This window comes from Methylobacterium sp. Leaf91 (assembly GCF_001422815.1).
Taxonomy (GTDB): Bacteria; Pseudomonadota; Alphaproteobacteria; order Rhizobiales; family Beijerinckiaceae; genus Methylobacterium.
The window spans coordinates 1-113,244 of sequence record NZ_LMMP01000051.1 but is presented as its reverse complement, the minus strand read 5'-3'; the positions used below and the strand labels follow the sequence as shown (position 1 = coordinate 113,244).

Sequence of the window (113,244 nt, the reverse complement as noted above, 5' to 3'; positions counted from 1 at the left end):
GCCGCCGATGGCGTCGAGGATATCGCCACGGACCGCGGCCACCGCCTTGCGCACGCCCTTGCCGCTGTAGCGACCCTTGTCACCGTCACGCAACTCCACTGCCTCGTGGGCACCGGTGGAGGCGCCGGACGGCACGGCGGCTCGGCCGAAGGAGCCGTCTTCGAGGAGGACGTCCACTTCGACGGTCGGGTTGCCCCGGCTATCGAGGATCTCGCGGGCGGCGATGTTGGTGATCGCGGTCATGCGTGCCCCTGCTCTCAAAATGTTGCGGCCGGTATCCGGCCATGTCGTCATCGTCCCGCGGGCGTGCGCCGTCGGCGAGCGCGCCCTATGGACCGGTCTGATACAGGGCAGGCTTATCCGTCAACGTGCCGCATCCGGCAAGCGCCCCTCGCCGATGAAGCTCGCCGGTCGGTCAGAAATCTTTGCTTAGGTTACGAGACGTTCCGCTTCACGGGTTGTGGTCCCCCACCCCGCTTCTCTCACCGAGATCGGGGCGGACCTTGCAGCCAGGAGACTAGGCCGTTGATTTCATGAAGCATTCCGGGGTGGAGGTTTCCCTGGCACGCAGCCTGCGCTATAGCGGCGGACATGACCAACCCACCCTCCTCCGACGAATCTCTTCAGCTCGGCCAGCCGACCCCCCTGCCCGCCTCCCCCGAGACGGCGCGCCTGGACCGGGTGCCGAACCCTCATCCGGGAACGGATTATCTGGCACGGTTCACCGCCCCCGAATTCACCTCGATCTGTCCCGTGACCGGCCAGCCCGATTTCGGCATCCTGATGATCGACTACGTGCCGGATCTTTGGCTCGTGGAATCCAAATCTCTGAAGCTCTATCTCGGCTCGTTTCGCAATCACGGCGCATTCCATGAGGATTGCACGGTCGGGATCGGCATGACGCTCGTCGATCTCCTCAAGCCCCGGTATTTCCGCATCGGTGGCTATTGGAATGCGCGGGGCGGTATCCCCATCGACGTGTTCTGGCAGACCGGCGAGCCGCCGAAAACGCTCTGGCTCCCGGACCAGGGGATCGCGCCATATCGCGGGCGCGGCTGATTAGCCCGTGCCCGTTTCGACGATCTTCCGGCTCTAGCTTGAGCATCGAGGCAGCTTCTCACGCTGGCGTGGCATCGTAGCGGCCAAGAAAAAAGGCGGCCGGTCAAAACCGGCCGCCCTTCGAGAACGCGTGACTTAGCTCGGTTCAGTAGCCGTAGCCGTAAGCGGGTCGCCCATAGGCCGGACGGCCATAGCCATTGTTGTAGTAGGAATCGCGGGCGGCGCCGGCTGCGATGGCGCCAGCCGCCAAGCCAGCGATGCCAAGGCCGACGGCAGCGCCGGTCCCGATGCCACGGCGATGCCCGCCACCGTAGGCGTAGCCGCGATTGCCGTATCCACGGTTTCCGTAGCCACGATGGCCGTAGCCGCCGTGGGCATAACCGCCATGGCCGCCGCGACCGTAGCCGTGACCATGTCCGGGGCGGGCTTCCGCTGCCGTCCCGGCAGCCATGGCGCCGAGGGAAAGGGTGACGGCTGTGATCAGTGCGAACTTGCGCATGGAGCTCCTCAAATCGTCGCTGTGCTTAAGCCAAAACAACGAAGTGTGGGCAGGTCGGTTCCATTGTCACGTCTGGTCGAACGATTCCAAGGGGCGTGACCCGGTCAGCCGCTCGACTTTGCCAAGCGATCGAAAGCCTGCAGGGTCTCCAGTAACGCCGGCATCGCCCGGAGAGGGACCATGTTGGGACCGTCCGACGGGGCATGGTCCGGATCGGGATGGGTCTCGATGAACAGGCCGGCGACCCCCACCGCCACGGCGGCACGGGCCAGCACCGCCACGAACTCGCGCTGCCCACCGGAGGTGGCGCCCTGCCCGCCCGGCTGCTGCACCGAATGGGTCGCGTCGAACACCACCGGCGCACCGTGCGTCACCTGGGCCATGATCGGCAGGCTGCGCATGTCGGAAACGAGGGTGTTGTAGCCGAACGAGGCTCCCCGTTCGGTGACCAGCACGTTGGGATTACCGGCATTCGTGACCTTGGCGGCGACATGAGCCATGTCCCAGGGGGCGAGGAACTGGCCCTTCTTCACGTTCACCACGTGGCCCGTGGCGGCGGCCGCCAGGAGCAGGTCGGTCTGCCGGCACAGGAAGGCTGGGATCTGGAGGACGTCGATGATCTCCGCAGCCGGTGCGCATTGCGATGCTTCGTGGACGTCGGTGAGGACCGGGAGACCGAACCTTTCCTTGATGTCGGCGAAAATCGGCAATGCCCCGGCAAGGCCAAGGCCGCGCGCGGTGGAGCCGGAGGTCCGGTTGGCCTTGTCGAACGAGCCCTTGAAGACGAGGCCGATCCCGAGACGGTCGGTCATGCCCTTGAGCGCGTCGGCAATTTCGATGGCGTGGTCGCGGCTCTCGAGCTGGCATGGGCCGGCAATGAGCGCGAAGGGCAGGTGGTTGGCGAAGGCGGTGGACCCCGCCATCACGACGGGACCGGCGGGTGAGCGAGCAGGTTCGGACATGGCGCCCGGTCTAGCCCAACTGAGCCCCGTCGAAAAGGCCTGCGCGACGGCGAAGGATCGTCCGACGATGCCGGGTGAGCATGCAGCGCGTGAGGTCGGGCGCCGGGCCGCCCAGGCCGAGGGTATCGGTGAGCCCCTGCCCGCTCGTCTCGCATCGCAGGGCCGCATTCCCCGCCTGTCCCGCCTGCGCCAGCCCCGTGAGGCGGGCGTCCCGATGGAGGGTGCGGGCCAGGGCCTCGACCTTGCCGGCCTTCGTACCCACCAGCCCTTCCGCCGCCAGGCCGATCAGGACGAAAAAGGCTCTGGCCGGCGCCTGATCCCGTGACCCGAACGCCATCCGCGTCGGCGCCCGGCAATCGAGGCTCATGCGATCGGCATCCCCGGCGCGGAACACGGCGAGAGACGCCTCGCGCCCGGCCAGAGACGCCCCGGTGACCCTGATCATCCGTGCGGTGAGTCGATCGCAGGAATCGCCCGCTGTCGCCGGATCCGGCGTCGAGGACAAGGCGATGGCGGTCAGGAGGCAGGCGATGGATGGGAAGGATCGGGCTTTCATGGGCCCGATCCTAAAGCAGGCCGCCGCTCGAGCCCAACGATCTCAGCGTCGCGTTCCGATCGATCCCGTGACATCGGCGGGGCAGGGCTCGTGGGCGTGCGAGCGAAGGACCCGGCGCAGACGCAACGGATAGGCGCCGGTCTCGTCTTCCACCGTGCCCACCAGCGCATCCGTCGCCAGGGTTCCGTGGAAGGCGACATGGCCTCGTTCGCCACCGACCAGGAACGACAAGCCCTTGGTGTCGTCATCGAGGGTGAGGCTCTCGGCCTGCGCCGATTGGAATGGGGTTTCGTAAACCAGCACGTTGCCGGTGGGAGAACGCTTGAGCGTGATCCGCCGCCCTGCCCGCTCGCCACTTTCGGGCGTCGTGCAGAGATCCGCAAAAACGAAGGTGCCCGTGGCCCAGACCGGCTTCGCCGCCACCGACTTGGCATGGGCAGGCCCTGTCGGAGCGATCGTCGAGGAGAGAGCGACGAGGGGCAGGCCAGCCACCAGGATCCGCTTAAGAACAGGCATCGGATTCTCCCCCCTTCCATGTTCGCAACAGCAGACCCGTAGCTTCGCTTCGTCATTTCTCTGGATTGCGACAGGATCCGGCATCGGCGTGCGCGAAGGCACCTTCGTGACCGAGGCAAGATTCGGTCCTGTCGGCTGAGGGGACAGTCACGCGAAGAGCCGGCCCGAAGGAACGGGCCGGCTCTGGTCGAGACCTCGTCTGCGAAGAGGCCGGGGGCTCATCGCGCCCCCGGCTGAGTGTTCAGCCGGCCTTGTTGAGGGCCACGGCGACGAAGCGGGTCACGCCCTTGGTGCTCTTGACCCGCATCAGCACCGCCTTGCGGCCGCTGGCCTCGGCCGCCTTGATGCGCTCGGCGATCTCCGAGGGCTTCGAGACGCTGGAGCCGGCCACATCGAGGATGATATCGCCTTGCTCGATGCCCTTGGCGGCGGCCGGACCATCGGGATCGACATCCATCACCGCGACGCCCTCGTCGCCGGCACCGACCTGCGAGGCCGGGGCGAGGCTGAGGCCGAGGCGCGGCTGGCCGTCGCTCGACGAGCTGCTGCGGTTGTCGTTGCCTGCCTTCGGGTCGTTCGGCAGGGCGCCGAGCTCCACCGTGGCGGTGTCGGACTTGCCGCCGCGCAGATAGGCGAGCTCCACCTTGGCGCCGGGCTTCAGGCCGGCGATGCGGCGGGACAATTCGCGGGCATCGTTCACCGGCGCGCCATTGACCGATTCGATCACGTCGCCGGATTTGAGGCCGGCCTTGGCAGCCGGGGTGCCGGGTTCGGCGTGGTCGACGAGGGCGCCCTTGGCCTTGTCGAGGCCGAGGCCGTCGGCGATGTCCTTCGTCACCGGCTGGACCTGCACGCCAAGATAGCCGCGGGCCACCTTGCCGTCGGCCCGGAGCTGGTCGACCACCGCCTGCACGGTCTCGGCCGGGATAGCGAAGGCCAGGCCCACGCTGCCGCCCGAGGGGGAGGCGATGGCGGTGTTCACGCCCACCACTTCGCCGCCGACATTGAAGGTCGGGCCGCCGGAATTGCCCTTGTTGATGGGCGCATCGATCTGCAGGAAGTCGTCATAGGGGCCGGCGCCGATATCGCGGCCACGGGCCGAGACGATGCCGGCCGTCACCGTGCCGCCGAGGCCGAACGGGTTGCCGATGGCCACCACCCAATCGCCGACACGGGGTGCGGTCTTGCCCAGCGAGACGTAGGGGAAAGTGCCGCCTTCGGTGATTTTGAGCAGCGCCAGATCGGTCTTGGGGTCCTTGCCGATGACCTTGGCGTCGAGGGTGCGGTTGTCGTCGAGCGTGACCTGCACGGTCTTGGCCTTGTCGACCACGTGATTGTTGGTGACGACGTAGCCATCGGCCGAGATGATGAAGCCCGAACCCATGGCGCCACGCTGGCCCTGGCGCTTGGGCGACGGGCCGCCGAAGCCCTGGCCCTGCCCCGGGCCGCCCTGGCCGAAGCGCTTGAAGAACTCGCGCAGCTGCGGCGGAACCTGCTGGCCCTGGCCCTGCCCGGGGCCGTCGTCGTCGTCCATGCCGGCGCTGTCGTCGAGCTTCACCTTCACGGCGACCACGCCGGGCTTCACCTTGTCGACCACGCTGGCGAAGGAGCCGGGCGGATGGTCCGGCACGTCGATGGGGTTCTTGGACAGGGCCTGGGCATAGGCCGGGGTGGAGGGCTGAGTCAGGCTGATGCCCGCGGCTCCCGTCGCAGCGATGGCGATGGCGGCGACGGAGGCGAGGGCGTTGCGGCGCAGGCGAGAGGTGGACGACGTCATGGACAGGTCTCTCCGGAAAGGTCGTGTCCCCGCTGAGCGGGGCCATGACCATCCATGTAGAGACCTCAGCCTGACCCGGCCGTGTCGCCGAGATTACGGTTTGGACAGGTTGGGAGCCGGGAGCGCCCTCACCCCCGCCCGCCATCTCAGATCCAGCAGCAATCCCGCCGGGTGCGTGTCTAGGACGGGCGTGATCGGCAGGCCGGCGGCGTGGAGGAGGCGGGCGGCCCAGTGGTTGCAGACGTTGGCGGCGCTGAAGCGGCCCTGCCCTTCGTAGAACAGGCTCGGCCCGTAGAGGCCGGGACCGCCCTCGATGGGGACGTTGTCGGCGAGGCGGAAGCTCGCGTCGAGGCGGGCGAGCAGACGGGCGAGGCCGGCCTTCGAGACCCGGATGGGGACGATGTCCGAATGCGGGAAGCTCGTCCGGGTATCGTCTTCGAGGCCCACCACCTGGACGACGCCGTCGCGGCCGCCGGGGGTGAACAGGGCTTCGAGGGCGAGGCGCAGGTCGAACTGAGCCAGTGTCGGCGTCGCCCGGTAGAAGCGGGCCTCGCCCCAGCCGAACTCGATCCCCGGATAGGCCCGAAAGCGCGTGGCGATGCTCCGCAAAGCCGTGCCGGCGCCCTCCCCGGTGAGGGCCTCGCGTGGGATCACCAGCCCCGAATGCCAGCCGTGGCTGACGAGTTCGATGTTTTGTGAGTCGTCGTCCGGAGCGGGATAGAGCGCCGGGTCGCCGGACCTCGCCGTGACGATCGCGGCGAGGACGAGGAGGGCCAACAGGCCGGCGAGGCCCTGGCCCAGCCGGCGCAGGATCACGCGTCGGACAACCGCGCCAGGGCTTCCCGGATCTTCTCCAGACGTGCCGCTTCCGCGTCGCGGCGCTCGCGCTGCTCGTCCACCACCTCGTCGGGCGCGCGGGCGAGGAAGTCGGCATTGCCGAGCTTGGCCTCGATCTTTCCGATCTCGGAGGCCGCCTTCACCGCCTCCTTGTTCAGGCGGGCGACCTCGGCCTTGAGGTCGACGATGCCCTCCAGGGGCAGCGCCGCCACCGAGCCGCGCACCAGCAGCTGGACCGCGTTCTTCGGCGCGGTCTCGGCGAAGGAAATCTCCGACAGGCGGGCGAGGCGCAGGAGCGTGTCCTGCCACTGCGCTGCCCGCGCCAGCAGGGCCTCGTCGGCGCCGACGATGACCAGGGGAATCTGGGCACCGGCCGGCACGTTGGTCTCCGAACGGGCGGAGCGGATCTCGGAGACGAGGTCCACCACCCAGCCGATCTCGGCTTCGGCCCGAGCATCCGCCAGCCCCGACAGGTCGGGCCACGGCGCCAGCGCCAGGAGCCCACGCTCGGCGATGCCCTCGCCCTTGATCGCCCAGAGTTCCTCGGTGAGGAACGGCATGAACGGGTGCAGCAGCTTGGCGATCTGGTCGATCAGGAACGCCACCGTGGCCTGCGTCTCGGCCTTGAGGCCGGCATCGACGCTCTCGCCCTGAAGCACCGGCTTGGCGAGTTCGAGATACCAATCACAAAAAATATTCCAGACGAAGCGGTAGGCGGCCGCCGCCGCGTCGTTGAAGCGGTAGGCGTCGAGCGCCGTCGACACCTCGGCCACGGCGCGCGCGGCCTCGCCCAGCGCCCAGCGGTTCAGGGTCTCGGTGGCGGCTTCCGGGCGGTAATCGGCGCGGAGCACGCAGCCGTTCATCTCGGCGAAGCGCGAGGCGTTCCAGAGCTTGGTCGCGAAGTTGCGGTAGCCTTCGACACGGTTCACCGCGAGCTTGATGTCCCTGCCCTGCGCGGCCATGGCGGCCAGGGTGAAGCGGAGGGCATCGGCGCCGTACTGGTCGATGAGGCCGAGCGGATCGACGACATTGCCCTTCGACTTCGACATCTTGGCGCCCGAGGCGTCGCGCACCAGGGTGTGGAGATAGACCGTATCGAACGGCACCCTGTCGGTGACGTGGAGGCCGAGCATCATCATCCGGGCGACCCAGAAGAAGATGATGTCCTTGCCGGTGACCAGGGTGTTGGTCGGATAGTAGCGGTCGAGCTCCGGCGTCGCGTCGGGCCAGCCGAGCGTCGAGAACGGCCACAGGGCGGAGGAGAACCACGTGTCGAGGACATCCTCGTCGCGACGCAGGGCCACGGCGCGGCCGTGCTTGGCCGTCGCCTGCTCCAGGGCTTCCGTCTCGCTGGAGGCCACGAAGATGCCGCCCTCGTCATCGTACCAGACCGGGATCTGGTGGCCCCACCAGAGCTGGCGCGAGATGCACCAGGGCTCGATATTCTCAAGCCACTGGAAGAAGGTCCGCTCGTAATTCTCCGGAACGAAACGGGTTTTCCCATCGCGCACGGCCTGTAGCGCACGCTCGGCCAGAGGCTTCACGTTCACGTACCATTGGTCGGTGAGGTAGGGCTCGATGACCACGTTCGAACGGTCGCCATGCGGGACCGCATGGGTGTTGGGCTCGGTGAGCCGCAGGCGCTCGCGCGCCTCCATCAGGGCGACGACGCGCTTCCGCGCCTCGAACCGGTCGAGGCCGTGCAGAGCCAGAGCCTCGGGCTCAGGGTTCGAGTCCTTCAGGAAAGCCGCGTTTCCGTCGAGGGTTATGCGCGCTTCCGGATCCAGGATGTTAATCGGCGTGCAGCCGGCTCGCTTGCCCACCTCGAAATCGTTGAAGTCGTGCGCCGGGGTAATCTTGACGGCGCCGGTGCCCTTCTCCGGGTCCGAATAGGTATCGGCGACGATGGGGATCAGACGGCCGACCAGCGGCAGGCGCACATGCTTGCCGACGAGATGCGTATAGCGCTCGTCGTCGGGATGGACCGCGACCGCCGTGTCGCCGAGCATGGTCTCGGGGCGGGTGGTGGCCACGGTGATGACCTCGCCGGTCTCGGCGCCTGCCTCATCGACGATGGGATAATCGAAGTGCCAGAGATGGCCCTTCACCTCGACCTGCAGGACTTCGAGATCCGAGATCGCGGTCTGGAACTTCGGATCCCAGTTCACGAGCCGCTTGTCGCGGTAGATCAGCCCCTGGGCGTGGAGATCGACGAAGGTCTTGGTGACGGCGCGGACCATCTGGTCGTCGGGCTGGCCGGACAGGCCCATGGTGAAGCGCTCGCGCGACCAGTCGCAGGAGGCGCCCAGCCGCTTCAACTGGTTGACGATGGCCCCGCCGGACTCGGCCTTCCAGGCCCAGACCTTCTCGACGAAGGCCTCGCGGCCGAGCTCCCGCCGGCCGGGCTCCTTCGCCTCGGCGAGGCGGCGCTCCACCACCATCTGGGTCGCGATGCCGGCATGGTCCGTGCCCGGCTGCCACAGCACGTCGCGTCCACGCATGCGCTCGAAGCGGCAGAGGATGTCCTGCAGCGTATTGTTCAGGGCGTGGCCCATATGCAGGCTGCCGGTGACGTTCGGCGGCGGGATCACCATGGTGAAGGGCTTGGCGCCCGCGCGCTCCGGCCGTCCGGCCTTGAATGCGTCACCCGCCTCCCAGGCGGACGCGATGCGCGCCTCGACGGCGGCGGGATCGAAGGTCTTGTCCATCATGGGCTTGCGTCGGGCCAGTTCGTGCGAGGCGGCCGTCAGACCGCGTATTGGCCCGCTTTCACCCCGTCACGTCCTCCGCGTCAACATCGGAGGGCGGTCAGCGGCCCCGCGCCACGCGCTCGATCTCGGCGCGGACGAGGCGTTCGACCATGCCCGGCAGGTTGTCGTCGAGCCAGGATTGCAGCATCGGCCGGAGCATGTCCTGCACCATGTCCTCGATGGTCCGGGCATTCTGGCTCACCCTCGTGCCGGCAAGAAGCTGGAACGCATGGCCGACGCTGGCATCGGTCAGGTCGGAAACGAGGCGCTGCTTCAGGCTCTCGCGCGGGGCCTCCACCGGTTCCTGGCGGGGGGCGGCGCGGGGCGGCTCGGGCTGACGCACCACCGGTGGCGGCAGGGGCTCCGGTTCGGGCTCGTCGTCGTCGAAGGAAATCGAGTCGAAGTCGATCTGCCCGCTCTCGGCGAAGTCGATCTCCGGCTCCTCCATGGGGGCGGGCTGGGGCTTGCGGGGCTGCGCGACCTCGGCGAGGTCGAGCACGTCGTCGTTCTCCGGCAGCGGCGGAGTGGAGCGAACCGGCGAGACCACCTCCGCCTTGGCGTTCTGGTCGTCGGCGATGATCCGGCGAATGGACGCCAGGATCTCCTCCATGGAGGGTTCCTGGCCCTTTTCCGGCGTCTTGGGGCTCGCTGCACTCATCCGGACGACGCTCGGGTCACATGGTTAAAGAAGTATTTCGATCACTCTGAGTATTTCACCACGGGCGCCGGAAACAAGGACCGGCAGGGCGCAAGGCACAGGATAACACCGACGCCCTGCGAGTTCCTCGCGACCCTCAGCGTCCGTCAGGCGTACGCACGCCGTACCAGAGATCCTTGATCTGGTCGAAATGCTCCTTCGGGCTGTAAGCCACCACCGGGATCGACGTGAAGCGCACGGTGAGGCGGCCTACCGCCTGGACCACGCCGTAGGAATTCACCACGCGGTCGCGCTGGGCGAGAATGAGGTTCACGCGCGAGTTCAGCAGTTCCTGCTGAGCGTTCAGCACGTCGAGCGTGGTGCGCTGGCCGACACGGGCCTCCTCGCGCACGCCGTTCAACGCCACTTCGTTGGCCTGCACCTGGGCCTGCGATGCGATGACCTGGGCCTTAGCTGCCTCGAGACGACCCCAGGCCGTGACGATGGCCGACCGGACCTGGTCGCGGATATCCTCGACGTTGATCCGCGCCTGACCCACCAGTTCCTTGGCCTGGCGGATCTGCGAATAGGTCTGGCCGCCCTCGTAGAGAGGGACCGAGATGCGGCCGACGATGGAGGCGGTCACGCCGTTATCGCCCGGGAACTGCGTATCGTAGCGCTGCTGGACGCTGCCTTGCAGGGCGGCGGTCGGATAGAGCGCGCCTTCGAAAATCTTCACCTGCGCTTCGGCCACATCCACCGCATGAAGCGAGGACATGATCTGCGGATGCTCCTTCAGGCCGATGGAGATGGCGTTGTCGAGGTTCGGCGGCACGAACCGGTCGAGGGGACGTCCCGGCGCCAGCTGCCGCGGCTCGACGCCGATGATGCGCCGGTACGTGCCGATGCTGGCGCGCAGGTTCGCCTCCGCGCCGCTGACGTCGGATCGCGCGCCGGCGAGACGCGCCTCGGCCTGGGCGACGTCTGTCCGGGTGACCTCGCCGACATTGAAGCGGTCGCGGGTCTGGCGCAGCTGCTCCTCGAGCACCTCGACGTTGTTGCGGCGCAGTTCCAGGGTCGCCGTGTCGCTGAGGACCGACATGTAGATCTGGGCGGCGTTGAACAGGGTCGTCATCTCGGTGGCGCGCAGCGATTCGCGCGTGCCGAGCACGTCCGACTGGGCCCGACGGGTCTGGTTGTCGGTCTGAAAGCCGTTGAACAGGGTCTGGTTGATCGTCAGCCCGGCGCCGCCGGGCTTCGTCACCTGATTGAGAGAGATGCCGCTCACACGGCCCTGACTCTGGGTCAGGCCGATATCGGCGTCGAGACTCACGGTGGGGCGGTAGCCGGACTTGGCCTGCGCGACGTTCTCATCGGTAGCGCGCAATCCCGCACGCGAGGCATTCAGCGCCGGGTTGGCGCCATAGGCACGGGCCAGCGCGCTATCCAGCGTCTCGGCCACGGCCGGAGAGGCGGCGGCGAGCGTCAGCGCGGCGAAGCCACCCAGCCGTAGCCGGAAGCTTTTCGCAAGTTTGCGTTGTCTCACGTCCATCTGCCCTTGCGGTTTCTCGATGAACCGGTCGGCTGTTCGTCACAGCCATAGCGCCTAGGGTGCCATCCGGATTGCCCGCCTCACAGGTCAGCTTAGCGGAGGTTGTGCTTCAGGGCATCGGCGGAGAGGGATTAGGCGCGAGATTGATGGCGCAGTGCCGCATAAAAGCGACACCTGCTCCCGCGGCTAGAACGAAAAATGCGAATCCGCGCTGAACGCCGAGAGGGCCGGAAGCGAGGCGTCGAAGAGCGGCCGCGCTCCGAAAGCATCCCCGGTCCTGATGAACAGGGTGGCCTTCGCGGCCCTGTCGCGACCCATCACGCAGACGAGGCGTCCGCCATCCTTCAACTGATCGAGGAGGGATTGAGGCCTCGTCTCGACGCGGCCGTTGATGAGGATCGCGTCGAACGGCCCCGCCTTCGCCGCCCCCTCCTGCAAAGGACCGTGAACGATCTCGATACCGTCCGTGCCCGACAGGCGGCTCTCGGCCTCGGCGGCGAGGGTCTCGTCGGATTCGAGGGCGACGACCCGCACGCCGAGCTGCCGCATGATGGCGGCGGCGTAACCGTAGCCGGTGGCGACATCGAGGGCAACCTGGCCCGGCGCGAGCTGCAGCGCCTGGATCATGCGGGCCAGAATCATCGGGGCCGGGACGGCGCGATCCGATGTCGCCGGATCTTGTCCGGTGATGCGGAGGGATTGGTCGATATAGGCGAAGTCCTCACGGCCCTGCGGCACGAAGCGCTCGCGCGGCACGGCTTCGAAAGCGTCGAGGACGGGGATGTCGTTGACATCGAAAGTCCGCAACTGACAATCCACCATGAGGCGTCGCGCCTGCGCGTAATCGAGCATGGGTTTCGTCTTCCCTCGCCGCATCGACCGTAGGCGCCCCTCCGCCTCATCCGGATATTCGGAAGGGGCCGGACGCCAGCGCCGAAGCTTGCCGGGTTGTCGTGGATCGGCCCTCAAAACGCAAGGTTCGAGGCGTGGTCGGGTCGACGGAAGACGGCTCCGCTTCCGGCCTGATGGAATGGGCGGAGGTTTCAGCAGCCGGTGGCGTCGAGCAGCGTCTCGACCATGGAGCGGTAACCCGATCCGAACAGGCGCAGATGCACCAGCGCCGGCCACAACTGATAGATCGCCCGACGCTCGGGCATGCCCGATTCGGCCGCACCATACGCCTCCCGGAAGGCCGGGCCGGGCGCACCGAACAGCGACAGCATCGCGAGGTCCACTTCGGCATGGCCGTGGTAGCAGGCGGGGTCGATGAGCCCGGAGACGCGGTCGCCGTCGATCAGGACGTTGCCGCCCCACAGGTCGCCATGCAGCAGGGACGGACGCGGACGGGCCGGAAGACGCTCGGGGAGCGCCCTCGCCAGGGCCTCGATCCTTCGCCTGAGCGTGGGGTCGAGATGAGGAGCGTGGCAGAGCAGCCGGTGCTCGCTCCAGAAGTCGGGCCAATTCTCGCTCCGGCGATTGTCGATCCGCACCGTCCCGAAGGCGTAATCACGGGTCCAGCCGTAATTGTCGCCGGTCACGGCATGGAGGCGCGCCAACACGTGGCCGAGATCCGCATCCGCGTTGCCGCCGCGGGCCGGCAGGGGCTCGATCACGAGGGTCCGGGCATCGGCCGCGAACACCTCCGGCGCGGGAATTCCGGCGGCGCGGATCGCGCGGAGCATCCCGGCTTCCGCCAGTGGATCGTGTCCATCCTTTACGATCGCCGCGCTGCCGTCGTCGAGCAGGATCCGCACGAGGCCGGAGAGGTTGCCGCCGCTCATGGGCTCGACCCGCACGAGACGGCGCCCGAGCAGCGCCGCTCCACGCTCTGCCAGTGGCATCATGCCGTGAGCGCGCGCACGAGGTGACGGGCGCCCAGGGTCACGTCGGCCCAGGTGGCGTCGAACCCCGTATCGGCGCCGTAATAGGGGTCGGCGACCGCCTCTCCCCTGCGCCCGGGTACATGGTCGAGGAGAAGCGACAATGCGGCGCCCTCTTTCGGTCGAAGCCGACGCAGCACGGCGAGATTGTCGCCATCGAGGGCGACGATGTGGCTGAAGCGGGCAAAATCCGCCGGCTCGACCTGACGGGCGCGGTAGCCGGAGATGTCGACGCCGTTGCGCCGGGCGACGGCCAGGGCACGCGGGTCGGGCGGTTCGCCCGCATGCCAGCCGCCGGTGCCGGCCGAATCGACCTCCACGTCGAGACCCGCCCGCTCGGCCTCGACGCGGAACGCCGCCTCCGCCAGGGGCGAACGACAGATGTTGCCCAGGCACACGAACAGGACGGCTGGCTTGCCTGCGGACATAACGGCTCCTCGAATGTCGGTGTCAGCGGTCGCGCGACGGCCCGGTCGTCCGATCCTTGCCGGAGCCTTCCGCTTCTTCCATCGCGACCCGCCTCGCCTCCTGCCGACGGCCGAGCCAGAGGCTGTTCAGGAGCCAGGCGACCGAGAGCGGAACCGCTGCGATGGCCACGGCCGTCGAACCGAGGCCCAGCGCTCCGATTCCCTGGAAGGACCAAGCGCCAATCTGGTCGCCGGTGCGGTAGACCACGGTGTCGATGAAGTTCTTCGCCTTGTAGCGGTCCTCGCGCGGCACGACCGTGAACAGCACCTCGCGGATCGGCCGGGCGATGGCGAAGTTGCCGGCCCGCCGGAAAACTTGGAACGCCACGATGGCCGTGATCGTGGGAGAGAGGGCGAGCGCCGCGAATCCCAGGATGCTGGCCGCCGGTAGAAGCGCGAGGGCAGTGCCGACCCCGATGCGCCGCACGATCCGGCCGGTAAGGAAGAATTGCACGCCGAGAGTGAGCAGGTTCACCAGCAGATCGACGCTGGCGAAGAAGGCCGTCTGCGAGCCGCGATCGGGGAAGCTGCGCTTGGCGATGCCCGCCTGCTCGAAATACAGGAAGGTCGACGTCACCGAGAACAGCAGCAGGAACAGCCCGATATTGAGCAGGTAGGGCGACTGGAACGTGCGGGTGATGCCCGCGAAGGCACTGCCGCCGATGGCCTCCGACGGGGCGGCGTCGCCCGTGGCGGGAGCCCGGTTCAGGCGGTCGGACAGGCGCGCGAGGCCGCGCATGCTGAACACCGCCACCTCGAGGAGCAGGGCCGCGCCGATGAGGAGCACCCAGGTCGGCACGTCGCGGGCGAGGATCGCCGTCGTCGCCGATCCGGCGATCGCCCCGAGAGTCGCGCCGGCGGCGATGAAGCCGAACAGGCGCTTGCCCTGCTCGGTGGAGAACACATCGACGATGGTGGCCCAGAACACCGAGACCACGAACAGGTTGAAGATCGAGAGCCAGACGAAGAAGGCCCGGCCGATCCAGACGTCGCCCTCCGGCCCGGCGAAATAGAGCGCCCCAGCGAACAGCACGATGTTGGCGGCGAAGAACCGATAGGTCAGCGGCACGAACCGGGCGCGTGGCAATGTCTTCACGAGCCAGGCGAAGGGGACGTTCAGCGCCAGCATGCCCACGAGGGTGCCGGTGAACAACCAGGGCAGGTTCTCGATCCCGCCGGCGACACCCATCTGGTCGCGGATCGGCCGGAGGACGTAGTAGGCGGCCAGGATCGAGAAGATGTAGGCCCAGGACCATGCAAGGGCCGGCACCTCCTCCGCCCGTACGTCGATGAGCCGACGCAGCCAGGGCGGGACGTAGCCACCGCTACCGGCGGTCAGCGGCTTTGCCAGCCCTGGCCCGTCGCTCAACGGGTGACCCCGAAGCGCGCCCGCGATTCCTCCGCATTCAGGTCGAGGCCGAAGCCGGGGGAGCCCATGGCGAAGCTGTCCGCCTTGGCCAGCGGCCCGACCTCCACCGGGTCGAAGCCCGCATCCTTGACGAGTTGGGAAGCGATCGCGAGCGCCGCGGGATCGTCGCCGGCGATGGGGATCGCCATGCGTCCGCCTTGGCGATGGGCGTTCTTGGCGAAGACCTTGTAATTGGCCGCGTTGAAGGCCCGGACGATCTTCGCCCCGTTCAGATATTTGGCCGAGACCGCCGCGATGCCGTTGGCCTGGACCTCGCCATAGACCTCGCCGTCACGGGCCTGGGTCGCGTTGCCGGCATCGATCACCACCTTGCCCTTGAGCGCTGCGGCATGGTCCTGCGCCAGCTGCGGATAAGCCTTGTAGGGCACCGCGATGAGGATGACGTCGCCGAAGGCGATGGCCTCGGCCGGGCTGCCCGCCCTCGCCTTCGGTCCGAGCGCCTCGACGAGACCCTTCAGCTCCTCCGGGTGGCGCGACGACAGCATCACCTCGTGGCCGGCTTTCGCCCAGAGGCCACCGATCGTGCCGCCGATATTGCCGGCCCCGACAATGCCGATGTGGACCGGCTGCGGTGCAGCCTGGGCCGAGGCGGGACAGGATGATGCCAGCAGGCCCGAAGCGGCGATGAGCCCACCGGCCAGCATGATGACGGCACGGCGGTTGAAGAAATCAGAGCGCGTCGACATAGGCCTCCATTCGGGTTCGCTGGGCGGCATCGGGCAACCGGCCGCGTGCCGCGCCGAGATTGTCCTCGACATAGGCCGCCTTGGCCATGCCGGGGATCGGGCAGGTGACGGCCTCGTGGGCGAGGACGTATTTCAGGAAGAATTGCGGCCAGCTCGCGCAGTCGAACTCCGCCGTCCAGGGCGGCAGGTCGCGTCCCTGCACGGCCTTGAACAGGCGGTCGCGCCCGAAGGGCACGTTCACCATCACCGCCATGCCGCGCTCTTTCGCCAGCGGCAGGATGCGCTCGGCGGCGCGGCGGTCGTCGAGGGCGTAATTGACCTGGATGAAATCCATCCTCTCGCGGCGCATCACCGCCTCGAGATCCGCGAACTGGCTGTCTCGCCAGACCGTGACGCCGATGTAGCGGATCTTCTTTTCGGCCTTGAGCTCACGCAACGTGGCGAGGTTCATTGCCGTATCGCTGAGGTTGTGGACCGCCACGAGGTCGATCCTGTCGGTCGCCATGCGGCGGAAGGAGCGTGCAATCTCGGCCGCGCCAGCCTCGCGGCCCGGTGTCCCTACCTTGCTGCAGAGGAACACCTCCTCGCGCAGACCGTCCTGGGACAGGATCTTGCCGAGGACGTCCTCGGCCGTGCCGTAGCTCGGCGCCGTGTCGATGACCGAGCCGCCGAGCGCCACGAACCGCTGCACCGCCTCGCGCAGGGGCGCGATTGTCTCGGGAATCGGCTCGACCTCGTAGCGGCGTGACGTACCGATCCCCATGGCGGGGAGCGTCTCGCCGGAGGACGGGATGGCGCGGCGGATCAGACCGCCCTCCTCCGCATGGGCCGGGGACGTGGCGCGCTGTAGCAGCGGCACGATCAGGGGAGCCAGGCCGGCACCGGCCAGGAACGCACGTCGGGATGGATGCATGCGGGCTCGGTCCTCATCCGGGGATCGGGCAGGGTCAACGCCGCTGCGCCGCCAAGGTGCCAACGGATCAGGAAACGGCCGTCAGCTTGTCGGCCATGGACTGTTCTTTGTCCCGCCGCGACGAGAAGGCCATGGTGAAGAAGACCCGCTGAACGCCGAGCTGGCTCAGCTTCTCTTCGCAGAGTTCGATGAGCCGGCAGATGTCGGCGAGCTCGCCCTCGATATTCGTGCCGTTGGCATGCATCTCGGCGTTGAGGTGGCTGGTCTCCAGGATGGTCTTGATCTCCTTCACGTAGGAGGAGACCGAGGGTCCGACCCCCATGGGGACGATGCACAGATCCGCGACGACTTTCATGACGGTTCTCCTTGGCAATGCGGGCGAACGGGATGGCCGATCCCGATGGTCCTAGAGGCGTCTCGACGGCCTGCGTCGCCAGCGCCCAGGGGGCGATGGGAACGGTCGGGCGCCCGGTCCGTTGATGGACATACCTCACAACAGGATGTTTCGAATGCGCAAGCTCGCACTCCTCTCGGCCGCGGCCGTCAGCCTCGGTGCCCTCCTCGCGGCGGCACCTGCGGAAGCCCGTGGTTGGGGCCATGGCGGCGGATACGGTCATGGTGGCTTCGGCGGCCACGGTGGATACGGTCATCGCGGCGGTTATGGCCGTTACAGCGGTGGTTACGGTCGCTACGGCGGCGGCTACGGTCGTGGTTACGGATATGGCCGTCGCGGCATCGGTCCTGGTGCCGCCATCGGCCTCGGCGTCGCTGGCTTGGCTGCCGGAGCCATCGCGGCCGGAGCCTATAACGGTGGTTACGGCTACGACGGTTACGGTTATGGCCGCCCCGTCGGCTATTACGGCGGTTACGCTCCCGCGCCGGCCTATGGCTACGGATACGGTGGTTACTACGGCTACTGAGCCGAAACCGTATGAGGAAACGAAGGGGTCGCCGCGAGGCGGCCCTTTTTGCATGCGCTTATCGCTGTCGCCTGTTCCGAGCCATTCCGGCTCATGAAACAGCGACGGATCTGAAGCACACCGTCTCCGCCCCGATGCGGCGCGATCAGGGTGGTGCGAAGATCGTGATGTTGCTGTTGATCTGGTAGGCCGCCGTCGGCGGCGTATTGACGAAGCGCAGGCGGATGGGGCTTTCGCCCAGGATGGCTCCGAAGGACGGCGTCACCGTCATGGGAAAACAACGGTTCACGGCATCCCTCGCTGCCTCCTCGAACCGTTTTCTGGCGTCCTGATCGCCCTGGAGGCGGCGGGCCGTGACGAGAGGTGCACCACGTAGCTCACCCGTCTTGCTGATGCCGAACAGGAACGCGATCAGCGATCCCCTGGTATCCGGCGGGACCGACCAGCAGGACGCAAGCGTCGCGCGAATGTCCGCCCAGTTGTTTACCGCAACTGCCGGTGACGGAGACTGAGCGAAGACGGTGGTCGTCATCGTCATGGACAATCCGCCGAGCATCGCCGCGCCGAAACGGCACGCGATGACAAACCGGCGGATCGGTTCATGTTTCATGGTGGTCAGTCTAACCGCCACTTCGGCCCGGAGCAAAACGGCGCCCATCTGCCCGCTTTGCGACTACCGGGCTCGCCCTTTCGTTGGCGCGTTCGGCCTCGGCTTCACCGCCTCTTCGAGACGTGGAAGATGGCAAAGCCCGCCAGTGCCGCGAGGCCCAGCGCGAGCGGCCGGTTGTCGTGGAAGGCGCCGAGCGCACGTGAGCCCGCATCGCGAAGATCGCCGACCACGGGGTTGCCCTGAAGGATGTTCTGAGCGCGCTCCAGATTCTCAGTCCTCGTGCTGATGGACACTTCGAATTCGTCGCCGTGGCGTTCGATATCCACGCTGTTGCGGGCGAACCCGGCACGTGCCAACCGCTCCCTTGCCGAGCGAGCCGCCCGGAGAGACGGGACGATAACCGAAGCTAAAGCGCTGTCAGACATTCATTTCCTCCAATTTGGATGGACGAACATCTTTGAAGGCTCATCGGTTCCTTGACGAAGACCGCATTCGTTTTGCGCTCCCGGCGTACGACGTCAGTGCACTGCTTGACCCGAGGGCAAGTTCAGGCTGCGTCCGTCGTGCCGGCACAGATTCCGAGGCCGTGGGCGAAGCCGGACACAGGGGCCCGGCTCGCTGTGGACGGCGTCAGGCCATAGTCCAAGTGAGGAGCATGATCCCACTGAGAAAGATTCCGTAGGTGATCGCGATGGCGGCGATCTCGCGGTGTTCGTTGACGATGTTGCGGGAAGCGAGGATCATGGCAATGACCGGCAAGGGTTGGATGCCGGCTCTATAGTCGAAGGATTTCTAACGTGTGGTCGTCATGAATGGTTAATATGATTTTAACCATTCGGTGTCGCCCGCCGGACACACCCTTCGATGTGCCGGTTCGCATCGATGACTTAGATCGGCCATGCAGGACGCATCGCCCCGGTTACGACGGGATCGACGGCTTCACCGGAGCCAGCCGGAGCAGAGCCTCCTTGTCGACCAGAAGGGCGGCGGCGATTTCATCGAGAGCGATGTGCTCGACGTCGCTGATCCCCTCGTGATCGGCGGCATCGGCCGCGATCAGGAACACCCCGTTTCGTTGATCGATGGACCTGTCGGCGATGGCGGCCACGCGGCTCAGATTGTCCGCCCGCCCGACGCGGGTCCGGGCCCGCGCGATCCCGTCGAACAGTTCCGCCTCCAGCATCAGCGTATCGTATCCCTTCTCGATGATGGGATTCGCCCGCATGGCCGCGAGTGCGACCTCGACCTCCGCCTCGTCCACCTCACTGTCGGCCACGATGACGTTTGAGGCTGCGGATACGGCCGCATACATCAGCGTCTTGTCGCCGACATAGGCGGTGACGCGTTCGAGCAGGTTCTGAAAAATGCCCATCAGGGACTCCTTGGGGCGGTCCGGCCGAGGGCCGCGAACGGGCAACGCTCGAACCTGCCATTGGGAGTCGTATGCAAAGTTCGCACGCCGAACGCACGAGCTTTCTTGGGCCGGCAGGCGGTGACGTCACCGCATGGCAGAGCCTGTGTCATCGGTGCCGCCACTCATCGTCGGTGTCGTGGCACGGCAATGGGAGCGGTCGAGGGAATTCGCGACGTCGGTCGGTCTCGCCGAACCGGGCCCTCAGCCTCGACACGCCATGTCGGGCGATCCACGGCGTCGCCCGCTGCTGAGGTTTAGGCGAGGTTCGATCGACGGATGGGGATGATGCGGAACCGGAACCAACCTCCATCCGACCTGGCGGAGGCCATCCCCTTCGCTGAACGGCGCTCTACATTCCGCATCGCCGGCTCGGAACGCGCGGGAAGGCAAGGACGGGACTGCGGGCATTTGGCCCTGGGCACCACGGCTTCGATATGTGCTCGCTGAACGGTCGAAGAAACGGATGGAGAAGAGATGAGTTTACAAGGCCAAGCGATCGCTGATCTCTGGGATCAGACCTTCAACAAGGGCGACACCGCCGCATTGGGAAAGCTCTACAGCGACGAGGGAAAGGTGATCCCGGCGGGGGGCTCGCCCGTCCAGGGAGCGGACAAGATTTCCGCCTTCTTCGCCGACCTGCAGGCGAAGGGATTCAAGGACCATAAGATCACGGTCCAGGACACCACGCAGAGGGGCGAGACCGTCATCCTCACCGGGCTCTGGCAGCTGACCGGACCGGGAGAGGGAGGTCAGTCCCAGAGCTATGGGGGCAATTGGGTAAACGTTCTGGAGCCTCATGGCGATGGTTGGCGCGCTCTGCTCCACACTTGGAACTGAGTGACATCTGGAACTGAGCGACATCTGGAACTGAACCATCCTCGGTTCGCCGGGCCAGCATCCCGGCCCGGCCCACATCCCGTTTCGAGGGATGAGCCTATCCGGACCCGCTGGGTCATAACCGGTCCCATCGCCTCTATCGGGGCAAAACGGAGGAACACGTCATGGACGAGGATCGCTTCAACATCGAACTGCGCAAGTTCCTGAAGGAAGTCGGAGTGACGTCGCAGCGTGAGATTGAGCGTGTGGCCCGTGAGGGTCAGGTGCCGGGCGGGTCTTTGAAGCTTCGCATGACTCTCACGGCCGAGAACGCGCCGCTGGAGCACGTGGTCGAGCGCACGATCTCACTGGGCGAAGATCCGGGCACGACACGCTGACCTGTCACGATCAGCGGCCTGCCTCCTTCGACACCTCCATGAACAGGCGGGTCGCGAGGTAGAGCCGCGGCGTGATGCTGGCGAGGACCGCGAACTCGTCCGTGCTGTGATAGCGGCCCCCGACGATGCCGAGGGATTCGAGGATAGCGGGTTTCGCCGGGCTGTCCGGCTGGAAGGCGTAGCCCGCATCCGTCCCCCCGCCGATCTCCGCCAGCATGAGCTCGGCACCCATCTCGGCATAGATGGCGCGTGCGCGTTCCCCGAGGGCCTTCGTCCCCGGATTGCTCGGCAGCGGCGGGCGGCCTTTGGCGAGATCGAAGGTCACCTGCGTATCGGGAACGCGATGCGATTCGGCGATCTTCCGTCCCTCGGACAGGACGCGGTCGTACTCGCTCGGCACGAAGTAGCGCATGTCGCCCTCCGCCTTGGCGTCATCGGGAATGATGTTCGGCTTGGTGCCGCCGTGGACCACGGTCCAGTGCAGGCTCGTCCCCTTGGCTGGGTCTCCGAGATCCTGAAGCTGGAGGATCTGGTGGGAGAGCTCGACCACCGCGTTGCGTCCGGCTTCCGGCGCGCCGCCGGCATGGGAGGCACGGCCTTTCACGGTGAGGCTCGCGTAGTTGATGCCCTTCGTCGCCACGGTGACGGCATCGACACCGGCTTCGGCGAAGGAGGGTTCGAACGACAGGACTACGTCCTGATCGCGGGCGATCCTGGCGATCTCGTCGCGCGATCCGCGCGAGCCGCGCTCCTCATCGGGATTGAAGACCACCGTGAGGGTGCCGTAACCATCGAACCGCAAGGTCTCCAGGATGGAAAGGAGATGCAGGATCATCGCGATGCCGCCCTTCGCATCGGCGACACCCGGTCCATAGGCGCGGCCGTCACGCTCGGTATAGGGGCGCTTGGCAGCGTCGCCCGTGCCGAACACGGTGTCGTAATGCACCAGCAGCATGATCTTGCGCGTGCCGCTGCCTGATCGCGTACCGATCACCGTGTTTCCGCCGAAGACGGGGGCGTTGCGGGTGCTGACTGCGAGTCCCGAGGCTTCGAGGCGAGCCTTCAGGAGCGCCTCGACCTTGGACAGGCCGGACACGTCGCCGGTGCCGCTATCGAGATCGACCAACCCCTTCAGCGTCTCGCGATACGGGCCGTCCTGCGCCTTCACCGCTGCGAGCACGGTGTCGTCCGGAGCGGACCGGGCGGCGAGCGGCGCCAGCGCCATGAGGACGGCGAGGGCCAGAGACGCGGTCGTACGCATGGAAATCCTTCTCGTCGTAGGCCGACGCAGCGAGCCACGATCTATCCGGCTCGTAGGCTGCCCGTCCCGGAGTTTCTCGCATCGATCGTCACAGAACCGTAGAGACCGCTCCGACGCAAGGATCGCGCGGCTTGCGGGCGAACCGGCCGGGTTTGGGCCGGGTCGCCAAGGCGTGCCCCTTGATCGGACCGTGGTCGCGCGCTCCGGCTGATACGGCCTATGCCGGCGGCACGTGAGCGATGCGGACGTTGTTCGTCGTACCCGCCACGGCGAAAGGGATGCCGGCGGTGATGACGACGAGATCCGTGGGCTTGGCGAAGCCCTCTTTCACGGCTTGGTCGATGGCGCCCGCCACCATCTCCTCGTAGGTGGTGACCTCCGCGGCTTGGACGCTGTGCGCGCCCCAGAGCAGGCAGAGCCGGCGCGAGGTCTCGAGGTCCGGCGTGAGCGCCAGGATCGGCACCTCCGGGCGCCGGCGTGCGATGCGCGCGGCGGTGGTTCCGCTGAGCGTGTAGGCCACGATGGCGGCGGCATTCACCGCATCGGCGAGGCTGGCCGTCGCGGAGGCGATGGCGTGCGGTGGCGTTTCCTCCTCGTCGGGGTCCGAGGCGGTGATGAGCGAGCGGTAGAGCTTGTGCGTCTCGGTGCGATGGATGATCCGGGCCATCATTTCCACGGTCTCGACCGGAAATTTTCCCGTGGCGGATTCCGCCGAGAGCATCACCGCATCCGCCCCGTCATAGATCGCGGTGGCGACGTCCGAGGCTTCGGCCCGGGTCGGTGTCGGGGCCGAGACCATCGAATCGAGCATCTGGGTCGCCACCACCACGGGCTTCACCGCGAGGCGGCAGGCGCGGATCAGCTCCTTCTGGCGCCCCGGAACGTCCTCCTGCGGGATCTCCACGCCAAGGTCGCCGCGCGCCACCATCACGGCGTCCGAGAGGCGGATGATGTCGTCGATGCGCTCCAGGGCCTGGGGCTTCTCCACCTTGGTCATGATGCCGGCCCGGTCGCCGATCAGCCCGCGCGCCTCGATCACGTCGGAGGGCTTCTGCACGAAGGAAAGCGCGACCCAGTCGACGCCGAGCTCCAGCCCGAAGGCGAGGTCGGCCCGGTCCTTGGCGGTGAGCGGCGAGACGTCCAGCAGCGTGCCGGGGAGGTTGACGCCCTTGCGGTTCGAGAGGGTGCCGCCGATCACTACCTCGGCGATGATGCTGTCGCGGGTGAGGCCGGTGACACGCACCCGCACGCGACCGTCGTCGATGAGCAGGTCCTGCCCCGGCGCGACGGCGGCGAAGATCTCCGGGTGCGGAAGGGGGATGGCGTCGCGCCCGCCTTCGGCGCCATCGAGGACGAAGCGGAGGCTCTCACCCGGGACCACGTCGAGGCGGCCGCCGGCGAGTGTTCCCAGGCGGATCTTGGGGCCCTGGAGATCCTGCAGAATGCCGATGGGCCGGCCCACCTCGTGCTCGAGCGCGCGGATCGCGGCATGGACCACCGCGTGGTCGGCCTGCGTGCCGTGGCTGAAATTGAGGCGGAAGGTGTCGACGCCCGCCAGGAACAGCCGGCGCAGCATCTCGGGCGACGCGCTGGCGGGGCCGACGGTGGCGACGATCTTGGCGTGACGGAAGCGGCGCATGAACGATTCGGCCGTGAGCGACCGCCTTCTCGGAACGGGGTTCGGACGCTCAGGATCGCATGGAAACCGCCTGGGTCGAGAGGGGGGCCGGGCCATTGCCTAGGAAGACGGTGGACCTCATGCGGCCAGCCCCATGAAGGCGCGCATCGGCGAGGGGTCGCGGCGAAGGTCGGCCGCCGATCCTTCATAGACGACGTGGCCGTTGTTGAAGCCGTAGACCCGCTGGGCGAAGCTGAGCACCGCGGCCACGTTCTGCTCCACCACGACGATCGTCCGGCCCTCCTGGGCGAGGCGGCGCGTGAGGGCGATCAGGTCCTGCACGATCAGCGGCGCCAGGCCCTCGAACGGTTCGTCGAGGAGGATGATCCGGGGGTCGCGGATGAGTGCTCGGGCGATCGACAGCATCTGCTGCTCGCCGCCCGACAAGGTCCGGCCCCGCGACGTCCGGCGCTCCTTCAGGCGCGGGAAGACTTCCCAGACCCGGTCGAGGGACCAGCCCTTCGGTGCGGTGAGGCGGGCGACGCGCAGGTTCTCCTCCACCGTGAGGGTGCCGAAGATGGCGCGTTCTTCGGGCACGAGCTGCATGCCGACCCGCGCGATCTTCTCGGGTGGTAATCCCTGGATCTGTTTGCCATCGAGGCGGATCGTGCCGCTACGTGGGGAGAGGGCGCCCATCAGGGTCCGGAGCGTCGTGGTTTTGCCGGCCCCGTTGCGGCCGAGCAGGGCCACGACCTCGTTCTCCTCGACCCGGAGCGAGACGTCGAAGAGGACGTGCGAATCCCCATAGAGGGTGTTGATGCCCTCGACCTCAAGCAGGCTCATGCGTGGCTCCCAGGATCGTGGTCCCCTCGCCGGAGGCTTCATCCGGGGCAGCACCCAGATAGGCCTTCTGCACCGCCGGGTCGCGGCGCACGGTCTCGGCGGGCCCGTCCGCGAGAAGGCGCCCTTCGCTCAGGACCGTGATTCGCTCGGCGAGATCGAAGACGGCATCGAGGTCGTGCTCGACGAGGAGGATCGTGCAGGAACGACCGATCCGCCTGATGAGTGCGCAGGTCGCGACGCGTTCCGAGGGGCTCATGCCGGCCAGTGGCTCGTCGAGGAGGAGAACGTTGGGGCTGGTGGCCAAGGCCATGCCGATCTCGAGCCGGCGCTTCTCGCCATAGGCGAGGATGCCGACGCGCGTCTCGGCCCGCATCCCGAGATCGAGGATGCCCAGCATGGTCTCGACCTGCGCCTCCACCTCCGCCCGGCCCGTGGCTGGGGCGAGAAGGTCGAGACGGAATCGCCCGCGAGCCCTGGCGAGGGCCGCCACCCGCAGGTTCTCCCGTACGGAGAGGTTGAGAAAGAGCTGGTTGAGCTGGTTGCTCTTGGCGACGCCGCGCTGCGTCGCCTCCGTCACGCCCGCCCCCGTGAGCCGCTCGCCGAACAGCAGGACCGATCCCGCGCTTGGGGTCACCTCGTCGGAGAGCATCTTGAAGAGCGTGCTCTTGCCGGCGCCGTTCGGGCCGATCACCGCATGGATCGAGCCGCGCCGGACCTGGAAACTCACACCGTCCACGGCCTTGAGGCCCCCGTAATGTCGGGCGAGCCCTCGAGCTTCCAATGCGATCTCCGCATGGGCGGTGCGACCGTCCACCGCCGGTCGTGGCATGGGCAGCGCGACCTCGGCCGGGATTTCCGGCGCGACGATACCTCCCGAAGCGATGGCGTCCTCGATCGCCTCCGTGCGTGCCTTCGCGGCGCGGAGGCGGATCGCCTCGCCGCGCTGTTGCCAGCGATGCAGGATCTCTCCGCAGATGCCGCGCCGCAGGCCCATCACCAAGCCGATGAAGGCTACGCCCAGGATCAGCTTCCAGAGGGAGCCGAAGCCCGGAATGAGCTGGAGGTTGTCGCGCAGCCACAGCCAGAGCACGGCGCCCACGAGGGGCCCCACGAGCGTTCCGACCCCGCCCACGATGGTCTGCACCACCAGCTGGCCCGAGGTCTCCAGCGCGAAGGCGTCCGGCGGCATGTAGCTCTGGAAGGAACCCAGCATCGCGCCGGCAAGGCCCGCATAGAGGGCCGCGATGGTGAAGGCCGCGAGCTTGTAGGCCGGCACGTCGTGGCCGAGCATGGCCACGCGCGGGGTGTTCTCCTTGATCGCTTTCAGGATGAGCCCGACCGGCGAGTGCACGATGCGCCGGGCCAGAATGAAGCCGAGGAAGAAGGTCGCTGCGAGGAGCGCGTACATGGGGAGGCCGGCGGTGATCCTGACGGCCCACGTCCCGAAGCCGATCACCGGCACCGGAACCCCCGCGATGCCGTTCTCGCCGCCGGTATAGTCGGAGAGCGGCGAGTTCTGGATGAAATAGGCCATCTGCCCGAAGGCCAGGGTGATCATGGCGAAGTAGATGCCGATGCGTCGCACGGCGAGCCAGCCGACCGCGAGGCCGAACAGGCCGGCCGCCAGCGTGCCGATCAGGAAGGCGAGCCAGACACTCTGGATCAGACCCGAGACCAGCAGATAGGCGGCGACGAACCCCCCTGCCCCGTAGAAGGCCGCCTGGCCGAAGGAGAGCAGGCCGGCGAGCCCGAACAGGATGTCGAGGCCGAGGCCGAACAGCGCCCAGTTGAGCGCCCGCGACAGCAGGTCGTGCGAGAAGCCGAGCGGCGGCAGGAGGATCGGCGCGGTGAGGAGGACGACGAGGAGGGCGAGTTCGGGCCAGGCTCTCTGCAGCGGACGGACGCCCATCAGACCCGGCCCTCCGTGCCGAACAGCCCTTGCGGCCGCGCCACCAGGACGAGGGCCATCAGGCCGTAGAGCATCACCTCCGAATAGGCGGAGTTGAAGGCACTGGTCAGGCTGATGATTTCGCCGGCGATCAGGCCGCCGACGATGGCGCCGGGGAAGGAGCCGAGGCCCCCCAGCACGATCACCACGAAGGACTGAACCATGAAGCTCGCGCCCATGTCGGGCGTGACCGCGACGACGGGGGCGTAGAGCATGCCGGCGAGGCCGACGGCGACGATGCCCACCGCGAAGACGAACAGGAAGGTGCGTCGCACGTCGATGCCGAGGATGCCGACCATGCCGGCATTCTCGATGCCGGCCCGCACGACCAGTCCCACCGAGGTTCGGTACAGGACGAGGTAGAGGCCCACCAGCAGCGCCGCGATGATGCCGATCAGCTGGAGACGGTAGGTCGGGTAGACCAGAAAGCCGAGCTTCGTCGCGCCGGTACCCCAGGAGGGGACCGGCACCCGCTGGCTGTTGCCGCCGAACCAGGTCCGCAAGGCTTCCACCAGCACCATGCCGATCCCGTAGGTGACGAGGATCTGGTCCTCGTCCGGCCGGGCATAGAAATGGCGGATGATGAGCCGCTCCATGGCAAAGCCGATGATGAGCATCACGGCGCAGCCGCCGAGCAGGGCGAGCACGAAGGAGTGCGTCGCCTGCATCATCACGAAGGCGGTGTAGGCGCCCACCGCGAACAATGCGCCATGGGCGAAGTTGAGCACGCCCAGCGTGCCCAGGATGATGGTGAGCCCGCTGGAGACCAGCGCCAGCAGGCTGCCGAGGGCGAGGCCGTTGAAGGCCTGGGAAAGGAGGACGGCGGTGCTCGGCATGGTCGTGTGCCTCAGGTGTAGGGGCCGAGCTTGCACCCGAACAGGTCGGGCGGGTTCATCACCGTCTCGCCGTCGACGAGATCGACGACTTCGTAGAAATCTTCCGGGCCCTTCATGGCCGAAGGCGCCTTGCCGCGCAGGATCGGGATCGGCCGGACCATCTGGTGGTCCTCTGCCCTGTAATAGACGCGGCCGATCGTGGTCTCGTAGGGCTGGGACTTCGAGCCCTCCATCACCTTGATGATGTCGACAGGGTTGAACCCCCCTGCCCGCTCCACCGAGAGCGCCCAGAGGTAGGTCTGCATGTAGGCGATGTGGGCGCCCCAGCGCGGACGGTACTTGTTTCGGGCAAAGAACGCCTCGACGAAGGTCTTGGCCAGGGGATAGCGGTCCTCCAGCGTCCACCAGAAGTCGCAGGAACCGTAGACGCCCTGCATCAGCTCGGGCCCGACCTCCTTGTCCTGGAAGGAGGAGAGGTTAGGCACCACGAGCTTCATGCTGGAGAGGACGCCGAACTGTTCGGCTTGCTTCGTGGAGGCCACCGCGTCGGACCCGAAGCAGATGTTGACGAAGACATCGGCGCCGCTGTTGGCGATGTTGAGAAGCGCCGAGCTGTAATCGGCCGTGCCCAGGGGCACCGTCTCCTTCAGGACCTGTGTCCAGCCCTGCTCCTTCGAGAATTTTGAGAAGGAATCGTAGACCGTCTGGCCATAGGTATAGTCGGGGACGAGGAAGGCGGCCTTGAGGTTCTTGCCCAGGGCTTTCGCGACGACCGGCGCGAGGGCCTTGGCGGCCATGTAGGCGTTCTGCTGCGAGCGGAAGCCGTAGCGTTGGCAGTTCTTGCCGGTGACGTCGTTCGAGCCGGCGATGCCGACCATGTAGAGGACCTTGTCGCGGCTCGCGAGCTCTTCCAGGGCGATGGCCTCGGCGCTGCTGACGGAGCCCTGAAACATGATGGCTTTGTCGCGCTGGATGAACTGGGTCGCGGCCTGGACCGCGACGTTGGGCTTGCCCTCGGTGTCGGCGATCTTGTGGCGGATCTGGCGCCCGAGGACGCCCTTGCCCTTGAGGCCCCAGGCAGCGGGGATCTCGCCGCCCGCGTTGATCTGCGCGATGGCCAGCTCATAGCCGAGCTTGAGGTCGCTGCCGTCGCCGGAGAACACCCCGGTCAACGGCATGTTGAGGCCCACGAACACCGAATCCGTGCCCACCCCCTCCGGAAAGGTGCCGATCTGGGCGGGGCTCTGGGCGCGGGCACCGCGCAGGTCCGGCAGCATCAGGCCGGCGGCACCGGCGAGGAGGAGCGTGCGACGATCGAGCATCAGGGGTCTCTCCGGTCTGGCTTCGAGGGGTCTGTTCGGGTGCTCTAAGGCTTCTGTGCTTGGGACTCGGTCGGGATCAGGGATGCGGGGCGGTTCGGCTTGGCGTCAGCAAGTCACGCGCCGGTCGCCACAGGCGGCAGCGGCTCGGGCGCAAGCGCCGGACCGTCCCGGAACTGTGCGGGCGCGAGCCGCTGGCGGTTCACGGCGAGGTCGAAGACGTCGAAGCGGTTGTAGTAGCCCACCACGTCGTGGAACTGCTTGGGCTCGACGCAGGCGTTGAGATCGATCTCAGCGTAGAGAATCCCCTCCTCCTGCAGCGCCTCGCCGATCTGCGTGCCGGTCGGATCGACGAAGAACGAGGCGGCGCGCGGCGTTCCGTCGAGCACCTCGGCGGCGCCCGGATCGCGCGCCGCCAGGAAGTCGTAGGCGTCCCGGTCCAGCACGCCGGCCGTGACCAGTCCGAAGGCCTTGGCCTCGAAGCAATGGGCACTGGCGCGCAGGCGGTTGGCGGCGAGGTTGTCGTAATTGCCGCCGCCCTGCGGCCGACGTGTCGGCCAGACCGGAGGCCAGGACGAGATGTGGAACTGCTCGCCCTGCGCCATCAGGGCATAGCGGGCGAGCGGGTTGGTGTTTTCGCCGCAGATGAGCTGGCCGATGCGGCCGATCCCCGTCTCCACCACTTTAAGCCCAGCCCCGTCGCCCGAGGCCCAGATGAGCTTCTCGTAATAGGTCGGCATCAGCTTGCGGTGGTGGTTGAGGATCGTGCCATCCTCCCCGATGAAAAGGTTTGCGTTCCAAAGGCAGCCCACGCTGGCGGGCGAGCGCTCGCTGATGCCGATCGATACGAAGATGCCCGCTGCCCGCGCCGCCTGCCGGATCCGCGCGATCTCCGGTCCGTCGACGAGGACTGATTGCTCCGCCATGCGGGCGAACAGATCGTGGTTGTCGATGGGAGCCGAGAGGGCGGCCCAGACCGGAAAGGCCGGGATGAAGGTCTCGGGAAAGGCGACCAGCGCGGCGCCGGCCCGGGCCGCTTCTTCGATCAGGGCGACCGCCTTGGCGGTGGTCGCGGCGGCATCGAGGAAGACGGGTGCTGCGTGAATTGCTGCGGCCTTGAACTGTGGAAGCATCGGGGTTTCCCTTTCCACGCCGAAGTTACGTGGTGGAATCGGCTTGCGAAGCGGGCAATTCTGCAAGGCGCCTTGCAGGATGTCTCCGGGATGATGTCCGGGCCGGCGCACAGGGGCGACTGGCGCACATCTTGCGCCCGCTTCGACCATGCAGACCTTCGATCTCCTGGACTGGAACGACATCAAGGTCTTTCTGGGAGCGGCCCGTGGCGGGAGTCTCGCCGCCGCGGCCAAGCGCCTGAAGGTCGACCAATCCACTGTGAGCCGGAGGCTGGCGAACCTGGAGAGTGTCCTCGGCCTCGCACTCTTCGAGCGCGTGCCGTCGGGGCTCCGTCTCAGCGATATGGGGCAGCGCATGCTCCAGCATGCCGAGCAGGTCGAGAGCGCGGTCATCTCCCTCCGGCACGAGGATCATTCCGGCGATGGCCGTATCGGGGGGCGCGTACGGCTCGCCACGATGGAAGGCATTGCCTCCCTGTACCTCGCCGAGCGCCTCTCGAGCTTGAGAGACCGCCACCCCGACTTGATGATCGACCTCGTGACCTCGGCTCAGACCGTCTACGTCAACCGTCGCGAGGCCGACCTCTTCCTCAGCTTCTTCAAGCCACCGGGGAGAGGGTTGGTCTCGGAGCAGATCGGAGCGTTCCGGCTTGGCCTGTATGCGGCGCCGAGCTACCTCGCGCGGCATGGATGCCCCGTCGATCTATGGGCGCTGAAGGAGCACCGCTTCGTCTCTTACGTCGAGGATCTCATACAGGTCGATTGCGTCCGCTGGCTGGACGACGTGCTCGACGAGCCCCGGACGGTGTTCCGCTCCACCAGCATGATCGCGCAGAAGAGCGCGGCACTCGGAGGGCTCGGCCTCGTTCTGCTGCCGAGCTTTGCGGTGACGGCCCGTGACGACCTCGTTCCGGTTCTGCACGGGAGCGCCTTCACGACCCGGGAACTCTGGCTGAACGTTCACGCAGATCTTCAATTCGTGCCCCGCATCCGGGCCGTCATGGCCTTCCTGAAGAGCACGATTACAGCGGATGCGCAGTTTCGGGTGTCGGCGGACGATGCCGCTCCACCGGCGGTTCGCCATGTCGGGGAACCGCCGCGGAAGCGCGTTCCAAGTGTTCAACCGCGATGCGAGACAGTGCATTCTGCATGATCGTCGGGCGGTCACCCGCCTGCGCGCTGGAGGCCTGCGGGCGCTTCTCTGCGGGGCCGCTCAATTCACGAGCCCGTCCGCGTCGCGCCGCTGCTGATGGGCGGCGGTGATCTTCTTCATGAGCCGGATTAGTGTCGCCTGCTCCTCTTCCGAAAGGGGTTCGAGCGTCGCGTCATGGGCCTGACGCGCGGCCGTCTCCATCTGCCCCAGCAGGGCACGGCCTGCCTGGGTCAGGCGACAGCGTTGAGAACGCCGATCGGTCGGCGAAGCAGAGCGTTCGACGTATCCGCGTAGCTCCAGGCGTTTGAGGGCGCCGGTCGTCGTCGTTCTGTCCAAGGCGACCGCGTTGGCCAAGGTTGTCTGGTCGGCTTCCTCACGTTCTGCCAGTAGAGAGAGCAGGCTGTACTGCAGGGGAGTGACGCGGAAAGCGCCACAACGCTCTGAAAATAGGCTGACATGGATCTGATGCAGCCGCCGCATCAGAAAGCCCGGCCGTTCCGGCAGGAGCCAGGGCGTTCCGAGGGCCTGAAGAGCCTCCGGTGAGGGCGCCGCATCCGCTTCAGCCAGCCCGCTTTCGTTCATCTGCGTCCCGTCTCCCGCTCCCGATCCGAAGCCCGGACGGTTCCTGGCACGTAACATGCCTAGGCAAATATACGAAGCATACTTCGCATTTCCCTGGTCACGTCCGTGCGAGGCAAGGCGAAGGCCGACGCGCGACGATGGAGGAGACGGAATGGACGCTGGTCGCTACGACATGCTGCTGCGCGGCGGACGGGTCATCTGCCCGGCCTCTGGCATCGATGGCATCAAGGACGTCGCCATCCGCGACGGGCGGATCGCCGCCGTCGAGGACAGCATCATACCGTCTGCCGCCACCGAGGTGGTGAACGTCTCTGGCAAGCTCGTCCTGCCGGGGATGATCGACACCCACGGGCACGTCTACCAATACGTCACCGGACGGTTCGGACTGCCGCCGGACATGGTCGGCGTGCGCTCGGGCGTGACCACGGTGATCGACCAGGGCGGCGCGTCCTGCATGACCCTGCCGGGCTTCCGCCACTTCATCGCGGAGAAGGCCGAAACCCGGATCTACGCGTTCCTTTCCGCCTATCTGGTCGGGGGCCTCGAAGGTCACTTCTACCCGAACCTCTACAGCCCGGACGGGGTCGACATCGACGCCACGGTGAAGTCGGCCGTGGAGAACCGCGACCTCGTGCGCGGCATCAAGGGGCACGCCGAGATCGGGGGCTTCGCCCGCTGGGGCATCAAGGTGATGGAGATGGCGGCCGAGATCAGCCGCCGGGCCGACCTGCCGCTCTACGTGCATTTCGGCCAGCTCTGGGGCCTGCCCGAGAACGGCGCCAATGGCGAGGACGCCAACACCATCATGGAGCGGGTGATCCCGCTGCTGCGTCCCGGGGATTTCCTCGCCCACCCGTTCACCCGGCATCCCGGCGGCTTCATCAATGAGGAGGGCGTCGTCCACCCGATCATCCGGGCGGCGATGGATGCGGGCCTCCGGGTCGATGTCGGGCATGGCAGCCACTTCTCCTATCGGGTTGCCCGCGCCTCCCTGCCGGCAGGCGTCGTGCCCTACACGCTGGGCGCCGACATGCACGGCTACAACACCGAGGTGCCGCGGCCGGCGGGCACGCCCGACGAGCACCACGACGACGAGAACCACCCCTTCCTGGGCCAAGCCCGCTTCAGCCTGACCCAGGCGATGAGTTCGATGATGGCTTTGGGCCTCAGCCTCGAACAGGTCGTCCCCATGGTGACGAAGCATCCGGCCGAGATGCTGGGCCTGTCCGACCGGATCGGTGCCCTGACGCCGGGCTTCGCCGCCGACGTCTCGGTGCTGCACGACCATCGCGGCCGTTTCCTGCTGCGCGACAACGAGGACACCCAGGTCATCGCCCAGCGCCTGCTGCAGCCGGCCTTCTGCCTGCGCGCCGGCCGCCGCTTCGACGCCGACTCGCCGATCCTGCCCAGCGCCATCGCGGCCTGACCCTGGCACCCAAGGAGACGACCGCATGAGGGCCGATCCGTCCCCGCTGCCGCCCGACCCCCGGCACGATTGGTCCTGCCTCGACCGGGCAGCGCGCGATGCCGCCTACGACAACAACGCGGCGGTGCCCGATGCCGCCGCCCAGGCCGCGGCGCGCAACGCGGCCTCAGCCGCCTACCGCGCTGCGCATCCGGGCGCCCTCGACATCCCCTATGCGCCCGCCCCGCGCACGGCCCTCGACCTCTACCCGGCCGCCGACCCGGCGGCGCCCTGCCTCGTCTTCATCCATGGCGGCTATTGGCAGCGCAATTCTCGTGAACTGTTCGCCTGCTTCGCCGAAGGCCCCGCCGCCGCCGGCTGGTCCGTGGCGATGCCCGGCCACACCCTCGCCCCCGAGGCGAGCCTGACGCAAATCGTCGAGGAGATCGGCCTGGCCCTCGACTGGCTGGCCGAGCACGGGCCGGCGCACGGCCTCAGTGGTCCGCTGGTCCTCGCCGGCTGGTCGGCGGGGGCGCATCTCGCGGCGATGCAGCTCCATCACCCGGCCGTGGTGGCGGGGCTCGCGATCTCGGGCGTCTACGAACTCGGGCCCATCCGCGACACCGGGCTGAACCAGGCCCTCTCCCTCACCGACGCGGAGGTCGCGGCCTTGTCGCCCCTGCGCCTGCCGGTGGTGGGGAAACCCCTGGCCATCGCCTACGGCACGGCCGAGCGCCCGGCCCTCGTCCACGACGCCCGCGACTTCCACGCCCTGCGCAGCGCTCACCACGCGCCGGGGCCGCTCCTTCCCGTCGTGGGGGCCGAACACTTCTCGATCTTGAGCGAACTGCGTCGTCCCGGCGGCGTGCTGGTGCGCGCCGCGATCGATCTCATCAAGGGGAGACACGCATGAGCGACGCGATCCTGCTCACCGAGGGCGTCGGCGCGCGTCTGCCCCGCAAGGAAGACGACCGCCTGATGCGCGGGCGTGGGCACTATGTCGGCGACCTGCGCCTACCCGGCCTGCAGGACGTCGCCTTCGTCCGCAGCCCCCTGGCGCATGCCCGTATCCGGGCGATCCACGTACCGGAGGCGTTTCGCCACCACGTGTTCACGGCGGCCGACCTCGCGGACGTGCAGCCGATCCGGGCCGTTTCGGGGCTCGCCGGTTTCAAGGTCTCCGAGCAGCCGGTCCTTGCCAAGGACAAGGTCCGGCAGGTCGGTGAATTGCTGGCGATCTGCCTCGCGCCGACGCGAGCGCAAGCCGAGGACATCGCCGCCGCCATCGTCCTCGACCTCGAAGAGCTTCCAGCCGTGCACGACATGCTCGCCGCCCGCGAGCCCGGCTCCGCCCTGGTCCACGAGCATTGGGGCGACAACGTCTTCCTGGAGACCCTGGTCGACGTGAACTTCGCCGCGGCGCTCGATGCCCCGATCAAGGTCTCGCGGACCATCTCCACCGGACGCCAGTGCATGGCGCCCATCGAGGGGCGGGGCACGGTGGTGCATCTCGACCACCGAATGGACCAGCTCGTGGTCCACACGGCGAGCCAGATGCCGCATATCGTGCGCAACGGCCTCTCCGAATGTCTCGGGATCGAGCAGGGGCGCCTGCGCATCGTTTCGCCCGATGTCGGCGGCGGCTTCGGCTACAAGGCGATCCTGCTCGCCGAGGATGTCTGCCTCGCCTGGCTGGCGCTCCGCGTCGGCCACCCCGTGCGCTGGCTGGAGGACCGGCGCGAACACCTCACCGCAAACGCCAATTGCCGCGAGCACCATTACCGCATCACCGCCTATGCGGAGCGGGACGGCACCCTCCGGGGCATCGATTGCGAGGCCACCGTCGATTCCGGGGCCTATTCGGCCTACCCGTTCTCCGCCTGCCTTGAGGCCGCGCAGGTGGCGAGCATTCTGCCCGGCCCTTACGACTTCCCGGCCTATCGCTGCCGGACCTGGTCGGTCGCCACCAACAAGTGCCCGATCCTGCCCTATCGCGGGGTCGCCCGGACCGGCGTGTGTTTCGCCATGGAGCTCATCCTCGACGCGGTGGCGGCCGAGGCCGGCCTCGAGCCCTGGACGGTGCGCGAGAAGAACCTCGTGCGGGCCGAGCAGATGCCCTTCGACAACATCACCGCCAAGCATTTCGACAGCGGCGACTATCCGCAGGCGCTGAGACGCGCCCTGAAAGCCATCGATGTCGACGCCGTACGGGCGCGCCAGCGGATTCCCGAGCCCGACGGGCGCCGCATCGGCCTTGGGCTCTCGATCTATTGCGAGCAGGCGGCGCACGGCACCTCGGTCTATTCCGGCTGGGGCATCCCCATGGTGCCGGGCCACGAGCAGGCGGGTGCGCGCCTCACCCCCGATGGCGGGCTCGAACTCCGGATCGGCGCGCATTCGCACGGGCAGGGATTGGAGACGACCCTGGCGCAGGTGGCGCACGAGATCCTCGGCGTTCCGGTGGCCCGCACGCGCCTTGTCCATGGCGACACCGCGATGACGCCGTATTCCACCGGCTCCTGGGGCTCGCGCGTGATGGTGATGGCGGGCGGCGCCGTGGCGGCGGCCTGCCGCGAACTCAGCTTGCGGGCGCTCCGCATCGGGGCGCACCTGCTCCAGGCCGACCCGGCGGACTGCCGTTTCGAGGCGGGCCGCGTCGTCGGTCCCTCGGGCGATGTCGGCCTCGCGCAGATCGCCCACACCTGGTACCGGCGCCCGCAGGATTTGAGCCTGGACGTGAATCCGGGCGGCCTCGAAGTCACCGCCGGTTACAAGCCGCAACGCGATTCCGGCACCTTCTCGTACGCGGCCCATGCGGCCCTCGTCGCCGTGGACCCCGATCTCGGGGCGGTGGAAATCCTCGACTACGTCATCATCGAGGATGGCGGCACCCTGGTGAACCCGCTGGTGGTGGACGGCCAGATCTATGGCGGCCTCGCGCAGGGGATCGGTACGGCCCTCTACGAGGAGATGCGCTTCGATTCCCGGGGCCAGCCGCTGGCCTCCACCTTCGCCGACTACCTCCTGCCGGGGCCGGCGGAGGTGCCCGAACCCCGCATCGACCACATGGAGACCCCCTCCCCCTACACGCAGTTCGGCGTGAAGGGGATCGGCGAGGGCGGGGCCATCGCGCCCCCGGCTGCGCTCGCCAACGCCATCAACGACGCCCTGCGTCCCCTCGGTGTGGCGATGCTGCATGCGCCGGTGAGCCAGCACCGCATCGTCGAGGCCGTGCTGGAGGCTCGCGACGCGGCCTCTGCCCGCAGCCGGGAGGCCGCATGAAACCCGCCCGCTTCGCCTATGAGCGCCCCGGCGATCTGTCCGCCCTGCTCGCCCGGCTCGCCACCGCCGAGGGCAGCGTGAAGCTGATGGCCGGGGGGCAATCCCTCGGACCGATGCTGAACCTGCGCCTCGTCGAACCCGACCTCGTCCTCGACATCACGGGCATCCCCGAGCTGCGTCGGGCCTCGGTCGAAGGCGAGACCCTGGTGCTCGGCGCCTGCATCACCCATGCGGATATCGAGGACGGGCGCGTCCCCGACCTCACGGGCGGCGTCATGGCGCGGGTGGCGATGGCCATCGCCTACCGGCCGGTGCGCAATCGCGGCACCATTGGCGGCTCCCTCGTCCATGCCGATCCGGCCGCCGACTGGGTCACGTCGCTGATCGCGCTCGGCGCCGAAGTCGAGCTGGCCTCGACATCCGGTCGCCGCCGGCTGGCCCTGGAGGACTTCGTCACCGGCGCCCTCGACGTGGCCCTGGCGCCCGGCGAGATGCTGGTCGCCGTGCGGATTTCCGCCCTCCCTCCCGGCACTGCCTGGGGCTACGTCAAGCATTGCTCCAAGATCGGCGAGTTCGCCCACGCCATCGGGGCCGTACGGATCGAGCCCCATGCCGGGCGCGGCCGTGTGGTGATCGGCGCCATCGAGCGTGCGCCCCTCGTGATCCCGGACGCATCCGACCTGTTCGGCGGCCGGATCGGTCCCGACTTCGCCGAACGCTTCGATGCCCGGGCCGCCGATGCGCGCCTGCGCGAGGCCGGGATGACCGACGCCGTCGACCGTTACGTCCACGTCACCGTGCTGGGCCGCGCCATTGCCCAGGCGGCCGCCGCGCCGCCCTCCCTCACACCTACTGTCAGCGAGGCCGCATGAGCACCGCCGCGTCAGCCCTTCGCGACGACCGCCTGCCGCTAAACTTCACCGTAAACGGTCGTGCGCGCAGCCTGCGGGCCGAGCCGCGCACGCATCTCGGCGATGTCCTGCGCGACACCCTCGACCTGACCGGGACCCATCTCGGCTGCGAGCACGGAATCTGCGGGGCCTGCACGGTGCTGCTCGACGGCGAGCCGGCCCGCGCCTGCCTGACCGTTTCGGGGGCCTGCGCGGGGGCCGACATCACCACCATCGAAGGCCTCGACGACGACCCGGTCGCCGGTGAATTGCGCGCCGCCTTCAACCGTGAGCACGCCCTCCAGTGCGGCTACTGCACGCCCGGCATGCTCATCGCCGCCCGTGATCTCGTCCTGCGCCTGCCGGACGCCGACGAGCGCCGCATCCGCGCCGGCCTCTCGGGCAACCTGTGCCGCTGCACCGGTTATGTCGGCATCGTCCGGGCGGTCCGTAGCGTCATCGCCGAGCGCCGCGCCCGCGGTATCGGGCCGACGACCGGCGGACAGCGCGGCCTCGGCCCCGTCGGCGCGCGCCTCGGCACGTCGTCCGGCACTGCATCGGATGCGGCCCGCACGCCCCTGCGCCCCGTCGCACAGGCCGAGACCGCGCCGTCGATCGCCGATCTCGACGGCGATTTCGTGCCGGCCCACCGGTTCGACCAGTCCTTCACCGTGGCGCACCCGCCCGACACCGTCTTCGCTCTGTTCGGCGACGTCGAGGCCGTGGCCGCCTGCCTGCCCGGCGCCATGCTGACGGGCCAGCCGAACCCGGACGCGGTCGAGGGCGCGCTTCAGGTGCGGATCGGGCCGATCGCCGCGCGCTTTCGCGGCCGCGCCCGGATCTTTCGCGATGAGGCGGCCCGCACGGGACGCATCCTCGGTGCCGGCAGCGACGCGGGCGGACGCTCCGCCACCCAGGGCGAGATCCGCTACCGCGTCGGACCGGGCGAGACCCCCGGTACCGCCCGGATCGATCTCGCCGTCGGCTACACCCTCAAGGGGCCGCTGGCGCAGTTCGGGCGGCCGGGGCTCGTGCGCGACCTCGCCGGACGCCTCGGGGCCGACTTTGCCGCGAACCTCGAAGCCCGCCTCTCCGGTGCGCCGGCCCCGGCTGCCACGGGCCTCAACCCCCTGCGCCTGCTCCTCACGATGCTGACGACCTCCCTGCGCCGGCGTCTCGCCGCATGGGGCCGCCGTCCCTGACCGTCGCCTCCCCCCGCGATCCTGCTCAAGACCGGAGACCACCATGACGCGCAGCCACACGATTCCCGCCTTGACCCTCGCCTTCGTCCTGTCGGCGGGGGTAGCCCACGCGCAGGCGATCCGGATCGGCGTCAACGAGCCCCTCACCGGGCCGTTCGCGGCATCGGGCACCTACGTGGTCAACGGCGCCCGGATCGCCGCCGACGAAATCAACGCCAAGGGCGGTGTCTTGGGAAAGAAGCTCGAACTCGTCGTCGAGGACAACAAGAGCAACCCCACCGAGGCAGCGGCGGTGGCTGAAAAACTCATCACCAGCGACAAGACCCCGGTGCTCATGGGGGCCTGGGGTTCGAGCCTGACGCTCGCGGTGATGCCCAAGCTCGCCGATTACGAGACCGCGATGCTGGTGGAGACGTCGTCGTCGGGCAAGATCACCACCTCGGGCAATCCGTACGTCTTCCGCATCTCGCCGCCCTCGGCCCTGGAAGCCGAGGCCTTCGCGCCGATGGTGGAGAAGCTCGGGCTGAAGAAGGTCGATTTCCTGGCCATCAACAACGACTGGGGCCGGGGGGCGGCGGCCGATTTCGGCAAGATGCTCAAGGGCAAGGGCGTCACGGTCGGCCTCGTGGAGACCATGGACCAGGGCGCGCAGGACATGAGCGCTCAATTGTCCAAGCTGAAGGGCTCGGATGCCGACACGATCATGATCACGGCCGCCGTCGACCAGCTGACGCTTCTGTTCAAGCAGATGGCGGCGCTCGGCCTCAAGAAGCGGATCATCACCACCGGCGGCTCCCAGAACCCCGACCAGATCATCGCCCAGGCGGGCAACGCCGCCGAGGGGACGATGCATCTCACCACCTTCCTGCCCTGGTACCCGGACAAAACCCCGAACCCGGCGGCCACCGCCTATTTCATCGGCGAATGGAAGAAGCGCGGCTTCGAGTTCGCCGGCGTCACCGAGAGCTTCCGAGGCTACGACGGCATCCGCGCCATCGCGGCGGCCATCGAGAAGGGCGGCGCCGCCGATGCGGCCTCGATCAAGAAGGGCTTCTGGTCGGTCGATTTCACCGGCCTCAACGGACAGATTCGCTTCGCCAAGGCCGGCCCCGCCGGGTCCGAGAGCGGCCAGAGCAAGCCGGACGTCTATCTCGTCAAGATCGACGGCGGGAAGGTCGTGGTGCCGACGCTTTAGCCGGGCGCATGCCTCCCGGCTCGCACCCCTCGGGTATCACATGCGGAACAGGCTCTTCTCCTTAGGGCTACTGGATTCCCCCATCTGTTTTTGCACGCAGAGCGCGTCCCTCTCCCCCTTGTGGGGAGAGGTTAGGAGTGGGGGTGGCTCCGCTAGCCCCCGCAAGCTGAGGGTCGCTCAACCACCCCCACCTCCAACTCCTCCCCACAAGGGGGAAGAGGGCCGCCCATCCCGCGCAATTGCCGTCACGCTGACGGACAGGGACCCGCGCCAAGCTCGCTGACTCTGCACTGACGCTCAGCCGACGACCGTATCACCTGCTTACAGGCGAGGCCTCGATGACCGAATTCCTGCAGCACCTCCTCAACACCCTGGTCCTGGGGGGAACCTATGCCCTGCTCGGCATCGGGTTGACCCTGATCTTCGGCATCATGAACGTGGTGAACTTCACCCACGGCGCCCTCTACACGGTGGGCGCCTACGTCATGTACCTCGCCGTCACCGCCCTCGGGCTCGGCTTCTTCGCCGCCCTGCCGACCGCGATCCTCGGCGGCCTCTTGCTCGGCGCAATCCTCGACCTCGTGCTGCTGCGGCCCTTACGCGGCGCCGACATGGACACGACCATGCTGGTGATGATCGGCGCCGGCATCGTCCTGCAATCGGGCACGCTCTGGCTGTTCGGCGGCGTCGCGAAATCGATCCCGACGCCGTTCCCGGATGCGCCGCTCCAGCTCGGACCCGTCTCGGTGTCGTGGCTGCGGCTGTTCGTGCTGGGCGCGGCTCTCGCGCTGATCGGCCTGACCTACTGGCTCATCAACCGGACCCGCCTCGGGCTGGCCATGCGGGCGACCTTCCAGGACCATGACACCGCCTCTCTGATGGGGGTCAACGTGCGGCTCGTCTACACCGCGACCTTCGCCATCGGCTCCAGCCTCGCGGCGGCGGCCGGCGCACTCCTCGGGCCTGTCTATGTGGTGTTCCCGCAGATGGGCGGCATGGCCGAGCTGAAGGCCTTCGCCATCGTGATTCTCGGCGGGCTCGGTAACATCACCGGGGCGGCCATCGGCGGCTTCATCCTGGCGCTGGCCGAGGAACTGGGCGCCGGCTACATCTCCTCCGGCTATCGGGACGCCATGGGCTTCCTGATCATCATCGCGGTGCTGATCTTCAAGCCGACCGGCCTCTTCGCCAAGGCGGAGCGTATCGGATGACCCGGCACCTCCCCGCTCTCGCCCTCCTGGCGGCGCTGGCCGCCCTGCCCTTCGCGCTGGGCCACAACCCCTACCTGCTGAACGCGCTGATCACGACGGGCATCGTCACCATCGCGGCCATGAGCCTGAACCTGCTGCTCGGCTTCACCGGGCAGCTCAGCCTCGGGCACATCGCCTTCTTCGGCATCGGCGCCTATGTCAGCGCCCTTACGAGCCTCGGCTTCGACGTGGAGCTGCTCTGGGGCCTTCGCATCGTACACGAGCCGTGGCCGCCTGTGGTGGGCTTCGGCCTCGCCGTGCTGGCGACGGCCGCCTGCGGCTACCTCGTCGGCCGCCTGTCCTTCCGGGTGCGGGGTGCCTATTTCGTCATCGTGACGATCTCCTTCGCCGAGGTGGTGCGGCTCGTCGCCCTCAACTGGGTGGAGCTGACGCAGGGCCCCCTGGCGCTGACGGGCATCCCACCCTTCAGCCTCGGCCTGCCCGGCCTCGGCTCCGTCACTCTGCGGACGAAGCTGCAGAACTACTACCTCGTCCTCGTGGTCGGCACGCTCTGCTACGCCCTCATCGCCCGCCTCGTGCGTTCGCGCTTCGGACGGGCCATGCGGGGCCTGAAGGAGAACGAGTCCCTGGCCCTCTCGGTCGGCATCAACGCCACCCGGACCCTGACCCTCGCGGCGGTGATCTCGGCGGCGATGGCGGGGGCGGCCGGCAGCCTCTACGCCCATTACCTGCGCATCATCGATCCCGACGTGTTCCTGTTCTCCACCACGGTCACCATGGTCATCATGGTGGTGGGCGGCGGCAAGGGGACGCTGCTCGGCCCCGTCGTCGGCGGCCTGATCTTCGGCCTGCTTCCCGTCGCCCTGCGGCCGGTCATGGTGCCCGAGGCGCAATGGATGGTGTTCGGTCTCGTGCTGATCGTGATCCAGTTCGTCATGCCCCGCGGCATCGTGCCAGGGCTCACTCGCCTCGCCACGCGCCGTCACGCGCCCGGTGGCGCACCCGCCCGGATGCCCGTAGAGGCCAGGCCATGAGCGAGATCCGCGCTCCCATCCTGTCGGTGGACCATGTCGGCGTGCGCTTCGGCGGCCTCGTCGCCATCGCCGACCTGCATTTCGACGTCCATCCCGGCGAGATCGTCAGCCTGATCGGCCCGAACGGGGCTGGCAAGACGACGGCCTTCAACGTGATGACGGGCTTCCTGAAGCCCAGCCAGGGTCAGGTCCGGTTCCGCGGCACCAGCCTCCAGGGGTTGCAGCCACATGAGATCGTCCGTCTCGGCCTGAGTCGGACGTTCCAGCGCACCAGCGTGTTCCCCGACGACACCGTGTTCGACAATGTGATGATCGGCCTGCATCGGCGGGGCCGCGCGCGGCTGGTCGACACGCTGCTCGGGCGGGACCGCACCGGCGAGGCGGCTCTGCGAGACCGGGCCCGTGAACTCCTCGACTGGGTCGGGCTCTCCGGCCGGGCCCAGGAGAAAGCCGGGTCCCTGGCCTATGGCGAACAGCGCCTCGTCGGGGTCGCGCTGGCCCTGGCCACCGAGCCTGCCATGCTGCTGCTCGACGAGCCGGTCTCCGGCATGAACGCCTCCGAGACCCAGGTCTTCGTACGCCTGATCCGCTCGATCCGCGAGCGCGGCGTCACCATCCTCCTCGTCGAGCACGACATGCCGATGGTCATGGAAGTGTCCGACCGGATCGTGGTGCTGAATTACGGCCGCCTCATTGCCGAGGGGCCGCCGGCGGCGATCCGATCCGATCCGGCCGTGATCGAGGCCTATCTCGGCCAGGGCAGTGCCGCCCGCGAAGCCGCACAGGCCGCCAGGGAGACGATCGATGCTTGAGATCCGCGATCTCGTCTGCGGCTATGGCACGGTGACGGCCCTGAAGGGGCTCTCGCTCAAGGTCGAGGAGGGACAGCTCGTGGCGTTGGTCGGCGCCAACGGCGCCGGCAAGTCGACGACGCTCCGGGCCGTCTCGGGACTCATCCCGGCGCGCTCGGGCAGCATTCACTTCGCCGGCCGGGACATCACCGGCACCGACCCGCGCAAGGTGCTGGCCCAGGGCATCGCCCATTGCCCGGAGGGGCGGCGGGTGTTCCCGCAGATGAGCGTCGCGGAGAACCTCGCCATGGGCGCCTACCTGCGGCGCGATCCGGCCGGGGTGTCCGCCGATCTCGCGCGCATCTATGGCGAGTTCCCGCGCCTCGCCGAGCGCAAGCACCAGGCTGCCGGCACCCTTTCGGGGGGCGAGCAGCAGATGCTGGCCATCGGCCGTGCGCTGATGTCCCGCCCCCGGCTCGTCCTGTTCGACGAGCCTTCGCTGGGGCTCGCCCCCAACATCGTCGAGCGCATGTTCGCCGTCATCCGGGCGATCTGCGACGCCGGCACCACGGTCCTCCTCGTGGAGCAGAACGCCTTCGCGGCCCTCGAACTCTGCGACTACGCCTACCTGCTGGAGACTGGCCGCATCGTACTGGCGGGGCCGGGCTCTACGCTGATCGCGGACCCGCATGTGCGCCAAGCCTATCTCGGCGGTTGAAGGCGGGGCCTGGATCCATGCCTGCCGGATCGGGGCCCTGGACGGCCGGGCCATTCTCCCCGTCTTCGTCGCCGGGCGCCATCTCGTGCTCGTGCGGGACGGTGACGGCATCTTCGCGGCGGAACGGGCCTGCCCGCATGAAGGGGCGGATCTCGCCCTCGGCCATTGCTCCGGGGGGCGCCTATTCTGCCCAAGGCACGCGGCATGGTTCGCGCTGACGGACGGTGCCGTCTCGCCGGGATGGTTCTTTCGCGACCTCCGCACCTACCCGACCCGCAGGAAGGGGGGCGATATCCAGGTACGGATCGAATCCGACGGATGAGGGCGCATGGCATCGCCGGGTTCGCTCGCCGAGACGATCATCTCGGCGCCGCGGCGATGAAGCCCAGTGATCAGAGCGCCTTCAGAAAGATCGGCCAGCGCGGATCGTTCATGATCGAGCGGGCCCGCATGTGTTTCCAGATTCCGTATTTGTAGAAGTCGAAATCGAGGGTGGAGATGGTGTTCTGCACCATCGCCCAGGTCGACCATTTCACGTCGGCAAGTGCTTTGTGCACCATCAGGCGGGCGAACGATGCCTCGTCGTAGCGCCCGAAATACGCCTCGATCAGCTCGCGATCGACGCTCTCGGGGAAGAACATCTCTCCGCTCCAGATCGCGAGGTCGTAAAGGCGATCGTTGTTGGAGGCGTATTCGAAGTCGATCAGCAGGATGGAGCCATCCTCGCCAATGAGGAAGTTGCCCGGCATCGGGTCGTTGAAACAGGGTACGAGATCGAGACCGGAGGCTTCGAGCGCCGACTGCGCCAAGCGCGTCTGGCGCGTCAGCCACACATGGTCGGGCGGCATCGGTGCCCGGAGTTCGGCCACCTGCCGGTCATGTTCGGCGATCATGTCGAACACGGTCTTGGTGAGGGGCAGCAGCGGCGCCGCGTGGAATCGGCGATAGACGCCCATCGCCTCGGCCCGCAGGGCGGGGTCGGCGAAGTCGCGGTGGGTCGACGGACGTCGGCCATCGACGAACTCGGCGATCTCGATGTCCCGTGCGTCGAGATGATCGAAGGTACGGGGCCCGAGTCCGATCGCTTCGGCCTGCCGGCTGGCGGCGCGGGCGGCGGCGCGATCGATGAACATTTCCGTTCCGCGACCGGGCATCTTCACGAAATAGGCATGCGGTTCGCCACCGATCTCGACGCGCCAATTCATGTTGCTGATGCCGCCCAGGACCGGGCGATAGCGCATGGGGCGTCCCTGCCATGGCGCGACCGAGCGGAGAATGGCCTCGAAGGCGCGTTCGGTATCGGTGGTGCCGCCGCCCAGGGATATCATGCTCGCCTCGTCACAGGGATCTCAGGCTTTCCTCGAAACCCGGTCCACCGACCCGCATCCGGCACCGCAGGAAGCGCCAGGCCGCATATTTGCGGAATTCCAGGGCGCGACGGGGTGACAGGCGGTCCATAGCCAGGGCCCGGAGGCCCCAATGGAGATCGTCGGCGGCGGCATAGGCCCGGCAACGGTGGAAGATGGCGTCGCGGTAAGCCCCTTCCGCCATCTCGATCGCAGGCTTCATCTGGGCGTCGAGCTGGCAGGCCTCGTTGAGAAAGGCGCCGAGCTGGTAATGGGGGTCGGTGTCACAGGCCATGTCGAAATCCACGAGCTGGAGCGCGCCGTCCGGGGAGAACAGCAGGTTCGAGGCATGGGGGTCGGCATGGGCCGGACGGATCTCGGTTCCGGCGGCTGTCAGCGCCGCCTCGATGGCGTCGACCCAATCGAACAGGAACCAGGAATCCTGCGGCAGGGTGTCGGCCTCCTCGCCGAGGAATGCGCGAAGCCCGCGGATCGCCTCGAAGACGCTCCAGCGACGTTCGAACGGTTCGCCGGCACCGATGCGCCGCAAGGCCTCGAAGACCGTGATCATGCGCTCGGGCCGGCGCAACGCGTCGAGGGTGGCGGGACGCCATTCGGGGCCGAGAGACTCGAACAGGATCGCGCCCTCCGCCTCGGCCAAGTGGAGGGGGCGAGGCGCAAGACCCAGGGAGGCGATCCGTTGCGCTGCCCGGAAGGCAGCGGAGGGATCGAGCAAGGCCGCGGCCGCTCGCTCCCCCACCTTCAGGAAGTAGCGAGGTGCCGCATCCACGGCCTCGCCGACGAGGTACGAGGTCGATTCGACGCCGTGATAGGACGGCGAGGCGACCCCTGGCACAGCCTCCCGATAATGGACCGCCCTCCCCGCCAGCATGGGCGCGGCGGCAAGGGCCGCTTCGGCAAGGCGTTCCTGCGTATCCGCCGGCATGCCGAGCGCTTTCACCGGCGCTCCTTCTCCACTTCGAGGACCGACAGGCCCTCGTTGGCCAGGATAAGGAGCATATCCGCCAGGACCTGCGTGCCGAAGGCATGATCCTCCGGCGTGGTGAACTCGGTCGGGTGGTGGATCACGCCGCCGACACTGGGGACGGCCAGCACGATGGAGGGACACACCGCCGCAAGGCTGATCGCATCATGGCCGCCGATCGTGTCGAGGGATCGGGCCGGGGCGCCGTTGGCGTCGCTCGCGCGCTCGGCGAGGTGGACGAGACCGGGCGACATCCGTCCCGCCGCGCGGCGGTCGATGGAGCGGACCTCATGCCCGACTTCGGCCCGTGCGACCGCCGCCTCGATGCTCGCCAGCAGGCGCGTCTCCGCCTCGGCCAGGATCGCCTGCGATCCGGAACGGAGCTCGATGAACAGCACGGCCTCGCTCGGAACGGTGTTGGGCGAGTTCGGATACACCTCCATCCGGCCGACGGAGGTGTGCAGGTCGAGCCCGAATTCCCCGGCCAGCGCCTTGAGGTCGGTGATGACATAGGCCCCGGCCAGGAGGGCGTCGTGGCGCGCCGCCATCGGGGTCGGCCCGGTATGGGCCTGCCGCCCAAGGAAGGCGAGGCGATACTTCACGGCTCCCCAGAACCGCGTGAAGGCACCGAACCGCAGCCCTTCCCGCTCGAGGACCGAATCACCTTCGATGTGCAACTCGAGATAGGCGTCTGGAATCGGAACGGTATCGGTCCCGGCATAGCCGATGCTCTCCAAAGCTTCGCCGACCGAGATCCCCGCCCCGTCCCGCCGGTCGAGGGCCCAGGCCAGGTCCGCCGCTCCCGTGAAGACGCTGCTGCCGAGGAGACTCGGCTGGAAGCGAGCCCCTTCCTCGTTGGTCCAGTTGGCGACCACGAAGTTGCAGGCGGACCGGCCGCCGCTCTTTTCCAGAGTCTCGCGGACCGCCAGGATGGCCTCGCAGGCGGAGATCACACCGAGTGCGCCGTCGAAACGGCCGCCATTGGGCTGGCTGTCGATATGGGAACCGACCATCACCACGGGGGCGTTGGCGCTGGCCAGATCGAGGCGCCCGAACTGATTGCCGATAGGATCGACCTTTTCCGCGAAGCCGTTCTTGCGGAACCACGTGGCGAGCCAGTCGCGCGCCTGTCCGTCTTCGGGCGAGAGGGTCAGGCGGGTCATGGAGCCGTCCGCTCCGCCGCCGAAAACGGAGACGGCCTCCATCATGGCCTGGAGGCGCGCGGGGTCGATCCGTACGGAAGAGGGTGAGGTCGTCTCAGGCATGGATTACATCCACTTGTGTGCGCTGAAAGGCCCGCGCGATATCGCGCGTGAGAGGGGCGTTGGTGACGAGGGTGTCGACGGCGTCGAGGCCGAAGGTGCGGATGGTGCCGAGCCGGCCGAACTTGGAGGAATCGGCCAGGATGACGGAGTGGCGCGTGCGCTCCACGGCGAAACGGCGCAGGACCGCCTCGTCCTCGCCAAGATCCATGAACCCGTGCGCGTGATGCACGGTGACGATGCCCATGATGGCTACGTCGTAGATGTGCTCGCGCAGGACGGCGAGCGTGCGATGGCCGAACAGGGCCCTGTAGTCCGGCTTCATGTCTCCGCCCAGCACGGTGACCTGCGCCTGGGGATCGCCCGCCAGAAGCGCTGCGATGTCGATGGAGTTGGTGTGGACCCGGATGCGCCGGCCCAGCAACTTGCGGGCGAAGGCCAGTGTCGTGGTGCCCGCATCGATGAAGACGGTCATGCCGTCCTCGACGAGTGGCAGGGCGGCCTCTGCGATCCGCGCCTTTTCCCGGGCGCCGACCCGGACACGTTCATCGAAGGGCCTGTCGCTCTCTCTCCGGTCGAGGACGGCCCCGCCATAGACCCGCCGCGCATGGCCACGCAGTTCGAGGTCGCGCAGGTCGCGCCGCACGGTCTCGGTGCTGATGGCGAGCCGGGTCGCGAGGTCCTTCACGGTCACCCGCCCGTCGCGTTCGAGCGCATCGAGGACGAGATCGAGGCGACGCCCGGTAATCCCCATCGCAGGCATTCCCTCCTTTGCCGCCGATCCGGGGCCATGTGCCCCGGTCCCGACGCCGACCGGGAGATGGGCCCGCCGAAGGAACAAGCCGTGCATCAGACGAGTCCGGCGACACGGTTCGGGGCGGGATCCGTCTCGAGATGGCAGGCGGCGAGATCGCGCGATCCGCGCACGCCGAGGTGCGGGCTCAGGGTGACGCAGGTCTCGAATGCCTGCGGGCAGCGTGACCGGAACGAGCAGCCGGTCGGCAGGTCGATCGGGCTCGGGGGCTCGCCCTCGAGGAGACAATCCTCCGGCCGGTAGCGCCGCTCCTCCAGGGTTGGCATCGCCGACAGCAGGGTCCGCGTATAGGGATGGCCGGGATCGAAGAAGAGGCGCTCGTTATCGGCGAGTTCCACGACCTCGCCGAGATACATCACGGCGATACGGTTGCAGGCTTTGCGCACCATGGCGAGGTCGTGGCTGATGTAGATGTAGGTGAGGCCGTGCGCGCGCTGGAGCGTGTCGAACAAGGCCAGCAATTTGAACTGTTCCGTCTGGTCGAGGGCCGAGAGGGTCTCGTCCATGAGCAGGATCTCCGGGTCGAGCACCATGGCGCGGGCGACGTTGATGCGCTGGCGCTGCCCGGCGGAAAGCCCGAGCGGCAACTGGTCGTAGAGCGAGACGGGCAACCCCACATCGTTCATGACGTCCCGTACCTTGTCGCGGATACGCCGGGCGTCGCGCCAGCCATGAGTGCGCAGGGGCGCTTCGAGCATCGCACCGATGCCCGTGCGCGGAGGCAGCGAGTCGAACGGATCCTGGAGCACGAGCTGAAGCTTGCGCCGGAAGGCGAGAAGCTCGGACCCGGAAAGCCCTGCAATGTCCCTCCCCTCACACAGGACCTCGCCGCTGCTGGGCCGCTCCAGGCGGCTGAGCAGGCGCATCAGGGTGGACTTGCCGCAGCCGGATTCGCCGACCACCGCGAAGCTGTCGCCCTTGTGGATGTCGAAGGTGACGTGGCGAACCGCGCGCAGCGCGCTCGTCCCGGCAAAGCTGCCGCGCTTCTTCACCCGGTAGGTCTGCGACACGTCCCGCAGGCTGACGATGGCGGAGCCCGGCATTACGGCCTTCCGCGGGATGGCCGGCACCGTCGGCCGCGCGCTCCAGATCGCAGGGATCTGCGCCACGAGTTCGCGGGTATAGGGATGGCGGGGCGCGGCGATCAGCGCTTCGGTCGGCTGCTCCTCCACCAGCCTGCCCTCATCGATGACGAGGATACGGCTCGCCGCCTCGCGGGCGACGGGGAGCGAGGACGAGACGAACAGGATCGCGGTGTCGAACCCCTCGGTCAGCTCGCGCATCAGGCGGATCACCTGGGCGGCGACGGTGACGTCGAGGGGCTGGGTCACGTTGTCGGCGACCAGAAGCGCCGGGTTCGAGATCATGGCGTCGACGATCAGGGCCCGCTGCATCATTCCGCCGGAGAATTGCGACGGGTAATCGTGAAAGCGCGCGCTCGCCGAGGGAATGCGCACCGCGTCGAGCATCGCGATCACGCGGTCCTGTGCTTCGGCCGCATTCACCTCCGGCGCCACTGCCCGGATCTTCTCCACGATCTGGCGCCCGACCGGGAGGGTCGGATCGAGGGCACCCATGGGATTGGCGCCGACATAGGCGATGTCGCGGCGTAGCCGCCGCATCTCGCGCGGGGGCAGCGTGAGAAGGTTGCGGTCGCGGAACCGAACCTCGCCGCCGCCGATGACCAGGGGCGGGGCGATCCAGTTGACCACCGCCCGGGACAGCACCGTCTTGCCGGCGCCGGAAGCGCCGACCACGCCGACGATCTCACGTGGCGCGACGTCGAACGAGATGCCGTCGAGGATTCGGCGCTCGCGCCCCGGAAGGTTCAGGTCGATCCGCAGGTCGCGGACGGAGAGGACGGGGCCCATCAGGCGCCTCCGTGAATCGTGTTGCGCGCGCGCTCGAAGGCAGCGCCGATCAGGTTGATGCTGGTCAGCGTCAGGCACAGGAAGACTCCCGGCATGGTGGCGATCCACCAGGCATTGAGGAGGTACTTGCGGCCATCGGCGATGATGTTGCCGAAGGTCGGTGTCGGCGGTTGCACGCCGAGACCGAGGAATCCGAGCGTCGACTCGAAGATCATCATCCGGGCGACGTCGAGCACCGAGGTGAAGAGCAGCGGCGGCACCAGTAGGGGCACCAGCAGGGTGAGGATGATGCGCGGGTGCGTCGCCCCGGAGACCTGCGCGGCCCGCACGTATTCACGGCCCCGCTCGGCCATGACCATCGACCGCATCACCCGGGCATAGACTGGCCAGTTCGACAGGCCGAGTACCAGGATGATTGCCGGGATCGTCGGACGCGAGACGCCGAGCACCGCGATGGCCAGGATGATCATCGGGATCGAGAGTTGCGCGTCGGTGATGCGCATCACCACCGTATCCGTGCGACCGCCGAAATAACCCGCGATCGTGCCGAGGGCACAACCGATCAGGAGAGTGACGGCGACCGAGGCAACGCCGATCAGGAAGGAGTAGCGCAGGCCGACGAGGCTGCGCACCAGCATGTCGCGGCCGATCTGGTCGGTGCCGAGCGGGTGGGCCCAGCTCCAGGTCTCACCGACGAACAGCGGCGGCAGCAGGCGCGCGCGCACGTTCATCTTCAAGGGATCGATGCCGCTGAGCTCGGGGTAGAAGGCAGCGGCGAGGGCGAGGAGCGTGAACAGCGCGAAGCCGATGCGGAACTCGGTGGAGCGGCCGGCATGCGAGAGGATGCGCCGGCCGATCGAGCGGGAGGCGGCGACGTCGACCCGCAATGGCTGGGCGACCAGGGTGGCGTCGAGGGCGCTCATCAGTATTCGAGCCTCGGATCGATGGAGGTGGCGGCGAGATCTACGAGGATGTTGATGAGGACGAAGATCGCGCTGGTGACGATCGCGATGCCCTGGATCAGCGGGAAGTCGCGCTGCAGCACCGCATTGATGGTGAGCAGCCCCAGACCGGGATAATCGAAGATGTATTCGACGATGATCACGCCGCCGAGCAGGCTGGAGAACTGCACCCCGAGCAGGTTGAGCAGCGGGACGGAGGCGTTGCGCAGGGCATGGGCGGCGACGATCCGGCTCGGCGACAATCCGCGGACATGGCCGACGGCGACGTAGGATTCGCTCATCTGCGCGGCGACGGCCCCCGACAAAGTCCGGATCAGCACCGGCGACAGTTCCACCGCGAGCACCAGGGCCGGCAGCACGGTGTAGGAGAAGCCGCCATAGCCGATCGCCGGCAGCCAGCCGAGCTTCACTGACAGAAGCAGCGCCAGGACGATGCCGAGCCAGAAATTAGGCAGCGAGACGAAGACCGACGAGACGGTGAAAGCCAGCTTATCGGCGATGCCGCCCGGGTGCAGGCCCGCCGCGATCCCGAGAAGGCTGGAGAAAACGAGGGCGAAGAGCAGGGCCAATGCCGCCAGTTGCAGGGTCATCGGCAGGGCATCGAAAATGAGGTCCAGGACCTTCGCACGCTCGCCGCGGGTGGTGTCGTTGAAGGTCGCGCCGCCGGTCGACGCGCCGTTGGCCGGCCGCACGAAACTCTGGCCGAGATCGCCCTGGACGACGCGCACCATGTAGCGTCCGAACTGGACCGGGATGGGATCGCGCAGACCCATCTGGGTGGCGATCTGCTCGATCAGGGCTTCGGGCGCCATGCCGCCGGCCATGAGCCGCACGGGATCGCCCGGCACGACCCGAAGCAGCGTGAAGATCAGCAGCGAGACCAGGAAGATGATGACCGCACCCTGCGCGAGGCGCCGGGTGAGGAAACTGAGAACGAACATCGGGTGCGGGTCCGGTGACGGGTTCGGCAGGGCGCGACACGGCTCCCGCCGGAGCGGACCGTGTCGCGCGCCCGACGCGCATGGGATCGGGCTGGTTGCTCAGACCGTCTTGGAGGCGTCGATGGAGCCGTCGGGGTAGACATAGAGACCCTGCAGCTCCTTCTGCATCGCGTGGATCATCACGGAGGTGAACAGCGACAAAGCCGGCACTTTCGCCGCGAGGAGCGGCATGGTCTCGTCCTGAAGGATCGCCTTGCGTGCTTCCAGCGTGGGCGCGGCCCGCTCCTTGTCGAGGCTCGCGTCGATCGCGGCGTCCTCGATGCCGGTGATCCGGTGCGAGGACGAGTGGAAATGGGTGCGCAGCACCAGATCCGGCTCCGGCGAGCCCGTGGACCAGCCGCAATCGACCATGTGGCCCGGGCCGCCGCCGGGGCGATGGTAGAGTCGCTCGTTCCATGCCGCCGGTTCCAGGACGGTGAGGCTCACCGGGAACCCCTGCTCGTTGAGCATCGCGGTGATGACCTCGCCGTATTCCTTGGTCTTCGGGTAGAAACCCACCGACGTGATGTATTCGAGCGGCGGCAGCCCCTTCCCCTTCGGGAAGCCGGCCTCGGCCAGCAGCGCCTGCGCCTTGGCGGGGTCGTAGGCCGGATAGTTCTTAAGATCGACGTAGCCGAATTTCACGGGCGAGACGTAGTTCGCGGATGCGTGGCCGGCCGCACCCAGAAGCTCGACGATCATCGCCCGGTCGATGGAGTGGCAGGCCGCCATCCGGACGCGCACGTCGTTGAAGGGCGGTTTGGAGCAGCGGAACCAGAGATACTTGTTCTCGACGGAGACGACCTGATTGATCGCGATCTTCGGGTTGGCCTTCACGGTCTCGACCTGCTCGGGCTCGAGCCGTTCGACGATCGAGGCCTGCCCGTTCATCAGCGAGAGCATCCGGGTGGTCGAGTCGCCGGTGAAGGTGAAGTCGATGCCCGGGATCGCCGGCTTACCCTTGAAGTAGCCGTCGAAGGCGGCGAGGACGGTGCTGTTGCCGCGCTGTTCGACGAAGCGGAACGGACCCGTACCGTTGAGCCGGCGGGTCAGGGCGCCGCCCGGCCCTTCCGCGATGTCCTTGGCCGACATGATCGGCAGGAACGACGCCAGGAAGATGAAGAGATGGGCGGGATAGCCGCCCTTCGACGTGTCGACGATGACGGTCTCGTCGTCGGGCGTCGTGATGGTCAGCGTGTCGGTCGGGCCGGGATACCATTGCGCCGGCCGGTCCTTGCCCGAGCCGTATTCCAAGGTGGCCTTGACGTCCTCGGCCTTGAACGGTTTGCCGTCGTGGAAGTGGATGCCCTTGCGCAGCTTGATCTGCAGGCGGGTGGGCTCGATCAGCTGGATATCGGTGGCGAGCTCGTAGACCACCTTGCTCGGGTCATCGAGCGTCATCGGCGTGCGGGTGAGGAAGCCCATCACGAATCCCTCGATGTTCTTCTGCGAGAGCGTGGTGTGAGCGGTTGGATCCCAGTTGCCGGTGATGTTCTCGGCGGACAGGAACACCAGCGGCTTTCCCCCTTGCGCGAAAGCGGAGGAGATCAGGAAGTCCGGATTGATCTGGCTGACACCGGCCAGTGCCGCACTGCCTTGCAGAAAACGCCTGCGATCAATCCCGTCGGCCATCCCGAAACTCCCAAAGCCACGTATCCGTCAAAGTGGTCAAAAACCACAAAGCACGGCGCGTGCCAGAGCGCTCGAACCGGTCAAAACGGTCATGGAGCGGATGGTGGCAGGGTCGGGGCGAGAGGAAGACTCCCGATCGACGATCCACTTCTCTCGTGCCGTCGATGGGCGGGGATCAGCGAAGGGTCGAGCGTCGCGACGAAGGGGCGATGTGAGCAGGGCTCTGGCCCGGTTACGGGCCTGCGCTGCATCGGCGCGTCGGTGGAGGACAACGCCAGCCTCTCTCATCTGCCGGGTCGACGAGGCTCCAAGAGTTCGACGAGGCTCCAAGAGTTCGACGAGGCGCCATGAGGCAGCCTCGCTGCATATCGTCACCGCGTCGCGGCAACCGGTCAGGCCGATGCTCCGTTCGGGGAATTCCTGCATCGGGCCGCCGCGCTACAAGCGCGAGGTTGCGCCGTGACGGCCGGCGGGAGGGAGCCTGCCACGCGGCGCCCTTATCGATCACGCGGCCTCGGAAAGGCTCCGCTCGGCGACCACGAGGGCGCGGCCCAGCTTGATCGCTCCGTGGTGGCGGCGGTCCGCGATCGCGTCGTGAATCGCGAGCAGGTGGGGGGCGAGCGACGGGCTCGTCCGCATGATCTCGGTGGCCTGGCGGGCGAAGAGGTCCTCGGCCTCGGCCGGGTCGTCGGCGAGGTAGAGGATCTGCAAGGTGACGCAGAGCATCTTCGCGGGCGTGTCGGCCTCGCTCTCCTTGATGACCTCGGATTCGCGCAGGAACTTGCAGTGGGTCTCGATGAGGAAGTCGGAGCGCCGCGATCCGTTGCGGATGAGCGCGCCGTTGATGAGGAAGCCCTCGTAGGGCTTGAGGTCGAGGCGCAGGGCCATGGCGGTGAATCCCTTCTGGAAACGGGCCTGGATCGATCGTCGGATGGGGCGGGGACCGGCGCTGACCGCCGGTCCCCGTAAGTGCGCGCGCTTAGCGGAGGAGCTGGAGGATGCCCTGCTGGGCCGTGTTGGCCAGCGAGAGCGCCGAGGTGGCGATGGAGTTGCGGGTCGACAGCGCCTGTGAGTTGGCGGCTTCCTCGTTGAGGTCCGCGTTCACGAGGTTGGCGGCGCCGGTGTCGAGGATGTTGATCAGGTTCTTCGAAAAGTCCTGACGGTTCTGCACGATCGACAGGTTGGCGCCGAAGGTCGAGGACTGGGTCCGCAGCTGGGTCGTGGCTTCGGACAGCTGCTCGATGGCGGCGTTGATATCGGTGTCCGACTGGAACCCGCCCTCGACGGCGTCGAGGCCGAGGCCGGCGGCATCGAACTTCACGCCCTGGATGTCCAGCGCCGAGGTGTTCTTCTCGTTGAAGGCGATGTGCAGGGTGTTGTCGGCGGCGCTGTTGCTGTTGCGGAACAGCAGGTTGACGCCGTTATAGCCGGAATCCTGGGCCTGCTGGGTGATCTTCTCGAGGATCAGGTTGAACTGCTGCGCCAGGGCCGAGCGCACCGAACTGGTGCCCTTGCTGCCGCCCACATCCGTGCCCGACGCCGTCTGGGAGGTGGCGCCGGATCCAGAGACGCCGAAACCGATATCGACACCTGCGGTTCCGCCCGTCGTGACTTGGGCGGCCTGGATGGTCAGCTTCTGGTCGGAGCCGGAGGACTTCGTCGAGATGACGAGCTTGCTGTTGACGTAGCTCGCCTCGACCTTACCGGCGAGACCGGTATCGGCGTTGATCTGGTCGTTGATCGCCTTGGCGATGGCGGTCTGGCTGGTGGCGGCCGAAGTGCCGAGGTTCGTGTTGTTGAGCGTGATCAGCTTGAGCGGGCCGGTGCCGAGCTTCAGGGTGAAGGACGCGTCCTTCGTGCCGCTGAAATCCTTGGTCACGGTCTGCTCGGTGCCGACGATGGAGGCCTTGGACGAGCCGTCCGTCGCCTCGGTGCCGGAGGCGGTGACGCCAGCGGCGGCGGTGCCTCCGCCCGCGGCGGGGGTGCTGCTGGCGGTGGTGGTGGTGCCGAGGCCGAGGCCGGCGGTGTCGCTGGTCGCGGTCAGGGTCGGAGCGGCGGCGCCGGTGCCGACGGCGTTCGATTTCACCTGGAGCTTGTCGTCCACGAAGGAGACGGTGGCCTTGATGCCGCCGGTGTCGAGCTGGACCTGGATGGCTTCGGCGACCTTGTCCTGCGTCGCCGCCTCGCCGATGGCATTACCATCCTTGTCGAGGCTGGTGGACGAGACCGTAACGGCCTTGGTGCTGGTGCCGTCACCGATGGTGAAGGCGCTCGACTTGCCGCCCGACAGGTCGATGGAACCGGCTGGGATGCCGGTCGCGGTCACGGGCTCCTCGCCGGCAACCGCCGAGCCGATGCCGAGCCCCGCAGCGCCCGTGCCGTCGACACCGCGCGTCAGCGTGACGGTGCCGCTGGTGCCGACCCCCTTCGAGGTGAATTCCAGTTTGTTGGCATTGAAGGCGGCGGTGACGTTGACGCCGGCTTCGTCGAGCTGTGCCTGGATCGCGGCCTTGATCTCGTCCTGACTCGGGTCTTCGCCGAGTGTGCTACTGCTGGAGGGGGTGTCAGAAGCGATCGAGATGTTGGCCGTCTTGGTGCCGTCGCTGATCGAGAACGTGTTCGCGGTGGTGGTCAGGGCAAAGAGATCGCCCGATGCTCCAGAGACCGCCGTACCGGTCGCAGTCACCTTCGCGGCGGTGCTGGCGGACGGCGTGGTCGCCTCGTTGGTGGCCGTCAGCGTGTTGGCTGTGCCGAGGCCGAGGCCGATCGTATCGGAGGCGTTGGTGATCTGCGGGGCTGCGGCCGTATCGTTCGGCCCGACGAAGGTCAGCTTGTTGGAGCTATCGATGTAGGCGGAGTATTCCGAGCCGCTGAGCTGGTTGTTGATGGCCTCTACCAGCGATTGCTGGTTCGGGTTGGTACCGATCGCGGTGCCGGATGCGTCGAGCTTCGCCGCATCGATGGTGATGGTCTTCGGCGTCGTGCCGTCGGTGACGGTGAACGTGGCGGATTTGCCCTCCGTCAGGTCGGTGTTCGCGGCGATCGTCCCGGCTACCGTCGTCGAGGGCGCGCTGAACAGGCCGATCTGATCGGTGAGGTTGTTGCCCTGGGTCGTGAGGACTGGGTCGCTACCAGCGCCGACGGCCGCGTTCTCGAACTTCAGTGCACCTTCCGTGCCTCCGGACAAGGTCGCGACGATTCCCGATCCGGCGGCCGTAAGCTGCCGCTTGACTGCTTCGAGGATCTTATCGTCGGTGATGCCTGTCGTTCCAAGAGCAGCCCCGTTCGCGTCGAGCGAGTCCTTGTTGATCGTGATGTTGATGGTCTTGTTGGCGACTGCGTCGGTGACCGAAAAGGTCGTGCTCTGACCGGCGCCGAGGTCGGATGTTTCGGGGACTGCAGTAGTGGAAGCTACGGCACCCTTGACCGACGCTGTACCGGTGGTCAGTGTCTGGGCGGCTACCGCGGTACTGTCGGTTGAGTCCGTGGAATCCGCCGCCGCGGGAGAGCTCGCGACCGGCGTGCTCGCGGTGAAGGTGCTGAAGCCGATGCCGGCCGCGCTGTTGCCGCCCGTGGTGTCGATGCCGCCGATCACGGAGATCTGCGCGTCGGGGCCGACATCGGCCGACTTGAATACGAGGCTGTTGGTGCTGGACAGTTCAACCGTCGCGGTGGAGCCGCTATCCTTGAGCTGCTTGTTGATCGCCTTTGCGACATCCTCCCGCGAGGCCGAGGCGCCGAGCGTACCGCCGAGCTCGTCGGTGGCCGAGTTCTTGTCGAGCTGCACCTGGACCGAGGTGTTGCCGTCGCTGACCACCAGGGAGGCGCTGCCGGTGGAGAAGTCCGTGGCGACGGCCAGGGCGGCATTGGCGGTGACGGTGGCGGAGGTCGGCGTGGTGGTGGACTTGCCGTAGCCGATATCCATGGTGGAATTGGCCGAGCCCGCCACGGTCAGGCTGGCGGACGCGCCCGTCGTCGTGGTCGCGAAGGTGATGCGGCCGTCGGGGCTGGTGCCGGCCGTGACCTTGCCGGCCAGCGCGCTGTTGTTGGCGATCTGGCCGTTGATGGCGGTGAGGAGCTGGTCCGACGTGATCTTGGAGAGGTCGGTGCCGGACGAGGCGAGGGTCGCGGAATCGATGCGGATGGTCGACTTGGTGCCGCCGAGGGTGATCTCGAGAGAGGCGTCCTTGGTCGGGCCGGAGAAGTCGAACGTGGTTTCGCCGGTGGCGTCGGTGGTGCCGAGGGAGGCCAAGGTCGAGGTGCCCGTCACCTTGGCAGCCTGCTCCGTCGCGCCGCCGCTGATGCCGCTGCTGCCGCCGGTCTTGTCGGCGAGCGCCTGACTGGCCGTGGACTTGGCGGTTTCGAGAAGCTTGGTGATCGAGGTGATGCCCTGGCTCGCCGCCTGGATCGCCTGGACGCCGTTGGAGATGCCGTCGAGCAGCGAGCTGATGTCGCTGGAGCGCGCCGACAGGCTCTGCGCCGTGAAGAAGTTGGTGGGGTTGTCCAGCGCCGAGTTCACCTTCTTGCCGGTGGAGAGCCGGTTCTGGGTGGTCGAGAGCAGGTTTGCCGTGTCCTGGAGCGAGAGCAGGTTTTGGCGCGTTGCGGATGTGAGGGTGATGCTGCCGGACATCGGGCGGATCCTGTTGATCGAGACATCGCCCTGTTGGCGACGCCCCAGACAGGGGGTGATCCACTTATCGACATCTTAATTGATGCTCGAATTGTGTTTGTATTGAGGGGCAATGCGTCTCACCTAAGTAGCATAGTGTCTCAAATCGTCTTTAGGTTACTTCGTATCTCAAACATAGTCGTTTTTGTCTCATAATCGAGCCCCCATGCGGATTGGCCTGCTTGCCTTGGTCGCCGGCCCGTTTCAAATGACCCTGACGGCCGGCCGGATCACAATCGGCCGATAAGACTGTTCATCGCGACCCGATCACGTTGAAATCCAAGTCTCCGTAAATTAAAGATTTATTAAAATATGATGTTATGCTGGTGATGTTGTACGTAAGTACTTCTCTATCTCTAGGATGTGGTCTGTTTGTACAAAGTCATGGTCGAGATGAATTCTCTTTCGAGTATCGGTTGATGATGCCGCCATTAGAAAATCTGTCTCAGGGCGAAGCTTCCATAAGACATCAGGTTCCGTGCTGCGGCGTGACGACCATGGGCCTTCACCGTTTTGAAGGCCTTGATTTATGACGGGCATTCTCTGCGACCGTTTCATCGCTCCCACCGATCCGGCTTTGCTGGCTCAGTCCTGGTGCAATCATCTTGCGCCGGTCTTCGAGGCCGAGCTCGCGTCGGATGCCGATCTGGCCTCGCCGATCGCCCTGACCACGTATCATTTCGGGGAAGCCCTGATCGGCTCCGTGACCGCGCCGGCCCAGCGCCTGAAGCGCTCGGCCCGGACCATCGCCCGGCAGGGCGTCGACCACATCCTGATCCAGTTCTACACCGCCGGCCAAAGCCGGATGGGCGCCGCTCGACGCTCAGTGGAGATCAAGGCTTCCCAGCTCGTGGTCTTCGACCTCACCCAGCCGATCGTCAGCGAGGCCGGGCCGGTCTCTGCCACCAACGTGATGCTGCCGCGCAAGCTCCTCGGCGACCAGATCGCCACCATCGAGAATTTGCACGGGCAACCCCTCGATTACCGCTCGGCCCCCGTGCGGCACCTCTCCTACACGTACCTGTCCGGCCTGGTGGCCAGCGCCGCCTCCGCCGAGGCGCACCAGCTGCGCTACCTGTCGAGCGCGGCCGCCGATCTCTGCGCCGCCTGTTTCCAGCCCGACGTGAACCAGGCGCCGGCCCTCGACCGGCTCAACAAGATCGCCATCTGCCAGTTCATCGAGCAGGAACTGGCCTCGGAATCCCTTGGGATCGATACGCTGATCACCCAGTTCGGGCTTTCGCGGGCCACCCTCTACCGGCTCTTCGAGCATGAGGGCGGGGTCGCCAGCTACATCCGCGAGCGGCGCCTGCTGCGGGCGATGAAGCTCCTCGGCGCGGCGGGCGGGCGCCCGCGCATCTCGTCGGTGGCCTACGCCACGGGCTTCTCCGACGAGAAGACCTTCAGCCGTGCCTTTCGCAGACGCTTCGGATTCCTTCCGAGCGAGGCACTGGAGGAGCGGCTGGTCGCGCACCGTAGCCAAGATAGCATTCCGGTGCTGCTCGGCTGGATGCGGAGCCTCAGCGCCTGAGCGCCACACGAGATCGGCAGAGACGTCGCCCGTCCGATCGTGAGGAGCGTTATCGTAATTGCGGCCCGTTCGGCCGTTGAACCGCTCCGTGTTTCCCAGAGGCTCCCACTCTCGAGAGGGCGGAGCGAGGGCGAAGTGAATCCCACCGTATTCCCCTGAGGTTCGTGCCGGCGCGGTGCGGATGGTCCTGGACCACCAGGGCGAGCATGCCTCGCAATGGACGGCGATCACCTCGATCTCGGCCAAGATCGACGGTTCGGGCGGTCTTTTTCGAAAACGGTCACAGCGTCCTGAACGGCACGGCCGTGGACCTCCGTGGGCACGACGGCATCGAGACGTTTTATCTCGGATTGAATGCCAGGACCGCCGGTATCACGACGTCAGCAATCGTATTTTCAAATGTGGTCCCAGGAGGAAATCATCTTCCGAGAGAGTCGATAAATTAGGCAACACCGTTCATTGACGTTCGTTTCGATATCATTGCATATTTATTCATAAGCTAAGCTCGTTCAGAAGCGGGAATTTTCCACTTCGAGACAGGGCTACAACAGCGGGAACATTGCGCGAGACATGCTTTGTCTTGTGCCGGCCTGCACTCCATTCCGTTTCGACTTCACGAATGCGTGCTTGCGCCCGCCGATGGCACCCGCATGCCCGCGAGAGACGAGCCTCGATGACCGATTTCGCGAATTCCCCGTCTCATAGCCGCCGCCTTCAGAGCGCCCTGCTGGGAACGTGCCTCGCCTGCACCCTGCCGCTCGGTCTGACGGGCGCATGGGCTCAGTCGCCGAGCGCGATCGAGACCTTTACCGGAGAGGCCGGCCCCCGTACCGATCCGAGCGCGATCGGCGTCGCACCGGACGGCACCGAGAAATGGCATGGGCCGCTGGCGCCCTATGCGGCCAGCCTCGCCGCCCATGGCCTCAGCTTCGACGTCAATGCTTACGAATACTTCTTCTCCAATCCGAGCGCCGGACTTCGTCCGGGACAATTATCCAACTCGACCTATTATCTGCTGAGCCTCGACGCCGATCTCGACAGGATCGCCGGCATCAAGGGCGGCTGGTTCCACTACACGCAGACCTTCTTCGGCTTGCGTTGGAACAACCGCAACATGGGCGGAGACATCGGCGATACCACGATCGGTTATCAGCCGACCTTCAACCGCGACTTCGCCCGCCTCTCGGTGCTGACCTACGAGCAGCGCCTGTTCGACGATCGGCTGGCCATAGAGGTCGGACGCACCCATCCCAATCGCTATTATGCGCTGCCGCCCTGCCAATCGAGCGTCAGCTGCTTTCAGGACATCCTCCAGATCAATGCCGGCCTGAGTTCACCGCTTTACGGCGTGTGGGGCGGCAACGTCGCCTACAAGCTGTCGGCGCAGGATTACGTTCAGGCCGGCGCTTTCGCGGTCACAAGCGGCGCCAACTTCCTGTCGGGCTACGACTGGAACTACGAGCCGCTTACTGGCGCATTGGTCCTCGCGGAGGCCGGGCACGCCACGACCTTCGTGACGGATCCCTATCCGAGCCGGGTGGCGCTGACCGGCTTCTACAACACGGCCGACCACGCCGATAATTTCAAGACGGTGTTCGGCACCTCGAAGGGACTCGATCCCGGCGCCCCGGTGCTGCAGAAATCGGGCACTTCGGGCGTGATCCTCACCGCGAGCCAGGTCGTCTGGCGAGCCGATGGCGGTGCCGACGCGGCCAACCTGAACCCGACCTCCATCCAGGCCTATACCAGCCTCGCCTACGCGCCCGACCCGACCATTCCGATCCGCTGGAACGCGTTCGCGGGCGTCACCCTCCAGGCCCCCGACCAATCGCGTCCCTTCGACCGTTACGGGGTCAAGGTGAACTGGCAGCGGATCGCGGGTGACTACGCGCAGTTCCTCTCGGATGCCAACTTCATCTCGGGCGGGACCGGCGCACCGTATTCCCGCGACAAGCTTGTCTTCGAGGCCAACGCCCATCTGGCGCTCGGCCAGGGCATCTTCTTCGAACCGGTGATTCAATACTTGGTCAACGGGAATTCCTACTGGAACCCCTACACCGCCAACCGCAGCAAGGACGGCTTCTACGTCGGTGCGACATTGATCGTGCCGCTGGGAGCGATCTTCGGTCTGTCTCCGGGCTGAAGCCCCGGATCGTCGCACAGCCACCATCATTCAGAAGGAGGGCCATCATGGGTTCCCTGACCGAGACCAGCATCGACTATACCGTGCACCCCCGGGTCAATTCACACGACCCGATCCCGCCGCGGCCACGGCCGGACCGACCTGCGGACGTGATCCGGACGGATGAGGACGCCATCGCCACCGCGACGCGGCTCGCGGCGGACTTCGCGGTGGGAGCCGCGCTGAGGGACCGGGAAGGACTCCTGCCCCTGCCGGAACTCGACGCTTATTCCCAGAGCGGCCTGTGGGCGATCAACGTGCCGAAAGCCTATGGCGGCCCCGGGCTCTCCTATGCGACGCTCGCGAAGGTGATCGCGATCATCGCGGCGGCCGACAGTTCCCTCGCGCAAATCACCCAGAACCATCTTGCGATCAATGCGCATATCGACATCGACGGGACCGACGCCCAGAAAGCCGAATTCTTCGGTTGGGTCCTGGCGGGACTGCGCTTCGGCAACGCCTTCTCCGAACTCAACAGCAAGACCGTCGCCGCCTTCGAGACCACCATCCGCTATGAGGGCGACGAGGCGGTCATCAACGGCCAGAAATTCTACAGCACCGGTGCGCTTCTCGCGCATATCATTCCCATCGTCGCCATAGACCCGGACGGGCAAGGCTTCCTGTCCTTCGCCGACCGGGACGCGCCCGGGATCAGCATCAGCAACGACTGGTCGAGCTTCGGGCAACGCACGACGGCATCGGGAAGCGTGAACATCGACAATGTGCGCCTCCCGCGCCGCTGCCTCCTGCCGGTCAAGGCGTTCGACCGTCCCACCATCGCCGGACCGGTCTCGCAGATCATCCAGTCGGCGATCGATGCCGGCATCGCCAGGGGCGCCATCGAGGACACCATCGCGTTCGTGCGGACGAAGAGCCGGCCCTGGGTCGATAGCGGCCAGGACCGGGCGTCGGAGGACGTGTTCACCATCGCGGCAATCGGCGACCTCTCCATCCGGTTGCACGCCGCCGAAGCCCTTCTGGACATTGCCGGCAAGGCCATCGACCGCGCCCATACCGATCCGTCCGAAGCCAATGTTGGCGAGGCCACCGTGCGGACCGCCGAATCCAAGGTGTTGACCACCGATATCGCGATCCTGGCGACGAACAAGCTGTTCGAACTGGCGGGAACCCGCTCGACCCTGGCCCAGCACGGTCTCGACCGCCATTGGCGCAACGCCCGCACCCACACGCTCCACGACCCGGTTCGCTGGAAGCTGTTCCACGTGGGCAACCACTACCTCAACGGTATTCACCCGCCGCGCCATCCCTGGAGCTGACGCAACCGCGCTTCGGAGCCGACCGCCCGCCTCAACGGACTTGATCCATGACCCGCCAGATCCGCTTCAACGCCTTCGACATGAATTGTGTCGGCCACCAGTCGCCGGGCCTCTGGGCGCATCCGCGCGACCGGTCCTGGCAGTACAAGGACCTGGAATACTGGACAGATCTCGCCAAGACCTTGGAGTGGGGCATCTTCGACGGGATCTTCATCGCCGACGTCGTGGGCTATTACGACGTCTACAAGGGATCGAACTGGCACGCGCTGCATCAGGCGGCGCAGATCCCTGTGAACGACCCGATCCAGCTCGCGGCGCCGATCGCGCTCGCCACCGAGCATCTCGGCATCGGCATCACCGCCTCGACCTCGTTCGAGCACCCCTACACCTTCGCCCGCCGCCTCTCGACAGCCGACCACCACACCAAGGGCCGGGTCGGCTGGAACATCGTCACCTCCTATTTGGAGAGTGGGGCGAAGAATATCGGCGAAGGCGGACTCAAGCGGCACGATAACCGCTACGAGGTCGCGGCCGAGTATGTCGAGGTTCTCTACAAGCTGTTCGAGGGCAGCTGGGAGGACGGTGCCGTCCAGCGCGACCGCGACAGGCGTATCTTCACCGACCCGGCCAAGGTCCACGAGATCGCGCATCAGGGCCGTCACTTCACCGTGCCGGGCTATCATCTCTGCGAGCCGTCGCCCCAGCGCACGCCTGTACTCTATCAGGCCGGCGCGTCAGGCCCCGGCAAGGCATTCGCCGCGGGACATGCCGAATGCGTGTTCGTGGCGTCCCCGATCAAGGCGACCCTCAAGGCTTATGTGGCTGACGTGCGCGCCAAAGCGGCGGCCTCGGGCCGCGATCCGCGCGACGTCCTCGTCTACAACCTCACCACCGTCATCGTGGCCGAGACCGACGAGAAGGCGCAAGCGAAGTTCGAAGAATACCAGAGCTATACGTCCTATGACGGTGCTTTGGTCTTCATGTCGGGCTGGAGCGGGATCGATTTCGGGCAATACGCGCCCACCGATCAGATCCGAAAGGTCGAGACCAACGCCATCGTCTCGATGGTGGAGAATTTTGCCGGCTCGGAGAAGCCCTGGTCCATCGAGGAGCTGGCCCGCTGGGGCGGGATCGGCGGCCTGGGGCCGGTCTTCGTCGGCTCTCCCTCGACGGTCGCCGACATCCTCCAGGAATGGGCCGAGGAGACGGACGTCGACGGTTTCAACCTCGCCTATGCGGTCACGCCGGAGACATTCGAGGACGCAGTGAACCTGCTCGTGCCCGAGCTCCAGAAGCGTGGCGCCTATCCGAAAGCCTATCGCCCCGGAACGCTGCGCGAGAAGTTGTTCGGTCGCGGGCCGCTCCTGCCCGAGACCCACCCGGCCCATGCCTATCGCGATATCGAGGCGGTGAAGGCACGGGAGGCCGCGCTCCGCCCCGCCGCGGCGGCCGAGTGAGACCGGCCATGCCCGATCCGATCCTCACACTCACCGATGTCTCCCTGGCCTTCAAGGGCATCAAGGCGATCAACGCCCTGAGCTTCACGGTGGAGCGCGGCGAGATCTGCGCGCTCATCGGGCCGAACGGAGCCGGCAAGAGTTCGCTGCTGAACATCCTCAACGGCGTCTACAGGGCGGATTCCGGAGAGGTCGTGTTCGAGGGCGAGCGCTTCACCCGTATCCGTCCCCTGCAGGCGGCGCGACGCGGCATCGGACGCACTTTCCAGCATGCGGCCCTGTTCGGGAAACTCAGCGTCCTCGACAACGTCCTGGCGGGTCTGACGCGCCATAGCCGCACAACCCTCGTCGAGCATGCCTTCGGAGTATTCCGCGACGCATCCGAGACCGCGGATTTCCGCGACCGCGCCGAGGCCATCCTGGCCTTTCTCGATCTGTCGGCCCATCGCGACGCCATCGTCTCCACCCTGTCCTACGGGGTCCAGAAGCGCGTCGACCTGGCCCGTGCCCTCGTCGGCCGGCCGACGCTCCTCCTGCTCGATGAGCCGATGGCGGGCATGAACCAGGACGAGAAGCGCGCCATGAGCGCCTTCATCGCGGATGCGAGAGCCGAGTTCGGCACCACCATCGTCCTCATCGAACACGATATCGGGGTGATCATGGACCTCTCGGACCACGTCGTCGTGCTGGATTACGGCCGCAAGGTCGGGGACGGCACGCCGGAGGCCATCCGCACCGACCCGGCCGTCATCGCCGCCTATCTCGGCACGCCCCATTGAGGCCTTCCCAGCCATGAGCTTCTTCCTCGAGACCTTGGCCGGCGGCCTGCTGGCGGGGGTGATGTATGCCCTCGTCGCGATCGGCTTCGTGCTGGTCTACAAAGCGTCGGGCGTCTTCAACTTCGCGCAAGGCGCGATGGTACTCTGCGCTGCGCTCACCTTCGTCACCCTGCGGGAGAAGGGGATCGAACTCTGGCTCTCGGGCCTGATCACCCTGGCGATCCTGGTAGCGGTGGCGGTGGCGGTGGAGCGGGTCGTGCTTCGCCCCCTGGCCAACCGGCCTCAGATCACCCTGTTCATGGCGACCCTCGGGCTCTCCTACGTGATCGAGGGGACGTCGCAGCTCCTGATGGGAGCGAGCGTGCATGAGCTCGATCTCGGCATTCCCGACACGCCGATCGCATTCGGGCCGATCCAGCTCAGCCAGTTCGATCTCGCCGCAGCAGCCAGCGCGGGCGCGCTCGTCATCGCCCTGTCGCTCTTCTTCGACCGGACGCGGATCGGCCTGTCCCTACGCGCCGTCGCCGACGATCCGGGTGCGGCCCTCTCCATCGGCATCCGGCTGCAGACCCTGTGGGCGGTGGTCTGGGCCGCCGCCGGCTTCGTCGCCCTCGTGGCGGGCCTACTCTGGGGCGCACGCCAGGGCGTCCAGTTCTCCCTCAGCTTCGTGGTCCTGAAGGCGTTGCCGGTCCTCATCATCGGCGGCTTCACCTCGATCGCCGGCGCCATCGTCGGCGGTCTCATCGTCGGGGCGAGCGACAGTCTCGCCGAGATCTATCTCGGCCCGCTGCTCGGCGGCAGCGTCTCCACCTGGTTCGCCTACGTGCTCGCCGTCGCCTTCCTGCTCGCCCGGCCCTCCGGCCTGTTCGGCGAGCGCACCATCGAGAGGGTCTGACCAGATGCCCCCCGCCTCGGCCTCAATGATGCCCGCCCCCGCATTCCTGCGCCGCGTCATCGTCCCGATCCTGCCGGCCCGGGCCGTGATGCTGGCGCTCCTCGTCGCCACCGCCTTAGCGGTACCGGCCATTGCCAGCGATTACTGGCTCAACGCGATCCTGATCCCGTTCCTGATCATGACGCTCGCGGGCCTCGGCCTCAACCTGACCATGGGCTATGCGGGCCAAGCCTCGCTCGGCACCGGCGCCTTCATGGCGGCGGGGGCCTACGCCACCTACAATTTGCTCCTGCGGGTGCCCGAACTGCCGTTGCCGGTGAGTCTCGTCCTCGGCGGCCTCATCGCCGGTATGGTCGGGCTCGTCGTCGGCCTGCCGTCTCTTCGCATCAAAGGCTTCTACCTCGTAGCGACGACACTGGCCGCGCAGTTCCTGATCGAGTGGGTGCTGAACCAGTATCCGTGGTTCTCCAACTACGCCTCATCGAGCACGATCTCGGCGCCACGGTTGGCCATCGCCGGGTATGACCTGTCGCGGCCGGGTGGGCGCTACCTCCTCACCCTCGGCACCGTGGTGCTGGTGACGGCCGTGGCGTGGCGCCTGGTGCGAAGCCAGACCGGCCGCATCTGGATGGCCGTGCGCGACATGGACACCGCCGCCGCGGTGATCGGCATCCCGGTTGTGCAGGCCAAGCTCAAGGCCTTCTTCGTCGGCGCCACCGTCTGCGGCATCGCCGGTGCGCTCTGGGCCTTCGCCTATCTCGGCACGGTGGATGCGCGCAGCTTCGATCTCGACCGTTCGTTCCAGGTGATGTTCGTCATCATCATCGGCGGGATGGGCAGCCTCGCCGGCTCGTTCATCGGCGCGGCCTTCATCGTCCTGCTGCCGATCCTCCTCAGCCACGTGGCCGGGATCGCGTTCGGAGGCGCCATCGATGGCGGCCAATTGCAGAACCTCCAGCACATCCTCTTCGGCGGCCTGATCGTCTGGCTGCTGATCCACGAGCCGGACGGCCTGTCGGCCCTCGCCAGCCGCCTTTGGCGCCGCCTCGCCGCGCGCGCCTGATCCCCTCGCCCCTACACTCCCGGAGTTTCCCGATGACGATCCTCACCCGTGCGATCCGCGCCGCCGCGGTCGCGGCCTCCTTCGCCCTGGCGGCGCCTGTCTCGGCCGGGGAGGCGAAGGAGCAGTACTTCCCGCTGGCGACCTTCCGGGTCGGCGCCTACGCGTCCTCCGGCATCCCTTCCTGGGCGGGGGTGATCGACTACCTGCGCTACATCAACGAGGTCGAAGGCGGCATCAACGGCGTGAAGCTGTTCTGGGACGAGTGCGAGACCGAATGGGCGGTGGAGAAGGGGGTCGAGTGCTACGAACGGGTGAAGGGCGGCAAGAACGGGTCGCCGGTGGCGGTCTTCCTACCGCATGGCGACCCGGTCTCGAAGGCGCTGACCGAGAAATCGGTGGCCGACAAGATCCCGCTGATCACCACCGGCTACGGCCGCACCGAGGCCATCGACGGACGGGTCTTCCCCTATAGCTTCACGGTGCTCTTCAGTTTCTGGAGCGAGGCCTCCTCGGTGGTGAACTACATCGCCGAGCGGGTGGGCGGAAAGGACAAGCTCAACGGCGTCAAGATCGCCACGATCTATCACGATAGCCCCTACGGCAAGGAAACCCAGACGCCCCTCGACATCCTCTCGAAAGAATACGGGTTCGAGAACATCCAGATCCCGGTGCCCCATCCCGGCAACGACCAGTCCGCGCAATGGGCGCGTGTCCGTCAGATCAAGCCGGACTGGGTGTTCCTGCGCGGTTGGGGCGTGATGACGCCGGTGGCGATCAAGACCGCGGCCAAGACCGGCTTTCCCGTCAACCGGATCATCGGTGGGATCTGGTCGGGATCGGAAGAGGACGTCCGGCCCGCCGGGAGCGTCGGCAAGGGCTATCTGGCGATCACGCCCTTTCCCGCAGGCCAGGATTTCGAGATCCTCAAGAAGATCAAGACGGAGATCGTCGATAAGAACCGCAGTGACCTACGGGATGCGAAGAGCTTCGGCTCGGTCTACTACAATTCGGGGATCATCGAGACGATCATCGCCGTCGAGGCGATCCGAACGGCGCAAGCGCGCTTCGGCCACCGGCCCATCACCGGCGAGGAGGCTCAATGGGGCCTCGAACATCTCGTCCTCGACGAAGCCCGCCTTAAGCAGATCGGCGCCGAGGGGCTGGTGCAGCCCCTCGAGCTCTCGATCAAGGATCACGAGGGCGGCGGCGCCGGCAAGGTGCTGCAATGGGACGGTGCCAAATGGGCCGTCGTCAGCAACGGCTGGGTGAAGTCGGACCGCGAACTCCTGCTGCCGCTGATCTACGAGCGCGCCGCGGCCTACGCGAAGGAGAAGGGCATCGTCCCCCGCACGGCCGAATCTTCCGAGGCCAGCGCACGCTGATAGGGGGCGTCATGACGCGGTCGCACGATTTCCTCGCCGTCGAGTCCATCGAGGCCTCCTATGGGCAGGCGGGGCCCGCCCTGCGCGGTGTCTCGCTCACCGTCGAGGAAGGCTCCATCGTGGCGCTGCTGGGCTCCAACGGCGCCGGCAAATCCACGACGCTGCGGGCGATCTCGAACCTGCTCGGACCGCAGCGTGGCGCCCTGCGGGGCGGCAGTATCCGCTGGCGGGGCGAGTCGACGGCCGCCCTCGATCCGGCCGATCTGGTGCAGCAGGGCATCGTGCAGGTGCTCGAGGGCCGTCACGTCTTCGGGCAGCTCACCGTCGAGGAGAATCTCAGAACGGGTGGCTTCCTGCGCCGCCCGAGCCGGCGGCAGCTCGCGGACGACCTGGAGCGGGTCTATGCGTGGTTCCCCCGCCTGCGCGACCGGCGCTCGGCCAAGGCCGGACTCACGTCCGGCGGCGAGCAGCAGATGGTGGCGATCGGCCGGGCGCTGATGACCCGCCCGACCCTGGTCCTCCTCGACGAGCCGTCGATGGGGCTCGCGCCGATCATCGTCGGAGAGATCTTCGAGATCATCCGTCGCCTCAACCGTGAGGAGGGCGTGAGCTTCCTCCTCGCCGAGCAGAGCGCCAACCTCGTTCTGGCCTATGCCGACCGTGCCTACGTGTTGGAGAGCGGTCGCGTCGTCGAAGCCGGCCCGGCTGCGGACCTCGCCGCGAGCGGCCGCCTCGGCGAGATCTACCTCGGGGGGGCTGCGACGGCGACGCGGCACTGACCATTTCCCATTCTCGATCAAGGACAGGCGATGAGCGAGCCGAACACGACCGCTTGGGGTGCCGCCATTGTCTCGTACTGAGCGACACGGCGCTCACGGATGTCGTTCGGGATTGCACCGCGCGTCAGACGCCCCTGGTTCTCCTGATCGAGAATCAGCCCGTAAAAATCCTGTACGAGGCGGGCGAGTTGGGCGTCGGTCAGCATCGGCGTCGCGTTCAGCGTCGAGAAGATAGTCTCTGACGCGACGTATAGCTGACAGGCCCGTAGCTTGGCAGTCCGCCCGTCCGATGTCCCGAGGCTGCGCACCATTTCGGTGAGGCGCAATTTCGGCTGCAGGCCGGTCGGTACGCGTCGGCGGAAATGAAAGGTTCGTCCACGCAGGACGACATTCGCGATCGGTGCCACTCCGCTCCTTCGGCACCTGGCTGGGTGCCTTGTGTAGCAGCGGTGTGTAGCAACAGGCTCACACCGCAGGGCGACTGCGCGAGGAGCTCAATGATCTGAATGACTTAGGTGAGACAGTGGCTGGGGGACGAGGATTCGAACCTCGACTAGAGGAGTCAGAGTCCACTGTTCTACCGTTAAACTATCCCCCAACGAACCCTTTGAAGACAAGGCGTTTTTTACCGCCGCTCTTCGAACTGGGCCGGAAGCTTCGTGAGCGCCTCCGAACGAGGTTGTTCGCATAAGCCACTGCTCCCGTCCGGTCAACCACCCCGATGACGCCAAAATCACCGAGGATGGATTTCCACGGTCGGCGTCTCGCGGGCGGCGGAGTCGACTTCCCCGCCCAGCCTAGACCGGCCTTGCCGAGGGAGATGCAACCCGCCGACATCCATGTCACGCATTCCCGACGCGACGCACGCGCGCCCCCGCTCCTGACTGGCCGTATGTGCTGCGGCCGTGGGGCCATTCGTCCGATGGGAAAATCGTGCGTAAATGTCAGCTCACCGAAACATCCATACTTGTCCGGGGTTGGCGAAGAGAGCGTGAGGCCCGATTCATTCCGGCGGCGTTTTGGGCAGGGACCGTCAGTGTTCGAGGAACGTCACAGGGTCCGCGTGGAATGAGCCCCGCCGGACAAGAGCGCTCCCGCCATGGGGCGAGGGAGGTCGCGGGTTGAGCGCGCGCGAATACGATCTTCTCGTCATTGGCGGCGGCATCAACGGCGCGGGTATCGCTCGCGACGCGGCCGGGCGCGGCCTCGGGGTGCTGCTCTGCGAGAAGGGCGATCTGTCCGAGTTCACTTCGTCCGCCTCGACGAAACTCATTCATGGCGGTCTTCGCTACCTTGAACATTACGAGTTCCGACTGGTGCGGGAGGCACTGGCCGAGCGCGAGCGCCTATTGCGGCTCGCTCCCCACATCATCTGGCCGCTGCGCTTCGTCCTGCCACACGACGAGGGCTTACGCCCTGCCTGGATGCTGAGGCTCGGTCTGTTTCTCTACGACCACCTCGCCCGCCTGCAGACCCTGCCCGGCTCGGCCTCCCTGCGCCTGCAAGGCACGGATCTGGGCGCGCCGTTGCAGCCGCGCCTGACGCGCGGGTTCGCTTATTCGGATTGCTGGGTCGAGGATAGCCGCCTCGTGGTGCTCAACGCCATGGATGCGCGCGAGCGCGGCGCCGAAATCCGGACGCGCACCGCCGTCGAATCCGCCCATCGCGATGAGACATCCTGGGTCGCCACAATCCGCGACGTTGTATCCGGCCGCCGCGAGACCGTACGTGCGGGCATGGTCGTCAACGCCGCTGGTCCCTGGGTCAGTGAGACCCTGGGGCGCACGCTCGGCCTCGCAAGCCGTGCGACGGTCAGGCTCGTCAAGGGTAGCCATATCGTCGTGAAGAGGCTCTATGACGGAGCGCAGGCCTATATCCTGCAACAGCCGGACGGGCGGATCGTCTTCGCGATCCCCTACGAGCGCGACTTCACCCTCATCGGTACCACGGATGTGCCCCATGGGGAGGAGCCGGGCCCGGTCCGAATCTCCGAGGACGAGACCCGCTATCTCTGCGACTGCATCAACCGGTCGTTCCGGGCTCGGGTCAGCCCCAACGACGTGGTGTGGAGCTTCTCGGGCGTGCGCCCGCTCTTCGACGATGCCGCCACGAATGTCTCTTCGGTCACTCGCGACTACGTCCTCGATGTCTCGGACCGCGATGGCCTCCTGCCCGTGCTCTCGGTCTATGGCGGCAAGATCACCACCTACCGGCGCCTCGCCGAACACGCGATCGGTAAGCTCGCCCCCTATCGACCGGGGTTGAAGCCCGCCTGGACCGCCACTGGGATTCTTCCCGGCGGCGACTTGCCGAATGCCGATATCACGAGGTTCCTCGACGATCTCATGGCGCGACGGCCCTTCCTACCGCCGATGATGGCGCGGCGCCTGGCCCGTGCCTATGGCACCTGCACGGACGAGCTACTGGGCCCGGCACGGAGCCTCGCCGATCTCGGCACCGATTTCGGAGAGGGACTCACGGCGGCGGAGGTGGATTACCTGATCGATCGCGAATGGGCACGCAGCGCGCAGGACATCCTCTGGCGCCGCTCGAAACTCGGCCTGCATCTGTCACCCGAGGGACAGGCCCGGCTCGAAGACTATATGACCGGCAAGGCCAGCGCAGCCTGAGAGCCGATGGACTCGCGCCCGGCCTCGCGAGCCGTACAGGAACGACACGCTCCAAGGATGGGAGGCGGCCATGACCCGTTATGTCGGTGCCCTCGATCAGGGCACGAGCAGCACGCGCTTCATCGTCTTCGATCGCGGCGGCGCAATCGTCGCGTCGGCCCAGCGTGAGCACGAGCAGATCTATCCCTGCCCCGGCCATGTGGAGCACGACGCGAACGAGATCTGGCGCAACACCCGCATCGTCATGCGCGAGGCCCTGGCGATGGCGGGGCTGGTCGCTTCCGACCTCGTCTCCATCGGCATCACCAACCAGCGCGAGACGACGTTGATCTGGGATCGCGCCACCGGGCGCCCGCTTCACAACGCCCTGGTCTGGCAGGATACGCGAGTGGACGGGCTCGTGAACGAGTTCGCGCGCGATGGCGGCAAGGACCGCTTCCGGACGGTCACGGGGCTACCCTTGGCGAGCTACTTCTCCGGCCTCAAACTCGCCTGGCTCCTTGACCAGGTGCCCGGCGCCCGCGTAGCGGCGGAGGCCGGGGATGTCCTGTTCGGCACCATCGATAGCTGGCTCGTCTGGAACCTCACGGGCGGACCCGCGGGCGGTCTGCACGTCACCGACGCAACCAATGCCAGCCGAACCCAGCTCATGGCTCTCGACACCCTCGATTGGGATCCCGGCATGATCTCGGCCTTCGGCATCCCGCGGGCGATGCTGCCGAAGATCGTCTCCTCGAGCATGGTCTATGGCGAGACGCGCGGCGCCCTCCCCGGGGTTCCTATCGCCGGCATCCTCGGCGACCAGCAGGCGGCCCTGTTCGGCCAGGCCTGCTTCTCTCCGGGCGAGGCCAAGAACACCTACGGCACCGGCTGTTTCGTGCTGATGAATACCGGCACGGCGCCGGTACCCTCCACCTGCGGCCTCGTCACCACCCTCGCCTACCGGCTCGGTGATCAGGCGCCGGTCTATGCGCTGGAAGGATCCATCGCCATTACGGGGGCCCTGGTGCAATGGTTGCGCGACAACCTCGGCCTCATTCGGGACAGTGCCGAGATCGAGCCCCTCGCCCGCACCGTGGAGGACAATGGCGACGTGTATTTCGTGCCGGCCTTTTCCGGGCTCTACGCGCCGCATTGGCGCGAGAGTGCGCGTGGCATCATCGCGGGCCTCACCCGCTACGCCAACAAGGGCCACATCGCCCGCGCCGCTTTGGAGGCCACCGCCTACCAGACCCGCGAGGTCATCGAGGCGATGGAGACGGATTCCGGGATCGCCATCAAGGAATTACGGGCCGATGGCGGCATGGTCCGCAACGACCTCCTCATGCAGTTCCAGGCGAACCTCCTCGCGGTGCCGGTTCTGCGCCCGAAGGTGACCGAGACCACAGCACTGGGCGCCGCATACGCGGCAGGCCTCGCCACGGGCTACTGGGCCGGCACGGGCGACCTCGTCGCCAATTGGGGCGTCGACCATCGCTGGCACCCACGAATGGACGAGGACCGGCGCAACCGGCTCTACGCCGCCTGGGGCAAGGCGGTGACGCGTTCGTTCGGGTGGACGGAAGCGACGGGATGAGGAAGGTCGGCCATTGCCGGCCTTCTTCGCCTCACCGTGACCCATTGAGAGAGAAATTGGAGGCCTCGCCCGGAATCGAACCGGGGTGCAAGGATTTGCAGTCCTCTGCGTAACCACTCCGCCACGAGGCCTCTCGCACATCCCATCGATGAGGGAATGGCGCCACCGGATCGGACGGTCGATCCGGGGTGACCGGTCTCTTACAGAGCCCGGGCCCCATCCGCAACGGGGATTCCGCGACAGGAGGCCAAACGGTGGCGAGGCCGTAAACAAAGCCGACAAATATGCGAAGAGGCCTTGCGTCCCGCCAAAGCCGTGTGTAGAGACCCCGCCGTGGTCCCCGATAGCTCAGTTGGTAGAGCAAGCGACTGTTAATCGCTTTGTCGTAGGTTCGAGTCCTACTCGGGGAGCCAATTTCCTCTTCGGTCGATTGTGACGCCGAACGAGGTATGGGTGTGAGGCCGAGCGGTCTCCTCATTTCAAACCTATTCCTGTTCAACCTCGGCCATCCATGAGCGCTTCGTTCCGCCGGACCGGCTATGCGTGGGTAGTGCAATGCGGTAGCGTCACTCGGTGCGGGGGACGTCATATTTTCGGCGTGTAGTGCTCGCATTGAGCTTCTATGTTCTCGAGCGGACGGGGCCTTCCTAACGATGGCAAAGATCGCTGACTCCGGGGGCAGTCAGAGACGGGGGCATGTCATGCTGCGGTCTATCTCCATCGTCGGAACCGCATTGCACGTTCGATGAAGTCTGCAAACATCCTGATGGACTACACGGATCTGGTGTCCTTCTTCAAAAGAGGGTTGCCGATCACCGGGATCCAACGCGTCGTCTATGAGATCACCAGCGCTATACAGGCGGACGATCTCGACTGCGTCATCACTCCCATCGGCATCACCCCCTTCAAACGGCGGCTCGCGCCCATCAGTGCCCCGATGTTGGAGCTCATCGAGGCCTATGGCCGGACCAATACCGTCAAGGGGCGCTCCCTCGTCGCCAAGGCGGTGGAGGAGCTGAGTTATGTCCGCATCTTCAAGAACCAGCCGGCGGCGGCTGCCGACAGTTCCATGCCCCGGTCCGCCCCGTGGCTCGTCATGCTCGGGGCGAGCTGGTCGCGCTCGAATTATGCCGGCATCGTCAGCGCGCTGAAATCCGCCAACATCTCCTGTCGCAAGGCGATCCTGGTCCACGACATGCTGCCGATCGAGCAGCCGAAGCTCACCTTCCGTTCAGCCCATGAGACGTTCAAGCGCTGGATCGATCTCGTGCTCGAGACGGCGGATGTGATCTTCACGCCATCTCGCGCCACCGCGGAAGCCTTGATCACCTATCAGGGGTTCGATTGCGGGCGGATCGTGACCCTCGATTTCGGAGTGTCGCAGATCGGTGACAACACCCCGCCGAGGCCGTTGAAGGTGAAGGGGCCCTACATCCTCTATGTCTCTTCGGTGCATCCGCGGAAGAATCACCGGGTCGCCATCAAGGCTTGGTCATTGGCCTTCAAGGGCAATGAGGAGGCGGCCCCGAGCCTGGTCTGCGTCGGGCACAGCAAGCGCAGGAAGCGCATGATGCTACGCGCTATTGTCAGGCGCACGCCGCTGGCCCGGAAGCTTCACTTCCTCGCCAAAGTGGACGATCTGGCGCTGCGGACCCTCTACAAGAACTGCCAGATGTTCCTGTTTCCCTCCCGCTACGAGGGGTGGGGCCTCCCGGTCGCCGAGGCCCTGAGCTTTGGCAAATTCGGCATCGTCTCGAAGACCACGTCCCTGCCCGAAGTCGGTCAGCACTTCGTCGATTATGCCCCTCCCCATATGACGAGCGAATGGGCCGCCAAGATCAAATCTTACGCTAGCGATCCCGGGTTGCTCCGGGCGAAGGAGCGCGAGATCGACAGGAACTATCGCCCCGCTACCTGGACCGATACGGGCCGGCAGATCATGGCGGCCCTTCGACGTGTGGACGAGGAGGCCAAGACCGCTCGGGCCGTCAAGCGTCCCACCCCGTCCCACGGGACCCCGGCGCCGGCGGACACCGCCAGGCAGCGCGTCTCTCAGACGACATCGTGATGCTGGTCGCTCCCTCGCTGCCTTCCCATTAACGTGAACTCCTGCCCTGGACACCCCGCAGGAACCGCCTTAATCAGGCGCACCAATGACTTGAAGAGGATCCATGGATTCGGGATCGAGGCAATCAAATGCGAGATGACCTTGCTGTCTGTCGGCGAGATAAGATCTTTGGTCGCGTTGGATTGCTGGGTTTATAGTCACCTAAGCATCGATATCACTTTGTTTGGCTCCTAAATATTGATTGCCGTGGGACGAAAGCTATAGCGTCGATCGTGTTGATGCTTGTGGGTCTAGGTTGTGCAGTGACGATGAGGTCGTCGTTTTCGTTTAGATAATCCAAGAATTGAGGACGTGATCTATGGCGACATCCATCACCCGGTACGTGCGTGAAAAAGGCGAGATTCCGCTGGCCTGGGCCGGTTCGACCATGGACATGAACTATCTCAACTTCGGCGACGCTTTGAGCCCGGTGATGATCGCGCTGCTTTCGGGCAAGCCGATCCGCAGAACGCCGATGAAGTCCTTCGCGCCTCGCCTGTCCTGCGTCGGTACGATCGGACACGGCTTCGCCAATGGTGAGGTCTGGTTCTGGGGGACGGGCTGCTCGAACTGGGCCAACCCCTCGGCGCCGGCGAACGAAAAGAAGCCGTTCGTTCCTTCGGCGAATTCGCACTTTACCGTGACCGCCACACGTGGGCCGGTCTCGGAATCGCTCCTCTCGGCCAAGACCCTCTCGCATGCCGTTCCCTACGGTGACCCAGTCTGGCTGCTGCCGCTTTTCTACAAGCCGACCGTCAAGAAGCGCTACAAGCTCGGTGTCATCCTACATCTGTCGGAGCTCGCCAATCGCGAGATGGAGGCGGTGCCGCGCAAGGAAATCGCGCGCTTCAGAATTCCGGCCGAACTCGCCGACGACGTCCATCTCATCACGACCGTCACCGAACTGCATGTCGGCGCGCTTCAGTCGAAGATCGACGAGATCCTGTCCTGCGAGCGGATCGTTTCCACCAGCCTCCACGGGATGGTGATCGCGGAATCCTACGGCATTCCCTGCCTGTATTTCGCGCCGAGCCTGAGCAAAGACGGGCTGCAATCGGTGGAGCTTACCCGCGAGGGGGATGTCGACCTGCGCATCGTCGATCTCTATACCGGCCTCGGCCTGCCGAAGATCGATGTCTACAATCAGCCGCGGCCCAAGCCGAGCGACTGGCCCGCCATCATGAAGGCCATCGACAAGAGCTGGTCGCCGAAGAGCTTCGATGGCGATGCCTTGATCAACGCCTTCCCTGTCGATCTGAGCCCGATCTCCGCCGCGCCCGGCGAGACGATCTGGGAGCACAAGGCACTGACCGACCTGAAACTCCGCCACGATGTCGGCGAATTGAACCGTCTCGACCGCAAGGAATTTCCGGGAGGTGCCAAGGCGGTGGCTGCCCGATTTCCTGATGAACCTTCCAAAGGCGCTCCCCAAGCTATGGCTGAAAAAAATGCCCCCCAACCGACTGTCGAAGATGCTGCATTGGACGACGCGGCGAAGTTAGAAAAAAAAAAGACTTCCGCCGCTCTCCTGAAGCGCGTTAGGTCGACCTTGCCGCCCGGTTCAGTTCCCTTGGCCTGGGCGGCCAGCTCTCAGAAGTTTCCCCACGCAAATTTTGGTGACGCACTGAGTGCCGTGATGGTCGCCGCCATCTCGGGATGCGTCGTGCGGCATGCGGCCTTCGACAGCAATTCCGAGCGTCTCGTCGCGGTCGGTACCATTGGACACGCCATCCGCAACGGGACGGTCCACATGTGGGGCACCGGTCTCGATGCCCAGCGCTGCCCGGGTAGTCCGAACCCGGCGCCTTATCAGCGGCCTGCGGGAACCGAGTTCCACGTCCATGCCGTGCGTGGCCCCAAGACCGGCGCCGTGCTGAGGGCGCAGGGTATCGCGGTTCCGGAGATCTACGGCGACCCCGTTTACCTGCTGCCTAAATTCTGGCCCATGGATCACGTGGTGAAAACCCATGAGATCGGCGTCATCGTTCACCTGACCGAGCTTGCCTCCCAGGACCCCGCCGCCACTGTTCTCGACGTGATGACCCGCTACGGCATTCCCCCCGAGCGCGAGGGTGACATCCGGATCATCAACACGATCACCGACCGTGATGCGCCGTCCCTGCGCGCCAAGGTTGAGGAGATCGTGTCCTGCCGACACATCCTCTCCACCTCGCTCCACGGCCTCGTGATCGCGGAATGCTACGGTATTCCCAGTTCCTGGTTCGCTACCTATGGCCAGGGTGAAGGCCGGGAACTCAAACTCGACGACGATCAGGAGAAAGTCGATCACCGGGTGCGGGATTTCTATCTCGGCGCCGGTGTGACCCGCCTCAACGCCTTCTGCCTGGAGCGGCGCGCCAAGCCTGAATGGGACAAGGCCCTCGACTGGATCAAGGCCACATGGCGTCCCTTGGCCTACTCGCCCCAGGCCCTGTTCGAGGCCTTCCCGCTGCCGAAGGCGGTCGAGTACGAGGCGACCCCCTGGCCGGTGGAGCCGAAAGTGCTCAAAGCGCTGAAGTTCTAGGCTTCCGGCTCCGCGGAACGCGTCATATCGTCGTCCACGCGGCGATCTGGGAGAGCTGAACTCCGTCCCTTTCGGAGACGTCACCGCCCGGGGAGCAGGAACGAAATGCTTCCGTCATGGACCCGGGCCGCCGACGCGAAGACGGCACTTGGTCCAACTCTTTCATTTGGTCCGAGTCTTCTATCCTTGTCGCCAACGACCCATCGCAGAACCATCCAAGGAAGTCTGGAATGCCTAAAAGTGTGATGCTGGATGGGTATAACCTCGGGCTGGAGAAGGGTACCGGCGTCGCCACCTATGCCCGCAACCTGAGCTACGAGTTGCACGAGCTCGGCTATCGGACCGATGTCCTCTACGGGACCCGCGCCTCGCCAGGCATCGATCCGCTCCTGCGCGAGATCTCGTTCTTCGATCCGGCGGTCGGTACCCCGCCCCAATGGCTGGTGATCCTGCGCTATATCCGCGACCAGCTCACCTCACCTCTCGGGCGGCGTGCGGTGAAAGTGCCGATCACCGGCACCGTCATCAGCAAGACGTTCGAAGCGCGGATGCCGTATTTCGATCAGATCTGGAACAGCGTGAATCTGTTCGACGTCTCGCTCAGCTATTTCAAGACCTACAACCGCACGCTACGCGTCAGCGGCCTGCGCACGCCCGACATCATGCATTGGACCTATCCTCTGCCGATCCGGATTCCGGGCGCCAAGAACATCTACACCCTGCACGACCTCGTGCCCCTGCGCCTGCCCTTCACAACCGGCGACATCAAGCGGCGTTACCTGCGCCTGATGCGGCGCATCGTGAAGGATGCCGATCACATCGTCACCGTGTCCGAGACCTCGCGCCGCGACATCATCAACCTGCTCGGCTGCCCCGAGCACCGGATCACCAACACCTACCAGTCGGTGGAAATCCCGAAGAAGTTCGCCGAGAAGCCCGAAGACGTGGTCCGTCGCGAGATCGAGGGCGCGTTCGGCTTGCCCTATAAGGGCTATTTCCTGTTCTTTGGCGCCATCGAGCCCAAGAAGAATGTCGGCCGCCTCGTCGAAGCCTATCTTGCCAGCCAGGTCTCGGCGCCTCTCGTCATCGTCGGCGGCGCGGCCTGGAAATCGGATGTCGAGTTCAAGTTCATCAATCCGACGACGAACTCGTATCTCGAACAGATCGACAACATGACCTACCAGCGCGACCGCATCCGGCGGTTCGACTACGCGCCGTTCTCCCTTCTCGTCAGTCTCATCCGCGGCGCCAAGGGCGTGGTGTTCCCCTCCCTCTACGAAGGCTTCGGCCTGCCGGTGTTGGAGAGCATGCTGCTCGGCACCCCGGTCATCACCTCCAAGGAGGGCTCGACGCCGGAGGTCGCCGGCGATGCCGCCCTGTTGATCAATCCCTACGATGCCCGCGACATCGCCGACGCGATCCGCGCCGTGGATTCGGATGCGGATCTGCGCGGGCGCCTCTCCGAGATGGGCAAGGTCCAGGCGGCGAAGTATAGCCCCGAGATCTATCGCGGCCGCCTCAAGGAACTCTACGAGCGACTCTGAACGAACCTTTCCGGACCGCCGCCGGCCTCGTCGGCAGGCGGTTCGGACCACGATGAGGCCTCGACCCGAAATGGCGATTCTCGTGACCGGAGCGGCGGGCTTCATCGGTTACCATGTGGCCGATCGCTTGCTCGCACGTGGCGAGACGGTCTTCGGCATCGACAATCTCAATGATTATTATTCGGTCGCACTCAAGCGTGACCGGATTACCGATATCGCGACGCGCCGGGGCGACTCGTTCCGCTTCCTTCCCCTCGACTTCTCCGATCACGAGGCCCTGGACAGGGGGCTGGACGGGCATGGGATCGACAGGATCGTCCATCTCGGGGCGCAGGCCGGGGTGCGCTACTCCATCGAGAACCCGCGCGCCTACGTTCAGGCCAACGTGGTCGGTCACCTCAACATTCTGGAATTCGCGCGCCACCGGGGTGTGGCGCATCTCGCCTATGCCTCGTCCTCCTCGGTCTATGGCGGCAATACCTCCCTGCCCTTCCGGGTCGAGGACCGTGTCGACCATCCGGTCTCGCTCTATGCCGCCACAAAGAAAGCGGACGAGTTGATGAGCGAGACCTACGCCCATCTTTATCGCCTGCCCCAGACGGGCCTGCGCTTCTTCACCGTCTACGGGCCGTGGGGACGGCCCGACATGGCCTTGTGGCTGTTCGCCAAAGCCATCTTCGCGGGCGAGCCGATCCGTGTGTTCAACGACGGTGCGATGCGGCGGGATTTCACCTATATCGATGACATCGTCGCCGGCATCCTCGCCTGCCTCGACAATCCGCCGCCCGATGACGGCGCGGAGAAGGCGGGCGGCAGTCATGCGCCGCACCGGCTCTACAACATCGGCAACAACACGTCGGTGCCGCTTCTGCGCATGATCGACGTGCTGGAGGAAGCTTGCGGGCGTCCGGCGATCCGTCGGTCCGAGCCGATGCAGTCCGGCGACGTGAGGGAGACCTATGCCGATCTCAGCGCCATCTCCCGTGACCTCGGCTATGCCCCGACGACGCCGATCGAAATCGGCATCCCGGCCTTCGTGCGCTGGTTCAAGGCCTATCACCGGCTCGGCTGATACGAACCAGACACCCCCGCGGCGACGGCATTGCAGATGGACAGCGTCCTGTCGGGGATCCGGCTGCTAGCGGGAGGTCCCTCATCCCCCAAATGGGGGATGGCAGCAATGGGCGGGATGCTAGTGTTCCCAGGACCGACGGGCTCGACCTTACCCGGGATTCCTATGGAACAGAGATGTTCATCGATTGCCGTATCACCTACGACCTCCGATCAGATGATCGGAGCCTCGACCTTTGGACAGTGTTCGACACCAAGACCGGCCGCCCGGCATTGGTGAATGGTGTCCGGCAGGTCGGGCTTGCCTTCGCTGCGGCCGACGCACTGGTCGACGTCCTGAACGCCATGGAGCGCGCCGCGCCTGGCTCGTCCGTAACCTGGTGAAGCAGGGCTCAGCGCCCTGGATCGTCCGTCTTTTCGCCCTTATGGCCGGGAGCGTTCGCGCCGTGAGCCGATCACGGGCGTGAACGACTTTAGCCCCTTCGGCGCCCCGTCCTTAAGACAACGCTAACCCTGTTCTTTTACCACGTTGGGGTCGGCGAGGAGCCGTCCCGATGTAAGGGCCGTGCGTCTTGGACGTGGGCGATCCTCTGGGGCGATCTTTGGCCGCCGCGTCCGTCGCGCCGGTCCGGGATGCGTGAAGGGACGTCCGAGAAACACCCCGGGCAGTGGTCTTGTCGCGCGAGACGTTCGACGCCAGGGCCGCGGAGAGACAGTCGTCCGGGATGCGTGCAGGGCCGACCGCAGGATGGCACAGGACGGGGCTTCGTAGCCTGATCCTGACGGCCGCCGTCGCCTTGCCGGGGGTGCAGGCGCAGGCCCAGTCGCGCCCGGCGACACAGCTTGCTACCCCGACTTTCGGCAGCACGAATCCCTCCTCCGCCACGGGTGCCGGTACCACGGGTGGTCCGACCCTGCGTGGGAGCGGCGCGTCCGGCGATGCATCGACGGGTGCCGCCTCCCCAAGCGACGGCGCTTTTTCGCAGACGGACGATGGTTCGGCCGGCACCGCTGCCCGGCGGCGCTCCCCTTCGCCCGTTCCGCCTGTGGCTTCGAGCGCCGGCAACAACCGCAATCCCACCGATCTCTTGCGCCTGCGCGCGATCCCACCTCGTCGTTTCGGCGTGGCGACGACGCGGCCGGTCCGTTCCATCGTACGGACACCGTCGCCGGACCTGCGCCTGACCCCGGTGATCCGCAACGCCGTCGTCGGCGCGCCGCTGCCGACCCCGTCACCCGCCCCGCCCCTGGCGCCGTCCCTGACCCTGCTACCGCTCGCCGGGATCAGCACGCCGGGTGCTTTCCTCGGCTCGGCCCTGCGCAGGCCGCTGGTGGTGGACGAGGCCTATGCCCCCCTCGGCATCAAGCTCGGGACCTTCACCTTCCTGCCGGTGTTCCAGCAGAGCGTGGGCTACGACACCAATCCGGACCAGGTCACGCCCAACCGCGCCAAGGGGTCGCTCGCCCTGCGCACCGAGGGCGAACTCGCCTTCCGCAGCGACTGGTCCTCGCACGAACTCGCGGGCGAACTCCGCGGCGGCTATCTCGACTTCCCTGACAACCAGGCCGCCAGCCGGCCCAACGGCGCGGGTACCGTTCGCCTGCGCCTCGACGCCAACCGCAGCACCACCGTCGATGTGGAGACCCGCTTCCTCGTCGACACGCAGCGGCCGGGCTCGCCCGACATCAATGCCACGCTCTCGAACCGCCCGATCGTGGCGAGTTACGGCACGACGATCGGTGTCACCGAGACGTTCAACCGTCTCCAGGTCTCCCTGCGGGGCCTCATCGACCGGTCGGAGTTCGAGAGCGCGACGCTCTCCAACGGGGCGATCCTGAACCAGAGCGACCGCAACCTGAACCAGTACGGGCTGAGGCTGCGCGCCTCCTACGAGATCTCGCCCGTCATCTCGCCCTTCGTCGACGTCCTGGCCGATACCCGCGTCTATGACCTGCGCACGGATTCCAACGGGATCCGCCGGAATTCCGATGGCATCACGGTCACGGGCGGCGCGCGCGTGGCGCTCACCCGTTTCATCAACGGCGAGGTCTCGGCGGGTCTCCAGCATCGGACCTATGTCGATCCGGGCCTGAAGGACCTCACCGCGCCGATCATCAATGCGGCCCTGATCTGGACGGCGAGCCCGCTCACCACGGTGCGGCTCAACGCGGCCACCGGCATCATCGAAACCGCCGTCCCGGGATCGAGCGGCGTGCTGACCAAGGCGGTGACGCTGGAGGTGCAGCACGACCTCCTGCGCAACCTGTCGATCACGCTGGGCGGCGGTTACCTCGCCAGCGACTACGACCGGGTCAACATCACCGAGCGTGGTTTCTCAGCCACCGCACGGCTCGACTACCGCTTCAACCGCTGGCTCTCCCTGCGCGGCAGCTACATCTACCAGCAGATCGACAGCAGTTCCGCTGGGTCGAGCTTCAGTGCCAATACTTGGCTGCTGGGGCTACGGGTCACGCCTTGAGGGGGCTCGGGCCGCCTCCCGAAACCTGTGCATCCGCAGGGCTTTAGGTGGCCTCTGTCGAGTGCCGGATAAGGCCCTACCGCGCCAATGCCAGCGACGCGCCGGACTTGGAAAGCGCACCGTCCAGCGCCCCGCCGCCCTGGCGCAGGCGGGCCGTCACGGTGCCGCCTGGCTGGTAGAGATAGACCTCGCCGTCGCGGTAATCCCAGGCGGTGACCTTCGCCAGATCCTTGTTGGCGCAACCGGACGCATTCGCCTTGTAGAGGTCGAGGGCGGGGGCGCTCGACAGGGAGACCTTGCAAGTCGAGCCCGTGGCGTCCCTGGCGTTCCAGCTTCCCACCACCGAGGAGCGACCGCTCGACACGACCGGCGGAGCCGGCGGTGGCACGTAGACCGGCTCGGCAACGACCGGGGCAGGCGCGACGGCCACGTCCGTGCCGACCGGAGGCGGGGCGTCGACAGGGGCGGCGCTGGCGCCTGGTGGAGGAGCAAGGGGGGAAGAGGTCACCGGACCGGCGGGCATGGCCGGTGCGGCCGGCTCGAGAGCGGCCTGGGCACCGAGACCGGCACGGCTGCCGCGGCTCGGCCCATCGAGGCGCGACGAGCTGCAGGCGCCGAGGCCTGCGGCAAGGGCGACGAGGGCAACGGTCGACAGGAACTGACGCGGCATCGATCTCTCTTCCCGGCGGGGACATCGGCAATAGACCGCTGCGTCACCGCCAATTGCGCTGACGGCAAGGCAATGCGGGACGACCGAGAGGGGAAAGGCGCATCGCTCTGGCTTTTCGGACACGGTGTGGCGGCAAGGCCTCAATCGCCCCCGCGCATGCTCGCGGCCTCAGCGCCGAGGTGCCACTCCATCGATGGCAAGCCGAAGATGCATGGGCCCGCGCAAGGCAGCGCCCGAGCGATAGGGAGGCGGATCGTCGATCAGACGCGGATGGACGAGGCGTTGTGCCAGCGCCACCAGGGCCGCCTCGGCCTCGAACCGGGCGAGCGGCGCGCCCGCGCAATAATGGAGTCCGCCGCCGAAGCCGAAATGACGGATATCGGGGCGATCCGGATCGAACCGGTCCGGATCGCAGAACACCGCCGGGTCGCGATTTCCGGAGGCGAGGAGGAGGACAATGTCGGCACCCTCCGGGATGGTGATGCCGGCGATGTCGATGGCGCTCAATGCCCGCCTTGTCCGGAAATGCACCGGTGGGTCGTAGCGCAGCATCTCTTCGATCAGACGCGGCGCGAGGTCCGGCTCGCCGGCGAGCCGCGCGAGGATATCGGGGTGGCGCACCAGAGCCAGCGTGCTGTTGGCGATGAGGTTCACGGTGGTTTCGTGCCCGGCCACCAGCAGCAGGATGGCGCTGGCGATGAGGTCGACTTCGCCCATCCCCGGTTCGCCGCCTGGCCCGGAACCGGCACTCAGGCCCGACAGCATGTCGTCTTGCGGATGTCGGCGCTTTTCCTTGATGAGGCCACGCATGTAGGTGGAGATCTCGTCGAAGGTGATGATGTTCTTCGCTCGTGCCTCTTCGTTGCCGAGGTTGTCCGGTTCGAGGGCCGAGGCGAGCTGCGTCGCCCAGCCGTGGAATTGCGGCTCGTCCTCCGGCGGCACGCCGAGCATTTCGCAGATCACCGTGACGGGAAGCGGATAGGCGAGGTCGCAGACGAGGTCGAAGCTCGTCGCATCGCTCTGCTTGTCCAGGAGGTCGGCCACGAGGTCATGCGAGCGCCCGCGCATGGCATGAACGCGCTGATGGGTGAATTGCCCCATCACGGCCATCCGCAACCTGTCGTGATCCGGTGGATCGCGGAAGATGAAGGGGCGATGGGTGTTGGTGAGGTGGTCCTTGACCGGGTTGACGATCCAGTCCGAGAACGGATTACCAGTCCGGGGGCGTTCGCTCGGCGGCAGTGTCTCCGAACTGATCCGCGGATCGTGCAGGAGGCTCGTGATCGCCGCATGGGTCGAGACCACATAGATGCCGTCGTCCTGGCGTGAGACGGGCGTCTCGCGCAGTCGGGCATAGAGCGGATAGGGATCGGCCCGGTTCGCCTCGTCCTTGACCGCCTCGAACAGCTGTCCGGTCTTCATGGCGATGTCCGTTTCTCGGGAAAGCCCGGCGACAGCACCGTCAGATTGTGTTCGTCGGTTCCACCGCAGATCGGAGGGAATGGTGCGCGGGCGGCGATCTGCTCGGCATAGGCGGGAAGCCACCGGGCGGAATCAAACGACACGGCTGCGATGCAGCGGCCTTTCGCGCCGTAGACGACGACGAAGCGGCCCTCCTTCGGGCTCCCCTGCGCGAAGACCATGGAATCCGCCCCTTCGGTGAGGCCGACCGACTTGATCGTGATCCCGCCCTGGGACGACCAGAAGGCGGGCATCTCGGCATAGTCCGTTTCATTGGCTTCGCCCGCGAGAAGGCGCCCGGCGTGCTCGCCCTGCGCCACGGCGTGTCCCCAATGTTCAAGGGCGACGGGACGTCCGTCAAAGAGCGGATGGGGGAACCGCGCCACGTCGCCGGCCGCGGCGATGGCCCTGTCCGGACGCCCCTCGGTGTCGAGGGCGTGGCCGGCCTCGTTGCAGACGACGCCGCCCGGCCCGGCATCGAGCCCCGATCCACTCAGCCATTCAGTGTTGCGCACCGCGCCCAACGCCACCACCACGAGGTCGGTTTCGACTACATTGCCGTCCTCGAGAATGGCCCGGACCACCCGGCCTGCCTCATTGCCTTCGAGCCGCGCGACCTTGGTCCGGCTGCGCAGGTCGACGCCGAGAGCTCGGTGCAGGGCAGCGACGATCTCGCCCACCGGCTGCCCGAGGATCCGGGCGAGGGGCGCCGGCCCCGGATCGATCAGCGTGACGGCGCGGTCGAGGGCCCGGCAGGAGGCCGCGACCTCGCAGCCGATGAAACCCGCGCCGATGATGAGGACGCGCTTGGGGCCGGGGGCGAGCGCCTGACGCAGGGCGGCGGCATCGTCGCGCCCGCGCAGGGTATGGACCCCGGCAAGGCCTGCCTCGGTCGGGTTCGGCCATGATCGTGCGCGCGAACCCGTGGCGATGAGAAGCCGGTCATACGACAAGGTCGTACCGTCGGCGAGGCGGACCTCGCGCGCCTGCCTGTCGAGACCGGTGGCGGCCACGCCGAGCCGCCAATCGGCAGCGAGGGCGTGGAGGTTCGGCAGGACCGTCGCTTCGGGCGCCACCTCGCCCGTAAGAGCGGATTTGGAGAGCGGCGGCCGGTCGTAGGGGCGATGTGGCTCATCGCCGACAAGGGTGAGGCGGCCGGCAAAGCCCGCGCGGCGCAGGGCCTCGGCCCCGCGCAGGCCCGCCAGGGACGCGCCGACCACCACCGTATGTCCCCCGGTGTTCTTCCTTTCGGCGTCCATGCTTCTCATCGGCCCTGTCGCTCCGGATCCTCGACGCGGATCGCCTGGACCGGGCAGGACACCCGAGCGCGCTCGATGGCGAGACGGGCGGAGGAAGAGGGAGCGGGGTCGTAGAACAAAGCCTCTCGCCCATGCAGCACGAAATGTCCCGGCGCCGCGTAGCAGCACTGAGCATAGGCTTGGCAACGGTTGAGATCGACGGTGACGCGCAAGGGTGGCGTCGCGTCGGGTGGCAAGGAAGAATCTGGCATGAGGCTCGCTGCAGGAATCACCCGACAAGGTTTCCGGCGAGCCGAGGTTCCGTCGCGAGCGCAAAGGTCGCGTGAGCGCTTCACGATTCGGCGTCGGTCCCGAGCTTCCGGTGCATCACCAGGGCATCGACCAATCCGAGGGTCGGATGCCGGAACGCGTCGGGCAGGCGCGCAAGTTCCGAGAAGCCGAGGCTCTTCCACAGGGCTACCGCGCGGGTATTGCTGGCGACGACGAAGTTGAACTGCATTGCCAGGAAGCCCTGCCGGGCGGCATCGTCGATGGCGTGTCGTCCCATGGCGCGGGCGATGCCGCGGCCGACCGCGTCGGGATGCGTCATGAAACCGGCATTGGCCACATGGGCCCCGCCACCCTGCTGGTTCGCCTTGAGCATGAAGGTACCGAGCACCCTGCCCTCGTCCACGGCGATGAAGACCTGGTTTGCCGGGGCGAACCAATAGTCCAGCATGGCCTTGCGGGATCCGTCACGCGGAAGCGCATAGGTCTCGCCCGCCCGGATCACCGGCTCGAGGATGGACCAGATCGCATCGGAATCGTCGGGTTCGGCGGCACGAATAAGAAGGGACGTCATCGTTCGATCCGGGCTCATGCCACTCCGATTCTTCCCCAACCGGGAAGTTTGATCGCCGGGCGGCGCAGGTCGAGTCCTGCGACGAGGCCGAGCAGGTTGATCTCGACCCCCTCGACCCAGCCGACAGTGATACCGGCATAGCCGCCGACGGTCAGCCTGATTCCGGTGCCGCTCGGCGTGCGCTCGACGATGCGTCCGGGAGGCGCCCAATCCTTCCCCAGCGCCGTCGGCGGAAGAGTGACCTGCGGCTCCGGCAGGCGGGCCAGCACATGCGCCGCGAAGCTGTTCGAGTTCGGGCCTGGCCAAGCCCGGTAGGTTCCGAGCGCCCGGTAGGGGTAGTCGGCCACGGCCGCGCGGATCGCCGGGATGGCGCGGGCGGCATCGTCCCCGTCGAGGGCGAGAATGGTTTGCGGATCGTTGCCGAACCAGCGGCCGTCTGCGGCCCAGCCATCCGTGCGGACCGGCATCCCCCAGCCGACCACGTCGTAGCGGGTGTAGCGGGCGGCACCGGCCGGTTTCACCACGATCCAGCTGTGATGGGCAAAGATCCCGCGCCAGCGCCCGACACGCGCCGCATAGACCCTGACGAGGGCCGGATCGGTCGCTTTGGGCGGGCGCAACAGCCCGGCGCTCGACCAGTCGGCCACTGCCCAATCCGCTGCGCCGCCGCCCCGCGCCGTCCACCACAGCGCATGGGTGCCGAGCGGCAGGAGGAAGAGGCCGAGCAGAAGGAGGCCGAGCATTCGGACGGTGGTGCCAAGGAGGGAGAGGGAGATCACGAGCAAGGATGTTTGCCTGCGCCGAGCCTCCCGCAAGCGCCGCCTTCGTCGCAGCGGCGCCTGCCGTTGATGCAGTTCGGCAACAGGCGGGGCTCCAACCGTCCATCAGCGCCCTCCTCCCCTTGCGGAAATAGACGCTCTCGCGGATGAAACATTATAACATAATTCTTGAGGGGCGTGATGCGGACGAGACGATCGAGGATCTGGCTGGCCGGGACGATGCTATCCGGCGCGGGCCTGACATCCGGCGCGATGGTCGCTCCCGTGGCGGCCCAGCAGGCCGAGGCGACGCTCTCCGAACTCAGCGTGACCTCCGCGAGCCCGATCCTTCCCGCCCCCGGCCCTTCCGCCGTGGGTGGGTTTCCCACCGGCGTGCTGCCGGTCGTCGGCGACAGCTTTTCCCCCGTCACGGTGGTGACCCGCTCCGAGATTCAGCGCAACCAGCCCCGCACCCTCGGCGACGCCCTGTCCGACCGCCCCGGTATCTCGTCCTCGACCTATGCGCCGGGCGCGGCTTCGCGGCCGATCATTCGCGGCCTCGACAATGCGCGGGTGCGAATTCAGGAGAACGGAATCGTCAATGGCGGCGTATCCGATCTCGGTGAGGACCATGCGGTGCCGGTCAACCCGCTCACCGCCGACCGGATCGAGGTGATCCGGGGGCCCGCGACCCTGCGCTACGGCTCGGGCGCTATCGGCGGCGTGGTCTCGTCCGAGAATAACCAGGTGCCGACCTTCATTCCGGCCCGGGGTGTCTCCGGCCAGGTCACCACCGGCTATTCCAGTGTCGATAACGGTCGGCTCGGCGCGGCGAGCGTCGATGCCGGGGCCAACGGCATCGCGGTCCATGCCGACGGGTTCAAGACGGCAACCGATTCCTACGCGATTCCCGGCGGCATCCAGCGCAACTCGGCCACCGAGACGCAGGGTGGCTCCATCGGAATCTCGGCGATCGGCGATCGCGGATTTCTCGGCGTTTCGTTCAGCCATTACGAGGCGATGTACCAGATCCCCGGTGGCGAGTCGGAAGAGACCCGCTCAAGTCTGAACCCGAAGCAGGACCGGGTGCTCGCACGTGGCGAGTACCGACCGCTCCAAGGGCCGTTCGAGGTTCTGCGGTTCTGGGCCGGCGGCTCGGTCTACCGCCACGAAGAGATCGGTCTGGCGCATCACGACCATGAGCATGAGCACGACCATGAGGAGGTGGCCGGCCCCGAGGGCGTGCAGGCCATCTTCAAGAACCGCGAGGTCGAGGCCAGGTTCGAGGCGCAGCACGTGCCGGTCGTCACCGCGCTCGGCACCCTGACCGGCGCGGTCGGCGTGCAGACTAGCCGGCGCGTCCTCAATTCGCAGCTCGAGAGCTTCCTGCCGCCCACGGAATCGCGCTCCCTGGCCGCTTATCTGTTCGAGGAACTCGCAGTGGGGGGCGGCCTGCGCTTCCAGGCGGCCGGCCGGATCGGGAACGACCGGCTCAACAGCATCGCCACGCTGTTCCCGACCGACTATCTGCCCGGCGGCATCGATCCGTCGAGCTACGCACTGACCCGCCGCTTCGCCCCCAAGAGTCTGAGCTTCGGCGCTCTGCAGGACCTCCCCTACGGGTTCGTGGCGAGCATCAACGGCTCCTATGTCGAGCGCGCGCCCACCAGCTACGAGCTGTTCTCGCAGGGACCGCACCACGCCTCCGCGACCTTCGAGATCGGTGATCCGACCCTGAAGCTGGAACGCGCCCGCACGATGGAGCTCAGTCTGCGCCGGGCCGAAGGCCCCCTGCGTCTCGACGCGACCGGATATGTCACGCGCTATACCGGCTTCATCTACCGCCGGGATACGGGCAACCGCTGCGATGACGATTTCGCCTCTTGCGGCAGCGGCGACGAATTGCGCCAGATCGTCTACTCCCAGGCCAACACGACCTTCTACGGCGCCGAGATCGGCGCGCAGCTTGACATCGTTCCCGTTGGCGACGGCTGGGCCGGGATCGAGGCGCAATACGATTTCGTACGGGCGCAGTTCGACGACGGTTCCTACGTTCCGCGCATTCCTCCCCATCGTCTGGGTGGTGGCGCCTTCCTACGGGCGAATGGCTGGTTCGGCCGTGTGAACCTCCTTCACGCCTTCGACCATACGGAGATCGCGCCGTTCGAGACGCTGACCCGGGGCTGGAACGACCTGCGCGCCGAACTGGCCTACACGCAGTCCCTCGACCCGGCGATCTACGGTGCCACCGAGGTCACGGTGGGGCTCCAGGGGCGCAACCTCCTCGACGACGATATCCGCAACTCAGCGTCGTTCAAGAAGGACGAGATCCTGCTGCCAGGTCGCAACGTTCGGCTGTTCCTGACGGCCCGGTTCTGAAGCCGGAGCCCTCCTCAAAACGGGCCACACCGGCCCGTTTCGGGACCGATGAGACCGAAGTCGGACAGTTAGCTGCCCGCGGCATGACAAACCGTGCTATAAGGTGAGCAACCCCGCACGAACCCGTGCCCTGGGCAACTCCATGAGGCCCAAGTGGCGAATGCGTTTAAAAGTGGTGCGTCCCAGTCGCGCACCACTAACGATTTCAACGAACGGGCCAAGCAGCTCTCCGAGCGTCTCGGCGCTATCGAGAAGCCGGCGCAGATGAAGCGCGGCAACGCCCCGCGCCGCTCGTTCAAGGCCGGCCCCCGCCCCGAGGCCGATACCGAGCCGAAGGGCGAGGTCGAGACGACCTCCGAGAAAGACGAAGGCGAAGCTGAGGGCGAGGCTTAAACTTCGGCCTCCTGTCGCTAGTCCTGATGCGGCATTGAACCGGCGCGCCGAATCTCGTGTTCCGAGCATCTGTTCAATGCCTGTCATCGTGCTCCATTCTCGGCGTGTGTGCCGCGTCGAAACGCGAAGGGCCCGGAGCGCCGCAGCGGATGCGAAATCCGGTACGACGTTCCGAGCCCTTGACTCATCCAGCTTCCGGCGTCCCCCGGAGCGGCGAGGCTAACCCTTCCCCGGGAAGGGCTTCCTCTGTGGGTGTCAGCGGCGAGCCTTGGCCTTGCGAGCCGCGTAGCGCGCATCGCGCTGGGCCTTCTTCTCGGCGAGTTCGATCGCCTTGCGTTCGGCGGCGAGACGCGTCTCTTCCTCTTCGCGGGCGATCTGTGCGGCGAGCTCCGCCTCCTCGCGGGCGCGCTTCTCTTCAGCGGCCTTCTTTTCGGCCGCGATGCGGGCGGCTTCGCGTTCGCGAGCCCTCTCGTCCCGGGCGCGGGCAACCGCGGCGCGGGCCTGGGCCTTGGCAACCATTTCCGGGTCATCCGCCGGAGGACGGGCCTTGAATTTTTCCAGCAGCATCTGCTTGGCGCTGGCGGAGTTCTTACGGCGGTCGTCGAAATTCCTGTAGTCGAAGGCGCTCATCTGACCTTTCTCGGGTGGTGCGTCTCGGCCCGTTCCGCGAGCGGAAGCGCGCGGCGCTGAGCCTTGCTGTGAATCATCGGAAGACGGGATCGAATCGAAAAGCCCAATGCCTCACGATTCGGCCGGAATCAACAGAAGCCGCCCATGACAGGGCGGCTTCCTACGCATGTGTTGAACGAAGGCCTCACTGAGCAGCCCTCGCCCTTAGCAGTTCAGGCCGCCTGAAGGTTGCCGGCGGACTGCTTTCCGGTGCGACGGTCGTTCTCGATCTCGTAGGACAGCTTCTGTCCCTCGATGAGATTGCGCATACCCGCGCGTTCCACGGCCGAGATATGGACGAACACGTCCTTGCCGCCGTCATCGGGCTGAATGAAGCCGTAGCCCTTGGTTTCGTTGAACCATTTCACGGTGCCCGTGCTCATGGTGATGTCCTTCTCGTCGTCGGGAGGAACGCGATTGCAGTCTTCGCGCCCTCGTCTCGAATTGTGTGGGGAGGGGCCTCTCGGGCCGCAGAAAACGACGTGCGGCCGACAGGGCGCAGGGTTTCGGAGATGCGATGAGATCGAAGCGACAGACCGCGGCAGTTCTGCAATGACTGCTGGGCGTGCGACCCGGATTGAACCGGCGGGGGATCGTGGAAGACAAGGTCCGATAGGTGAAAGTTAGGGTGCCTGCGATGTTCAGACAAGGCTCCCGGCCGTTCCGGGTTCCCGTCGAGATGCGCGATTTCCATCCTTCCCCGGAGCCGACTGAACGAAGGGCTGCGGCACCGGCCGAGATTGCCCTCGTTGGTGGTGCGGTCTAGGCTTGCCACTCTGCGACATGAGGCGAGGAACGACCTTAACGACCCGGTGAGGGGTCGTCACGGAAGGTTGACCGGCATCGAAGCGGGGGCGGGATGACGGAATCGACGGCTGACAGACGAACCTTTGCGGGCATGCCGTTGCAAGGGGCGAGAGCGGACCGGTCCGAATCACGGGCGGGCCGTGTTTCGTGACGTCGAACACGCGTGACCTAAAGGGCAGAGGCCTGAAACACGGCTGCGCGGGCGTGGCCATGGCCGTCCTCGGCGGCGTGTCGATGAGCACCTTAGCCGCTTCCCCCGCCATCGCCTTCGACCTGTTCGGCATGTTCGGTTCCGAAGAAGAGCCGCCGGCACCGAGCGGCGACACGCTGCCCTATTCGGTGAAGTTTCAGGGGCTCGAGGATGACGACGTGCTGCAGGCTCTGCAGGACACCTCCACGCTCTATCGCCTTCGCCAGGACGCTCCGCCCGACGGCGAGGGCATCGTGCGGCGGGCGGAGGCGGACCTTCGCCGCCTGTCCGACGTGCTCTCCGGCTACGGCTATTACCAGGGCAAGGTCGCCATCCGCATCGATGGCGTCGAACTGACGGGCGAGGCCTCGGTGGCGGCTGCGGCGCGTGCCGCCGAGGGCGGCCGGAACCGGGCCTTGGTGCCCGTGAAGATCGTCGTCGATGCCGGACCGCTCTATAAGCTCCGCACGGTGACGGCTTCCGATCCGCGCGGCAACGATTTCCCGTCCGAAGTGCTGCCCGAGCGTTTCACCCGGGTGGGTGACGACGTCCCCGCTCGTTCCGCCACCGTTCTCGCCCGCGAGGCGAAGATCGTCGACCGCTTCCGGGCGCTGGGCCATCCCTTCGCCAAGGCGGTTTCGCGCGATCCTGTGGTGGATGACGAGGCCCACGTCATGGATGTGCGCTTCACCATCGATCCCGGGCCGATCGCGGGGCTGGGCGAGGTCGTCGTGCGCGGTACCACCGGCATCGACCCGGCGGTGGTGCGCTCCTTCATCTATAGCGAGCCGGGCGATCCCTATTCACCCAAGGCCGTGGCCGACATTCGCCGGTCCGTCGCCAAGGTGGAGGCCCTGGGTTCCGTCCGGGTACGCGAGGGCGAGGCGCTCGACGCGCAGGGCAACCTGCCGATCTTCGTCGACGTGACCGAGCGCGACCGTAACCTGATCGGGGTCGCGGCCCGCTTCTCCACGGTCGATGGCCCGGGCATCCGTGCCTATTATGCCAACCGGAATCTGTTCGGCGGCGGAGAGACTCTGCGGCTCGATGCCGACATCTACTATCTCGGCAACGACCTCTACGCTGCGCAGCGCAAGGCCGCCGGGATCGATTCGAACGGGCTGGGCGGCCGGATCTCCGCAACCTTCGTCAAGCCGGCTCTATGGGGCACGCGCAACGATCTCGTGGCCAATGTCTTCGCGGGCCGCGAGGCGCAGCAATCCTACGTCTCGGACGCGGCCGGCGGCACGATCGGCATCCGGCACCGGTTCTCCGACACGTTCTACGCGCAGATCGGCGTCGACGGTCAGGCCGGACGCTCGCAGGACGCGCTCGGAAAGGTCGATTACCGCCTCGTCGGCGTGCCACTCTCCGTCGCCTACGATTCCACCGACAATCTGCTCGATCCGACGCAGGGGTTCCGTGCCACCGCCTCGGTGACACCCTATGCCGGGTTCCTGGGCTCGGATCCGTCGATCTTCGTCGCCAAGGCGCAGGGCTCTACTTATTACGCCCTCGACGACGAGGCCCGCTACATCCTCGCCGGCCGCGTCGGATTCGGCTCCATCTCGGGCGCGAGCCTGGAGGACATCCCGGCCAATATCCGCTTCTTCGCCGGCGGTGGCGGCTCGGTGCGTGGCTTCCCCTATCGGACCTTGGGCCCACGCGGGCCGTTCAACCTGCCGGTGGGCGGGCGTAGCCTGCTCGAAGCTTCGGTGGAGGCGCGGGTCAAGATCACCGACACAATCGGAATCGTGCCGTTCTTCGACGCCGGCACAGCCTTCGAGGGCAGCCTGCCCGATTTCGAAGAGCGCATCCGCTACGCGGCGGGCCTCGGTCTTCGCTATTATACCGGCATCGGCCCCATCCGCGTCGACGTGGCGTTCCCCCTCGACCGCATCAAGGGGAACCGCGAACGTCCCGTGGCCCTGTACATCAGCCTGGGGCAGTCGTTCTGATGGAATTTTTCGGACGGGTTATAGTTCGGTGCGCATCGACCCTCCCCCCTCTGCGGGGGAGGGTGCCTGCGGAGCAGGCGGGAGAGGGGCCGACCTCTCCGGACATGGCGCTCCCCTCTCCCGACCCGCTTCGCGGGCCACCCTCCCCCGCAAGGGGGGGAGGGAGAACGCGCGTCATCGTGGCGATCGTCTCTCTGACCGTCTGCATCGCCGTTCCCGCGACCTACACCCGCGCCGACGACGGCGAGAAGACCGTGCTCGGCGGGCTCCTGTCGAAGGCTTTGTCCACGCCGGGCTCCCAGGTGTCCATCGGTGCCGTGGACGGGGCGCTCTCGTCGAACGCCACGATCCGCGACGTGGTGATCAGCGATCGCAACGGTCCCTGGCTGAAGCTCGACAAGGCGCGCCTCGTCTGGAGCCGCCTCGCCCTCCTCTCCGGCCGGCTGCAGGTCGACAGCCTGGAGATCGGCCGCCTCGAAGTGCTGCGCCGTCCCCTCCCCGCCCCGGTCTCGGCGACGCCGGAGCCCGATGGCTCGCTGCTTCCCGAGTTGCCCGTGAAGGTGGAGATCACCGCCTTCAAGCTCGCCGAACTCATCCTCGGCGAGACCGTCGCCGGTCAGCCGGCGCGCCTGTCCGCCGAGGGGAAGGCCAAGCTCGGCGCCCCGTCCGAAGGGCTCGACCTCGACCTGTCCGTGCGCCGCCTCGACGCCACCGGGCAGTTCGTCGCCCGCCTGCTCTTCGTGCCCAAGGGCGAGAAGCTCGAGGTGAAGACCACCCTGGTGGAGGCCGCCGGTGGCCTCCTCTCCAAATTCGCCAATCTCCCCGGCGAGCCGCCGATCAACCTCGATCTCGACGGGCGCGGCACCCTCGATGCCTGGAACGCCCGGCTCGATTTCGATGCCGGCCCCGATCTCGGCGCCAAGGGCACGGCCCGCATCGCCCGGGCCGGCGCCGACCGCTCCCTCACCCTCGACCTCTCCTCGCGGATCGAGGGGCTGCTGCCCGGCCCGGCGGCTGCGATCTTCTCCGGCACCACCAAGCTCGACGGCGCCCTGCGCTTTGCCGATAACGGCGCGTTCGGCATCGACCGCCTCGCCCTCGCTTCCCGCACCGCCCGCCTCGACGCGTCGGGCGGCCTCACGCCCGAGCGGGTCGCCGACTTCACCATCTCGGCCCGCGCCGTCCCCACCGATGGCAGCGTCACCAAGGCGGCCAATGCCGAGCTCGACACCCTCGTCTTCGACGGGACCGTGAAGGGGCCGATCGCGCGGCCACGGGTGAACGGCGACCTCAAGGCGGCGGGCCTGCGCGCGGACGGCAACGTCCTCGAGCGGATCGCCGCCAGCCTCGCCATGGAACCCACGGGCGGCGACCCCAATGCCACCCGCTTCGCGCTCCGTGCGGATGCCAATGTGGAAGGATTGAAGCTCGCCGACCCGGCCCTGCGCCGTGCGGTCGGATCGCGCGGTGCCTTCACCTTCCGTGGCACGCTCCAACCCGATGGCGTGGTCGATGTGGCGGCGTTCGATCTTGACGCGCCCACCGCCACGCTCTCCTATGCCGGCCGCGTCGGCCAGAACACGCTCACGGGCACGCTGAAGGCGGGCCTCGCCGATCTCTCGGCCTTCTCCGATGTCGCCGACCGGACCCTGGCCGGCAGCGTCGCCGTTAAGGCGAACTTGAGCGGGGACCCCGCCCGCAAGGCCGTGACCGCCGATGTAGATGCGACGACACAAGGGCTTGTCCTCGGCCTGCCGGCCCTCGACCGGCTCCTGGGCCGCGAGCCGCATTTCTCGGGCAGGCTTTCCCAGGTTTTCGATGGGTACAGCTTCGATGGTGTGAAGCTCGACGGCGCCGAGATGGTGGCCCGGCTGGAGGGCAAGGCCACGGCGCGTCTCGCCGACGCCAAGCTCCTGGTGGACGTGAAGACCCTCTCCGCCCTCGATCCGCGCCTTGCCGGTCGCGCCCTCCTCGACGGACGGCTCTCCGGAACCCTGGAGAAACCGGACCTCACCGCCACCCTCACCGCTGCCGACGGACGGGCGCTCGGCCGCCCGATCCGGGACGTGCGCGTAGCCGCGGCGCTCAAGGACCTCACCGGGGCGCTCGATGGAACGGTGGCGCTGGGCGGCGAGATCGGCGGCAAGACCCTGCGCGGGGACGTGCATCTCGCCCGCTCGGGCGCAGATTGGTCCCTCGACCGGCTCGCGGTGAATCTCGGCTCGGCTACCCTCGCCGGTAAGGCGGCCGTCGATGCGGCCACCCTCCTCGCGCAGGGCAGCGTCACGCTCTCGGCCGCCAATCTCGACGATCTGTCGCCGCTCGCCCTCACGCCGATGGCCGGAAGCCTCGACGCGACCGTCGCCCTCTCGCGTGAGGGAGGACGCCAGGACGCGTCGGTGAAGGCCAAGGGCGCCTCCCTGCGCTCGGGTGAGATCGGCCTCGCGCAGCTCGACGCCGACCTCACCGGCCGCGATCTCCTCGCCCATCCCGTGGTGGACGGCCGGGTCAATGCCGACCGGGTCATCGCCGCCGGCGAGTCCATCGACACCGTGCGCCTCCTGGCCGTGGGGTCGCCCAATGCCAGCGACATCACCCTCACCGCCAAGGCGCGAGGTTTCGATCTCGACGGGGCTGCCCGGCTGGTTCCGGCCGAGGCCACGCGGATCGAGCTGTCGCGCTTCTCCGCGTCACGCGGCAAGGACCGTCTGGCGCTGGCTGGTCCCGCCACGATCACCCTCGACCGGGGCTCGGCCGTCATCGACGGTCTCGTCATCGCCGCCGGTACCGGGCGGGTCAGCCTCGCCGGCCGCGCCGGATCGAATCTCGACCTGAAACTCGGCATCCGGGCGCTGCCGTTGGCTCTTGCCCGCATTGCCTCGCCGAGCCTCGCCCTCACCGGCACCCTCGACGGGGACGCCGATATCCACGGCACGGCCGCGCGGCCGGAAGGGCGTTATGCCCTGTCGGTGGCGAAGGTCGTGACACCGGAGACGCGCAAGGCCGGCCTGCCGCCCATCGACGCCAAGGCGAGTGGCACACTGGGCGACGGCCGCGCCGGGATCGAGGGCCGGGTCTCGGCCGGTCGCGGCGCCGAGCTGACCCTTGCCGGCTTCCTGCCCGTCTCGGCGGGCGGACCCATCGCGCTGAAGCTGCGCGGCACCCTCGACGCGGCCATGGCCAACAGCCTGCTCAGCGTCGGCGGTCAGCGGGTCGCCGGCCGGATCGCCCTCGACGGGGGCGTCTCGGGCACCCTCGACGCGCCCCGTGCCGAGGGTGCCGCCACCCTCTCCGGCGGCAGCTTCACCGATCCGCTCCAGGGCATCGCCCTCAAGCAGATCGAGGGCCGCGTCACCGGGCGGGGCGATACCCTCGTGGTGGAGCGCCTGACAGCGCAGACCCGGAACGGCGGCGGCCTTCAGGCCAGCGGGCGCGTGGCCCTGGACCCGAATGGCGGGTTCCCCGGCGCGTTCAAGATCACCGCCGAGCGGGCCGAGCTCGTCTCCAGCCCCATCGTCACCGCCACTGCGAGCCTCAACCTCGCCCTGAGCGGTCCTTTGGCGCGGACGCCGAAAGTGTCGGGACGGGTCGACCTCGTCTCCGTCGATGTGACGGTCCCCGATCGGCTGCCCGCGACCGTGCAGCCCCTGCCCGGCGTGCGCCGGGTCAATACGCCCGCCGACGTACGGGTGCGCCTCGATGCGAAGGCCGACCGCAAGGCGAAGGTCGCCGCATTGGGCAAGCGCAGGAAGGCGCCCCCGCCCTTCGACGCCACGCTGGACGTGGCCGTCCATGCGCCGAACCGCATCTTCGTGCGTGGACGCGGAATCGACGCGGAACTCGGCGGTGACCTGCGCCTCACCGGCACTTCGCGCGACCCGGTGGCGGTGGGCGATTTCGCCATGCGTCGCGGGCGCCTCAGCATCATCGGTCAGCGCCTCGATTTCACCCGCGGCCGCCTGGCCTTCAACGGCGAGCTCGCGATCCCCGATCTCGACTTCCAGGCCGAGACCAAGGCCGCCGAGGTCACCGCCCGCGTCGCCGTGACCGGCCCCGCCAACCAGCCCGACTTCGTCCTCACCTCCGACCCGTCCCTGCCGCAGGACGAAGTGCTGTCGCGGCTGCTGTTCAAGAAGGCGGCCGGGGGACTCTCGCCCTTCCAGGCGCTCCAGCTCGCCCAGGCCGTGTCGCAGCTCTCCGGCGGGGCCGGCGGCCCGGACGTGTTCGAACAGGCCCGCAAGGGGCTCGGCCTCGACAGCCTGGACGTTTCCACCGGAGCCAGCGGCGGTCCGGCCCTGGGTGCCTCGCGCTATCTCAGCGACCGTCTCAGCGTCGGCGTGAAGGCGGGCGCCAAGCCCCAGGATACCGCTGCCACCGTGGATTACGACGTGACCCGTCGCATCAAGATCCAGGGCGAGGCCGGCAGCGACGGTCGCACCGCCGTGGGGGTGGGCGCCGAATGGGAATATTGATGGGGTCGGAGCGAATGACCGGCACCGGAGCGGCCTCGAAGACGTTATCGGCCGGCAGGACTCTCAGGGCCACGGTCACCTGACGGCTGACATAGCCTGCGGCGCCGAGCGGAGAGTGCCCGCCACATCGGGAAGGGGCACGCCGAATGATGGGCTGGTTTCGGGCCTTGATGCCGCGGGAGGATCGCTTCTTCGACCTATTCGAACGCCATTCCCAGACCCTCGTCGCGGGAGCGGAGGCACTCCAGGGCGTCCTGAAGGGCGGCGACGGCGTGCCGCGCTACTGCCAGGTGATCGTCGATCGCGAGCACGAGGCCGACGCGATCACCGCAGAGGTTCTGCTCGCGGTCCGGCGCAGCTTCATCACCCCCTTCGACCGCGGCGACATCAAGGATCTGATCCAGTCGATGGACGACGCCATCGACCAGATGAACAAGACCGTGAAGACGATCACCCTCTACGAAATCCGTTCTTTCGACCCCCTCATGCGCGAGATGGGCGACACCGTGCTCGAGGCGGCGCGTCTCACGGCCGAGACGATCCCCCTGCTCAACGCCGTCGGCACCCATGCGGGACGCATCAACACCCTCACGGAGCGCATCACCCGCGTCGAGGGCCGCTCGGACGAGTTGCAGGAGCGTGGCCTCAAGGCTCTCTACCGGGCCCATCGCAAGGATGGCGGCGACGGCGACACCATGGCCTACATCATCGGCGCCGAGATCTACGGGCACCTGGAGGATGTGGTCGACCGGTTCGAGGACGTCGCCAACGAGATCAGCGGCATCGTGATCGAGAACGTGTGACGGGCATGGACGCCGCCTCCCTCGCGCTGCCGGCGCTGGCCGGCCTCATCGCCGTCGCCCTGTTCTTCGACTTCCTCAACGGCTTGCACGACGCGGCCAATTCCATCGCCACCATCGTCTCGACGCGGGTGCTGCGCCCGCAATACGCGGTGCTCTGGGCGGCGTTCTTCAACTTCATCGCCTTCCTGTTCTTCGGCCTCCATGTGGCGCAGACCCTGGGGACCGGGATCGTCGATGCCGGGATCGTCGATCCGCGCGTCATCCTGAGCGCGCTGGTCGGCGCCATCGCCTGGAACATCGCCACCTGGGTGCTCGGCATTCCGTCGAGTTCTTCGCATGCGCTGGTGGGCGGCCTCGTCGGGGCGGGCATCACCAAGGCGGGGTTCGACGTCGTGGTCTGGTCCGGCCTGTCGAAGACGATCGCTGCCATCGTGCTGTCCCCGCTCGTGGGGTTCCTGCTCGCCCTCCTCCTCGTGCTGATCGTGTCCTGGACCTGCCGGCGCGCCACGCCCTTCGGGGTCGACCGGAGCTTCCGGCTCCTGCAATTCGTCTCGGCCTCGCTCTATTCCCTCGGACATGGCGGCAACGACGCCCAGAAGACCATGGGGATCATCGCTGTGCTGCTCTACTCGCAGGGGCATCTGGGGAGCAGCTTCCACGTTCCCCTCTGGGTGGTCCTGGCCTGCCAATCGGCCATGGCGCTCGGGACCCTCTTCGGCGGCTGGCGCATCGTCCACACGATGGGCTCGAAGATCACCCGCCTGAACCCGATGCAGGGCTTCTGCGCCGAGACGGGTGGCGCAATCACCCTGTTCCTGGCGACATGGCTCGGTGTCCCGGTCTCGACCACGCACACCATCACCGGCGCCATCGTCGGCGTGGGCGCGGCCCGCCGGACCTCGGCGGTCCGTTGGGGCATTGCCGGGAACATCGTCGTCGCCTGGGTCCTGACCCTGCCCGCCGCCGCCCTCATCGCCGCATGCTGCTACGTCCTGACGGGCTGGCTCGGCTGAGCGATCTTGCCCGGCTCGCCTGGAGCCATGATGCCGCGAACCTCCGCGCGAGACCCTTCTGCTCGTGGTCGAGGGAAATCAGGCACGCCTCACACTACCGCTGCTGCGCCGATATTGGTGGTCAGTTGTGATGCTCGCGAATACTGAAATAAGTTTCGCGGTAAGGTTTTCGCGAGTTGGACGTGACAATACATGTTTTGTCGTTATTCAAGTCATCGGTGGGGCGGGCAGAGTTTTTATTTACGTAAATTTGAATACGCGATCGTTCAAGTGGAGCGAATATAAATCAAATATCGATGAACTATATTTCATACAAGTAGTTATAAAATATTAAATAAGACTCTTTATTCGGTTATTATCATTGTATCGTTGGGGGAGTATAAGTCATGCGATTGTCGATCAAGGCCGTACTGATCAGTCTGTTCAGCATCGTCGTTTCGATTTCGGCAGCGCAGGGCTTGGTGGCCCTATACAAGCTTCAGGACATCGGCACGAAGATTGCCGTTCTGGTCGACAATGCCGTGCCGTCGGTGACCCAGGCCGACAAGATCAATCGTCTGGTGCTCCGGGTCCGCACGTCCCAGCTGCGCTACCTGACCGCTCCCAACAGCACCATCGAGCAGGCCGATCTCAAGCTTGCGAACGAAATGATGCTGGAGCGCAACAAGTCCATCGAAGACTACAAGTCCCTGATCTCCGGAGCGGAAGAAAAGGCGATCTATGAGGATCTGATCGCCAAGATGGAGATTCTGAAGGCCGATTGGGGAAAGCTCCGCTCCATGCGCGAGACCGACAGGGACCAGGCGCTGAGCTTCTTCCGCGAAGGCAACCACGCGAATTATCGGGCGGTCGCCGACGCGGCCACCCGTCTGGTCGAGATCAACGTGGTAGCTGCCAACGCCGCCGGAGAGGCGGCGCGCAGCCAGCAGGCCGAAGCGATCCGGATCTCGATCATCATGCTCACGGTCTGCATCGTGATGGCCGTCTCGGCCATGATCTTCTCGTTCCTCGGCGTTGCCCGCCCGATCGAGCGCATGACCCAGGCCATGCGTCACATTGCCGGCGGTGACGAGACGACCGCCGTTCCCTCCATGGGCCGCCGCGACGAGATCGGCGAGATGGCCCAGGCGGTGGAAGTGTTCCGGACCAACCTGATCCGCACGCGTCAGCTCGAAGAGGACACGGTCCTCACTCGGGCTTCCGCCGAGGAGCAGCGCCGTGCTGGAATGCGCAAGATGGCCGAGGATTTCGAGACGGCTGTCGGCGGCATCATCGGCATGGTCTCCTCCTCCGCCACCGAGCTTCAGGCCACGGCGCAGGCCATGACGGTGACGGCGACACAGACCGCGTCGCAATCCACCACCGTGGCCGCCGCAGCCGAGGAGGCCGCCGTCAACGTGAACACCGTCGCTGCCGCCGCCGAGGAACTCGGCACGTCCGTGCAGGAAATCGGCCGACAGGTCTCGAGCTCCGCCACTCTCGCACAATCCGCCGTAACGGAGGCTGACGCCACGGCCGGCCTCGTGCAGGAACTCAGCGGTGCCGTGAGCCGGATCGGGGATGTGGTGAGCCTGATCTCGACGATCGCCAGCCAGACCAACCTGCTCGCCCTCAACGCCACCATCGAGGCCGCGCGCGCCGGTGAAGCGGGCCGGGGCTTCGCGGTGGTCGCCGCCGAGGTGAAGGAACTGGCCAATCAGACGGCCCGCGCCACGGAGGAGATCTCCCAGCAGATCGGCCACATCCAGGGCGCCACCGGTCAGGCGGTCTCGGCCATCGGTTCGATCACGATGCGGATCCGGGACATCAATGCCGTGGCGACTGCCATCGCGGCGGCGGTCGAGCAGCAGAGCGCGGCGACGCAGGAGATCGTGCGCAACGTCTCGCAGGCCTCGTCCGGTACCAACGAGGTGACGAGCAACATCGCCGGCGTGGCCAGTGCTGCCGAAGAGACCGGAGCGGCCGCGAGCCAGGTGCTCGGCGCCGCTGGCGAACTCTCCCAGCAATCCGAACATCTCACCGGAGAAGTGCACCGCTTCCTTGCCACGGTGCGGGCCGCCTGACCCGATTCCACCGCGCGGACCAACAAACGGGTCGGGCTCGCGGGAGCCTGGCCCGTTCTCATGTCGACCGCCCGGGTTCACCCCCGGAGGGCGAAACCCTCACCGTCCGTCGGTCACCCTCTGTCCCGTCTCGCCGTAGCCGAGCTTGGCTCCCTGGCGGTTGACGCTTCCGAAGCGCAGGACAGCCTGTTCGAGGTAGTCGATCGCATCGATAAGGGCATCCCGCGCGGCCCCGACCGCCTCCTCGCCGTCCTCGACCGGTGTCTCGGCGAAATTGACCGCGGCGATGAGAACCCGGTCGCGTTCCTCTTCGATCCGGCGGTCGCGCTCCACATGCCCACGCACGTCGGCATCGAAGGCCTCGATCACCGCCCAGGGCAATGCGTCCTTCGACGACGATCCGTCGAAGGCGCGGGCCTTGCGCCGGGCCTGTGCCGCCGCCGCCCTGACGATGTCAGCGAGTTTGGCATCCATGGTCGGTCTCCTGGGGTGATCGGGTTCGAGGCGCTTTCGTTACCGTGCATCCCCTCGCCCCGCCCGCGGGGAGAGGGGGAAACCAGCCGCTCAGCTCCTCAGCCCCGGTGCCTCCTGGCCGGTGCGCGCGACGTATTCGGTGTAGCCGCCGCCATATTGATGGATGCCGTCGGCGGTGAGTTCGAGGACGCGGTTCGACAGGGCGGCGAGGAAGTGCCGGTCGTGGCTCACGAACAGCATCGTGCCCTCGTAGTTCGCCAGCGCCGTGATGAGCATCTCCTTGGTGCCCATGTCGAGGTGGTTGGTCGGCTCGTCGAGGACGAGGAAGTTCGGCGGGTCGAACAGCATCTTGGCCATGACCAGCCGGGCCTTCTCGCCGCCCGAGAGCACGCGGCAGCGCTTCTCGACGTCGTCGCCCGAGAAGCCGAAGCAGCCGGCCAGCGCCCGCAGGCTACCCTGGCCCGCCTGCGGGAACGAGCGCTCCAGGTCTTGGAACACGGTGAGGTCGCCGTCGAGGAGGTCCATGGCGTGCTGGGCGAAGTAGCCGAGCTTGACGCTTCCCCCCACCGCGATGCTGCCGTCGTCGGGCGGGGTCGAGCCGGTCACGAGCTTGAGCAGGGTCGACTTGCCGGCGCCGTTGATACCCATCACGCACCAGCGCTCCCGGCGACGGATGGAAAAGTCGAGTCCCTCGTAGATGGTGCGGCTGCCGTAGCGTTTGTGCACGTTCTTGATGATGACGACGTCGTCGCCCGAACGCGGCGCCGGCTGGAACTCGAACGCCACCGATTGCCGGCGCTTGGGGGGCTCCACCCGCTCGATCTTGTCGAGCTTCTTCACCCGGCTCTGCACCTGTGCGGCGTGGCTGGCGCGGGCTTTAAACCGCTCGATGAACTTGATCTCCTTGGCGAGCATCGCCTGCTGGCGCTCGAACTGCGCCTGCTGGTGCGTCTCGTTCAGGGCCCGCTGCTGCTCGTAGAAGCCGTAGTCGCCGGAATAGGTGGTGAGGGTGCCGCCATCGATCTCGATGACCTTGGAGACGATGCGGTTCATGAACTCGCGGTCGTGCGAGGTCATCAGCAGGGCGCCCTCGTAGTTCTTGAGGAACGCCTCGAGCCAGATCAGGCTTTCGAGGTCGAGATGGTTGGAGGGCTCGTCGAGGAGCATCACGTCCGGGTTCATCAGGAGGATGCGGGCCAAAGCCACTCGCATCTTCCAGCCGCCCGAGAGCTTGCCGACGTCGCCGTCCATCATCTCCTGGGAGAAGCTCAGGCCCGCCAGCACCTCGTAGGCCCGGCCTTCGAGGGCGTAGCCGTCGAGCTCTTCGAACCGGGCCTGGACCTCGCCGTAGCGCTCCACGAGCGCATCCATCTCGTCCATCCGGTCGGGATCGGCGAGGCCGGCCTCGATCTGCTTCAGTTCTGTGGCGACCACGCTCACCGGGCCGGCCCCGTCCATCACGGCGGAGACGACGGAGCAGCCCGACATCTCGCCGACATCCTGGCTGAAATAGCCGATGGTGATGCCCCGATCGGTGGCGACCTGACCCTCGTCGGGCTCCTCCTCGCCGGTGATCATCCGGAACAGGGTGGTCTTGCCGGCGCCGTTCGGCCCCACGAGGCCGACCTTCTCGCCCTTCTGGAGAGCGGCCGACGCCTCGATGAAGACGATCTGCCGTCCGTTCTGCTTGCCGATTTTCTCGAGGCGGATCATGCGCGCATCGTTGTCCTGAGATCTGTCCCGCGGCCTTACGGCATGGCGCGCGGAAGCGGAAGGCGGGGCACCGCGGGCACGATCCGCGAGGCACGGCCTCGCTGTCGCGGATGGGTGCCCCGGCCGGACCCGAGCCCAGATGCCGCGAGGGCCTTGCTTGGACAGCGCCGGGCCGATCGCGTATCCACGCATCGCCTCATTCAAAGGGTATTCGCCGAAGCTTCTCTGCCGAAGGTCCCCTACCCCGTGCCGGTCCAGTCGCTGATCCTCTACCCCGATCCACGGCTGCGTCTGCGCGCCGAACCGGTAAGCGTGTTCGACGAGGACCTTCGCCGCGATGCCGCGGATCTCGTCGCCGCCCTCGCCCGGGTTTCGGCCATCGGCCTCGCCGGGCCACATGTGGGGTGGCTCGCCCGCGTGGTGGCTTTGCGGCTCGAGCCCGGTACGCCGGCGACGATCTACGTCAATCCGGAGATCGTCTTCGCCTCACCCGAGACGGAGCCTCAGACCGAGGGCAGCGTCTCGATGCCGGGCGTCTCCGACACCGTGGAGCGGGCGGCGCGGATACGCCTTCGCTATGCCGATCTCGACGGGGCCTGGCATGAAATCGAATCGGAGGGGTTCGAGGCGGCCTGCCTGCAGCACGAGATCGACCAGCTCGACGGCATTTTCTGGATTGAGCGCCTGTCGCGGCTTCGTCGGGACCGTGCGGTGAAGCGCTACGCGAAGGCGAGGCGCGCGGCATGAGGCGTGGATCCCGTTCCCGCCCGCTGGCGGCCTTGTTCCTCGCAGCGATAGGGGCGGCGCGCGCCGAAGCGCAGCCGGCCAAAGCTCCGACGCCCCTGCCGTCGTCCGCGGCCCTGCCCTCCGCGCCGGCGATTGGCTGCCCGTCATTGGCCAATCTGCGTCTTCTCCTGCGCCAGTCGGAAGGTGACCTCAAGAAAGCGTCCGCGACCCTGGCCGATCCGAAGGCCGACCACCTGAGTTGCAATCTTCTCGGACGTGATACGGTCAATGCCATCACGGACCATGCCGCCCTCAACGGCAACGAGTACGACTGCGTTGGCATCACCGGAACCAGCATCTGTTCCTGGACCATCGCCGGAACGGTCGTCCCGGCCGATCCGGCGCGAGCGGTCAAAAAGGCGCCGCCCCCCAAATCCAAGCGCTGACGGCGCGTCATAGCGGCGGGCGATGCCGCAGCGCGCCCTATATCGCCTCCGGTAGAGCCAAGCCGGAGATCCACACTATGAAGCCGCCGCACCACCGGGGAATCGCCCTCCTGTTGATCATGACGGGAGTGGGCATGGCGGGAACGACCCTGGCCGGCGCCGGCTCGATGTCGGCGAGCGAGGTGGTCGCCTGCGATACCTTGGTCAACCTGCGGGTCTTGATGGGGCAGGCTCGGGCCGATCTCGGCGACCATCCCGGCTGCCGCCGAATCGCCCGCGATCGTGTCGGCGCACCGGAACACCGCGCCATGATCGGCGGCGCTCCGTTCGAATGCCTCGCGGTGAGGGACGAGCCCTCCTGCCTCTGGATCAAACCATAGGGAGTCGTGCCGGAGGGAAGCGGATATTCGGCACCTAATACCGATGCGCTTTTCCGACGAACCGCCCTACCTTAGCCGCAACGAAGGGGGGTAAACTCATGGGTGAAACTACCGGATCATGCGGTGGAGAATCGGCTGGCCGTCGAGGACGCCGCATCGCCTGCATGGTCGCTGTGGGATTGTTGGGATTGGTCTCGCAGGCTCGAGCAGAGGCCCCGATCAAGAGCCCGCAGGATGCAGCCTGCCGTAACGAGGCGCGTGCGAAGGTGTTCGTCACGCCCGATCCGGGTGGGATTGGGCTCTACGCGGTCGGCCGGCAGATCTACATGACCTGCATGGCGCGTTCCCAGCCACGCTCCGCACGTCGGCGGCGATAGGCTACGTCTGCCGACGATCAGACGCTGCGCGGTGCGCCGATACGCGCCCGCAGGCGCAGGCGCAGGTTCTCGTTGGCCGTTGCATCCGCATCGACGGCGAACATCAGCCGCAGAAGCCGGCTGATCGGGGTCGTGCCGTCTTGAACTGCGGCCTCGACCTGGTCCTGGAGCGCCATCCGCTCATAAGGACGCTGAGAATCGAAGCTCGACTGGGCCTGATGCGCCATGGTCTGCGTTCCGTCGCTCGGGATCACTTTTCCCCGGGCGGTTCGCTACGCGAAGACGTCCGCCTCCGCCAGTCCCTTTCGCCGACTATTCATAGCCGGCAGCCGGTTCTGACGCATTTGTGTCATGTGTGGCTTGCAGAGCGGTTCCAGACTGGACCCTCAGCGCGGGACAATGTGGAGACCGTCATCGGGCAAGAGGTTGCGTGCCGGCCCGCCGGTCTGCTGGCCACGGCCCTGCTGATAATAGGGCAGTTCCGGCCGGCGGTCGTTATCGCTGCCGGAATCGTATTCCCAGGCCTGGTTCCACGGCGCCCGGCCACCCACCGTGATGCCACCGGTGGAGTCGATGTCCTGCACCACCGGACGATCCCGATAGGGACCGGAACCGGCCTCGGCGGCAAAGGGAGCCGCCATCATCGTCAGGGCGAGCAAGGCGGAAAAGGCGGTCTTCATCACAGGCCTCGGAAGCACTGGCCGGGATCCGGCGCGAATCGATCACGTGATCCTATAACAGCAAAGGTTGTCGCGACGTTCCGCCCATCCCATCGCTGCGCCATGGGAAGGGCGGACCAGAACGGAGAGGATCTCCATTGGTTCTGCCCGACCTGTCCCTACGCTCTCAGCATTTCCCCGACCCAGATGCCGCGCTCGACATGGTCCGTTTCATCAGGCGTTCGGGCATCAACACGGCCTACCATCTGGGAGCCTGGGCCTGTCACCTGCGTCATCCCGGCCTGCCGCTGCTCTTCGCCACCGGGATCCTTGTTCTCGGCGTCTTCGTCGCGACCTTCAACGACCTGACGTTCCGGCTGAGTGCCCTGCCCTACGGCCTCAACCAGGCCCAGATCAGTCTGGTCTTCGCCGTCTTCCTGTTCGGTGTGATGTCATCCTCGACGGCAGGCTCCCGGACGGACCTGTTCGGTCGTGGTTCCGTCCTCGCCTCGGGGATCCTGATCATGGCGGTGGGCATCGCCCTCACGCTGCTGCCCTCGCTTCCCGGCATGATCGTCGGCGTTGCGGCGGTCACGGTCGGGTTCTTCGTGGCGCGTTCGGTGGCGAGCGGCTGGGTCGGTCGGATGGCGGCCGAGTCCAAGGGCCATGCAGCGTCCCTGTACCTTCGCGCTGACTATCTCGGTTCGAGCTGCCTTGGTTTGGCCGGCGGATGGTTCTGGACAGCCCAGGCTTGGCCGGCTGTGGCAGTGTTCAACGTTGTCCTGCTCGCCCTCACCATGGTGGCGGCCGCGCTCTTGTGCTGGAGCAAGCGACGGCGCGCCGCTTGAATCACAAGGTACAAAAAAGAAGCCCGACGCCCGGCGAGGGGCGGCGGGCTTGAGCGGATCCGCTTGCCGTCAATGCACGGTCGCGGCGGATTCCATCGGCGCCACGGCGCGCGGCTTCGTGGCGCGGAGCGGTTTCGTCGCCGTGGAGCTCGATGCAGTCTTCGTCGCGGCAGTTTTGGTCGAGGCGGCCTTGGGCGCCTTGGGCGCGGCCGGTGTTTTGGCAGAAGCAGCCTTGGCCGAAGACGATTTGGCGCTGGCCGTCTTGGTCTGGCGCGGCGCGGTCTCGGACGCCTGGACCACGGCCTTCTCGGCGACGGCCTTGGCGGCGGTGCTCCGCGAGGCGCGGGGTTTCAGGGTCTTGGCCGGGCTCGGTGCCAGGCTGAGATCGGCGGTCACGGGCTGAACGTAGACCGGTGCGGAAAGGCTCGCAGCGCGCAACTCGGCCTCGGCCGTCAGCCAGTGATCCTCGGCGCGGCCGAACACTCGGCCCTCGCTTTCCCAAATGTCATAGGCGCGCTCGCGCACCAGCTGCTCGAAGGGATTCATTCGCGCTCTCCTCGTGGGTGGTGGCCCCGATGGAAGCGGAGGTTGGTTAATGCTCGGTTAATGTCGCCCCGCGGCCAGGGCGTCTCAGGCTTGCGAGAGGCGTCGCGCGTTGGCGCGGACCTTTCGGCGGTATCCCGTGACCACCTTCTGCGTGGAGACCCCGGTCGCGATCATCATGGCCGCCTCGCCGGCCGCCATGATCTTCTCGCTGACCATACGCTGAGCCTCGATCTGCGCGGCCGGGCCGCCCAGGGAGAGCTTGGCGAGACGAAGGCCGATCACCTGCTGCGATTCCATCGCGAGCAGGGTCGCGTCCATACCGAGCTTCCACCACGCACCGAACATGTCAGTCCTCTCCACGCCGACGGGCGCAATGGCCGCGCTTATGCCACGCGGCTCGCCATGGTCGAAACGGGCGGCTCGGTCGAACCGACGTCACGGATGCACGATTCCGTGAGCGCGTCTCAATCGAAGGAGCGCGACTTCGCGGAGGACCCGCCGAGGCTGATCTTCTTCGGGGCCGAACCGCCGCCGAGGCTGATCTTGCGGGGCGGCGGCGGGGCGGCGGGGTTCGGAGCCGCGGGCCGTGCGGATTTCATCTGCGCCTGGCCATGGACCACCGAGCCGATCTCGCCCGCGACACGCACGAGGTCGTCCCGCTCGCAGGCTCGGGCGACAGAGAGGCCGAGCTGATGCATGTGGCTCTTGCCGTAGAGATAGACGGCAAGCTTGGCGCGAGTGGTGGGGGGGATTTCGGCGAGGATCTCGGGCAGGTCCTCGGGCTCGGCACGGTAGACCGCTCCGAGCAGGTCGAGGGAGACCGGGCAGGCGGGATCCGGCTCGGCGCCGCTGGTGGGGTGCGACTGGGTCATGGAATACCTGTCTGGCTCGTGGATGTCTGGGCGAGTGTGTGGGCCGGAGCCGTGTTGGCGGCGGGCGGTGTCGTCTGCGTCCGGACGACGGCGTCCTCCGGGCGCGGTTGAGGATTGGGCCGCGCCGGCCGCTCCGGCTGCAGACAGCCGCTGCAGACGGAGGCGATCGCGATGCGGGCGCGGCGGTCGGCTCGCTCCCACACCGCTTCACGAGCGGCCCGGGCCCGTGCCACTTCCTCCGCCGATGGCATTCCCCCGCTGGCGCCGATCTCGGCCGGAGCGGCGTCGGGAGGCCTGATTCTCAGGAGGAGCGGTTCCTGGGCCAGAACGGGCGATCCTGCAAGAGTGCAGGCGAGAGATGAAGCGGCGAGCCGGCAAGCGAGGATCGTGCGGCCCATCGGCTCCTCAATCGGATCGGCAGACCCCTGGTCCGTCCGGGAACGATCGTCGGCCTAGGGTTAACATGACCTTAACGCGAAGACGACCTTGCCTCATGGGAGTCTCCATTCTCACCCAACACCGCTGTGCCCCGTATTCGACCCGACAGCCCGAAGCGCATCGCTGCGCATATGTCGGAGGGCCTGCCGGCCGCCGAGGGATGAATCTCGACCAGCGACGGTCGGCGTCTGGAGCTTCGCTGACAGGACGACAAAAGCCGATCCGGCTCTACACCACCCGTCAATATCTGAACCGTCCGGCATAAACAGGCTGCCCGGAACGGATACCGCACGCCTCGATCGCGCAATGACGGGAGAGGGCCAACCAGCGAAAATCCGTGATCTTCGGACTCCCCACGGCTGGACGAAGCCCCCTCTTTCCTTTTACGGGATAGGCGTGGGGCCTGTAGCTCAATGGTTAGAGCCGACCGCTCATAACGGTCTGGTTGCAGGTTCGAGTCCTGCCGGGCCCACCACTCGCTCCCCGCGAACGACGGACGTTCGCGTTTGGCGGGAGACGTGCGGCGTCTCAAGGGCATAGCGAAAAGCTGCCGTTTTGAGGTCTCCTCTCCGGGGCGGTGCTGCGACCCCGATTCTGGGCGGTTTTGGCCGTTTTCTCGCCTGCTGCCGGTGCAGCTTCCGCTACATGCCTGCTCATCGCGCTGGAGACCGGTTCGCAGGCCAGCGGAGCCGAGGTTCGCTGGCGGTCGTACACTGGCGTGTGAGCAATTACTGCCACTTCGGACTGGACTTGCGCTGCGAATGGAGCGGAACTGTCAGCGTCCTTGAGGCCGCCGACGCGGTTGCGCCTTCGACCCCCTGCCGATCCCTCGCGATCGGTGGGGTTGCGCTGGTGGCAGCAGACCCGCTGCCGACCCATCGCAAGGTCCACCCTCATGATCGACGAGACACACCAGGCGCTGCTCAAGGCAGCCGCCGAATCACCAGACCAGTTGATCGCCCGGCCCTCTGGGCTGAACGCCCGAGCCGCCAAGGCGCTGTCCGCCAAGCTCTGCAAGACGATGTTAGTGATCGAGGTCGTCGTTCCAAAGGATCAGCCGCACTGGCGTACCGATGAGCGCGGTCCGATCGGACTGTGCCTCACGCCAGTCGGCCGGGAAAGCCTTGGCCTTTCTCCTGATGCACCCGGTTCCGACGCCTCGCCGCCGGTTGCGGATGCCAGATCGGGTAGAGCCGAGACGAAAGCGCGACCCGGCACGAAGCAGGCGCTGATCATCGCGATGCTGCGGCGTGACGAGGGCGCCACGCTCGCCGACCTGATGGGGGCCACCGGCTGGCTCGCCCATTCGACGCGCGCCGCCCTGACCGGCCTGCGCAAGCGAGGGATGACCCTCGCAACAGCACGCGATGCCGAGGAGCGGACCGTCTATCGCCTGGCTGATATTGCCACGACGGAGGCCCGGTGATGGCCGCCGTGATCAGCCCCGAGCTCAAGCGCGAGATCGAGGCGCTTGCCTCACTCGATCTGGGCGACCTGCGCATCCGCTGGCGGCAGCATCTGCGAACGGCCCCTCCCCCACATCTGTCTCGGACCCTGATGATGCGGCTCCTGGCCTACCGCATCCAGGCCAAAATGCTGGGCGATCTCGATCGCGACAGTGCCCGGCTGCTCGATCGGATCGCGAAGGAGAGGCTGCGCCGCCGCGCCGCCGCCGAGCGGGCCGCCAAGCCGAAGGCACCGCCCCTCGTCCCGCCGATCCCAAGCCCAGGGCTTCGACCCGGCACGCTGCTGGTGCGGGAGTTCGGGGGCGAGGTCCACACCGTCACTGTGGTGGCGGGTGGGTTTGCCTGGAGGGAGACGACTTATGCCAGCCTGTCGGAGGTCGCCCGCGCGATCACCGGCACCCGCTGGAACGGTCCCCGCTTCTTCGGGCTTCGGGACAAGGGAGCCACCAGGGCGCCAAGCAGCGGCGACGAGTCCTTTTCGGCTGTGGCCACGGGAGGGATGGCGTGATGGCATCCCTCTCCAAGCCGTCGCACCTCAAAGCCCAGCCTCCGAAGATCCAAGCACCCAAAAACCAGGCTCCTAAACCCCAAGCCCAGAAGACCCTGCGCTGCGCGATCTACACCCGCAAATCCACCGAGCACGGGCTCGATCAGGCCTTCACCTCCCTCGACAACCAGCGCGAGGCCGCNAGCCCAGAAGACCCTGCGCTGCGCGATCTACACCCGCAAATCCACCGAGCACGGGCTCGATCAGGCCTTCACCTCCCTCGACAACCAGCGCGAGGCCGCYGARGCCTACATCAAGAGCCAGGCGCATGAGGGCTGGCGCCTGCTGCCCGACGCCTACGACGATGGCGGCGTCTCAGGCGGCAGYCTCGAGCGWCCGGCGCTGCAGCGGCTGCTTGCCGAGGTCGAGGCGGGGCGCGTCGATGTGGTGGTGGTCTACAAGGTCGACCGGCTCACCCGTGCTCTCTCGGACTTTGCCAAGCTCGTCGAGCTGTTCGACGCGCACGGCGTCTCCTTCGTCTCGGTGACNCGATCTCGTCGATGTGGTAGTGGTCTACAAGGTCGACCGGCTCACCCGTGCTCTCTCGGACTTTGCCAAGCTCGTCGAGCTGTTCGACGCGCACGGCGTCTCCTTCGTCTCGGTGACCCAGGCCTTCAACACCACCAACAGCATGGGACGGCTGACGCTCAACGTCCTGCTGTCGTTCGCTCAGTTCGAGCGCGAGGTCACGGCMGARCGCATCCGMGACAAGATTGCGGCCTCGAAGCGCAAGGGCATGCGCATGGGTGGACCCGTGCCGCTGGGCTACCGCGTCTACAACAAGAAGCTGGTCCCTTGCCCCGACGAGGGGCCGCGAGTGCGGGCGATCTTCGAGCGCTACCTCGCGCTCGGTTGCCTCAACGGATTGGCGGCCGATCTGCAGGGCCAGGGCATCCTGACGAAGCGATCCCCGCGCCGGGATGGCACGATCCGGGGCGGCATCGCCTTCACCAAGGGTCCGCTGGCCTATCTGCTGCGCAACCGGGTCTATATCGGCGAGGTGATCCACAAGGACCGGCACTATCCCGGAGAGCACGAGGGCATCGTCCCTCTATCTCGCCAGCATTTCGGAGGCGCCCGTCATCTGGCTGCCCCAGCATCTCGGCTATGCCGGCAGCC

The 113,244-nt window shown here is 66.9% G+C and carries 102 protein-coding genes, 4 tRNA genes and 1 pseudogene (1 of these 107 only partly in view); 50 read left to right on the top strand and 57 right to left on the bottom strand.

Features of this window, described 5'->3' with window-relative positions:
* Positions 1–243, bottom strand: the 5' end (the start) of a protein-coding gene (gene eno, locus ASF32_RS22620) for a phosphopyruvate hydratase (RefSeq protein WP_056434089.1). Its footprint begins 1,047 nt before the window's first position; the window shows 243 of its 1,290 coding nt (coding positions 1–243); it begins with the start codon at positions 241–243; its stop codon lies beyond the left edge, outside the window.
* Positions 244–591: 348 nt separating this feature from the next.
* Here eno and queF point away from each other — a divergent pair, with 348 nt between their 5' ends.
* Positions 592–1,059 (top strand): preQ(1) synthase, encoded by a 468-nt coding sequence (queF, locus tag ASF32_RS22615; protein ID WP_056434087.1) that lies wholly within the window; start codon positions 592–594, stop codon positions 1,057–1,059.
* A 145-nt stretch (positions 1,060–1,204) separates the two neighbouring features.
* Here queF and ASF32_RS22610 read toward each other — a convergent pair whose 3' ends face one another.
* The 16 genes from ASF32_RS22610 to ASF32_RS22535 form a co-directional block, all read right to left on the bottom strand.
* Positions 1,205–1,558, bottom strand: coding sequence for a hypothetical protein (locus tag ASF32_RS22610; RefSeq protein WP_056434083.1), 354 nt, complete (start codon positions 1,556–1,558; stop codon positions 1,205–1,207).
* A gap of 104 nt (positions 1,559–1,662) precedes the next feature.
* Positions 1,663–2,520, bottom strand: coding sequence for a 3-deoxy-8-phosphooctulonate synthase (gene kdsA / locus ASF32_RS22605; RefSeq protein ID WP_056434081.1), 858 nt, complete (start codon positions 2,518–2,520; stop codon positions 1,663–1,665).
* A gap of 10 nt (positions 2,521–2,530) precedes the next feature.
* Positions 2,531–3,076 (bottom strand): hypothetical protein, encoded by a 546-nt coding sequence (locus ASF32_RS22600; protein ID WP_056434079.1) that lies wholly within the window; start codon positions 3,074–3,076, stop codon positions 2,531–2,533.
* A gap of 42 nt (positions 3,077–3,118) precedes the next feature.
* On the bottom strand, positions 3,119–3,592 hold the full coding sequence (locus tag ASF32_RS22595) for a hypothetical protein (protein ID WP_056434077.1): 474 nt from the start codon (positions 3,590–3,592) through the stop codon (positions 3,119–3,121).
* A 241-nt stretch (positions 3,593–3,833) separates the two neighbouring features.
* The gene (locus ASF32_RS22590) at positions 3,834–5,369 is read right to left on the bottom strand and encodes a Do family serine endopeptidase (RefSeq protein WP_056434075.1); all 1,536 of its coding nucleotides are present in this window, start codon (positions 5,367–5,369) and stop codon (positions 3,834–3,836) included.
* A 93-nt stretch (positions 5,370–5,462) separates the two neighbouring features.
* A complete protein-coding gene (locus ASF32_RS22585; protein WP_056434073.1) occupies positions 5,463–6,185 on the bottom strand; it encodes a DUF2459 domain-containing protein in 723 nt (240 codons plus the stop codon).
* Positions 6,182–8,917 carry a valine--tRNA ligase gene (locus tag ASF32_RS22580; RefSeq protein ID WP_056434071.1) on the bottom strand — a complete coding sequence of 912 codons (2,736 nt, stop codon included), beginning with the start codon at positions 8,915–8,917 and terminating at the stop codon, positions 6,182–6,184. Before ASF32_RS22580 ends, ASF32_RS22585 begins: the two co-directional genes overlap by 4 nt.
* 97 nt (positions 8,918–9,014) lie before the next feature.
* Complete coding sequence (locus ASF32_RS22575) at positions 9,015–9,404, bottom strand: DUF2497 domain-containing protein (protein ID WP_244477951.1); 390 nt, start codon at positions 9,402–9,404, stop codon at positions 9,015–9,017.
* 346 nt (positions 9,405–9,750) lie between these two features.
* Positions 9,751–11,145 carry a TolC family outer membrane protein gene (locus ASF32_RS22570; protein WP_056434067.1) on the bottom strand — a complete coding sequence of 465 codons (1,395 nt, stop codon included), beginning with the start codon at positions 11,143–11,145 and terminating at the stop codon, positions 9,751–9,753.
* 186 nt (positions 11,146–11,331) lie between these two features.
* A complete protein-coding gene (locus ASF32_RS22565; RefSeq protein ID WP_056434065.1) occupies positions 11,332–11,997 on the bottom strand; it encodes a protein-L-isoaspartate O-methyltransferase in 666 nt (221 codons plus the stop codon).
* A gap of 191 nt (positions 11,998–12,188) precedes the next feature.
* The gene (locus ASF32_RS22560) at positions 12,189–12,989 is read right to left on the bottom strand and encodes a fructosamine kinase family protein (RefSeq protein WP_056434063.1); all 801 of its coding nucleotides are present in this window, start codon (positions 12,987–12,989) and stop codon (positions 12,189–12,191) included.
* The gene (locus tag ASF32_RS22555) at positions 12,986–13,453 is read right to left on the bottom strand and encodes a low molecular weight protein-tyrosine-phosphatase (protein WP_056434061.1); all 468 of its coding nucleotides are present in this window, start codon (positions 13,451–13,453) and stop codon (positions 12,986–12,988) included. The genes ASF32_RS22560 and ASF32_RS22555 overlap by 4 nt, the downstream gene beginning before the upstream one ends.
* Before the next feature lie 22 nt (positions 13,454–13,475).
* Complete coding sequence (locus ASF32_RS22550; RefSeq protein WP_200919239.1) at positions 13,476–14,831, bottom strand: MFS transporter; 1,356 nt, start codon at positions 14,829–14,831, stop codon at positions 13,476–13,478.
* A 26-nt stretch (positions 14,832–14,857) separates the two neighbouring features.
* Complete coding sequence (locus ASF32_RS22545; protein ID WP_200919233.1) at positions 14,858–15,607, bottom strand: NADPH-dependent F420 reductase; 750 nt, start codon at positions 15,605–15,607, stop codon at positions 14,858–14,860.
* On the bottom strand, positions 15,591–16,520 hold the full coding sequence (locus ASF32_RS22540) for an aldo/keto reductase (protein ID WP_056434058.1): 930 nt from the start codon (positions 16,518–16,520) through the stop codon (positions 15,591–15,593). The genes ASF32_RS22545 and ASF32_RS22540 overlap by 17 nt, the downstream gene beginning before the upstream one ends.
* A gap of 67 nt (positions 16,521–16,587) precedes the next feature.
* Positions 16,588–16,875, bottom strand: coding sequence for an MTH1187 family thiamine-binding protein (locus tag ASF32_RS22535; protein WP_056434053.1), 288 nt, complete (start codon positions 16,873–16,875; stop codon positions 16,588–16,590).
* A gap of 154 nt (positions 16,876–17,029) precedes the next feature.
* Here ASF32_RS22535 and ASF32_RS22530 point away from each other — a divergent pair, with 154 nt between their 5' ends.
* Positions 17,030–17,440: a hypothetical protein gene (locus tag ASF32_RS22530; RefSeq protein ID WP_056434050.1), complete on the top strand. Its 411-nt coding sequence runs from the start codon at positions 17,030–17,032 to the stop codon at positions 17,438–17,440.
* 145 nt (positions 17,441–17,585) lie between these two features.
* Here the strand turns inward: ASF32_RS22530 and ASF32_RS22525 are convergent, their stop codons facing one another.
* The 3 genes from ASF32_RS22525 to ASF32_RS22515 all read right to left on the bottom strand — a co-directional run bounded on the left by ASF32_RS22525 (position 17,586) and on the right by ASF32_RS22515 (position 19,422).
* Positions 17,586–17,996: a hypothetical protein gene (locus ASF32_RS22525; protein ID WP_056434260.1), complete on the bottom strand. Its 411-nt coding sequence runs from the start codon at positions 17,994–17,996 to the stop codon at positions 17,586–17,588.
* 158 nt (positions 17,997–18,154) lie between these two features.
* Positions 18,155–18,406, bottom strand: a complete 252-nt coding sequence (locus ASF32_RS22520) for a hypothetical protein (RefSeq protein WP_244477934.1) — start codon at positions 18,404–18,406, stop codon at positions 18,155–18,157.
* Positions 18,407–18,969: 563 nt separating this feature from the next.
* Positions 18,970–19,422 (bottom strand): hypothetical protein, encoded by a 453-nt coding sequence (locus ASF32_RS22515; RefSeq protein ID WP_056434039.1) that lies wholly within the window; start codon positions 19,420–19,422, stop codon positions 18,970–18,972.
* Between the two features lie 516 nt (positions 19,423–19,938).
* On the opposite strand from ASF32_RS22515, the gene ASF32_RS22510 reads away from it, so the two are divergent.
* Positions 19,939–20,301: a DUF4440 domain-containing protein gene (locus ASF32_RS22510; RefSeq protein ID WP_056434034.1), complete on the top strand. Its 363-nt coding sequence runs from the start codon at positions 19,939–19,941 to the stop codon at positions 20,299–20,301.
* Positions 20,302–20,465: 164 nt separating this feature from the next.
* A complete protein-coding gene (locus ASF32_RS22505; protein WP_056434031.1) occupies positions 20,466–20,678 on the top strand; it encodes a DUF6494 family protein in 213 nt (70 codons plus the stop codon).
* 10 nt (positions 20,679–20,688) lie between these two features.
* On the opposite strand, the gene ASF32_RS22500 is transcribed toward ASF32_RS22505, so the two are convergent.
* The 7 genes from ASF32_RS22500 to ASF32_RS22470 all read right to left on the bottom strand — a co-directional run bounded on the left by ASF32_RS22500 (position 20,689) and on the right by ASF32_RS22470 (position 29,636).
* Positions 20,689–21,939, bottom strand: coding sequence for a glutamate carboxypeptidase (locus ASF32_RS22500; protein ID WP_056434028.1), 1,251 nt, complete (start codon positions 21,937–21,939; stop codon positions 20,689–20,691).
* Positions 21,940–22,156: 217 nt separating this feature from the next.
* Positions 22,157–23,578 (bottom strand): pyruvate kinase, encoded by a 1,422-nt coding sequence (pyk, locus tag ASF32_RS22495; RefSeq protein WP_056434024.1) that lies wholly within the window; start codon positions 23,576–23,578, stop codon positions 22,157–22,159.
* A 117-nt stretch (positions 23,579–23,695) separates the two neighbouring features.
* The gene (locus ASF32_RS22490) at positions 23,696–24,400 is read right to left on the bottom strand and encodes an ABC transporter ATP-binding protein (protein ID WP_056434019.1); all 705 of its coding nucleotides are present in this window, start codon (positions 24,398–24,400) and stop codon (positions 23,696–23,698) included.
* Positions 24,387–26,309, bottom strand: a complete 1,923-nt coding sequence (locus tag ASF32_RS22485) for a branched-chain amino acid ABC transporter ATP-binding protein/permease (RefSeq protein WP_056434016.1) — start codon at positions 26,307–26,309, stop codon at positions 24,387–24,389. Before ASF32_RS22485 ends, ASF32_RS22490 begins: the two co-directional genes overlap by 14 nt.
* Positions 26,309–27,184, bottom strand: coding sequence for a branched-chain amino acid ABC transporter permease (locus ASF32_RS22480; RefSeq protein ID WP_056434011.1), 876 nt, complete (start codon positions 27,182–27,184; stop codon positions 26,309–26,311). The genes ASF32_RS22485 and ASF32_RS22480 overlap by 1 nt, the downstream gene beginning before the upstream one ends.
* 11 nt (positions 27,185–27,195) lie before the next feature.
* Complete coding sequence (locus ASF32_RS22475; RefSeq protein ID WP_156467937.1) at positions 27,196–28,509, bottom strand: substrate-binding protein; 1,314 nt, start codon at positions 28,507–28,509, stop codon at positions 27,196–27,198.
* Between the two features lie 110 nt (positions 28,510–28,619).
* Positions 28,620–29,636, bottom strand: coding sequence for a carbon-nitrogen hydrolase family protein (locus ASF32_RS22470; RefSeq protein ID WP_056434005.1), 1,017 nt, complete (start codon positions 29,634–29,636; stop codon positions 28,620–28,622).
* 148 nt (positions 29,637–29,784) lie between these two features.
* Between ASF32_RS22470 and ASF32_RS22465 the strand changes: the two genes are divergently transcribed.
* Complete coding sequence (locus tag ASF32_RS22465) at positions 29,785–30,789, top strand: LysR family transcriptional regulator (RefSeq protein ID WP_082470081.1); 1,005 nt, start codon at positions 29,785–29,787, stop codon at positions 30,787–30,789.
* A gap of 60 nt (positions 30,790–30,849) precedes the next feature.
* Here ASF32_RS22465 and ASF32_RS22460 read toward each other — a convergent pair whose 3' ends face one another.
* The gene (locus tag ASF32_RS22460; RefSeq protein ID WP_082470079.1) at positions 30,850–31,371 is read right to left on the bottom strand and encodes a MarR family transcriptional regulator; all 522 of its coding nucleotides are present in this window, start codon (positions 31,369–31,371) and stop codon (positions 30,850–30,852) included.
* Positions 31,372–31,522: 151 nt separating this feature from the next.
* Between ASF32_RS22460 and ASF32_RS22455 the strand changes: the two genes are divergently transcribed.
* The 11 genes from ASF32_RS22455 to ASF32_RS22405 all read left to right on the top strand — a co-directional run bounded on the left by ASF32_RS22455 (position 31,523) and on the right by ASF32_RS22405 (position 43,421).
* On the top strand, positions 31,523–32,797 hold the full coding sequence (locus tag ASF32_RS22455; RefSeq protein ID WP_056433999.1) for an amidohydrolase/deacetylase family metallohydrolase: 1,275 nt from the start codon (positions 31,523–31,525) through the stop codon (positions 32,795–32,797).
* Positions 32,798–32,822: 25 nt separating this feature from the next.
* A complete protein-coding gene (locus ASF32_RS22450) occupies positions 32,823–33,689 on the top strand; it encodes an alpha/beta hydrolase (RefSeq protein WP_056433997.1) in 867 nt (288 codons plus the stop codon).
* Positions 33,686–36,058 (top strand): xanthine dehydrogenase family protein molybdopterin-binding subunit, encoded by a 2,373-nt coding sequence (locus tag ASF32_RS22445; protein ID WP_056433995.1) that lies wholly within the window; start codon positions 33,686–33,688, stop codon positions 36,056–36,058. The genes ASF32_RS22450 and ASF32_RS22445 overlap by 4 nt, the downstream gene beginning before the upstream one ends.
* The gene (locus ASF32_RS22440; protein ID WP_056433992.1) at positions 36,055–36,930 is read left to right on the top strand and encodes an FAD binding domain-containing protein; all 876 of its coding nucleotides are present in this window, start codon (positions 36,055–36,057) and stop codon (positions 36,928–36,930) included. Before ASF32_RS22445 ends, ASF32_RS22440 begins: the two co-directional genes overlap by 4 nt.
* Entirely contained in the window at positions 36,927–38,150 is a 1,224-nt protein-coding gene (locus ASF32_RS22435; protein ID WP_056433989.1) for a 2Fe-2S iron-sulfur cluster-binding protein, read from the top strand. Before ASF32_RS22440 ends, ASF32_RS22435 begins: the two co-directional genes overlap by 4 nt.
* Positions 38,151–38,193: 43 nt before the next feature.
* Complete coding sequence (locus tag ASF32_RS22430) at positions 38,194–39,345, top strand: ABC transporter substrate-binding protein (RefSeq protein ID WP_056433986.1); 1,152 nt, start codon at positions 38,194–38,196, stop codon at positions 39,343–39,345.
* Positions 39,346–39,683: 338 nt separating this feature from the next.
* Positions 39,684–40,556 (top strand): branched-chain amino acid ABC transporter permease, encoded by an 873-nt coding sequence (locus ASF32_RS22425; RefSeq protein WP_056433983.1) that lies wholly within the window; start codon positions 39,684–39,686, stop codon positions 40,554–40,556.
* A complete protein-coding gene (locus ASF32_RS22420) occupies positions 40,553–41,590 on the top strand; it encodes a branched-chain amino acid ABC transporter permease (RefSeq protein ID WP_056433980.1) in 1,038 nt (345 codons plus the stop codon). Before ASF32_RS22425 ends, ASF32_RS22420 begins: the two co-directional genes overlap by 4 nt.
* Positions 41,587–42,402, top strand: a complete 816-nt coding sequence (locus tag ASF32_RS22415; RefSeq protein ID WP_200919231.1) for an ABC transporter ATP-binding protein — start codon at positions 41,587–41,589, stop codon at positions 42,400–42,402. The genes ASF32_RS22420 and ASF32_RS22415 overlap by 4 nt, the downstream gene beginning before the upstream one ends.
* Complete coding sequence (locus tag ASF32_RS22410) at positions 42,395–43,099, top strand: ABC transporter ATP-binding protein (RefSeq protein ID WP_056433977.1); 705 nt, start codon at positions 42,395–42,397, stop codon at positions 43,097–43,099. The genes ASF32_RS22415 and ASF32_RS22410 overlap by 8 nt, the downstream gene beginning before the upstream one ends.
* Positions 43,071–43,421, top strand: a complete 351-nt coding sequence (locus ASF32_RS22405; protein ID WP_156467936.1) for a Rieske (2Fe-2S) protein — start codon at positions 43,071–43,073, stop codon at positions 43,419–43,421. The genes ASF32_RS22410 and ASF32_RS22405 overlap by 29 nt, the downstream gene beginning before the upstream one ends.
* Positions 43,422–43,491: 70 nt before the next feature.
* Here the strand turns inward: ASF32_RS22405 and ASF32_RS22400 are convergent, their stop codons facing one another.
* The 10 genes from ASF32_RS22400 to ASF32_RS22355 all read right to left on the bottom strand — a co-directional run bounded on the left by ASF32_RS22400 (position 43,492) and on the right by ASF32_RS22355 (position 57,581).
* Positions 43,492–44,427 (bottom strand): phosphotransferase, encoded by a 936-nt coding sequence (locus tag ASF32_RS22400; RefSeq protein ID WP_056433974.1) that lies wholly within the window; start codon positions 44,425–44,427, stop codon positions 43,492–43,494.
* 10 nt (positions 44,428–44,437) lie between these two features.
* Positions 44,438–45,406, bottom strand: a complete 969-nt coding sequence (locus ASF32_RS22395; RefSeq protein WP_056433965.1) for a phosphotransferase — start codon at positions 45,404–45,406, stop codon at positions 44,438–44,440.
* Positions 45,403–46,695: a Zn-dependent hydrolase gene (locus ASF32_RS22390; protein WP_056433962.1), complete on the bottom strand. Its 1,293-nt coding sequence runs from the start codon at positions 46,693–46,695 to the stop codon at positions 45,403–45,405. Before ASF32_RS22390 ends, ASF32_RS22395 begins: the two co-directional genes overlap by 4 nt.
* A complete protein-coding gene (locus ASF32_RS22385) occupies positions 46,688–47,455 on the bottom strand; it encodes a DeoR/GlpR family DNA-binding transcription regulator (protein ID WP_244477933.1) in 768 nt (255 codons plus the stop codon). The genes ASF32_RS22390 and ASF32_RS22385 overlap by 8 nt, the downstream gene beginning before the upstream one ends.
* 86 nt (positions 47,456–47,541) lie before the next feature.
* Positions 47,542–49,377, bottom strand: coding sequence for an ABC transporter ATP-binding protein (locus ASF32_RS22380; RefSeq protein ID WP_056433959.1), 1,836 nt, complete (start codon positions 49,375–49,377; stop codon positions 47,542–47,544).
* A complete protein-coding gene (locus ASF32_RS22375; protein ID WP_056433956.1) occupies positions 49,377–50,300 on the bottom strand; it encodes an ABC transporter permease in 924 nt (307 codons plus the stop codon). Before ASF32_RS22375 ends, ASF32_RS22380 begins: the two co-directional genes overlap by 1 nt.
* Positions 50,300–51,280 carry an ABC transporter permease gene (locus ASF32_RS22370; RefSeq protein ID WP_056433953.1) on the bottom strand — a complete coding sequence of 327 codons (981 nt, stop codon included), beginning with the start codon at positions 51,278–51,280 and terminating at the stop codon, positions 50,300–50,302. Before ASF32_RS22370 ends, ASF32_RS22375 begins: the two co-directional genes overlap by 1 nt.
* A 99-nt stretch (positions 51,281–51,379) precedes the next feature.
* A complete protein-coding gene (locus tag ASF32_RS22365) occupies positions 51,380–52,951 on the bottom strand; it encodes an ABC transporter substrate-binding protein (RefSeq protein ID WP_056433949.1) in 1,572 nt (523 codons plus the stop codon).
* A 504-nt stretch (positions 52,952–53,455) separates the two neighbouring features.
* Positions 53,456–53,839 (bottom strand): flagellar biosynthesis repressor FlbT, encoded by a 384-nt coding sequence (locus ASF32_RS22360; protein WP_056433946.1) that lies wholly within the window; start codon positions 53,837–53,839, stop codon positions 53,456–53,458.
* Between the two features lie 91 nt (positions 53,840–53,930).
* Positions 53,931–57,581: a flagellin gene (locus ASF32_RS22355; RefSeq protein WP_056433943.1), complete on the bottom strand. Its 3,651-nt coding sequence runs from the start codon at positions 57,579–57,581 to the stop codon at positions 53,931–53,933.
* A gap of 568 nt (positions 57,582–58,149) precedes the next feature.
* Between ASF32_RS22355 and ASF32_RS22350 the strand changes: the two genes are divergently transcribed.
* The 9 genes from ASF32_RS22350 to ASF32_RS22310 all read left to right on the top strand — a co-directional run bounded on the left by ASF32_RS22350 (position 58,150) and on the right by ASF32_RS22310 (position 68,965).
* Positions 58,150–59,151, top strand: a complete 1,002-nt coding sequence (locus tag ASF32_RS22350) for a helix-turn-helix domain-containing protein (protein ID WP_056433940.1) — start codon at positions 58,150–58,152, stop codon at positions 59,149–59,151.
* Between the two features lie 673 nt (positions 59,152–59,824).
* Positions 59,825–61,294: a carbohydrate porin gene (locus tag ASF32_RS22345; RefSeq protein WP_056433937.1), complete on the top strand. Its 1,470-nt coding sequence runs from the start codon at positions 59,825–59,827 to the stop codon at positions 61,292–61,294.
* Between the two features lie 47 nt (positions 61,295–61,341).
* Positions 61,342–62,610 carry an SfnB family sulfur acquisition oxidoreductase gene (locus tag ASF32_RS22340; protein ID WP_056433934.1) on the top strand — a complete coding sequence of 423 codons (1,269 nt, stop codon included), beginning with the start codon at positions 61,342–61,344 and terminating at the stop codon, positions 62,608–62,610.
* A gap of 47 nt (positions 62,611–62,657) precedes the next feature.
* On the top strand, positions 62,658–64,067 hold the full coding sequence (locus ASF32_RS22335) for an LLM class flavin-dependent oxidoreductase (protein ID WP_056433930.1): 1,410 nt from the start codon (positions 62,658–62,660) through the stop codon (positions 64,065–64,067).
* An 8-nt stretch (positions 64,068–64,075) separates the two neighbouring features.
* Positions 64,076–64,846 (top strand): ABC transporter ATP-binding protein, encoded by a 771-nt coding sequence (locus tag ASF32_RS22330; RefSeq protein ID WP_056433926.1) that lies wholly within the window; start codon positions 64,076–64,078, stop codon positions 64,844–64,846.
* A gap of 13 nt (positions 64,847–64,859) precedes the next feature.
* Complete coding sequence (locus ASF32_RS22325; RefSeq protein ID WP_056433922.1) at positions 64,860–65,741, top strand: branched-chain amino acid ABC transporter permease; 882 nt, start codon at positions 64,860–64,862, stop codon at positions 65,739–65,741.
* Positions 65,742–65,745: 4 nt separating this feature from the next.
* Complete coding sequence (locus tag ASF32_RS22320; RefSeq protein ID WP_056433919.1) at positions 65,746–66,804, top strand: branched-chain amino acid ABC transporter permease; 1,059 nt, start codon at positions 65,746–65,748, stop codon at positions 66,802–66,804.
* A 32-nt stretch (positions 66,805–66,836) separates the two neighbouring features.
* Complete coding sequence (locus tag ASF32_RS22315) at positions 66,837–68,186, top strand: ABC transporter substrate-binding protein (RefSeq protein WP_056433916.1); 1,350 nt, start codon at positions 66,837–66,839, stop codon at positions 68,184–68,186.
* Between the two features lie 11 nt (positions 68,187–68,197).
* On the top strand, positions 68,198–68,965 hold the full coding sequence (locus ASF32_RS22310) for an ABC transporter ATP-binding protein (RefSeq protein ID WP_056433913.1): 768 nt from the start codon (positions 68,198–68,200) through the stop codon (positions 68,963–68,965).
* A 17-nt stretch (positions 68,966–68,982) separates the two neighbouring features.
* Here the strand turns inward: ASF32_RS22310 and ASF32_RS26080 are convergent, their stop codons facing one another.
* Positions 68,983–69,372, bottom strand: a complete 390-nt coding sequence (locus tag ASF32_RS26080; RefSeq protein WP_200919229.1) for a DUF6538 domain-containing protein — start codon at positions 69,370–69,372, stop codon at positions 68,983–68,985.
* A gap of 117 nt (positions 69,373–69,489) precedes the next feature.
* Positions 69,490–69,563, bottom strand: a tRNA-Gln gene (locus ASF32_RS22300).
* A gap of 523 nt (positions 69,564–70,086) precedes the next feature.
* On the opposite strand from ASF32_RS22300, the gene glpD reads away from it, so the two are divergent.
* Positions 70,087–71,595, top strand: a complete 1,509-nt coding sequence (gene glpD, locus ASF32_RS22295) for a glycerol-3-phosphate dehydrogenase (protein WP_056433907.1) — start codon at positions 70,087–70,089, stop codon at positions 71,593–71,595.
* 70 nt (positions 71,596–71,665) lie between these two features.
* A complete protein-coding gene (glpK, locus tag ASF32_RS22290; protein ID WP_056433903.1) occupies positions 71,666–73,171 on the top strand; it encodes a glycerol kinase GlpK in 1,506 nt (501 codons plus the stop codon).
* 57 nt (positions 73,172–73,228) lie between these two features.
* On the opposite strand, the gene ASF32_RS22285 is transcribed toward glpK, so the two are convergent.
* Positions 73,229–73,302: transfer RNA gene (locus ASF32_RS22285), tRNA-Cys, on the bottom strand.
* Between the two features lie 206 nt (positions 73,303–73,508).
* Here ASF32_RS22285 and ASF32_RS22280 point away from each other — a divergent pair.
* The 7 genes from ASF32_RS22280 (at position 73,509) to ASF32_RS22250 (ending at position 82,897) form a co-directional block, all read left to right on the top strand.
* Positions 73,509–73,584, top strand: a tRNA-Asn gene (locus ASF32_RS22280).
* A gap of 332 nt (positions 73,585–73,916) precedes the next feature.
* Positions 73,917–75,239 (top strand): glycosyltransferase family 1 protein, encoded by a 1,323-nt coding sequence (locus tag ASF32_RS22275; RefSeq protein WP_056433899.1) that lies wholly within the window; start codon positions 73,917–73,919, stop codon positions 75,237–75,239.
* A 358-nt stretch (positions 75,240–75,597) separates the two neighbouring features.
* Positions 75,598–77,802 (top strand): polysaccharide pyruvyl transferase family protein, encoded by a 2,205-nt coding sequence (locus ASF32_RS22270; protein ID WP_056433894.1) that lies wholly within the window; start codon positions 75,598–75,600, stop codon positions 77,800–77,802.
* Positions 77,803–78,032: 230 nt separating this feature from the next.
* On the top strand, positions 78,033–79,346 hold the full coding sequence (locus ASF32_RS22265; protein WP_244477932.1) for a glycosyltransferase family 1 protein: 1,314 nt from the start codon (positions 78,033–78,035) through the stop codon (positions 79,344–79,346).
* Between the two features lie 70 nt (positions 79,347–79,416).
* Positions 79,417–80,418 (top strand): NAD-dependent epimerase/dehydratase family protein, encoded by a 1,002-nt coding sequence (locus tag ASF32_RS22260; RefSeq protein ID WP_056433889.1) that lies wholly within the window; start codon positions 79,417–79,419, stop codon positions 80,416–80,418.
* Between the two features lie 176 nt (positions 80,419–80,594).
* Positions 80,595–80,801 carry a hypothetical protein gene (locus ASF32_RS22255; RefSeq protein ID WP_056433887.1) on the top strand — a complete coding sequence of 69 codons (207 nt, stop codon included), beginning with the start codon at positions 80,595–80,597 and terminating at the stop codon, positions 80,799–80,801.
* 341 nt (positions 80,802–81,142) lie between these two features.
* Positions 81,143–82,897: an outer membrane beta-barrel protein gene (locus ASF32_RS22250; protein ID WP_056433885.1), complete on the top strand. Its 1,755-nt coding sequence runs from the start codon at positions 81,143–81,145 to the stop codon at positions 82,895–82,897.
* A gap of 76 nt (positions 82,898–82,973) precedes the next feature.
* On the opposite strand, the gene ASF32_RS22245 is transcribed toward ASF32_RS22250, so the two are convergent.
* The 6 genes from ASF32_RS22245 to ASF32_RS22220 all read right to left on the bottom strand — a co-directional run bounded on the left by ASF32_RS22245 (position 82,974) and on the right by ASF32_RS22220 (position 87,871).
* Positions 82,974–83,567 (bottom strand): AprI/Inh family metalloprotease inhibitor, encoded by a 594-nt coding sequence (locus ASF32_RS22245; RefSeq protein WP_056433882.1) that lies wholly within the window; start codon positions 83,565–83,567, stop codon positions 82,974–82,976.
* Positions 83,568–83,735: 168 nt separating this feature from the next.
* Positions 83,736–84,989, bottom strand: a complete 1,254-nt coding sequence (locus ASF32_RS22240; protein ID WP_056433878.1) for a cytochrome P450 — start codon at positions 84,987–84,989, stop codon at positions 83,736–83,738.
* On the bottom strand, positions 84,986–86,287 hold the full coding sequence (locus tag ASF32_RS22235) for an FAD-dependent oxidoreductase (protein WP_056433875.1): 1,302 nt from the start codon (positions 86,285–86,287) through the stop codon (positions 84,986–84,988). The genes ASF32_RS22240 and ASF32_RS22235 overlap by 4 nt, the downstream gene beginning before the upstream one ends.
* Before the next feature lie 5 nt (positions 86,288–86,292).
* Positions 86,293–86,538 carry a ferredoxin gene (locus ASF32_RS22230; RefSeq protein ID WP_200919226.1) on the bottom strand — a complete coding sequence of 82 codons (246 nt, stop codon included), beginning with the start codon at positions 86,536–86,538 and terminating at the stop codon, positions 86,293–86,295.
* Between the two features lie 80 nt (positions 86,539–86,618).
* Positions 86,619–87,128: a GNAT family N-acetyltransferase gene (locus ASF32_RS22225; RefSeq protein WP_056433869.1), complete on the bottom strand. Its 510-nt coding sequence runs from the start codon at positions 87,126–87,128 to the stop codon at positions 86,619–86,621.
* A gap of 14 nt (positions 87,129–87,142) precedes the next feature.
* Positions 87,143–87,871, bottom strand: a complete 729-nt coding sequence (locus ASF32_RS22220) for a DUF3750 domain-containing protein (protein ID WP_056434251.1) — start codon at positions 87,869–87,871, stop codon at positions 87,143–87,145.
* Positions 87,872–88,126: 255 nt separating this feature from the next.
* On the opposite strand from ASF32_RS22220, the gene ASF32_RS22215 reads away from it, so the two are divergent.
* Both ASF32_RS22215 and ASF32_RS22210 read left to right on the top strand, forming a co-directional pair.
* Positions 88,127–90,265 (top strand): TonB-dependent receptor, encoded by a 2,139-nt coding sequence (locus ASF32_RS22215; RefSeq protein WP_056433866.1) that lies wholly within the window; start codon positions 88,127–88,129, stop codon positions 90,263–90,265.
* A 153-nt stretch (positions 90,266–90,418) separates the two neighbouring features.
* Positions 90,419–90,658: a hypothetical protein gene (locus ASF32_RS22210; RefSeq protein ID WP_056433863.1), complete on the top strand. Its 240-nt coding sequence runs from the start codon at positions 90,419–90,421 to the stop codon at positions 90,656–90,658.
* Between the two features lie 255 nt (positions 90,659–90,913).
* Here the strand turns inward: ASF32_RS22210 and ASF32_RS22205 are convergent, their stop codons facing one another.
* Positions 90,914–91,288 carry a DUF6481 family protein gene (locus tag ASF32_RS22205; protein WP_056433860.1) on the bottom strand — a complete coding sequence of 125 codons (375 nt, stop codon included), beginning with the start codon at positions 91,286–91,288 and terminating at the stop codon, positions 90,914–90,916.
* 212 nt (positions 91,289–91,500) lie between these two features.
* Positions 91,501–91,710, bottom strand: coding sequence for a cold-shock protein (locus ASF32_RS22200; protein WP_018043862.1), 210 nt, complete (start codon positions 91,708–91,710; stop codon positions 91,501–91,503).
* Positions 91,711–92,368: 658 nt separating this feature from the next.
* On the opposite strand from ASF32_RS22200, the gene ASF32_RS22195 reads away from it, so the two are divergent.
* The 5 genes from ASF32_RS22195 (at position 92,369) to ASF32_RS22175 (ending at position 102,633) form a co-directional block, all read left to right on the top strand.
* Positions 92,369–94,282, top strand: coding sequence for an autotransporter assembly complex family protein (locus tag ASF32_RS22195; RefSeq protein ID WP_244477931.1), 1,914 nt, complete (start codon positions 92,369–92,371; stop codon positions 94,280–94,282).
* Positions 94,283–94,461: 179 nt separating this feature from the next.
* The gene (locus ASF32_RS22190) at positions 94,462–98,754 is read left to right on the top strand and encodes a translocation/assembly module TamB domain-containing protein (protein ID WP_056433854.1); all 4,293 of its coding nucleotides are present in this window, start codon (positions 94,462–94,464) and stop codon (positions 98,752–98,754) included.
* A gap of 146 nt (positions 98,755–98,900) precedes the next feature.
* Positions 98,901–99,557 (top strand): DUF47 domain-containing protein, encoded by a 657-nt coding sequence (locus ASF32_RS22185; RefSeq protein WP_056433851.1) that lies wholly within the window; start codon positions 98,901–98,903, stop codon positions 99,555–99,557.
* Between the two features lie 5 nt (positions 99,558–99,562).
* Positions 99,563–100,570 (top strand): inorganic phosphate transporter, encoded by a 1,008-nt coding sequence (locus tag ASF32_RS22180; protein WP_056433847.1) that lies wholly within the window; start codon positions 99,563–99,565, stop codon positions 100,568–100,570.
* 386 nt (positions 100,571–100,956) lie between these two features.
* Positions 100,957–102,633 carry a methyl-accepting chemotaxis protein gene (locus ASF32_RS22175; RefSeq protein ID WP_056433844.1) on the top strand — a complete coding sequence of 559 codons (1,677 nt, stop codon included), beginning with the start codon at positions 100,957–100,959 and terminating at the stop codon, positions 102,631–102,633.
* 99 nt (positions 102,634–102,732) lie between these two features.
* Here the strand turns inward: ASF32_RS22175 and ASF32_RS22170 are convergent, their stop codons facing one another.
* Positions 102,733–103,107, bottom strand: coding sequence for a hypothetical protein (locus ASF32_RS22170; RefSeq protein WP_056433841.1), 375 nt, complete (start codon positions 103,105–103,107; stop codon positions 102,733–102,735).
* Positions 103,108–103,197: 90 nt separating this feature from the next.
* Positions 103,198–104,820 (bottom strand): ABC-F family ATP-binding cassette domain-containing protein, encoded by a 1,623-nt coding sequence (locus tag ASF32_RS22165; protein ID WP_056433838.1) that lies wholly within the window; start codon positions 104,818–104,820, stop codon positions 103,198–103,200.
* A 246-nt stretch (positions 104,821–105,066) separates the two neighbouring features.
* Here ASF32_RS22165 and ASF32_RS22160 point away from each other — a divergent pair, with 246 nt between their 5' ends.
* From ASF32_RS22160 to ASF32_RS22150, 3 genes are all read left to right on the top strand, one after another.
* Positions 105,067–105,567 carry a peptide deformylase gene (locus ASF32_RS22160; protein WP_056433835.1) on the top strand — a complete coding sequence of 167 codons (501 nt, stop codon included), beginning with the start codon at positions 105,067–105,069 and terminating at the stop codon, positions 105,565–105,567.
* Positions 105,564–105,992, top strand: coding sequence for a hypothetical protein (locus ASF32_RS22155; protein WP_244477930.1), 429 nt, complete (start codon positions 105,564–105,566; stop codon positions 105,990–105,992). Before ASF32_RS22160 ends, ASF32_RS22155 begins: the two co-directional genes overlap by 4 nt.
* Before the next feature lie 77 nt (positions 105,993–106,069).
* Complete coding sequence (locus tag ASF32_RS22150; RefSeq protein WP_056433828.1) at positions 106,070–106,372, top strand: hypothetical protein; 303 nt, start codon at positions 106,070–106,072, stop codon at positions 106,370–106,372.
* Positions 106,373–106,766: 394 nt separating this feature from the next.
* On the opposite strand, the gene ASF32_RS22145 is transcribed toward ASF32_RS22150, so the two are convergent.
* Both ASF32_RS22145 and ASF32_RS22140 read right to left on the bottom strand, forming a co-directional pair.
* The gene (locus tag ASF32_RS22145) at positions 106,767–106,976 is read right to left on the bottom strand and encodes a hypothetical protein (protein ID WP_056433825.1); all 210 of its coding nucleotides are present in this window, start codon (positions 106,974–106,976) and stop codon (positions 106,767–106,769) included.
* A gap of 159 nt (positions 106,977–107,135) precedes the next feature.
* Complete coding sequence (locus ASF32_RS22140) at positions 107,136–107,429, bottom strand: hypothetical protein (protein WP_056433822.1); 294 nt, start codon at positions 107,427–107,429, stop codon at positions 107,136–107,138.
* A gap of 137 nt (positions 107,430–107,566) precedes the next feature.
* Between ASF32_RS22140 and ASF32_RS22135 the strand changes: the two genes are divergently transcribed.
* On the top strand, positions 107,567–108,256 hold the full coding sequence (locus tag ASF32_RS22135; RefSeq protein ID WP_056433820.1) for an MFS transporter: 690 nt from the start codon (positions 107,567–107,569) through the stop codon (positions 108,254–108,256).
* Positions 108,257–108,325: 69 nt separating this feature from the next.
* Here ASF32_RS22135 and ASF32_RS22130 read toward each other — a convergent pair whose 3' ends face one another.
* From ASF32_RS22130 to ASF32_RS22115, 4 genes are all read right to left on the bottom strand, one after another.
* Entirely contained in the window at positions 108,326–108,802 is a 477-nt protein-coding gene (locus ASF32_RS22130) for a DUF2934 domain-containing protein (RefSeq protein ID WP_056433814.1), read from the bottom strand.
* 84 nt (positions 108,803–108,886) lie between these two features.
* Positions 108,887–109,147, bottom strand: a complete 261-nt coding sequence (locus tag ASF32_RS22125; RefSeq protein ID WP_056433811.1) for a hypothetical protein — start codon at positions 109,145–109,147, stop codon at positions 108,887–108,889.
* Between the two features lie 119 nt (positions 109,148–109,266).
* Positions 109,267–109,674 (bottom strand): hypothetical protein, encoded by a 408-nt coding sequence (locus tag ASF32_RS22120; RefSeq protein WP_018043878.1) that lies wholly within the window; start codon positions 109,672–109,674, stop codon positions 109,267–109,269.
* Positions 109,671–110,072: a hypothetical protein gene (locus ASF32_RS22115; protein WP_056433808.1), complete on the bottom strand. Its 402-nt coding sequence runs from the start codon at positions 110,070–110,072 to the stop codon at positions 109,671–109,673. The genes ASF32_RS22120 and ASF32_RS22115 overlap by 4 nt, the downstream gene beginning before the upstream one ends.
* 439 nt (positions 110,073–110,511) lie before the next feature.
* Here ASF32_RS22115 and ASF32_RS22110 point away from each other — a divergent pair.
* From ASF32_RS22110 to ASF32_RS22095, 5 genes and pseudogenes are all read left to right on the top strand, one after another.
* A tRNA-Ile gene (locus ASF32_RS22110) sits at positions 110,512–110,587 on the top strand.
* Positions 110,588–111,007: 420 nt separating this feature from the next.
* Entirely contained in the window at positions 111,008–111,538 is a 531-nt protein-coding gene (locus tag ASF32_RS22105; RefSeq protein ID WP_056433805.1) for a DUF3489 domain-containing protein, read from the top strand.
* Positions 111,538–112,086 (top strand): DUF2924 domain-containing protein, encoded by a 549-nt coding sequence (locus tag ASF32_RS22100; protein ID WP_056433801.1) that lies wholly within the window; start codon positions 111,538–111,540, stop codon positions 112,084–112,086. Before ASF32_RS22105 ends, ASF32_RS22100 begins: the two co-directional genes overlap by 1 nt.
* Before the next feature lie 195 nt (positions 112,087–112,281).
* Positions 112,282–112,613, top strand: a pseudogene (locus tag ASF32_RS24890) (recombinase family protein); the annotation flags it as partial.
* A 1-nt stretch (position 112,614) separates the two neighbouring features.
* On the top strand, positions 112,615–113,244 hold a 630-nt coding region (locus ASF32_RS22095), incomplete at both ends, for a recombinase family protein (protein WP_244483696.1).

Coding starts and splice junctions, on each gene's coding strand:
- ASF32_RS22225 (WP_056433869.1), bottom strand. CDS start 87,128: ATGACGTCCCTTCTTATTCGTGCCGCCGAACCCGACGATTCCGATGCG.
- ASF32_RS22465 (WP_082470081.1), top strand. CDS start 29,785: ATGCAGACCTTCGATCTCCTGGACTGGAACGACATCAAGGTCTTTCTG.
- ASF32_RS22250 (WP_056433885.1), top strand. CDS start 81,143: ATGCGTGCAGGGCCGACCGCAGGATGGCACAGGACGGGGCTTCGTAGC.
- ASF32_RS22345 (WP_056433937.1), top strand. CDS start 59,825: ATGACCGATTTCGCGAATTCCCCGTCTCATAGCCGCCGCCTTCAGAGC.
- kdsA (WP_056434081.1), bottom strand. CDS start 2,520: ATGTCCGAACCTGCTCGCTCACCCGCCGGTCCCGTCGTGATGGCGGGG.
- ASF32_RS22235 (WP_056433875.1), bottom strand. CDS start 86,287: ATGGACGCCGAAAGGAAGAACACCGGGGGACATACGGTGGTGGTCGGC.
- ASF32_RS22575 (WP_244477951.1), bottom strand. CDS start 9,404: ATGGAGGAGCCGGAGATCGACTTCGCCGAGAGCGGGCAGATCGACTTC.
- ASF32_RS22340 (WP_056433934.1), top strand. CDS start 61,342: ATGGGTTCCCTGACCGAGACCAGCATCGACTATACCGTGCACCCCCGG.
- ASF32_RS22310 (WP_056433913.1), top strand. CDS start 68,198: ATGACGCGGTCGCACGATTTCCTCGCCGTCGAGTCCATCGAGGCCTCC.
- glpK (WP_056433903.1), top strand. CDS start 71,666: ATGACCCGTTATGTCGGTGCCCTCGATCAGGGCACGAGCAGCACGCGC.
- ASF32_RS22315 (WP_056433916.1), top strand. CDS start 66,837: ATGACGATCCTCACCCGTGCGATCCGCGCCGCCGCGGTCGCGGCCTCC.
- ASF32_RS22430 (WP_056433986.1), top strand. CDS start 38,194: ATGACGCGCAGCCACACGATTCCCGCCTTGACCCTCGCCTTCGTCCTG.
- ASF32_RS22145 (WP_056433825.1), bottom strand. CDS start 106,976: ATGGCGCATCAGGCCCAGTCGAGCTTCGATTCTCAGCGTCCTTATGAG.
- ASF32_RS22555 (WP_056434061.1), bottom strand. CDS start 13,453: ATGTCCGCAGGCAAGCCAGCCGTCCTGTTCGTGTGCCTGGGCAACATC.
- ASF32_RS22125 (WP_056433811.1), bottom strand. CDS start 109,147: ATGTTCGGTGCGTGGTGGAAGCTCGGTATGGACGCGACCCTGCTCGCG.
- ASF32_RS22100 (WP_056433801.1), top strand. CDS start 111,538: ATGGCCGCCGTGATCAGCCCCGAGCTCAAGCGCGAGATCGAGGCGCTT.
- ASF32_RS22410 (WP_056433977.1), top strand. CDS start 42,395: ATGCTTGAGATCCGCGATCTCGTCTGCGGCTATGGCACGGTGACGGCC.
- ASF32_RS22360 (WP_056433946.1), bottom strand. CDS start 53,839: ATGGCCCTGCGCCTCGACCTCAAGCCCTACGAGGGCTTCCTCATCAAC.
- ASF32_RS22115 (WP_056433808.1), bottom strand. CDS start 110,072: ATGGGCCGCACGATCCTCGCTTGCCGGCTCGCCGCTTCATCTCTCGCC.
- ASF32_RS22385 (WP_244477933.1), bottom strand. CDS start 47,455: ATGCCTGCGATGGGGATTACCGGGCGTCGCCTCGATCTCGTCCTCGAT.
- ASF32_RS22200 (WP_018043862.1), bottom strand. CDS start 91,710: ATGAGCACGGGCACCGTGAAATGGTTCAACGAAACCAAGGGCTACGGC.
- ASF32_RS22505 (WP_056434031.1), top strand. CDS start 20,466: ATGGACGAGGATCGCTTCAACATCGAACTGCGCAAGTTCCTGAAGGAA.
- ASF32_RS22570 (WP_056434067.1), bottom strand. CDS start 11,145: ATGGACGTGAGACAACGCAAACTTGCGAAAAGCTTCCGGCTACGGCTG.
- ASF32_RS22440 (WP_056433992.1), top strand. CDS start 36,055: ATGAAACCCGCCCGCTTCGCCTATGAGCGCCCCGGCGATCTGTCCGCC.
- ASF32_RS22425 (WP_056433983.1), top strand. CDS start 39,684: ATGACCGAATTCCTGCAGCACCTCCTCAACACCCTGGTCCTGGGGGGA.
- ASF32_RS22445 (WP_056433995.1), top strand. CDS start 33,686: ATGAGCGACGCGATCCTGCTCACCGAGGGCGTCGGCGCGCGTCTGCCC.
- ASF32_RS22600 (WP_056434079.1), bottom strand. CDS start 3,076: ATGAAAGCCCGATCCTTCCCATCCATCGCCTGCCTCCTGACCGCCATC.
- ASF32_RS22215 (WP_056433866.1), top strand. CDS start 88,127: ATGCTATCCGGCGCGGGCCTGACATCCGGCGCGATGGTCGCTCCCGTG.
- ASF32_RS22450 (WP_056433997.1), top strand. CDS start 32,823: ATGAGGGCCGATCCGTCCCCGCTGCCGCCCGACCCCCGGCACGATTGG.
- ASF32_RS22470 (WP_056434005.1), bottom strand. CDS start 29,636: ATGCTTCCACAGTTCAAGGCCGCAGCAATTCACGCAGCACCCGTCTTC.
- ASF32_RS22515 (WP_056434039.1), bottom strand. CDS start 19,422: ATGGGCATTTTTCAGAACCTGCTCGAACGCGTCACCGCCTATGTCGGC.
- pyk (WP_056434024.1), bottom strand. CDS start 23,578: ATGCGCCGCTTCCGTCACGCCAAGATCGTCGCCACCGTCGGCCCCGCC.
- queF (WP_056434087.1), top strand. CDS start 592: ATGACCAACCCACCCTCCTCCGACGAATCTCTTCAGCTCGGCCAGCCG.
- ASF32_RS22325 (WP_056433922.1), top strand. CDS start 64,860: ATGAGCTTCTTCCTCGAGACCTTGGCCGGCGGCCTGCTGGCGGGGGTG.
- ASF32_RS22380 (WP_056433959.1), bottom strand. CDS start 49,377: ATGGGCCCCGTCCTCTCCGTCCGCGACCTGCGGATCGACCTGAACCTT.
- ASF32_RS22590 (WP_056434075.1), bottom strand. CDS start 5,369: ATGACGTCGTCCACCTCTCGCCTGCGCCGCAACGCCCTCGCCTCCGTC.
- ASF32_RS22405 (WP_156467936.1), top strand. CDS start 43,071: ATGTGCGCCAAGCCTATCTCGGCGGTTGAAGGCGGGGCCTGGATCCAT.
- ASF32_RS22565 (WP_056434065.1), bottom strand. CDS start 11,997: ATGCTCGATTACGCGCAGGCGCGACGCCTCATGGTGGATTGTCAGTTG.
- ASF32_RS22150 (WP_056433828.1), top strand. CDS start 106,070: ATGAAGCCGCCGCACCACCGGGGAATCGCCCTCCTGTTGATCATGACG.
- ASF32_RS22400 (WP_056433974.1), bottom strand. CDS start 44,427: ATGATATCCCTGGGCGGCGGCACCACCGATACCGAACGCGCCTTCGAG.
- ASF32_RS22120 (WP_018043878.1), bottom strand. CDS start 109,674: ATGACCCAGTCGCACCCCACCAGCGGCGCCGAGCCGGATCCCGCCTGC.
- ASF32_RS22420 (WP_056433980.1), top strand. CDS start 40,553: ATGACCCGGCACCTCCCCGCTCTCGCCCTCCTGGCGGCGCTGGCCGCC.
- ASF32_RS22165 (WP_056433838.1), bottom strand. CDS start 104,820: ATGATCCGCCTCGAGAAAATCGGCAAGCAGAACGGACGGCAGATCGTC.
- ASF32_RS22175 (WP_056433844.1), top strand. CDS start 100,957: ATGCGATTGTCGATCAAGGCCGTACTGATCAGTCTGTTCAGCATCGTC.
- ASF32_RS22560 (WP_056434063.1), bottom strand. CDS start 12,989: ATGATGCCACTGGCAGAGCGTGGAGCGGCGCTGCTCGGGCGCCGTCTC.
- ASF32_RS22435 (WP_056433989.1), top strand. CDS start 36,927: ATGAGCACCGCCGCGTCAGCCCTTCGCGACGACCGCCTGCCGCTAAAC.
- ASF32_RS22530 (WP_056434050.1), top strand. CDS start 17,030: ATGCGCAAGCTCGCACTCCTCTCGGCCGCGGCCGTCAGCCTCGGTGCC.
- ASF32_RS22350 (WP_056433940.1), top strand. CDS start 58,150: ATGACGGGCATTCTCTGCGACCGTTTCATCGCTCCCACCGATCCGGCT.
- ASF32_RS22595 (WP_056434077.1), bottom strand. CDS start 3,592: ATGCCTGTTCTTAAGCGGATCCTGGTGGCTGGCCTGCCCCTCGTCGCT.
- ASF32_RS22205 (WP_056433860.1), bottom strand. CDS start 91,288: ATGAGCGCCTTCGACTACAGGAATTTCGACGACCGCCGTAAGAACTCC.
- ASF32_RS22275 (WP_056433899.1), top strand. CDS start 73,917: ATGAAGTCTGCAAACATCCTGATGGACTACACGGATCTGGTGTCCTTC.
- ASF32_RS22610 (WP_056434083.1), bottom strand. CDS start 1,558: ATGCGCAAGTTCGCACTGATCACAGCCGTCACCCTTTCCCTCGGCGCC.
- ASF32_RS22460 (WP_082470079.1), bottom strand. CDS start 31,371: ATGAACGAAAGCGGGCTGGCTGAAGCGGATGCGGCGCCCTCACCGGAG.
- ASF32_RS22330 (WP_056433926.1), top strand. CDS start 64,076: ATGCCCGATCCGATCCTCACACTCACCGATGTCTCCCTGGCCTTCAAG.
- ASF32_RS22155 (WP_244477930.1), top strand. CDS start 105,564: ATGAGGCGTGGATCCCGTTCCCGCCCGCTGGCGGCCTTGTTCCTCGCA.
- ASF32_RS22265 (WP_244477932.1), top strand. CDS start 78,033: ATGCCTAAAAGTGTGATGCTGGATGGGTATAACCTCGGGCTGGAGAAG.
- ASF32_RS22535 (WP_056434053.1), bottom strand. CDS start 16,875: ATGAAAGTCGTCGCGGATCTGTGCATCGTCCCCATGGGGGTCGGACCC.
- ASF32_RS22525 (WP_056434260.1), bottom strand. CDS start 17,996: ATGCTCGGCGGATTGTCCATGACGATGACGACCACCGTCTTCGCTCAG.
- ASF32_RS22375 (WP_056433956.1), bottom strand. CDS start 50,300: ATGAGCGCCCTCGACGCCACCCTGGTCGCCCAGCCATTGCGGGTCGAC.
- ASF32_RS22510 (WP_056434034.1), top strand. CDS start 19,939: ATGAGTTTACAAGGCCAAGCGATCGCTGATCTCTGGGATCAGACCTTC.
- ASF32_RS22490 (WP_056434019.1), bottom strand. CDS start 24,400: ATGAGCCTGCTTGAGGTCGAGGGCATCAACACCCTCTATGGGGATTCG.
- ASF32_RS22355 (WP_056433943.1), bottom strand. CDS start 57,581: ATGTCCGGCAGCATCACCCTCACATCCGCAACGCGCCAAAACCTGCTC.
- ASF32_RS22335 (WP_056433930.1), top strand. CDS start 62,658: ATGACCCGCCAGATCCGCTTCAACGCCTTCGACATGAATTGTGTCGGC.
- ASF32_RS22240 (WP_056433878.1), bottom strand. CDS start 84,989: ATGAAGACCGGACAGCTGTTCGAGGCGGTCAAGGACGAGGCGAACCGG.
- ASF32_RS22500 (WP_056434028.1), bottom strand. CDS start 21,939: ATGCGTACGACCGCGTCTCTGGCCCTCGCCGTCCTCATGGCGCTGGCG.
- ASF32_RS22245 (WP_056433882.1), bottom strand. CDS start 83,567: ATGCCGCGTCAGTTCCTGTCGACCGTTGCCCTCGTCGCCCTTGCCGCA.
- ASF32_RS22545 (WP_200919233.1), bottom strand. CDS start 15,607: ATGTCGACGCGCTCTGATTTCTTCAACCGCCGTGCCGTCATCATGCTG.
- ASF32_RS22185 (WP_056433851.1), top strand. CDS start 98,901: ATGATGGGCTGGTTTCGGGCCTTGATGCCGCGGGAGGATCGCTTCTTC.
- ASF32_RS22170 (WP_056433841.1), bottom strand. CDS start 103,107: ATGGATGCCAAACTCGCTGACATCGTCAGGGCGGCGGCGGCACAGGCC.
- ASF32_RS22540 (WP_056434058.1), bottom strand. CDS start 16,520: ATGCATCCATCCCGACGTGCGTTCCTGGCCGGTGCCGGCCTGGCTCCC.
- ASF32_RS22580 (WP_056434071.1), bottom strand. CDS start 8,917: ATGATGGACAAGACCTTCGATCCCGCCGCCGTCGAGGCGCGCATCGCG.
- ASF32_RS22390 (WP_056433962.1), bottom strand. CDS start 46,695: ATGCCTGAGACGACCTCACCCTCTTCCGTACGGATCGACCCCGCGCGC.
- ASF32_RS22320 (WP_056433919.1), top strand. CDS start 65,746: ATGCCCCCCGCCTCGGCCTCAATGATGCCCGCCCCCGCATTCCTGCGC.
- ASF32_RS22180 (WP_056433847.1), top strand. CDS start 99,563: ATGGACGCCGCCTCCCTCGCGCTGCCGGCGCTGGCCGGCCTCATCGCC.
- ASF32_RS22130 (WP_056433814.1), bottom strand. CDS start 108,802: ATGAATCCCTTCGAGCAGCTGGTGCGCGAGCGCGCCTATGACATTTGG.
- ASF32_RS22485 (WP_056434016.1), bottom strand. CDS start 26,309: ATGGGCGTCCGTCCGCTGCAGAGAGCCTGGCCCGAACTCGCCCTCCTC.
- ASF32_RS22220 (WP_056434251.1), bottom strand. CDS start 87,871: ATGCTCGGCCTCCTTCTGCTCGGCCTCTTCCTCCTGCCGCTCGGCACC.
- ASF32_RS22260 (WP_056433889.1), top strand. CDS start 79,417: ATGGCGATTCTCGTGACCGGAGCGGCGGGCTTCATCGGTTACCATGTG.
- ASF32_RS22365 (WP_056433949.1), bottom strand. CDS start 52,951: ATGGCCGACGGGATTGATCGCAGGCGTTTTCTGCAAGGCAGTGCGGCA.
- ASF32_RS22270 (WP_056433894.1), top strand. CDS start 75,598: ATGGCGACATCCATCACCCGGTACGTGCGTGAAAAAGGCGAGATTCCG.
- ASF32_RS22480 (WP_056434011.1), bottom strand. CDS start 27,184: ATGCCGAGCACCGCCGTCCTCCTTTCCCAGGCCTTCAACGGCCTCGCC.
- ASF32_RS22230 (WP_200919226.1), bottom strand. CDS start 86,538: ATGCCAGATTCTTCCTTGCCACCCGACGCGACGCCACCCTTGCGCGTC.
- ASF32_RS22455 (WP_056433999.1), top strand. CDS start 31,523: ATGGACGCTGGTCGCTACGACATGCTGCTGCGCGGCGGACGGGTCATC.
- ASF32_RS22105 (WP_056433805.1), top strand. CDS start 111,008: ATGATCGACGAGACACACCAGGCGCTGCTCAAGGCAGCCGCCGAATCA.
- ASF32_RS22140 (WP_056433822.1), bottom strand. CDS start 107,429: ATGAAGACCGCCTTTTCCGCCTTGCTCGCCCTGACGATGATGGCGGCT.
- ASF32_RS22255 (WP_056433887.1), top strand. CDS start 80,595: ATGTTCATCGATTGCCGTATCACCTACGACCTCCGATCAGATGATCGG.
- ASF32_RS22370 (WP_056433953.1), bottom strand. CDS start 51,280: ATGTTCGTTCTCAGTTTCCTCACCCGGCGCCTCGCGCAGGGTGCGGTC.
- ASF32_RS22195 (WP_244477931.1), top strand. CDS start 92,369: ATGAGCACCTTAGCCGCTTCCCCCGCCATCGCCTTCGACCTGTTCGGC.
- ASF32_RS22415 (WP_200919231.1), top strand. CDS start 41,587: ATGAGCGAGATCCGCGCTCCCATCCTGTCGGTGGACCATGTCGGCGTG.